The organism is Bdellovibrio bacteriovorus, from assembly GCF_001592745.1.
GTDB lineage: Bacteria > Bdellovibrionota > Bdellovibrionia > Bdellovibrionales > Bdellovibrionaceae > Bdellovibrio > Bdellovibrio bacteriovorus_B.
Genome location: NZ_LUKD01000001.1, coordinates 431920 through 544622 on the forward strand (window position 1 = coordinate 431920; position 112703 = coordinate 544622).

Annotated in this window: 119 protein-coding genes and 1 tRNA gene (2 of these 120 only partly in view); 44 read left to right on the plus strand and 76 right to left on the minus strand. The window is 45.6% G+C overall.

The genetic code is table 11. The features are described from left to right. From AZI87_RS02015 to AZI87_RS02030, 4 genes are all read right to left on the minus strand, one after another. On the minus strand, nucleotides 1–1648 hold the 5' portion of the coding sequence (locus AZI87_RS02015; protein ID WP_063204766.1) for a response regulator. Its footprint begins 842 nt before the window's first position; the window shows 1648 of its 2490 coding nt (coding positions 1–1648); its start codon is at nucleotides 1646–1648; the stop codon falls past the left edge of the window. Nucleotides 1649–1723: 75 nt separating this feature from the next. Further along, nucleotides 1724–2536 (minus strand): TIGR02285 family protein, encoded by an 813-nt coding sequence (locus tag AZI87_RS02020; protein WP_063204767.1) that lies wholly within the window; start codon nucleotides 2534–2536, stop codon nucleotides 1724–1726. Next, nucleotides 2533–3024: an aminoacyl-tRNA deacylase gene (locus tag AZI87_RS02025; protein WP_063206532.1), complete on the minus strand. Its 492-nt coding sequence runs from the start codon at nucleotides 3022–3024 to the stop codon at nucleotides 2533–2535. Before AZI87_RS02025 ends, AZI87_RS02020 begins: the two co-directional genes overlap by 4 nt. Nucleotides 3025–3072: 48 nt before the next feature. Further along, nucleotides 3073–4206 carry a CapA family protein gene (locus tag AZI87_RS02030; RefSeq protein WP_063204768.1) on the minus strand — a complete coding sequence of 378 codons (1134 nt, stop codon included), beginning with the start codon at nucleotides 4204–4206 and terminating at the stop codon, nucleotides 3073–3075. Nucleotides 4207–4356: 150 nt separating this feature from the next. On the opposite strand from AZI87_RS02030, the gene AZI87_RS02035 reads away from it, so the two are divergent. Continuing rightward, entirely contained in the window at nucleotides 4357–5577 is a 1221-nt protein-coding gene (locus AZI87_RS02035) for an MFS transporter (RefSeq protein WP_081112108.1), read from the plus strand. Here AZI87_RS02035 and AZI87_RS02040 read toward each other — a convergent pair. The 4 genes from AZI87_RS02040 to gloA all read right to left on the minus strand — a co-directional run bounded on the left by AZI87_RS02040 (nucleotide 5510) and on the right by gloA (nucleotide 7921). Further along, on the minus strand, nucleotides 5510–6199 hold the full coding sequence (locus tag AZI87_RS02040) for an AlkZ-related protein (protein WP_063204770.1): 690 nt from the start codon (nucleotides 6197–6199) through the stop codon (nucleotides 5510–5512). The genes AZI87_RS02035 and AZI87_RS02040 overlap by 68 nt on opposite strands. Beyond that, nucleotides 6183–6596, minus strand: coding sequence for a hypothetical protein (locus tag AZI87_RS02045; RefSeq protein ID WP_063204771.1), 414 nt, complete (start codon nucleotides 6594–6596; stop codon nucleotides 6183–6185). The genes AZI87_RS02040 and AZI87_RS02045 overlap by 17 nt, the downstream gene beginning before the upstream one ends. 91 nt (nucleotides 6597–6687) lie before the next feature. After that, nucleotides 6688–7434, minus strand: coding sequence for a monofunctional biosynthetic peptidoglycan transglycosylase (gene mtgA / locus AZI87_RS02050; protein WP_063204772.1), 747 nt, complete (start codon nucleotides 7432–7434; stop codon nucleotides 6688–6690). A 10-nt stretch (nucleotides 7435–7444) separates the two neighbouring features. Then, on the minus strand, nucleotides 7445–7921 hold the full coding sequence (gloA, locus tag AZI87_RS02055) for a lactoylglutathione lyase (RefSeq protein ID WP_063204773.1): 477 nt from the start codon (nucleotides 7919–7921) through the stop codon (nucleotides 7445–7447). A 183-nt stretch (nucleotides 7922–8104) separates the two neighbouring features. Here gloA and AZI87_RS02060 point away from each other — a divergent pair, with 183 nt between their 5' ends. The 4 genes from AZI87_RS02060 (at nucleotide 8105) to AZI87_RS02075 (ending at nucleotide 10859) form a co-directional block, all read left to right on the plus strand. Beyond that, the gene (locus tag AZI87_RS02060) at nucleotides 8105–8851 is read left to right on the plus strand and encodes a DUF4360 domain-containing protein (RefSeq protein WP_063204774.1); all 747 of its coding nucleotides are present in this window, start codon (nucleotides 8105–8107) and stop codon (nucleotides 8849–8851) included. 70 nt (nucleotides 8852–8921) lie between these two features. After that, nucleotides 8922–9515: a DUF4360 domain-containing protein gene (locus AZI87_RS02065; RefSeq protein ID WP_063204775.1), complete on the plus strand. Its 594-nt coding sequence runs from the start codon at nucleotides 8922–8924 to the stop codon at nucleotides 9513–9515. Nucleotides 9516–9608: 93 nt separating this feature from the next. Beyond that, nucleotides 9609–10091: a hypothetical protein gene (locus AZI87_RS02070; RefSeq protein ID WP_063204776.1), complete on the plus strand. Its 483-nt coding sequence runs from the start codon at nucleotides 9609–9611 to the stop codon at nucleotides 10089–10091. Between the two features lie 78 nt (nucleotides 10092–10169). Further along, nucleotides 10170–10859 (plus strand): hypothetical protein, encoded by a 690-nt coding sequence (locus AZI87_RS02075; RefSeq protein WP_063204777.1) that lies wholly within the window; start codon nucleotides 10170–10172, stop codon nucleotides 10857–10859. An 8-nt stretch (nucleotides 10860–10867) separates the two neighbouring features. Here the strand turns inward: AZI87_RS02075 and AZI87_RS02080 are convergent, their stop codons facing one another. Next, nucleotides 10868–12052: an RtcB family protein gene (locus AZI87_RS02080; RefSeq protein WP_063204778.1), complete on the minus strand. Its 1185-nt coding sequence runs from the start codon at nucleotides 12050–12052 to the stop codon at nucleotides 10868–10870. Between the two features lie 43 nt (nucleotides 12053–12095). Between AZI87_RS02080 and AZI87_RS02085 the strand changes: the two genes are divergently transcribed. Beyond that, nucleotides 12096–12941: a substrate-binding periplasmic protein gene (locus AZI87_RS02085; protein ID WP_063204779.1), complete on the plus strand. Its 846-nt coding sequence runs from the start codon at nucleotides 12096–12098 to the stop codon at nucleotides 12939–12941. Here the strand turns inward: AZI87_RS02085 and AZI87_RS02090 are convergent. Beyond that, nucleotides 12847–13494, minus strand: coding sequence for a DsbA family oxidoreductase (locus AZI87_RS02090; protein ID WP_063204780.1), 648 nt, complete (start codon nucleotides 13492–13494; stop codon nucleotides 12847–12849). The two genes, AZI87_RS02085 and AZI87_RS02090, sit on opposite strands and share 95 nt — an antisense overlap. Nucleotides 13495–13523: 29 nt before the next feature. Here AZI87_RS02090 and AZI87_RS02095 point away from each other — a divergent pair, with 29 nt between their 5' ends. Then, entirely contained in the window at nucleotides 13524–14564 is a 1041-nt protein-coding gene (locus AZI87_RS02095; RefSeq protein WP_063204781.1) for an FUSC family protein, read from the plus strand. On the opposite strand, the gene aspA is transcribed toward AZI87_RS02095, so the two are convergent. Both aspA and AZI87_RS02105 read right to left on the minus strand, forming a co-directional pair. Further along, the gene (gene aspA / locus AZI87_RS02100) at nucleotides 14565–15986 is read right to left on the minus strand and encodes an aspartate ammonia-lyase (protein WP_063204782.1); all 1422 of its coding nucleotides are present in this window, start codon (nucleotides 15984–15986) and stop codon (nucleotides 14565–14567) included. 9 nt (nucleotides 15987–15995) lie between these two features. Next, complete coding sequence (locus AZI87_RS02105) at nucleotides 15996–17030, minus strand: MBL fold metallo-hydrolase (RefSeq protein WP_063204783.1); 1035 nt, start codon at nucleotides 17028–17030, stop codon at nucleotides 15996–15998. Between the two features lie 108 nt (nucleotides 17031–17138). Between AZI87_RS02105 and AZI87_RS02110 the strand changes: the two genes are divergently transcribed. Beyond that, nucleotides 17139–18689, plus strand: coding sequence for an ArnT family glycosyltransferase (locus AZI87_RS02110; RefSeq protein ID WP_253696352.1), 1551 nt, complete (start codon nucleotides 17139–17141; stop codon nucleotides 18687–18689). A 59-nt stretch (nucleotides 18690–18748) separates the two neighbouring features. On the opposite strand, the gene AZI87_RS02115 is transcribed toward AZI87_RS02110, so the two are convergent. From AZI87_RS02115 to AZI87_RS02130, 4 genes are all read right to left on the minus strand, one after another. After that, on the minus strand, nucleotides 18749–19417 hold the full coding sequence (locus AZI87_RS02115; protein ID WP_063204785.1) for an energy transducer TonB: 669 nt from the start codon (nucleotides 19415–19417) through the stop codon (nucleotides 18749–18751). Between the two features lie 119 nt (nucleotides 19418–19536). Continuing rightward, on the minus strand, nucleotides 19537–20358 hold the full coding sequence (locus AZI87_RS02120) for a penicillin-binding transpeptidase domain-containing protein (RefSeq protein WP_063204786.1): 822 nt from the start codon (nucleotides 20356–20358) through the stop codon (nucleotides 19537–19539). 602 nt (nucleotides 20359–20960) lie between these two features. Then, the gene (locus AZI87_RS02125; RefSeq protein WP_063204787.1) at nucleotides 20961–22124 is read right to left on the minus strand and encodes a DNA topoisomerase VI; all 1164 of its coding nucleotides are present in this window, start codon (nucleotides 22122–22124) and stop codon (nucleotides 20961–20963) included. Nucleotides 22125–22132: 8 nt separating this feature from the next. Beyond that, complete coding sequence (locus tag AZI87_RS02130; protein ID WP_063206533.1) at nucleotides 22133–23890, minus strand: DNA topoisomerase VI subunit B; 1758 nt, start codon at nucleotides 23888–23890, stop codon at nucleotides 22133–22135. A 243-nt stretch (nucleotides 23891–24133) separates the two neighbouring features. On the opposite strand from AZI87_RS02130, the gene AZI87_RS02135 reads away from it, so the two are divergent. Then, a complete protein-coding gene (locus AZI87_RS02135) occupies nucleotides 24134–27580 on the plus strand; it encodes a beta strand repeat-containing protein (RefSeq protein ID WP_063204788.1) in 3447 nt (1148 codons plus the stop codon). Between the two features lie 94 nt (nucleotides 27581–27674). Continuing rightward, the gene (locus tag AZI87_RS02140) at nucleotides 27675–30173 is read left to right on the plus strand and encodes a sialidase family protein (protein WP_063204789.1); all 2499 of its coding nucleotides are present in this window, start codon (nucleotides 27675–27677) and stop codon (nucleotides 30171–30173) included. 4 nt (nucleotides 30174–30177) lie between these two features. Here AZI87_RS02140 and AZI87_RS02145 read toward each other — a convergent pair whose 3' ends face one another. From AZI87_RS02145 to AZI87_RS02155, 3 genes are all read right to left on the minus strand, one after another. Beyond that, nucleotides 30178–30852, minus strand: coding sequence for a hypothetical protein (locus AZI87_RS02145; protein WP_063204790.1), 675 nt, complete (start codon nucleotides 30850–30852; stop codon nucleotides 30178–30180). A 190-nt stretch (nucleotides 30853–31042) separates the two neighbouring features. After that, complete coding sequence (locus AZI87_RS02150; RefSeq protein ID WP_155722480.1) at nucleotides 31043–32146, minus strand: hypothetical protein; 1104 nt, start codon at nucleotides 32144–32146, stop codon at nucleotides 31043–31045. 96 nt (nucleotides 32147–32242) lie between these two features. Next, a complete protein-coding gene (locus AZI87_RS02155) occupies nucleotides 32243–32560 on the minus strand; it encodes an HNH endonuclease (protein ID WP_063204792.1) in 318 nt (105 codons plus the stop codon). Between the two features lie 116 nt (nucleotides 32561–32676). Between AZI87_RS02155 and AZI87_RS02160 the strand changes: the two genes are divergently transcribed. Further along, nucleotides 32677–33819 (plus strand): cyclic nucleotide-binding domain-containing protein, encoded by a 1143-nt coding sequence (locus AZI87_RS02160; protein ID WP_063204793.1) that lies wholly within the window; start codon nucleotides 32677–32679, stop codon nucleotides 33817–33819. Nucleotide 33820: 1 nt separating this feature from the next. Next, entirely contained in the window at nucleotides 33821–34510 is a 690-nt protein-coding gene (locus AZI87_RS02165; RefSeq protein ID WP_063204794.1) for a PilZ domain-containing protein, read from the plus strand. A 20-nt stretch (nucleotides 34511–34530) separates the two neighbouring features. On the opposite strand, the gene AZI87_RS02170 is transcribed toward AZI87_RS02165, so the two are convergent. After that, on the minus strand, nucleotides 34531–34938 hold the full coding sequence (locus tag AZI87_RS02170) for a GFA family protein (RefSeq protein WP_063204795.1): 408 nt from the start codon (nucleotides 34936–34938) through the stop codon (nucleotides 34531–34533). Nucleotides 34939–35027: 89 nt separating this feature from the next. Between AZI87_RS02170 and AZI87_RS02175 the strand changes: the two genes are divergently transcribed. Both AZI87_RS02175 and AZI87_RS02180 read left to right on the plus strand, forming a co-directional pair. Then, a complete protein-coding gene (locus AZI87_RS02175) occupies nucleotides 35028–35765 on the plus strand; it encodes a helix-turn-helix transcriptional regulator (RefSeq protein ID WP_063204796.1) in 738 nt (245 codons plus the stop codon). 129 nt (nucleotides 35766–35894) lie between these two features. Next, complete coding sequence (locus tag AZI87_RS02180) at nucleotides 35895–36275, plus strand: BON domain-containing protein (protein WP_063204797.1); 381 nt, start codon at nucleotides 35895–35897, stop codon at nucleotides 36273–36275. Between the two features lie 30 nt (nucleotides 36276–36305). Here the strand turns inward: AZI87_RS02180 and AZI87_RS02185 are convergent, their stop codons facing one another. Beyond that, nucleotides 36306–38255, minus strand: coding sequence for an LTA synthase family protein (locus tag AZI87_RS02185; RefSeq protein ID WP_253696355.1), 1950 nt, complete (start codon nucleotides 38253–38255; stop codon nucleotides 36306–36308). A gap of 80 nt (nucleotides 38256–38335) precedes the next feature. Here AZI87_RS02185 and AZI87_RS02190 point away from each other — a divergent pair, with 80 nt between their 5' ends. The 5 genes from AZI87_RS02190 to AZI87_RS02210 all read left to right on the plus strand — a co-directional run bounded on the left by AZI87_RS02190 (nucleotide 38336) and on the right by AZI87_RS02210 (nucleotide 42422). Next, on the plus strand, nucleotides 38336–38548 hold the full coding sequence (locus AZI87_RS02190) for a BolA/IbaG family iron-sulfur metabolism protein (protein WP_253696357.1): 213 nt from the start codon (nucleotides 38336–38338) through the stop codon (nucleotides 38546–38548). Nucleotides 38549–38568: 20 nt separating this feature from the next. Then, nucleotides 38569–38871: a Grx4 family monothiol glutaredoxin gene (gene grxD / locus AZI87_RS02195; RefSeq protein ID WP_063204798.1), complete on the plus strand. Its 303-nt coding sequence runs from the start codon at nucleotides 38569–38571 to the stop codon at nucleotides 38869–38871. A gap of 1 nt (nucleotide 38872) precedes the next feature. Continuing rightward, on the plus strand, nucleotides 38873–39082 hold the full coding sequence (locus AZI87_RS02200) for a YgaP family membrane protein (RefSeq protein WP_063204799.1): 210 nt from the start codon (nucleotides 38873–38875) through the stop codon (nucleotides 39080–39082). 8 nt (nucleotides 39083–39090) lie between these two features. Beyond that, nucleotides 39091–40473: an FAD-binding oxidoreductase gene (locus AZI87_RS02205; protein WP_063204800.1), complete on the plus strand. Its 1383-nt coding sequence runs from the start codon at nucleotides 39091–39093 to the stop codon at nucleotides 40471–40473. A gap of 173 nt (nucleotides 40474–40646) precedes the next feature. After that, the gene (locus AZI87_RS02210; protein WP_155722481.1) at nucleotides 40647–42422 is read left to right on the plus strand and encodes an NHL repeat-containing protein; all 1776 of its coding nucleotides are present in this window, start codon (nucleotides 40647–40649) and stop codon (nucleotides 42420–42422) included. A 21-nt stretch (nucleotides 42423–42443) separates the two neighbouring features. Here AZI87_RS02210 and serA read toward each other — a convergent pair whose 3' ends face one another. Beyond that, nucleotides 42444–43649 carry a phosphoglycerate dehydrogenase gene (gene serA, locus AZI87_RS02215; protein ID WP_063204802.1) on the minus strand — a complete coding sequence of 402 codons (1206 nt, stop codon included), beginning with the start codon at nucleotides 43647–43649 and terminating at the stop codon, nucleotides 42444–42446. Nucleotides 43650–43786: 137 nt separating this feature from the next. Between serA and AZI87_RS02220 the strand changes: the two genes are divergently transcribed. From AZI87_RS02220 to AZI87_RS02240, 5 genes are read left to right on the plus strand one after another with little or no spacing between them, the layout of a single operon-like run. Beyond that, nucleotides 43787–45145: a sigma-54-dependent transcriptional regulator gene (locus tag AZI87_RS02220; protein ID WP_063204803.1), complete on the plus strand. Its 1359-nt coding sequence runs from the start codon at nucleotides 43787–43789 to the stop codon at nucleotides 45143–45145. Continuing rightward, nucleotides 45145–46089, plus strand: a complete 945-nt coding sequence (locus AZI87_RS02225; protein WP_063204804.1) for a phosphatidate cytidylyltransferase — start codon at nucleotides 45145–45147, stop codon at nucleotides 46087–46089. Before AZI87_RS02220 ends, AZI87_RS02225 begins: the two co-directional genes overlap by 1 nt. After that, nucleotides 46086–46859, plus strand: a complete 774-nt coding sequence (locus AZI87_RS02230) for a lysophospholipid acyltransferase family protein (protein ID WP_063204805.1) — start codon at nucleotides 46086–46088, stop codon at nucleotides 46857–46859. The genes AZI87_RS02225 and AZI87_RS02230 overlap by 4 nt, the downstream gene beginning before the upstream one ends. Further along, complete coding sequence (locus tag AZI87_RS02235) at nucleotides 46840–47748, plus strand: MBL fold metallo-hydrolase (protein ID WP_063204806.1); 909 nt, start codon at nucleotides 46840–46842, stop codon at nucleotides 47746–47748. The genes AZI87_RS02230 and AZI87_RS02235 overlap by 20 nt, the downstream gene beginning before the upstream one ends. 44 nt (nucleotides 47749–47792) lie before the next feature. After that, nucleotides 47793–48608, plus strand: a complete 816-nt coding sequence (locus AZI87_RS02240; protein ID WP_253696360.1) for a YihY/virulence factor BrkB family protein — start codon at nucleotides 47793–47795, stop codon at nucleotides 48606–48608. Here AZI87_RS02240 and AZI87_RS02245 read toward each other — a convergent pair. The 4 genes from AZI87_RS02245 to AZI87_RS02260 form a co-directional block, all read right to left on the minus strand. Continuing rightward, the gene (locus AZI87_RS02245; RefSeq protein ID WP_063204807.1) at nucleotides 48517–49545 is read right to left on the minus strand and encodes a phospholipase D-like domain-containing protein; all 1029 of its coding nucleotides are present in this window, start codon (nucleotides 49543–49545) and stop codon (nucleotides 48517–48519) included. The two genes, AZI87_RS02240 and AZI87_RS02245, sit on opposite strands and share 92 nt — an antisense overlap. 124 nt (nucleotides 49546–49669) lie before the next feature. Beyond that, nucleotides 49670–49746: transfer RNA gene (locus tag AZI87_RS02250), tRNA-Arg, on the minus strand. A gap of 107 nt (nucleotides 49747–49853) precedes the next feature. After that, on the minus strand, nucleotides 49854–50234 hold the full coding sequence (locus AZI87_RS02255) for a hypothetical protein (RefSeq protein WP_063204808.1): 381 nt from the start codon (nucleotides 50232–50234) through the stop codon (nucleotides 49854–49856). Between the two features lie 97 nt (nucleotides 50235–50331). Further along, nucleotides 50332–50742: a bacteriohemerythrin gene (locus tag AZI87_RS02260; RefSeq protein ID WP_063204809.1), complete on the minus strand. Its 411-nt coding sequence runs from the start codon at nucleotides 50740–50742 to the stop codon at nucleotides 50332–50334. A 281-nt stretch (nucleotides 50743–51023) separates the two neighbouring features. On the opposite strand from AZI87_RS02260, the gene AZI87_RS02265 reads away from it, so the two are divergent. Together AZI87_RS02265 and AZI87_RS02270 are read left to right on the plus strand one after the other, a co-directional pair. Beyond that, nucleotides 51024–51551, plus strand: coding sequence for a YceI family protein (locus AZI87_RS02265; RefSeq protein WP_063204810.1), 528 nt, complete (start codon nucleotides 51024–51026; stop codon nucleotides 51549–51551). A 133-nt stretch (nucleotides 51552–51684) separates the two neighbouring features. Beyond that, nucleotides 51685–52383 (plus strand): pirin family protein, encoded by a 699-nt coding sequence (locus AZI87_RS02270; RefSeq protein ID WP_063206536.1) that lies wholly within the window; start codon nucleotides 51685–51687, stop codon nucleotides 52381–52383. Between the two features lie 67 nt (nucleotides 52384–52450). On the opposite strand, the gene AZI87_RS02275 is transcribed toward AZI87_RS02270, so the two are convergent. Further along, the gene (locus tag AZI87_RS02275) at nucleotides 52451–52882 is read right to left on the minus strand and encodes a hypothetical protein (protein ID WP_063204811.1); all 432 of its coding nucleotides are present in this window, start codon (nucleotides 52880–52882) and stop codon (nucleotides 52451–52453) included. 88 nt (nucleotides 52883–52970) lie between these two features. Further along, the gene (locus AZI87_RS02280) at nucleotides 52971–53891 is read right to left on the minus strand and encodes a LysR family transcriptional regulator (protein WP_063204812.1); all 921 of its coding nucleotides are present in this window, start codon (nucleotides 53889–53891) and stop codon (nucleotides 52971–52973) included. A 218-nt stretch (nucleotides 53892–54109) separates the two neighbouring features. Here AZI87_RS02280 and AZI87_RS02285 point away from each other — a divergent pair, with 218 nt between their 5' ends. From AZI87_RS02285 to AZI87_RS02305, 5 genes are all read left to right on the plus strand, one after another. Beyond that, a complete protein-coding gene (locus AZI87_RS02285; RefSeq protein WP_063204813.1) occupies nucleotides 54110–54589 on the plus strand; it encodes a carboxymuconolactone decarboxylase family protein in 480 nt (159 codons plus the stop codon). Then, nucleotides 54589–55074, plus strand: coding sequence for an RrF2 family transcriptional regulator (locus AZI87_RS02290; RefSeq protein ID WP_063204814.1), 486 nt, complete (start codon nucleotides 54589–54591; stop codon nucleotides 55072–55074). Before AZI87_RS02285 ends, AZI87_RS02290 begins: the two co-directional genes overlap by 1 nt. 227 nt (nucleotides 55075–55301) lie before the next feature. Beyond that, nucleotides 55302–55850: a manganese efflux pump MntP gene (locus AZI87_RS02295; RefSeq protein WP_063204815.1), complete on the plus strand. Its 549-nt coding sequence runs from the start codon at nucleotides 55302–55304 to the stop codon at nucleotides 55848–55850. A 145-nt stretch (nucleotides 55851–55995) separates the two neighbouring features. Next, the gene (locus AZI87_RS02300; RefSeq protein WP_063204816.1) at nucleotides 55996–57747 is read left to right on the plus strand and encodes an autotransporter assembly complex protein TamA; all 1752 of its coding nucleotides are present in this window, start codon (nucleotides 55996–55998) and stop codon (nucleotides 57745–57747) included. Then, nucleotides 57747–60035, plus strand: coding sequence for a translocation/assembly module TamB domain-containing protein (locus AZI87_RS02305; RefSeq protein WP_063204817.1), 2289 nt, complete (start codon nucleotides 57747–57749; stop codon nucleotides 60033–60035). Before AZI87_RS02300 ends, AZI87_RS02305 begins: the two co-directional genes overlap by 1 nt. 10 nt (nucleotides 60036–60045) lie before the next feature. Here the strand turns inward: AZI87_RS02305 and AZI87_RS02310 are convergent, their stop codons facing one another. Then, on the minus strand, nucleotides 60046–61044 hold the full coding sequence (locus AZI87_RS02310; protein ID WP_063204818.1) for an LLM class flavin-dependent oxidoreductase: 999 nt from the start codon (nucleotides 61042–61044) through the stop codon (nucleotides 60046–60048). Nucleotides 61045–61136: 92 nt separating this feature from the next. Between AZI87_RS02310 and AZI87_RS02315 the strand changes: the two genes are divergently transcribed. From AZI87_RS02315 to AZI87_RS02325, 3 genes are all read left to right on the plus strand, one after another. Beyond that, a complete protein-coding gene (locus tag AZI87_RS02315; RefSeq protein WP_063206537.1) occupies nucleotides 61137–61790 on the plus strand; it encodes a hypothetical protein in 654 nt (217 codons plus the stop codon). Between the two features lie 68 nt (nucleotides 61791–61858). Further along, nucleotides 61859–62422 carry an outer membrane beta-barrel protein gene (locus AZI87_RS02320; RefSeq protein WP_063204819.1) on the plus strand — a complete coding sequence of 188 codons (564 nt, stop codon included), beginning with the start codon at nucleotides 61859–61861 and terminating at the stop codon, nucleotides 62420–62422. Nucleotides 62423–62526: 104 nt separating this feature from the next. Next, a complete protein-coding gene (locus AZI87_RS02325) occupies nucleotides 62527–62964 on the plus strand; it encodes a hypothetical protein (protein ID WP_063204820.1) in 438 nt (145 codons plus the stop codon). A 51-nt stretch (nucleotides 62965–63015) separates the two neighbouring features. On the opposite strand, the gene AZI87_RS02330 is transcribed toward AZI87_RS02325, so the two are convergent. After that, nucleotides 63016–63537, minus strand: coding sequence for a hypothetical protein (locus tag AZI87_RS02330; RefSeq protein WP_063204821.1), 522 nt, complete (start codon nucleotides 63535–63537; stop codon nucleotides 63016–63018). A gap of 251 nt (nucleotides 63538–63788) precedes the next feature. Between AZI87_RS02330 and AZI87_RS02335 the strand changes: the two genes are divergently transcribed. Further along, entirely contained in the window at nucleotides 63789–64343 is a 555-nt protein-coding gene (locus tag AZI87_RS02335) for a DUF4383 domain-containing protein (RefSeq protein WP_063204822.1), read from the plus strand. On the opposite strand, the gene AZI87_RS02340 is transcribed toward AZI87_RS02335, so the two are convergent. Both AZI87_RS02340 and AZI87_RS02345 read right to left on the minus strand, forming a co-directional pair. Next, a complete protein-coding gene (locus AZI87_RS02340; RefSeq protein ID WP_063204823.1) occupies nucleotides 64340–64738 on the minus strand; it encodes a response regulator in 399 nt (132 codons plus the stop codon). The genes AZI87_RS02335 and AZI87_RS02340 overlap by 4 nt on opposite strands. A gap of 126 nt (nucleotides 64739–64864) precedes the next feature. Continuing rightward, a complete protein-coding gene (locus tag AZI87_RS02345) occupies nucleotides 64865–65761 on the minus strand; it encodes a S1 family peptidase (RefSeq protein ID WP_155722482.1) in 897 nt (298 codons plus the stop codon). Between the two features lie 128 nt (nucleotides 65762–65889). Between AZI87_RS02345 and AZI87_RS02350 the strand changes: the two genes are divergently transcribed. Then, nucleotides 65890–67440 carry an acyl-CoA dehydrogenase family protein gene (locus tag AZI87_RS02350; protein ID WP_063204824.1) on the plus strand — a complete coding sequence of 517 codons (1551 nt, stop codon included), beginning with the start codon at nucleotides 65890–65892 and terminating at the stop codon, nucleotides 67438–67440. On the opposite strand, the gene AZI87_RS02355 is transcribed toward AZI87_RS02350, so the two are convergent. Both AZI87_RS02355 and AZI87_RS02360 read right to left on the minus strand, forming a co-directional pair. After that, complete coding sequence (locus AZI87_RS02355; protein WP_063204825.1) at nucleotides 67418–68386, minus strand: HTTM domain-containing protein; 969 nt, start codon at nucleotides 68384–68386, stop codon at nucleotides 67418–67420. The genes AZI87_RS02350 and AZI87_RS02355 overlap by 23 nt on opposite strands. Further along, on the minus strand, nucleotides 68364–68939 hold the full coding sequence (locus AZI87_RS02360; RefSeq protein WP_063204826.1) for a hypothetical protein: 576 nt from the start codon (nucleotides 68937–68939) through the stop codon (nucleotides 68364–68366). The genes AZI87_RS02355 and AZI87_RS02360 overlap by 23 nt, the downstream gene beginning before the upstream one ends. 317 nt (nucleotides 68940–69256) lie before the next feature. Here AZI87_RS02360 and AZI87_RS02365 point away from each other — a divergent pair, with 317 nt between their 5' ends. Further along, complete coding sequence (locus AZI87_RS02365) at nucleotides 69257–70168, plus strand: murein L,D-transpeptidase catalytic domain family protein (RefSeq protein WP_063204827.1); 912 nt, start codon at nucleotides 69257–69259, stop codon at nucleotides 70166–70168. Between the two features lie 60 nt (nucleotides 70169–70228). Here AZI87_RS02365 and AZI87_RS02370 read toward each other — a convergent pair whose 3' ends face one another. Next, the gene (locus AZI87_RS02370) at nucleotides 70229–71605 is read right to left on the minus strand and encodes a mannose-1-phosphate guanylyltransferase/mannose-6-phosphate isomerase (RefSeq protein ID WP_063204828.1); all 1377 of its coding nucleotides are present in this window, start codon (nucleotides 71603–71605) and stop codon (nucleotides 70229–70231) included. 246 nt (nucleotides 71606–71851) lie between these two features. Between AZI87_RS02370 and AZI87_RS02375 the strand changes: the two genes are divergently transcribed. Genes AZI87_RS02375 through AZI87_RS02385 form a run of 3 tightly spaced genes read left to right on the plus strand, consistent with a single transcriptional unit; the run spans nucleotide 71852 to nucleotide 74844 of the window. Further along, complete coding sequence (locus tag AZI87_RS02375; protein WP_063204829.1) at nucleotides 71852–72961, plus strand: DegT/DnrJ/EryC1/StrS family aminotransferase; 1110 nt, start codon at nucleotides 71852–71854, stop codon at nucleotides 72959–72961. Beyond that, a complete protein-coding gene (kdsA, locus tag AZI87_RS02380) occupies nucleotides 72961–73812 on the plus strand; it encodes a 3-deoxy-8-phosphooctulonate synthase (RefSeq protein WP_063204830.1) in 852 nt (283 codons plus the stop codon). Before AZI87_RS02375 ends, kdsA begins: the two co-directional genes overlap by 1 nt. Before the next feature lie 36 nt (nucleotides 73813–73848). Then, nucleotides 73849–74844 (plus strand): lysylphosphatidylglycerol synthase transmembrane domain-containing protein, encoded by a 996-nt coding sequence (locus AZI87_RS02385; protein ID WP_063204831.1) that lies wholly within the window; start codon nucleotides 73849–73851, stop codon nucleotides 74842–74844. A 47-nt stretch (nucleotides 74845–74891) separates the two neighbouring features. Here AZI87_RS02385 and AZI87_RS02390 read toward each other — a convergent pair whose 3' ends face one another. After that, nucleotides 74892–75893, minus strand: coding sequence for an HAD-IIIA family hydrolase (locus AZI87_RS02390; protein WP_063204832.1), 1002 nt, complete (start codon nucleotides 75891–75893; stop codon nucleotides 74892–74894). A 104-nt stretch (nucleotides 75894–75997) separates the two neighbouring features. Here AZI87_RS02390 and AZI87_RS02395 point away from each other — a divergent pair, with 104 nt between their 5' ends. The 3 genes from AZI87_RS02395 to AZI87_RS02405 all read left to right on the plus strand — a co-directional run bounded on the left by AZI87_RS02395 (nucleotide 75998) and on the right by AZI87_RS02405 (nucleotide 79750). Next, on the plus strand, nucleotides 75998–76522 hold the full coding sequence (locus AZI87_RS02395) for a TIGR03546 family protein (RefSeq protein ID WP_063204833.1): 525 nt from the start codon (nucleotides 75998–76000) through the stop codon (nucleotides 76520–76522). A gap of 12 nt (nucleotides 76523–76534) precedes the next feature. Continuing rightward, on the plus strand, nucleotides 76535–78487 hold the full coding sequence (locus AZI87_RS02400) for a TIGR03545 family protein (protein WP_063204834.1): 1953 nt from the start codon (nucleotides 76535–76537) through the stop codon (nucleotides 78485–78487). 180 nt (nucleotides 78488–78667) lie between these two features. Further along, entirely contained in the window at nucleotides 78668–79750 is a 1083-nt protein-coding gene (locus AZI87_RS02405) for a hypothetical protein (protein WP_063204835.1), read from the plus strand. A 44-nt stretch (nucleotides 79751–79794) separates the two neighbouring features. On the opposite strand, the gene AZI87_RS02410 is transcribed toward AZI87_RS02405, so the two are convergent. The 35 genes from AZI87_RS02410 to rpoB form a co-directional block, all read right to left on the minus strand. Next, a complete protein-coding gene (locus AZI87_RS02410) occupies nucleotides 79795–80367 on the minus strand; it encodes a TlpA family protein disulfide reductase (protein ID WP_063204836.1) in 573 nt (190 codons plus the stop codon). Nucleotides 80368–80580: 213 nt separating this feature from the next. Then, the gene (locus tag AZI87_RS02415) at nucleotides 80581–80964 is read right to left on the minus strand and encodes a hypothetical protein (protein ID WP_063204837.1); all 384 of its coding nucleotides are present in this window, start codon (nucleotides 80962–80964) and stop codon (nucleotides 80581–80583) included. A 277-nt stretch (nucleotides 80965–81241) separates the two neighbouring features. Next, on the minus strand, nucleotides 81242–81769 hold the full coding sequence (gene rplQ, locus AZI87_RS02420) for a 50S ribosomal protein L17 (RefSeq protein ID WP_063204838.1): 528 nt from the start codon (nucleotides 81767–81769) through the stop codon (nucleotides 81242–81244). 180 nt (nucleotides 81770–81949) lie between these two features. Then, complete coding sequence (locus AZI87_RS02425; RefSeq protein ID WP_063204839.1) at nucleotides 81950–82981, minus strand: DNA-directed RNA polymerase subunit alpha; 1032 nt, start codon at nucleotides 82979–82981, stop codon at nucleotides 81950–81952. A gap of 20 nt (nucleotides 82982–83001) precedes the next feature. Next, nucleotides 83002–83628, minus strand: coding sequence for a 30S ribosomal protein S4 (gene rpsD, locus AZI87_RS02430; RefSeq protein ID WP_041874790.1), 627 nt, complete (start codon nucleotides 83626–83628; stop codon nucleotides 83002–83004). A gap of 12 nt (nucleotides 83629–83640) precedes the next feature. Next, the gene (gene rpsK / locus AZI87_RS02435) at nucleotides 83641–84036 is read right to left on the minus strand and encodes a 30S ribosomal protein S11 (RefSeq protein ID WP_063204840.1); all 396 of its coding nucleotides are present in this window, start codon (nucleotides 84034–84036) and stop codon (nucleotides 83641–83643) included. A 14-nt stretch (nucleotides 84037–84050) separates the two neighbouring features. Further along, nucleotides 84051–84425 (minus strand): 30S ribosomal protein S13, encoded by a 375-nt coding sequence (gene rpsM / locus AZI87_RS02440; protein WP_063204841.1) that lies wholly within the window; start codon nucleotides 84423–84425, stop codon nucleotides 84051–84053. A gap of 2 nt (nucleotides 84426–84427) precedes the next feature. After that, nucleotides 84428–84541, minus strand: coding sequence for a 50S ribosomal protein L36 (rpmJ, locus tag AZI87_RS17950; protein WP_080683743.1), 114 nt, complete (start codon nucleotides 84539–84541; stop codon nucleotides 84428–84430). 126 nt (nucleotides 84542–84667) lie between these two features. After that, a complete protein-coding gene (locus AZI87_RS02445; protein ID WP_063204842.1) occupies nucleotides 84668–85303 on the minus strand; it encodes an adenylate kinase in 636 nt (211 codons plus the stop codon). Then, nucleotides 85303–86631 carry a preprotein translocase subunit SecY gene (gene secY, locus AZI87_RS02450; RefSeq protein ID WP_063204843.1) on the minus strand — a complete coding sequence of 443 codons (1329 nt, stop codon included), beginning with the start codon at nucleotides 86629–86631 and terminating at the stop codon, nucleotides 85303–85305. Before secY ends, AZI87_RS02445 begins: the two co-directional genes overlap by 1 nt. Further along, nucleotides 86631–87068 (minus strand): 50S ribosomal protein L15, encoded by a 438-nt coding sequence (gene rplO, locus AZI87_RS02455; RefSeq protein ID WP_063204844.1) that lies wholly within the window; start codon nucleotides 87066–87068, stop codon nucleotides 86631–86633. Before rplO ends, secY begins: the two co-directional genes overlap by 1 nt. Nucleotides 87069–87071: 3 nt before the next feature. Beyond that, nucleotides 87072–87257, minus strand: coding sequence for a 50S ribosomal protein L30 (rpmD, locus tag AZI87_RS02460; protein WP_063204845.1), 186 nt, complete (start codon nucleotides 87255–87257; stop codon nucleotides 87072–87074). Nucleotides 87258–87275: 18 nt separating this feature from the next. Further along, nucleotides 87276–87731, minus strand: coding sequence for a 30S ribosomal protein S5 (gene rpsE / locus AZI87_RS02465; protein WP_063204846.1), 456 nt, complete (start codon nucleotides 87729–87731; stop codon nucleotides 87276–87278). Between the two features lie 10 nt (nucleotides 87732–87741). Further along, nucleotides 87742–88107 (minus strand): 50S ribosomal protein L18, encoded by a 366-nt coding sequence (gene rplR, locus AZI87_RS02470; RefSeq protein WP_063204847.1) that lies wholly within the window; start codon nucleotides 88105–88107, stop codon nucleotides 87742–87744. 12 nt (nucleotides 88108–88119) lie between these two features. Next, entirely contained in the window at nucleotides 88120–88662 is a 543-nt protein-coding gene (gene rplF / locus AZI87_RS02475) for a 50S ribosomal protein L6 (protein WP_063204848.1), read from the minus strand. A gap of 7 nt (nucleotides 88663–88669) precedes the next feature. After that, nucleotides 88670–89059 (minus strand): 30S ribosomal protein S8, encoded by a 390-nt coding sequence (rpsH, locus tag AZI87_RS02480; protein WP_081110992.1) that lies wholly within the window; start codon nucleotides 89057–89059, stop codon nucleotides 88670–88672. A gap of 10 nt (nucleotides 89060–89069) precedes the next feature. Next, nucleotides 89070–89375, minus strand: coding sequence for a 30S ribosomal protein S14 (gene rpsN / locus AZI87_RS02485; protein WP_063204850.1), 306 nt, complete (start codon nucleotides 89373–89375; stop codon nucleotides 89070–89072). 12 nt (nucleotides 89376–89387) lie between these two features. Beyond that, a complete protein-coding gene (gene rplE, locus AZI87_RS02490; protein ID WP_063204851.1) occupies nucleotides 89388–89927 on the minus strand; it encodes a 50S ribosomal protein L5 in 540 nt (179 codons plus the stop codon). 11 nt (nucleotides 89928–89938) lie between these two features. Further along, nucleotides 89939–90307 (minus strand): 50S ribosomal protein L14, encoded by a 369-nt coding sequence (rplN, locus tag AZI87_RS02495; RefSeq protein ID WP_063204852.1) that lies wholly within the window; start codon nucleotides 90305–90307, stop codon nucleotides 89939–89941. Nucleotides 90308–90318: 11 nt separating this feature from the next. Next, nucleotides 90319–90588 carry a 30S ribosomal protein S17 gene (gene rpsQ / locus AZI87_RS02500; RefSeq protein ID WP_063204853.1) on the minus strand — a complete coding sequence of 90 codons (270 nt, stop codon included), beginning with the start codon at nucleotides 90586–90588 and terminating at the stop codon, nucleotides 90319–90321. Nucleotides 90589–90597: 9 nt separating this feature from the next. After that, complete coding sequence (gene rpmC, locus AZI87_RS02505; RefSeq protein ID WP_063204854.1) at nucleotides 90598–90789, minus strand: 50S ribosomal protein L29; 192 nt, start codon at nucleotides 90787–90789, stop codon at nucleotides 90598–90600. A 4-nt stretch (nucleotides 90790–90793) separates the two neighbouring features. Beyond that, the gene (gene rplP / locus AZI87_RS02510; RefSeq protein ID WP_063204855.1) at nucleotides 90794–91201 is read right to left on the minus strand and encodes a 50S ribosomal protein L16; all 408 of its coding nucleotides are present in this window, start codon (nucleotides 91199–91201) and stop codon (nucleotides 90794–90796) included. After that, entirely contained in the window at nucleotides 91188–91853 is a 666-nt protein-coding gene (gene rpsC, locus AZI87_RS02515; RefSeq protein WP_063204856.1) for a 30S ribosomal protein S3, read from the minus strand. Before rpsC ends, rplP begins: the two co-directional genes overlap by 14 nt. A 2-nt stretch (nucleotides 91854–91855) precedes the next feature. Beyond that, entirely contained in the window at nucleotides 91856–92188 is a 333-nt protein-coding gene (gene rplV, locus AZI87_RS02520) for a 50S ribosomal protein L22 (RefSeq protein ID WP_063204857.1), read from the minus strand. Nucleotides 92189–92200: 12 nt separating this feature from the next. Next, nucleotides 92201–92491 (minus strand): 30S ribosomal protein S19, encoded by a 291-nt coding sequence (gene rpsS / locus AZI87_RS02525; protein ID WP_063204858.1) that lies wholly within the window; start codon nucleotides 92489–92491, stop codon nucleotides 92201–92203. Between the two features lie 9 nt (nucleotides 92492–92500). Beyond that, complete coding sequence (rplB, locus tag AZI87_RS02530) at nucleotides 92501–93319, minus strand: 50S ribosomal protein L2 (RefSeq protein ID WP_063204859.1); 819 nt, start codon at nucleotides 93317–93319, stop codon at nucleotides 92501–92503. A gap of 2 nt (nucleotides 93320–93321) precedes the next feature. Next, on the minus strand, nucleotides 93322–93600 hold the full coding sequence (gene rplW, locus AZI87_RS02535) for a 50S ribosomal protein L23 (RefSeq protein ID WP_063204860.1): 279 nt from the start codon (nucleotides 93598–93600) through the stop codon (nucleotides 93322–93324). Continuing rightward, the gene (gene rplD, locus AZI87_RS02540; RefSeq protein ID WP_063204861.1) at nucleotides 93600–94229 is read right to left on the minus strand and encodes a 50S ribosomal protein L4; all 630 of its coding nucleotides are present in this window, start codon (nucleotides 94227–94229) and stop codon (nucleotides 93600–93602) included. Before rplD ends, rplW begins: the two co-directional genes overlap by 1 nt. A gap of 1 nt (nucleotide 94230) precedes the next feature. After that, a complete protein-coding gene (gene rplC / locus AZI87_RS02545; protein WP_063204862.1) occupies nucleotides 94231–94899 on the minus strand; it encodes a 50S ribosomal protein L3 in 669 nt (222 codons plus the stop codon). Between the two features lie 9 nt (nucleotides 94900–94908). Then, nucleotides 94909–95226 carry a 30S ribosomal protein S10 gene (gene rpsJ, locus AZI87_RS02550; RefSeq protein ID WP_025308875.1) on the minus strand — a complete coding sequence of 106 codons (318 nt, stop codon included), beginning with the start codon at nucleotides 95224–95226 and terminating at the stop codon, nucleotides 94909–94911. 205 nt (nucleotides 95227–95431) lie between these two features. Further along, complete coding sequence (gene fusA / locus AZI87_RS02555) at nucleotides 95432–97537, minus strand: elongation factor G (RefSeq protein WP_063204863.1); 2106 nt, start codon at nucleotides 97535–97537, stop codon at nucleotides 95432–95434. Nucleotides 97538–97546: 9 nt separating this feature from the next. Next, a complete protein-coding gene (gene rpsG, locus AZI87_RS02560; protein ID WP_063204864.1) occupies nucleotides 97547–98020 on the minus strand; it encodes a 30S ribosomal protein S7 in 474 nt (157 codons plus the stop codon). Between the two features lie 10 nt (nucleotides 98021–98030). Next, a complete protein-coding gene (rpsL, locus tag AZI87_RS02565; protein ID WP_041876514.1) occupies nucleotides 98031–98405 on the minus strand; it encodes a 30S ribosomal protein S12 in 375 nt (124 codons plus the stop codon). A gap of 210 nt (nucleotides 98406–98615) precedes the next feature. Next, a complete protein-coding gene (rpoC, locus tag AZI87_RS02570) occupies nucleotides 98616–102746 on the minus strand; it encodes a DNA-directed RNA polymerase subunit beta' (protein WP_063204865.1) in 4131 nt (1376 codons plus the stop codon). A 27-nt stretch (nucleotides 102747–102773) separates the two neighbouring features. Further along, complete coding sequence (gene rpoB, locus AZI87_RS02575) at nucleotides 102774–106976, minus strand: DNA-directed RNA polymerase subunit beta (protein WP_063206538.1); 4203 nt, start codon at nucleotides 106974–106976, stop codon at nucleotides 102774–102776. Between the two features lie 699 nt (nucleotides 106977–107675). Between rpoB and AZI87_RS02580 the strand changes: the two genes are divergently transcribed. Beyond that, a complete protein-coding gene (locus AZI87_RS02580) occupies nucleotides 107676–109052 on the plus strand; it encodes a YncE family protein (protein ID WP_063204866.1) in 1377 nt (458 codons plus the stop codon). A gap of 125 nt (nucleotides 109053–109177) precedes the next feature. On the opposite strand, the gene AZI87_RS02585 is transcribed toward AZI87_RS02580, so the two are convergent. The 5 genes from AZI87_RS02585 to AZI87_RS02605 all read right to left on the minus strand — a co-directional run. Continuing rightward, complete coding sequence (locus AZI87_RS02585) at nucleotides 109178–109933, minus strand: alpha/beta hydrolase (protein WP_063204867.1); 756 nt, start codon at nucleotides 109931–109933, stop codon at nucleotides 109178–109180. 109 nt (nucleotides 109934–110042) lie between these two features. Continuing rightward, nucleotides 110043–110579: a hypothetical protein gene (locus AZI87_RS02590; protein WP_063204868.1), complete on the minus strand. Its 537-nt coding sequence runs from the start codon at nucleotides 110577–110579 to the stop codon at nucleotides 110043–110045. After that, nucleotides 110558–111373: a metallophosphoesterase family protein gene (locus AZI87_RS02595; RefSeq protein WP_081112114.1), complete on the minus strand. Its 816-nt coding sequence runs from the start codon at nucleotides 111371–111373 to the stop codon at nucleotides 110558–110560. The genes AZI87_RS02590 and AZI87_RS02595 overlap by 22 nt, the downstream gene beginning before the upstream one ends. After that, complete coding sequence (locus AZI87_RS02600; RefSeq protein ID WP_253696363.1) at nucleotides 111370–112347, minus strand: hypothetical protein; 978 nt, start codon at nucleotides 112345–112347, stop codon at nucleotides 111370–111372. Before AZI87_RS02600 ends, AZI87_RS02595 begins: the two co-directional genes overlap by 4 nt. A gap of 100 nt (nucleotides 112348–112447) precedes the next feature. Continuing rightward, nucleotides 112448–112703: the 3' portion of a hypothetical protein gene (locus tag AZI87_RS02605; protein ID WP_155722483.1), read on the minus strand. The gene runs 224 nt beyond the window's last position; the window shows 256 of its 480 coding nt (coding positions 225–480); the start codon falls outside the window, past its right edge; the stop codon is at nucleotides 112448–112450.

Sequence of the window (112703 nt, forward strand, 5' to 3'; positions counted from 1 at the left end):
CCTGCATGAGATCCACAAGTTGCTTACAGATGGAAAGACCTAAGCCGGTGCCGCCCGCTTTGGCGCCATTCTTAGTTTGAAAATATTTTTGAAACAAGGAGCGCCGTTCTTCTTCCTTTAAGCCAGGGCCGGTGTCTTTGACCTCAAACTTCAAAGCATAAGAATTTCCCTGCGGAACTGCGCTGATATCCAAACTGACAAAGCCTTTGTCAGTGAACTTCACTGCATTTCCAATAAGATTCATTAAAATCTGACGAAGTCGTCCTGCATCCCCGACGAAGTATTTGGGCATTTTGTCAGAGATATGCATCTTTAAGCCCACGTTCTTTTCAGCGACCGTGGCCTTAAACATCTCAGTGATATCTCGTGCCAAGAATTTTAAATCGAAAGCCTGAGGATCTAAACTGACTTTGCCCGCCTCAATTTTTGAATAATCCAAGATATCGTTGATCAACATCAGTAAAGATTCCGCCGATCTTTTAACCGTCCCGACGTATTCTTTTTGCTCTTCATTCAGAGGCGTATCCGCTAAGAGTGTCGTCATCCCAATGACACCATTCATGGGTGTACGGATCTCATGGCTCATGGCTGCTAAAAAGTCTGATTTCTTTAAAGACGCTTCTAAAGCGGCTTCTCGGGCTCGAGCCCATTCTTGTTCAATCATTTTCCGACGACTGACGTCACGGAAAACAACAAGCGCTCCGGCGATGCCTCCGTCGATATCATTCAAGGACCGACTGCTGAGCGATATGTAAGTGCCCTGTGGGTGAGTTTCATTCTGCACAAATATTTCTAAATCATCGACTTGTTCCCCACGTAATGCGCGATAAAACGGAAGATTCTTTTGAGTGTAGATTTCACCACTAACCACATTGAAAAAACCGATTTCTTCCACACTGACTTCTGTCGCTACGTCTTTAACATGCGTGCCGATGATTCTTTGTGCTGCCGCATTGTAATGAGTGAAGGAGCCTTTACTGTCGGTGACAACCAAAGCTTCGCTCATACTATTTAAAATCGTGTCTAAAAGAATAGAGCGGGTTTGTAAGGAAGCCGCCAAAGTTTTTTGCTTACGCGCTTCCTGTTTTTGCCAGACACGACTGAAAACCAAGAGAGCCATTAAAAGACCAACGACCACTCCTAAGAATTCAATACGCTGCCAAAAAGGGGCCGAAGCCGAATTCAGAGGAAAGATTTTCGTCACTTCCGTTAAAACCGAAGCGCTGGCTGGCAAACGTATCGTCCGCCCTTGCTGTCGCTCCGTTAAAACTTTATTTACAGATTCAAAATGAGTGTGCAAAACTCGGTTCAACTGCACGGCTTTCTTTTGAAGGGCGGCATCACCCGTTACAAGTTTTGTTAACAAACCCATCTGATAATTCAGCAATAAGACTTGCTGATTGTAATCAGCTAAGTCTTGAGCTTTGCGGTGATGGATAAAAAGTTTCTCGGACGCTTCAGCACGTTCAATAATTTCGCCGATCTTATGCAAAGTAACGACCACCTCTTGCGGAGTTTCCTTCGTCGCCACTTTCGTCAGGAAATGGGGATGTTGATAAAGGTAAACTCCGAGCGCACAGAAAAGAACTAAGGCTAGCTCTACTCCCCATTTCGCCACAAAAGTTTTAAAAAACGATGCTGAATTCATAAGCATCTTTTCGGCTATTTACGTCTTGAAATGAAATGTTCTGCGGCCATTCTAGACCAAAGACAGAAGACTCACTTATTGAAGGCTTTTATATTTCTTCTGCGCATCCGGCGAATAATACCGGTTATAAACCTTAATGAACTCTGCATCGAGTTTAAACTCCTTGCGCAAAGACTCAGTTTTAGCGACGACCTCTTTACCGAACTCAGATTTTTCGCAGCCCACACGTGGATCCAACACTTCCAGACCCTCTTTCACAAAATAGAAGGTGAATTTATCGTTGTCGGCTTCGAAGGGATAACCTAGATAAACGTCAATACGGCCCAATCCTAATAAAGCTTTGAGCTCATGATCGACATTCAAACTTTTCTTCTCCACCAATTTGACTTCATTTTTTTTTGCTAGGCTGGAGTTGATTTTCTTGCCATAAAATCTTTCAGCAACCAAACCGAGAGTCAGACTTTCATCCTTGAGAATCCGATCGAAATCGATCAAGCCCGGCTTCACCACATACTTTGAAATCTTAGGGTCATCTTTTCGCGTAATCACGCCCGCTGGATATCCTTGCAGAAGCGGGGTTCCGAACTCAATGAATTTCGCGCGCTCCGGATTTTTTAAAACCATCAACGAGCACACTTTCATCTTTTTTTTCAACTGCTGCAAAATGCGTAAGAAAGGCACTTCGACGACTTGATGTTTGTATTCAGGCATTCGAGCCGTGAGCAGTTGATGGATCTCGACCATGTATCCTGGAGGACTGGCGCGAAAATCAACAGCCGGCGGCAGATCAAAAAAGAGCCAATATATCGTCTGCGGAGCTTTTGCTGGCGCCTGGGCCCAGGCTGAATAGAAACTTAAGATAATCAACAAGAAGGTGCAGACTCTCATTCGCGAACTCCCACCGTGACCAGTTGAGGATTTAAAAGGCGAAGAACTTCCTTCGGCGACATGGAAACTAAAAAACCTCGTTTGCCGCCATTGATATAGATCACGTCTAAATCAGCGATGCTTTTTTCCATAAACACGGGCATTTTTCGTTTAGTACCAAAGGGGGATGTCCCTCCGACCTGATAACCCGAATGTCGATCGGCCACTTCCGGTTTGCACGGAGAAATCGTTTTCACACCCAATTCACGCGCCAACTGTTTGGTCGAAACTTGCAAATCACCGTGCATAAGTACAACGAGCGGAGACTTGTCGTCAGCTTCCATGATCAGAGTTTTAATGACGATGTGTTCGTCAACTCCCAATTGCTGCGAGGAATGCTTCGTCCCGCCTTTTTCCTGATACGGAAAAAGATGACCCATGTAGCTCACGTTATGAGCCAGGAGTTCACGTATCGCCAGAGTCATAGGGAACTTTTCTTTATCAGTCATCATCTATGACACTAGCACCTGCCTTGCAACAGAAGCAATGAAAGCTTTTTACTTACTATTCGCACAAAGCGCGGGGACTAAAGCATTCGTCGGCTCGACACGAGCACGTGTTCCAAACATTTGAGCCGCGTGATGAAGGGCATTCTTGAAGGAACCGCTGCCTACCGGATAAACTTCATAGCCATCACGGTATGTCGGTGTATAACCTACACCGAAGATCTTCGCTTTTTGGTTTCCCTCTTTAGAAAGACCGACATAGGCCACAGTGCCGGTTTTTCTTTGCACGTCTTTTTGGAAAGCCACGAAATTTCCTAACGAGTATACAATCAAAGCCTCACGCCCGTCGGTCGTTACGTATTTTTCCCAAGGCTGTAAAACATGGGGATGAGAGCCTATGACGGCGGTAGCCCCCGCCTCTAAGAATTTGCGAGCGAAACTTTTCTGCTTGCTATCGGGAGTATGACTGTATTCCACGCCCCAGTGCGGAAGCACGATCACCGCATCAACATCGGAACGCGACGAAAGATTCTTGATAATGCTAAGAATTCTTTCGGTGTTATAGCAGGAAAGAACTTGGTCTTTGTGATCCGTGCGCCCATTCGTCATTTCCGTGCAACCTAAAAAAGCCACGCGCATGTTGCGAATGGTAGCGATACGATGAAAGTCGGCATTGCGTTCTTCGGCGATGCGAGTTCCCACAACTGGAAGTCCAATATTTCGAGCCGCTTGAATGGTACGATCCACACCGATCGCGTGGCGATCCAAGGAGTGGTTATTGGCGACCGTCAAAAGATCATATCCTGACTTTTGCAAGTCCGACAAAATGCGCGGATGGAAGTTAAAGACCATGTTCGTGCCAGAGTAAATATTCAAGTCGTAAGTAAACCCCACGTCGCCGTGGTCTCTTCCCATTTTATCGATACCCAAAGCTGCGGGGCCTTCTAAGTTCCCCACAGAAAAATCAGCCTTTTGCATCAGTCCGTTCGTGCGGTTCCAGATCTGAGAGAAGTCTTTACTTCCCGCCATCACTGATTTGTAAAGCATGTCGTGAATAAGAATATCACCGACAAAAGAAAGAGTGGCGATCTGATTGCGAGCATCGCAAGAGGTTGAATAAGTCAAATCCGGTCCCGCATGGGCTGTAAACGCGAATAATAAGGAAGTGATAATATATTTTTTCATAGTTCTATTCTTATTCCGCTTTCATGGCCGAGGAATCATCACCGTGCGCCGACGTGAAAATACATGAGGGAGGCTTTTCATGCCCTTTTCACCTCCTTTTTGACAAGGAATTTTACTGACAATCCCTGCGGCCAAATCTAAATTGCAGAGATGTTTATAAATATTTCTCCCTTGAGACAGTACCGCGATTTCCGACTTCTTTTCTTCGGCCAAATGATTTCATTTTTAGGAAGCATGGTGAGCTATGTCGCCATCCCCTATCAGGTTTACGAATTGACGAAAGACAACTGGCTGGTCGGCCTTTTGGGCCTGGTGCAGTTGGGCCCCGTTTTAATCTTTGGGATCCTGGGCGGCACCTACGCTGATCGTTTGGATCGCAGGAAGCTGCTTCTAGTTTCTGAATTTTTCATGAGCTTGATGATTTTAGGTTTGACGTTAAACGCTTGGAGCGACAAACCCTCGGTGCCATTGATCTTTATCCTGGTCGCGCTTTTCCAAAGCATCCTGGGCTTTCACCGTCCCGCCATGGATGCTCTGACTCAGAAAATCGTTGATAAAAAAGACTATGCCGCCGTCGGGGCGTTAGGCAGTTTCCGCTATTCTGCAGGCGCCATCGTGGGCCCCGCTTTAGGTGGAATTTTGATTGCGAGCTTTGGAATCAAGGGAGCCTACCTATTTGATTTTATCAGCTTTGTGGCGGCCTTTATTGCCCTTTACCTGATGTCCAAGATTCCGAATCCAGAGAAAAGGGATAATTCTCCATGGACTGACGCCAAAGAGGGTCTTAAGTATGCGGTCTCCAAGCCGGAGCTCATCGGAACTTATCTGATTGATATCGTCGCCATGGCCTTTGCCTTTCCAGTGGCGCTATTCCCTTCTATGTCGGAACAATGGGGAGGAGCTTCCGCTGCGGGGTTCTTGTTCTCTGCCATGGCGGTTGGTTCTTTGGTCATGACCGTTTTTAGCGGCTGGACATCCAAGGTCTCTCGACACGGTCGAGCCGTCGTGATCGCCGCCACACTGTGGGCCGTATTTATTATCGGAGTGGGCTATGCCCAACATCTTTGGGTGGCGCTTTTATTCCTTGGCTTAGCCGGCGCCGCCGACATGATGAGCGGACTTTTCCGCGGTATTATCTGGAATGAAACCGTTCCGAATGAGTTGCGGGGACGTCTTTCCGGGATAGAAATGATCTCGTATATGTCAGGCCCCCTGATTGGCAATGCGCGTGCGGGCTGGATGGCTGCGAAAGTCTCTGTGCCTTTTAGTATCAGCGTGGGCGGAGCGATCTGCGCTGTGGCGGTTATCGTGACGGCGTTTTGTCTTCCAAAGTTTTGGCGCTACCACGGACACGCCTCGCATACTTCATAAATAAATTTTCTTCGCCGAGGGTTTTTAATAAGAAGGCCTCGGCCTTTTCTTCACTGATCTCTTGAGACTGCAACCACAGGTCTTCAAACAAAGTCTGTGTCGCTGCCATGTTGAGCGAAGGAAAACTCGAGTCGTCGACTTCGCCAAATCCGACAATGAAAAGATAATTCCACAACGGCTTCATCGCGCGATTGTAATGGCTTTCCATCATCTTCCCCTGCCAGCCCAAATTTTCCTTGATGATTTTTGTCGACTGGGGCGAATCCATCAGGAAGCTATCCAAAGCCTCTTGCGAGGCCTTCGGCAAATGAATAAAACCTTTCGATGTTCCCAGGTAAGCCAATAAATTTATGAATACTTTTTTAGAGAAGAACGTAGCCCGATTGCGAAACCACTTCGCATAGACGACTTCTTCGCTGCGAGACAGTTCTTCGCGCAAAATCCACATTTCTCCTACACGATCATCGGCATCGGAGTCCCAGCCCCACACCATTTCACTGCGCGGATAAAGCTCCGACCACAGACTGGAAGGCTCCTTTTGATTTTGCAAAGGATAAACTAAAAGACACCCGCGGCGCTCGATGGCTTCCACCATCTTTCTTTTTTTAGTCTTCGACGTCATAGTTAGAATAGTCTAACTCGGTCTTCATCGGAGCACCAGCCTCTAACCATGCTTTTAACAAACTATATTGTCGGGGGGTGAGGCTTGCGTTCATCGGCATAGCACGTTCAACAATGGTCTTTTGATAAATACGTTGCGCGTTTTCGAGGACTTCTTCATACACATCAGTTCCGATGCCTCCGCGGATCATTCCCTGCGCCCGATTGTGACATTCGTAACAGCTGGCTGCGAAGACTTCACGGCTGACGATGAAAAACTGCAGATCCTCGGCCGCCACGGGCTTAGAATCGCCCACCGGTGCCAAAGTTCCCTCTTTGTCGTTCTCATCTTTGGAGCCACTGCAGGCACTAAAACAGACGGATAAAAGCAAGACCGCGAAGAAAGACGAAAGTCTCATGAAGCCTCCTAAGATTTGCACCTCCCCATTTTGAAAGAGAATGCACTTAGGTCAATGTGTAGTTCATCACGGATTTGCTAAATGCTAAGAGCTAGTTGATTTCGTCTTCGGATTCGAATTTAAGATCGAGGAAATCTAACAAAGAAGCATCGGCCGCTTTCGGAATTTCTGGAGCCACACGATTCAAGATACGTCTTTGCCGAGCCATCACATAAATCGACGGTCGATCAATGCGGAAACGACGGGGATTAGGTAACACGGCTGCAATGAGAGAAGCCTCTGCCGGAGAAAGTCTTTTAGCAGTTTTTTTAAAGAACTTTTGTGAAGCCGCTTCCACACCATAAACGCCAGGACCTAACTCGATCACATTTAGATAAACTTCCAAGATGCGCTCTTTCGGCCAAACGAACTCAATAAGAACTGTGAAGTAAGCTTCAAAGCCTTTGCGAATCCAATCTCTTTGTGGCCATAGGAACACATTCTTTGCTGTTTGCTGACTGATGGTCGACGCACCCTTTTTACGCTTATGGGTTTTGTTGTATTTCAGGGCTTTTTGAATGGCGTCGTAGTCAAAGCCGTTATGCTCAAAGAAGCGATAGTCTTCGGCTTTTAAAACAGCTCTTTGCACAGAAGGCGAGATTTCTTCTAGGGACACCCAGTCTTTCGAGATCCCCACAAACTTTTCACCCCACAGGGACTCCACCGAGCGAATCACCATCAGGGGCGTGATAAAGACCGGCACGAATCGATAAAACAAAACGGCACCCAAGCTGCTTACAAAAAAGAGCAGCACAAGCTTCGTGATCCAATTTCGAATTCGGGGCCAGTATTTTTTCATGAATAACGTTCTAGAGAAGACCTGGTTGCACGATCTCAACCCAATAGTCATCTGGATCTTTGATAAAGGCGATATTTTTCATGCCGCCTTCACCCAGTTTTTTCTGAAAAGGCACTCCCATGCGCTCAAAACGGGCGCAGGCTTCTTGAATATTGGGAACAGAGATGCAGATATGACCAAAACCACGAGGTTCCGTGTTTCCGTTGTGGTAAGGCGTCTTTTCTTGCTCTTCAGTACCCCAATTGTGAGTTAACTCTAGAACGGCTTGTCTGCCGAAGGTGTATTTGGCATTGGCTTCATTTTCGGAAGGCACGGCCTCCCCTTCAGGAACATACGCTAGAAAGAAAAGGGAAAACTTCCATTCAGCATAATCCAACTTACGAACCAACTTCATTCCCAAAACGTTTGTGTAAAATTCCAACGACGCTTTGGGATCTTTAATGCGCATCATCGTATGATTAAATACGTAACCTTTTGTCTCTGACATAATTTTCCTCTTGCGTTCAAACTAACATAAATTGGTAACACCATAAAGACCGCATTTGCGAGGAAGGCTAGAAACCCCACCCAAAATGCCACCAGATTCATTTGGCCTAGCCCTTGCTATACCCCTAACCAGGTGACCGATGTCACCACTCTTCGGGGGAAGAGAGTTTAATTGGGGGAAACTATGTGGCGAGGACTCGCACATCTAACTGGTCTTTTGGTTTTGGCATTATCAATTCAATCCAACGCACAAACTCCGCCGGGAGTTCGTATTCAAAGTATTCAAGCTGTTGGCAGCGGATGTCCTGTAGGTTCACACAGCGCTAATATTTCACCAGATGGTCAGACGTTTTCTCTTCTATTAGATAATTTTGTCGCCTCATCGACAATGCAAAATCCCATCGCTCGTTTGATGTGTGAATTGAAAGTCAGCTTCTATGTTCCAGCCGGATGGACTTTTGCGGTTCTTAGCGCCGATTACCGTGGCTTTGCTTACGCTGAAGCGGGAACCGTCACACAACACCAAGCTCTTTATTCTTTTGATGGCAGTAAACCTAAAAACGAAAGACCGGGCTACGAAAACGGTGGAACTTACAACTTCCGTGCTCAAGAATTCAGAGGTCCCTACAACGACAACTATTACATCAAACACAATATCGATCCGCGAGTCGCACCTTGGGCTCCGTGCAGCTCGCAATCTGTGCAAACTCTTTATGTCACAACATTCTTAATGGCTCGAAACTTAAATCTATCTTCACTTGTTGAATCGACAATCTCTTTAGATAGCATCGATGGACAAGTGCAGTCGCAGCGTTACTCGCTGGCATGGAAACAGTGCACTCCATCACGAGTGACACCACCGACGAAAGATCCAGGCACACCACGTCCCGCGCCGCCTCGCGATCCAGGTCGTCCACCAAGATACAGATAATCAAAAACAGAAATTAGAAAAACAAAATAACAACTTTTAAATGGAAAAATAAACCATAAGGGGGAAGTGTATGAAAAAAATGATGTTAATGGGTCTTCTGGGAGTGGTGTCAGCACTCAGTCTTCAGGCGAATGCGCAAGTGCGCTTGGGTGAGCCTGCTTACGGTGGTACAGGTTGTCCTGCGGGATCAGCAAGTGTCACTTTGAGTCCTGACCAACAGGCTTTAAGTATCTTGTTTGATAACTACGTGGCTGAAGCCGGTGGCGGTCGTCGTATTGATCGTAAATCGTGCAACATCTCCGTTCCAGTGCATGTGCCTTCTGGATACAGTGTTTCTATTTTTCAAGTGGACTACCGTGGTTTTAACTCGGTGCCTCGCGGAGGCCTTTCTCGCTTTGACGCGGAATACTTCTGGGCAGGTGCACGTGGACCTCGCGTTTCTAGAACTTTCATGGGACCGGTGAGCGATGTTTACACGATCTCTGATGGTTTGATTGCAAGTGCCCAAGTGTGGTCTCCGTGTGGAGCGAGCGTGAATCTAAGAATCAATACGTCGATGATGGCTCAAGCGAACTCTCGCGGTGAGCAAACTTTGGCGACAGTGGACAGTGCCGATGTGACTTCAGGCCTAATCTACCACCTAAGATGGCAACGTTGCCGCTAGGTTGAATTTGGCGGGGCTTCCGGTCGGCAAAAGTAGATGTCTTTAAGGCGAAAATGCGTTAGAGTCTGCTTTTAAACACCAGGAGCCCAGCCGATGTCCAAATCGCCTCAACACTCTCAAGCCCTTCAAGTACGCCACGCGTTGTGGGATCTTCAAAAAGAAGTTTTAAACTCTCTTAAAGCAGAATTCGATCAAGAAAACGGTTATCAAGCCGCTCCTACAGAATGGTTTCAAGTTTTAATGACGGCCGAACGCTATGCTTGGCTTCGTGAACTGACGACTTTGATGGCCGATATCGATATCATGACCGAGCTTGAATTCATCACCGAACAACACTTGGGAACGGCTCGCTCTGAAATTGAAAGAATGTTGATTGATTTGAGTTCCGACGACGCTTTCAATAAACAATTCCGCGAACTTCTTATGTCAGGCACTGCCCTGCTGCCTTTGCATTCACAGCTTCGTGCTAGTTTACAAAATTTGCCGAAGTCTGAGTTGTCCAAAGATCAAACTCTTGCTGAACGAAAGAATTGGCACGAAGAACACCGTCATCAGGCAAAAAAGCGCCGCAACTAAAGACGGTTTTAAAAAAAACATATCCTTACTTAAACCTCCCCGAGGGTAGTCTTTTTCTGACGTCTTGGTGGAGGTTTTATGTTTCATAGACTCTTCTTCACATCCTTACTCATCGGCGGAAGTCTTTTGTTCTTGGCTCTTTTTGGCTCTCACCTAGAGCCGATGATTCGTTCTAACGTCGCTACGCAAAAGTTTTTGATTTGGGTGAACTCTCCATTTAGCAGTCAGAAAGTGAATGCTGAAGACCTGGATGAAATGCGCCGTGAACCATTGCAGGCTCAGCGTGGAACCCTGCCGTCACCATCGAAAAAAGTGTGGGAATTAACATTGAACGAAACCACCGAAGCTCAACTGGCGGACTGGATTCGTCACCGCAAGATCGCGTGCTCTAAAAGTTCCAAAGGTTATAACTATATCAAGTGTAAAAAGGTTCCTTTGGTGGCGCTGGGTCTTCCCTATGTGAATTCCTTTGCAGAACTTGATTTCACGATCGATGCACACAACAGGCTTATCTTCGTAGGGCTTTTGCATCGCCAACTGGAAACCGTCAAGGCGTTGTCTTTGCTCGAAAATATTTCGGCTTCTTTAAACTCGCGATTGGGGTCGCCTAGTCGCAGTCCCGCCTCTTTGACTCCGGAAGAATTGGATCATTCGCTTGAAGCTTTAAGTTACGAATATAAGTTTAAAGATTATATCGCGCGTGTGACGGCTTCAAAACTTTCTACAACGGGAATTATCTTGTACGAACAGCATATTTACATTCCTTAGCAGAATGTCTAACCCTTCACGCACAGCACTTGTTTTAAAACAGCAACGACTTCGACCAGATCTTCTTGATTCTTCATCACTTGATCAATGTCCTTATATGCCGAAGGAATTTCATCGATCACGCCGGAGTCTTTGCGGCATTCCACCCCGCTTGTTTGTTCGATCAAGTCGGTGATATCAAAACGACGTTTTGCTTCACCGCGCGACATTCTTCGTCCGGCGCCGTGAGCACAGGAGTTAAATGATTCTGGATTACCCTTACCTCGCACGATGTACGAGCGTGCCCCCATGGAGCCAGGAATGATACCCATGTCACCGCGCTCTGCCCGCACGGCTCCTTTGCGTGTGACTAGCACGTCTTCACCATAGTGAATTTCGCGAGTCGCGTAATTGTGATGGCAATTGACCTTCATCGAAAAGGGCACCGGGGCTCCCTTCATTCCGATATGAAATGAAATAGCGTGAAGAACACGACGAAGCATCTCTTCGCGATTTTCTAAAGCATACTCTTGCGCCCATTCTAAATCACGCATGTAGGTTTCATATTCAGCTGTGCCTTCGACATAGTAAGCCAGATCGGGATCTGGAAGTACCGTCGCCAGCTTTTTTAATTCACCTTTGGCGTGGCGGATGTGCTCTTCAGCGAGACTCTTACCGACATTACGAGAACCTGAATGCAGCATGACCCACACGGCGCCGTCAGCGTCGGTGCAAATTTCGATGAAGTGATTTCCTCCGCCCAATGTTCCTAACTGATGAGCGGCTTTATCTTTCAAGCGCAAATTTGAAACAGACTCAGGAATATGTTTCCAGCCTTCCCAGTTTTCGACGGAAGATGTGAGACTTCGATTGGACTCATGTCCCACAGGAACAGAGCGCTCGATCGAATGACGAAGTTTATCCAAATCGTGAAGAATGCGGTGTGGTTCAACATTGAGTCTGGCCGCAATCATGCCACACCCTATATCAACGCCCACTGCTGCGGGTATGACCGCGCCTTTTGTGGCAATAACACTGCCCACAGTCGCGCCAATTCCTAAATGAACGTCGGGCATCGCCGCTACATGCTTAAACACGAATGGAAGTGAGGCCACATTCTGCAACTGGCGCGCCGCTTGTGACTCCACTTCGCCTTCTGGCGCCCATATTTTTACAGGCTTATTCTCGGATTTTAAGTTTGTCAAAATTGGCATATCGTAACTCACTTCAATCAAGGTTCTGTGCTAATATTAACATATGTTTCAGTCACTCTTAGGGCTTTTTCTCGTTTTGCTGGCCTCGGTTTCTTGGGCTGGCTCCAATTCGTCTTCACTGCGAGTTGTGACTGAGTATTGGCCTCCGGTGACCTTCGAAGAAGATGGTAAACCTCAGGGGATGGCAGTCGAACTAACTCAGGTGCTGCAAAAACAAATGAATCGCTCTGAGCCTATTGAAGTTCTTCCCTGGCCCCGAGCTTATCATCTGGTCTTGAATCAACCGAACGTTTTGCTTTTCACAGTGATTGATAATGCCGAACGGAAAAATCTTTTTACTTTCTTGGGACCTATTGCTCAGGGTGAAATTGCTTTGTTCGCGCGCAGAACAACGGTGCTAGATGTTTCAGATAAAGAAAAACTAAAGAACATGGCTATCAGTGTTCACCGAGGCACAGCTTTTCAAGATACTTTGACTCGACAGAAATTTAAAAAGATCGTGCCCGTGAATTCACCTGTGAGTGGCGTCAAGATGTTAATGGCCGGTCGCGTGGATTTGATTTGTGAAGACGTGCTGGCAGTCACTCGCATGATGCAAGAGGCGGGTTATCCGGAAGATGCATTCATAAAAGTCGCGACGCTTGAAAGAGTCGGTTACTATTACGCGTTTTCTAAAAACACTGAATCTGAAACTATTCAGCAGTGGAGAAATGCTTTAGAAAAAGCGAAGCGCAGCGGACAATTCAAAGCCATTTATAAAAAATGGTTCGGAAATAATCCGGCGCCAGAAAATGTTATTCTTCGCCTTGCAGAGCGGGATCTTGAAAAACCTGAAGAAAAACTTCTTTGGGCTGAGCTCCTGACACCCCAATTTGACGATCAAAAATAAAGAACGGCACTCCGCTGATTCCTAAGTCATAAGCTTCACCTATCAAGGCACCGACTTCTTCGCGGCCTTGATCGCTTTTAAGGAATTCAGAAACTTCTTCCGGTTTGAAACCGATCGGTGACAGTGCTTTCTGAAGATTTTCGATCTTAGATAAATCTAAGCCCTCTTCATAGTAAGCCGCATAAAGTGCGTTAGTAACATCAAGCTGCTTTCCTTTTTTTCCCGCCCACCAAATCAGGCGATGACAATCCAGAGTGTTGATATGAGTTTTAATTTTCTCCATATTCATTTTCAATCCGGATTTTTCAGCTGCCCCGAGCAATCTTGCTTCTGCCGCCTTAAAGTTTTCGTCATTTCCGAATTTATTCCGCAGATATTCTTTGCGAGGAACACCTTCTTGTGGGCTGGCAGGATCTAATTGAAAAGGCAGGACCTTCACTTCGATGTCGATATCTTTGCGCTCTGCCACGGCATCTAAGAAATTTTTCTTTCCGACGTAACACCAGGGACAAACAATATCCACAACAAGCTCAACGACGATTTTCTTTTTCATAATCCCACCTCGCGCTTATACTAGACATTATGGGTTTACGTCTTCACGTCAACGAACTTCTTAAAATCAACCCGGCGCCTTCACCGTGGCCACGCATGGTCGTCTGTGCTTTTGCGACCATGATTCCTTTGATTGTCGGCACAGCTTTGCATCAACTTCCAATTTCTATATTTGGAGCGCTGTTCGGTTTTCTTTTGGTGCTCAACGACCATTTGGGCACCTTAGGACACAGGCTTTGGGTGATCACACTGACATTTTTATGTTTACTGGCGGGTTTAACTTTAGGAGTTCTTACCGGTGGACAAAAAGTTTTGCTGATTCCCTTGCTTCTGGGATTGACGTATTGGTTGGGACTTATTTCCACTCAAGGGGCTGAGTTAGAACGTGCGGTTTTGTTTTCGGTGTTTCAGATTCTAGCTGGTGCCTATTCTCCTGCTGTTGCTAAATATCTTTCACTGAGTTTAGTCTATGCGTTTTTGGGTTATCTTTGCGTGATCGTCGCGCTTTCTATTTTGGTATTTGTTCGCCGTCACAATCCAAATCCATTTGCGCGCATTCGCGAAACCTTTAAAAAGTCGTTAACGAAAGAAAAAAGCCGGCATCTTTATGCTTTGAGTTTTTCTTTGGCGGTTTTAATCACTCTGCTGGTTGTTGATTATTTTCAAATGAGTCACGGCTATTGGGCCGTGGGCACGGTCTTGATCATCATGCGCCCCGAGGCCAAGGCCAGTATTTATCGCATCATTCAAAGATTTTTTGGCACCCTGGTCGGCGTGTTAGTCGCAGAGCTGATTATCCTAAGTGTGCATTCAGTTTGGATTGCAATTCCACTCATCGGCTTCATTAGTTTTTGGGGACCGTGGTCTTTAAGTCGCAGCTATTGGCTAGGCTCTGCGGTGATCGTGACAATGCTTTTGGTTTTGTTGGATTTACCCAGCATTGAGACCGGCGACTTGCATACTCCTCTAATTCGGTTGCAAGCCACGGGCATCGGTTGCCTCTTCGGGCTTTTAGGCGTCGTCATGGCAAATCCCCAGGTTTTGTGGCGGGACAACCCGCCCCCCTCGTAACTACTTTTTGATCTCGCCGATGTATTTTGGATTTAGTAAATTTTCGATAGAGAAAATTTGATCCAACTGTTCTTGAGTGACGACGCCTCTTTCAAGAGCGACCTCGGCGACACTTCGTCCCGTCTGCGCACAGATCTTTCCAATCTTATCCCCTTCTTCGTGACCGATGATAGGGTCTAAGAAAGTAACAATACCAATACTGTGCATGACATAATCACGGCAGCGATCCACGTTGGCGGTGATGCCCACCACGCACTTGTCTTTCAGCGTGATGCAGGCCTGAGTCATCAGAGTTATAGATTCAAAGATGCTGGAAGCAATCACGGGCTCCATCACGTTTAATTGCAACTGCCCGGCTTCGGCCGCTAACGTGATTGCTAGATCATTTCCCATCACTTTGAATGCGACTTGGTTTACGACTTCAGGAATAACGGGATTTACTTTTGCAGGCATGATGGAGCTTCCTGCCTGCATCTCTGGAAGATTGATTTCTTTTAAACCTGCACGAGGGCCCGAGCTAAGCAAGCGCAAGTCGTTGCAGATTTTAGAAAGTTTCACGGCCGTTCTTTTTAGTGCGCCCGAGATGATAATGTAAGCGCCGCAGTCGCTGGTGGCTTCAATCAAGTCTTCGGATTGCACAAACGGATATCCAGTCACTTCCGCAAGTTTTTTCACCGCTAAAGGTGCATAACCTTCAGGAGCATTGATGCCTGTTCCAATCGCGGTGGCGCCTAAGTTCACTTCTAGAATTAGTTTTTGAACGGTTTTGATAAGACGACTGTCCTCTTTCAACAATGTCGCAAAGGCATTGAACTCTTGCCCTAAAGACATGGGAACTGCGTCTTGCAATTGCGTGCGCCCCATTTTAAGAACATTTTTAAACTCTTGTCCTTTGGCTTCAAAAGCTTTCGCCAATTCTTCGATGGCTTTTTCAACCACCGTCAAATGTTCATACAAAGCCACGCGAAACGCTGTAGGATAAGCATCGTTCGTCGACTGACACTTGTTCACGTGATCGTTCGGATTAATGACCGAGTAAGTGCCTTTTTCAAGACCACGTTTCTCTAAGGCGATATTCGCAATCACCTCGTTGGCGTTCATATTGACAGACGTCCCCGCTCCTCCTTGAAAAACGTCTGAGGGAAATTGAGCGCCCCACATTTTCGGGTCTGCAAGAATCACGTCGCATGCCTCGACAATGGATTTTGCGATATCAGGAGAAATTGTTCCCAATTCTCCATTGGCAAGAGCGCAGGCTTTTTTCACTAGGGCCAAGCCGCGAATGAATAAAGCGTCGGCACCGATAGGCAGGCCCGAGATTTGAAAGTTCTCCATTGCGCGCACGGTGTGAACACCATAGTAAGCTCCTGCGGGAACTCTTTTTTCACCTAACAAATCTTTTTCGACTCTAAAATTCTGCATAACTTCACCTTACTTTTTTAACTTCAATACTTCCCCGTGTTTCATCACGCGGAAAGCTTCAGGGCTGACATTCATTTTCTGAAGAGCGATTTTTAAGTCTTCAGGAGGTGCTGCCATCGCCTCATCACTCAATCGGAATGTGCCCCAATGCACTCCGATAGAAAGTTTCGATTGTAGATCCAGGTGCATTTGCACAGCTTGTTCTGGATCCACGTGTTGCTGTTTCATAAACCACTTCGGTTCATAGGCCCCTACCGGAATCATCGCGATATCCGAGGCGCCGAAGCGATTGAACACGTCTAAGAAATCTTTCGAGTATCCGGTGTCGCCCGAATAAAAAAACTTCAGCGAAGGCGCTTGAATATACCAGCCTCCCCAAAGAGTTTTATTTCGATCCCAAAGACTTCGCTGACTCCAATGCTGTGCGGGCGTGAAAGTCAGTGTCACGTTTTTGACTTGTGTGTTTTCCCACCAGTCCAATTCTTTGACGTTGTCGATGTCTTCGGATTTAAGCAGGGATTCTAATCCTAGCGGCACTAAAAACAACAAGGCTTTGTCATTTTGTTTTGCCAGTTTCCGCAAAGTCGGAAGATCCAAGTGATCAAAGTGCGCATGCGAGATCACGACGACATCAATCGATGGCAACTCTTCAATAGGAAATGGCAAGGCCACTTGTCTTTTCGGTCCCATAAAACTTACAGGCGAAACGCGATCTGAGAAAACGGGATCGACCAAAATGTTAAGGCCTTCAACTTGTAAAAGAGCCGAGGCGTGACCAATCCAAGTCAGCGTGTTTTCCGTGCGATTTTGTTTTAAATAAGTCGTGTCGGTTTTTAGGATTTCGGGCTGAAATGGTGGCTCCGCAGGAGCATTGCTCGTCAGACGCTCCCACTGCCACTTCCAGAAACTCGCTTTCGGCGAATTGTCGTAGTTGTTGTAAAACTGAGTTTTACCCCGGTGTGGTTTGTTTGGATCGTAGTATTTGAAGCTTTGACACCCCGAAAACACCAGAAACCCCGCTGCTGCAATGATCGACCATTTCATGGGGCTACAATCTCACACTTTACACTCTCTGTCATATGCGGATGTGTTGCCTTGCGCGCTATGAAATATTAGGACTGAGTCCTGACACTTCGATACAAGGAAACACCCGTGATTCGTGAATTTTGGAAGCAGCAAAGTACATCGCAGAAAGTCACAATTCTTTTCATTCTGGCCTTAATTTTCCGAGCTTTCTTTTCGCTTAACATTGGTTTGATCGATGACGAGGCTTATCACTGGTCTTGGGCCAAGTGGTTGCAGCTTTCTTATTTCGATCATCCGGCAATGATTGCGTGGCTTGAAGCGATCACGACCAGTATTTTTGGTGACACCTACCTGGGCGTACGCTTACCGGGATTTTTGTGCTTTATCGGTATCACCGTTCTGCTTTACAAACTGACCAAAGATCTTTTCCACGATGAGTGGGCGGCGATCTTTGTGGGTTTTGTGATGTTGTGGTCTCCGTTTTGGGGATTTGGTGGTTATGTGGCGTCGCCAGAACCTCCGTTCATGCTTTGTTGGGTCGCCGCAGCCTACGTCTTCTGGCAAGGCGTGCGTGAAGACGACAAACGTTGGAGCACGAAGAAAACTTGGTTGTGGCTAGGTGTATTGATGGGCTTGGGTCTGAACTCGAAGTTCATCATTGCGTTGCTGGCTCCGGGATTTGGTCTTTATCTTTTGACGACACCGTCACGCCGCAAGGATCTTTTGACGCCGTGGCCGTGGGTGGGCTTTTTGATCGCGACCGTGCTTTGCTCACCGATCTTTATTTGGAATATCACGCACGACTGGCCGGGCTTTAAATTTCAATTCCATGATCGCCATCAGGGTTCTAGCTTTAGTTTTAATCGTTGGCTTGTGTTCTTTGGTGCGCAGCTTTTGTTTGCGACTCCGTTCTTGTACGTGATGATTGTTTTGGCGTTCATCACTTCGCTTTTGAAGTTTAAAGAAGCTCGCTGGAGATTTTTATTCTGTCTGACCGTGCCGTCGTTTGCGATTTTCTATCCACAGCCTTTATGGGCGGAATACAAACCGCACTGGAGTGGCGCTGCTTATACGTTGTTGTTAATGGGTGTGGGCTTCATCTGGTCACAAGGTTTGCGCTGGGGTTCTAAGCGCATCGTGAAAGCGCGCAGCAAGGTTTACACTTGGGGTATCTTGGGTTTCTTTATTCCGTTGGCCTTGATTGCATACACTCCGTTTGCTTACCCGTGGGCGCCGAAAGTTTATAAGTTCTTTAATCCATCGGGTGAATGGCAGACGACTTGGGACTTCAGTAACGAGTTCACCGGCTGGGAAGACTTGGGCCGCTACGTGAATCGCCGTCAACGCGAAATCCACGCAGAAAGCGGTCGTAAACCTTTCATCGCGGCTCACCGCTATGAGAATACCGCGCAAACAACATGGGGCACGAAGCAGAAGGTGTACATGTTAAGTTCCACTCGCAGTCACTACACTGTGATGCAGTCGGAAGAAGAGATGAATAATCTTAAGGGCCAGGATGCGATCTTCGTAAGCACGGAAAAATATCCCGCCGATCCGATGGAATGGGCGAAATGGGATGGCTGTCAGAAAGAAACGTTGAAGACGTTCCGTCATGGTGAACATGCTCGGACTTTTAATGTTTATTACTGTCGGAATTTTCAGGGGATTACGCAGTAGTTATTTCGGTACATCGAAAGACATAAATAAAAAATGGCTCTGAACATTCGCCCTTTTTTTTAATTCAACACATACTCAATCGGAACCGTAAAGCTCCAATTGGCTCTTTGGATTTCTTGCGGGAATGGCTTCATACCGCTGATGCTTTTCACTAGATCATGCGCGGCTTGATTCAAAGATTCGTACGGGCTTTTTTCTACCACTTCACTTGTAACTAGCGAACCATCCGCCGCCAAAGTGAATCGCATGGTTACGGTTCCCGTCTGACCCATTTTCTTTGCCATCGCTGGATAGCGCTTACGACGCTCTAGTAGCTTTTTGATTTCGTAAAGGTATCTTGCTTCCGGCGACACTTCGCTGCCGTTGGCAACGCCTTCTCGGCCTTGCAATGCGCCTTTATCAGAGGTTCCAGCTAGTGAACCAGCACTCTTGCCATTTGTTGGAGCTTGCTCGGGTTGTGCGACAGTTTTTTCGTTCTTCAATGCGGGCGCATCGGAGTTGTCACTCACGACAGCCGCTTTGATTTTCGGTGCTTTAACAACGTCTTCCACTTTCGGAGTGCGAACCGTGCCGCCCTCGCCATACATCAACTCTACGCCTTGTGGAAGTGGAACTATTTCAGGTGCCGCTAAAGAAAGACCCAACACGAAAAAGCTCGCGTGCAATAGCAACGAGATTGCTACGGACTTATTGATGTTTAAAGAAAATGAGAATCGCTTTTCAGACATGGGTAAGACAGGTTTATAAGATCTTACCCCTTAAAACTCAACGCCCCCGGACCTTGAGAGCCTGAGGGCGCATTAGTTCGATTTGGTATGGCCAAATGAAAGTAAAGTGAAAATGCCGACTACCAAAGACCTTCTGATTTCAGAATGTCCTTAGTAATTTGTTTAGCGCGAGGGCCGCCATAACCAGCATCCGTCGGTGCTAGGTCACTCATGTTGGTGACCGCGATATACTCTTGATCCCCTTTTTCGATGTGAGCGATGAACCAACCGAAGTTGATCTTGCGCTCTTTATCGTAAAAGTTCGAACCGGTTTTGCCGTTGAGTTTAAAGCCGTTCGGCGATGTTTCTAGGTAAGTAATTTCACGAGTCAGCTCCATGGATCTTTCAGACGCTGGCAATTGATTCATCCAAAGTTTTTTCATGAAATCGACTTGTTCGTAAGCCGTGATCTGAAGTCCCTTTTTTTGAGGCGGATTCAGCCACGCTGTCGTGATACCGCTAGAGATATCCTTATTTCCGTAATCGAAGTCATTCAAATATTTCTGAAACTTCTTTTTACCCAACTTCGGCGTGATTCTTTGAGAAAACCAAACCACCGAATCACTCATCCAAGTTTTCGCATTGTGGTCTTTATTTACTTCGGGACGAATATCTTTACGACCATCCCATTTCAAAACTTGATTTTCGTCTTTGAGAACTTTTGCGTCGAAAGCCATCACAGCCAGCGGAACTTTGAAAGTAGAGCAAGCTGGGTAACGTGTCTTACACTCTTCATCGCCAATCACTTTGTCGTACATGCCCGTTTTCATATTGTACAAAAGAAAACAGCCCTTTTTGTCTGCGAAAAAGTTTTCCGGAATCATTTTTTCAGAGGAGTTTTTCGACGTCGCCGAACAAGCGGTCATCACGAGGGCTGCGAAGATGAGTGAAAGAAATTTCATAGGTGTTTCCAGATGTAAGGGTTTTAAAAACGCTAACATCGTTTTTTGACGGGAACAATATGCGGGAGAAATATTTTGAAAGTGTAGGTTTTAAAGTTTCAAAAGTTACTTCCACGGTGGAAGTGAAACTTTAAACGAGATTTTTTTGAAATCAAAGCTCCTGAACACTTACTGCCGATAAAGTTGTGTGAGCAAATAGACTCAATTTACTTCCACCGTGGAAGTGAAATTCGGCCTTCCAATTCACAAAATTTTTATATCGGAAGCGGCCGCACTTCACTGCCACGGTGGCAGTAAGCAAATGCGTTAAAAATAAAGGCCGATGAACACGCGAGATTAAAGGAAGCCCGAGTGGAACTTAAGAAGTACAAATACTCTCAATACAAAATCTACCGCCACCGTGGCGGTAAGCATCAGCGTCAAAGTATAAGCAGGCTGCTAAGACAAGAATTTGAGTAAGTAAAAGAGTCGCTCACCAAGTGAGTTATCCGTCATCGGCTAACTGAAATACAGCCAACTTAAGAGATAAACCAAAGACAAGAAAGAGAACCCGTTACCTTCGGCGAAAAAAACCCGCTTTTTACAGCGGGTTTTCGGAATCACTAAACGTAAGAACCTCTTTTGATCTTTTCCAAGATCAATTTTTCGGTCTTGATCGGGTCGTTCGGGTCTACAGAGAAGAAAGATTGTTGCTCGCAACGGATCTTTTCTTTGATCAACCAACGAAGGATGTCCGCCAAGTTTTTGTTCTTTTTGTCTAAGAAGAACGGATCGTTTTCCAAAGCGTCTTTGGCTTTTTTCAAAGCGCGGGCTTCGGCTGGATCGGATTCTTTCACTTTGTAGTGAGGAAGATCGTACTTTTTCACATCTTCAGGCAATACACCCAAGAATCTTACGTTCGGAGCCGAGAAGTCAGCGTTACGAATCAAAGACGCTGCTGATCCCGCTTTCAAAGTACGGAAGATATTTTGCAATGTGTACGCATCGAGATCTCCGAAGAAGTACATTGGAACATCCAACTCTTCTTGGATCAATTTTGACCAACCACGAACACCGTTCGACGGAACCCCTTGAGCACCCATCACGATACAGTTGTTACGACGAGTGAAACCCATCGTTACCAAAGTATTCGCGGTACCTTCAGACTCGACGATCAAGCAGAAATCGATTTTCTTTTTTGCTTTCAACTTCAAAGACTGAGGTTTGTTCTTCGGTTGGAATGGAGACGTACCCAAAGTCGAAAGGTCGACAACCGCTTTATCCCCGTCTGGCAAAGTCTCAGTCACAACAAGTTGTTGAGAATAAGTTTGTCCGCCACGGTCATTGGCAAAACAGTTCAATTCTTCACGATACACTTCAAGCATATCACCGATGAAGTCGATGATCGCATCTGATTCAGGTTGGTCGTCGAAGTCCAAAGGCTTCAAACGAGGATTCCCTTTAATCAAACCTTTACACATGTAATAAAGCTCACGCTTCGTATTTACCGCGCCTTTTTCAAGATTGTTCAAAAGGATTTCCAATACGAAAACCACACGCGCCAGTTTCTGAACAGATGATACGTTCAGCTCTGTGCGAACAACTTTGTCTCCCGGAGTCAGGTAACCCACTTTAGAGTTGTACAAAGAGTTATCAAGTGAAGTTTTCACCGCTTCTAGAACCGGACGCTTAGAAGACTCAAGGTCTTTAAGCATTTTATCGGCCAAGATGCGGGCTTCTTTGGGAATATCAATTTTTAATTCACGAATGCTGAGTAGTTTTCCCATCGTTCAACCTACTTCTTTTTACCAGTTGTTTTTTTAGTCGTTTCTTTTTTAGTCGTCGTCTTCTTGGTGCCAATCGGCTCGGAAGCTTCTTCGACAAGGTCTTCACTGCTGATCACGTCTTCTTCGATTTCGTGATCAATACCCTTTTTCTTCTCGCGCTTTTTTTGCTCAAGAAGTTTAGATTCTGCGGCTTCTAGATCGGCAATCGCCTCTTCAGAATCACGGCCCAAAAGTTTTTTCAAACCTTCTTCGGCTTTTCTCTTACGAGCTTCCGGAGCTTTAATGATACGAGCCAAACCTTCAACCAAGATAGGACCGAACTGCTCGATGTGAGCGAGCTTTCTTTCAAGATCCGCCTCTTTCACTTCTTTTTTGATGTGACGAGACAGCCTTTGACCGGCTTGGATCAAGGCCAAACGGATTTCCGCCACCAACTCTTCAGATGCGTCGATAGTTTCTTTCGAAGCATTCTTAAACTTGATGAACGGAGAAACCACAGACACCGCAAAGATATAAGGACCTAGCGGCAAGCTGTCTTTAGGTTGTCCCAAACCATAGGACTTCCAGTTCACAGACTCAATCGCCCACGTGATCGCACAACCTGATTTATCAAATTGCAAAGGAACACGGTTTGCGAAACGAAGCAAAGTCACTGGGCTGTCGGCCTCTTGATTGCGGTCTTTGAAACGCGCCAACGCGACTTCCACCACGACGGGTTTAAAGTCACAAATTGTCGGTTTACGAGTCACAACCGCAAAGAAGTCGATCTCTCCCAGACGAGTGATAGACTTAGAAAGAGCTTCTTCACCCACCGTCAAAACAGACTTCGTTGAAGGTGCCATTAAGTCGGTATTTTGAACCGCTTGGAAAACCTTTTTAAAGTCCTCTTCCGTCAATGAAGTTAAAGGCTTTTCCAAAAGATTCTTTGGCAGACCTTTTTTCGTAAATTCAGAGATAGATTGATCAGAAACACGCGAAAAACCGGTCTTTAAGAACTTAGAAAGAGTGGTTTTTCCAAACAAAGTGGAGTGCGTGATGAACTCACCTAGCTTAAACGTATGAGGATGTGGCAAAGACGCCTCAGGAACTTGAGGAACATCTTGGCTGACACGGTTCACAGTCACGTAGTCGTTTTCCATCAATTTATATGTGATGGTCATGTGAGGATTCACAAGGATTGTGCCCTCAATATAAGTCACGATACCGCCGTCCCCGTTTAATTGAATACGTCCATCAAGAACGAATTCAACGCGCGTTCCGTGCTCACGATCCCAGTCTAAAGTTTCCTTATTTTTTAGAACGCCGGTGTTTGATTTGATGTCGACATCCACTTGCGCAGAGATCGCTTTACGCATCTTTTTCGTCTTAGAAACAACGTTCACACCACGCGCATTGGTCATCTGCGCCCACGTCGTAGCCGCAGAGATACCGATACCTTGTTGACCGCGTGAACACTGTCCACGACCAAATTTAGAAGAGGCCAAGTACTCACCATAAACTTTGGCAAGGTCTTCAGCTTCGATACCAGGTCCGTTATCTTCGACAACGATGCGAATTAAATCAGTATTTTTAGTAGAACCAGATCCTACTTTTGTGACTTCAACTAGAAGATCAGGAAGAATGCCCGCTTGCTCACACGCATCCAAAGAGTTGTCCACGGCTTCTTTTAAAGTCGTCAAAACGGCTTTCAAAGGAGACGAGAATCCCACCTGTTGGAGGTTCTTCGCAAAATATTCAGCGGTGCTACTTTTGGTAATCTTACTCACGGTCGCTTGATCCTTCACGAGATGTTAACGAATTTTAATGAATGACTTTCATAGGTTAAGCCGAACGCAGGGGGTCAAAGCAAGACTTTAGGCTCGCTGATGCTAAGCGGCAAATTAAAACCAATTGGAGATGGTGACCTGAAATACGAGCCGAGTTCCTCTTACATCCCTTTAACTCAACGAAAATTCTTCGCCTTCCGATAAGTAAAAAAGATGAGAACAGGCACGTACTTTATTATTCTCATGTCTCTTTTTGGGATGCTTGCGCAAGCCGCTCCCAATGCTTTGACGTATCAAGGCCGTATCGTGAAGAGCGATGGCCAACCCCTTGAGTATGGAAACACCAGCTTTATTTTCGAGGTCACAAGCCCTAACGGAAGCTGCGTTATTTACCGCGAACAACGCGATGGCGTGAATCTTTTAAACTCTAACGGGGTTTTCGACGTACCGATTGGGTCAGGAACGAAGCTTTTCCCCACAGATCCTCTTTTTACTTTGCTGGATGCTTTTAATAACTCCAAGGTTCATGACTGTTATGGAGGCGCTACTTATACTGCCGCCTCTTCTGACATCCGCCTTTTGAAAGTGCAGTTTCATGATGGTTCGGGATGGAAGGTGATCTCTCCTTCAAACGAAATCCGTTCTGTTCCCTACTCGGCCTATGCGCTTTCTGCGGAAAAACTGGGAACTAGAACCGCCGACGAGTTTGTTTTAAAAACCGGTGTTCCCACATGTGCTGCGAATGAGTTTTTAACTTGGACTGGCTCAGCCCTGTCTTGTGCGCCGGTATCGGGTGCAGCAGGTGGAACAGTGATGCAAGTCACTTCGACGAACGCTTATGTTTCCATAGCTAATGGCACTTCTACACCGGCATTAACTTTAAACGTGGGTTCAACCGCAGGCACCGTCGCCGCCGGTGATGACACTCGCTTCAGTGACGCCAGAACACCCACAGGAACAGCCGGGGGAGATTTATCAGGAACCTACCCGAATCCGTCTGTCGCAAAAATTCAAAATACGGCTGTCAGCTCTGTGGCTCCCACTTCAGGACAGTATTTAAAGTTCAACGGCACACAATGGGCTGGCGCTGCAATCGCGATGAGTGATGTGACGAATCTAAATACGACGTTAAGCAACTATCAAACGACGGCTGCATTCAATGCCGCTGTTGGCCCCGCAAACTGTGCGGCTTATCAAACGCCTTATTGGAATTCCGTTTCGGGTAGTTTTCAGTGCCAAGCGATCAATGTCTCGGTCGCCGGCGACATCAGTGGAACTATCGGTGCTGTCTCTGTCGATAAAATCAAAGGTGTGAATGTCGATACGACCGGATTAACTTCAGGGCAGGTTCTAAAATACGATGGCACGAAATGGGCCCCGGCTTCTGATAGCAATGCTGGCGGAACGGTTACGAACATCGTGACAGGCACTGGGTTATCTGGCGGCCCTATTTCTTCGACGGGAACTATTTCCTTAGCTAATACTGCGGTGACTGCGGGCTCCTACGGATCGGCTACACAAGTTGGAACATTTACCGTCGATGCCCAAGGAAGATTAACTTCTGCTTCTAATACAGCCATCGTATTTCCGGTCACCAGTGTCGCCACTAAAACGGGCGCAATTACACTGGATTACGGAGACATCAATAGCGCCGCTTCAAAGTATCTTACTTATCGTCCGAACAATGTGGCCTGTACTGACGGGCAAACGTTGAAATGGATCACGGCCAATTCCCGTTGGGAGTGTGCGAACGACACGGACACTTCTTCCGGAGGAACCGTCACTAATATCGGCACTGGGACGGGATTAACTGGTGGACCTATTTCTACGACGGGAACTATCTCATTAGCGAATACAGCGGTGACGGCGGGTTCTTATACTCGCGCCAATATCACTGTGGATGCCCAAGGAAGATTAACAGCTGCAAGCAATGGAGCTTCCGTAAATCTTGCTACGGAAGTCACAGGAACACTTCCTATCGCCAATGGTGGTACGGGACAGACAACGGCGACGGCGGCTTTCAATGCTCTTTCTCCCCTGACAACAAAAGGGGATGTTTTAGTCAATGATGGTACGAATGACATTCGATTGCCTTCGGGTACAAATGGACAAGTTCTTTCTGTGAATACATCTCAAACGTCAGGTCTTCAATGGGTGACCCCTACAAATGGAACTGTGACCAACGTCACTGGAACCGCGCCTATTGTCGTTTCTTCGGGAGGAACCACTCCGGCCATCTCAATTAACGATGCGAGCACTTCTGCTAAAGGAGCCGTCCAAGTAGGAAGTGGTCTTGCGGTCAGTGCAGGCGTGGTGTCTGCGGATCCAGCAAACTTCCCTTCCGCAGTTCCTGTGAGTAAAGGTGGTACGGGAGCGACTTCAATCACTGCGAATCGTCTTGTGGCTTCAAACGGCACGGGATCCGCTCTAACCACTTTCAACTGCGCCGTGGGACAAATGGTGAGTTTCGATGCAACAGGTATGATGACGTGCTCCACATTTACAACCGGTTCAGTATTCTTGAACAATGGAAATTCTTTTGGATCCGCGGCCACTTTAGGTACTAACGATAATAATTCTTTAAACTTTGAAACCAACAACGCTGTTGCCATGACGATTCTTCCCAGCGGAAACGTCGGCATTGGTGATACAAATCCTTCGCAGAAATTATCCGTAGAAGGCTCTTTAGGTATTGGTACAAACTCCGCGACAAGCTCAAGCGTGCTATTTTCTCCCTCGACAACGCATCAAGGTTCGATTCGCATGACTACCGATAACAATGCAAACTATATTCAATCAGGACTTGATACGAGTATCGGCAGTGCTAAAGATTTAAGAATTGCTCCGTCCTACACCACGGCCCCATGGGTGACATTTAAATCCGATGGAAAAGTGGGCATTGGAACGACGACGCCTGCAACAAGCTTAGAGGTTTTGGAGACCACGGGAAATACGAGCCGAGGGATCACTTCAACAACAATTTCTTCCGCTAACCCCGGCGGACTTATTCAAACGCGCGGAGCTCGCGGTACCGCCAGCACTCCTACCGCAACACAAACAAATGACACCTTCGGTTGGATGGCCTTTATCGGTCATGATGGCGCAGGCTTCACGGGTCAAGCGCAACCCACAGGAGTTAGTGCCACGGCTACAGAGAACTGGAGTACGGGCGGCCACGGTTCTGCTTTAAGATTCACGACGACGACGAACACTGAAGTCAACGGTGGCGAACGCATGCGCATTGATCACAATGGGAATGTCGGTATCGGCACGACCACTCCTACGGCCAAACTCGAAGTCGTCGGTAGTGCGAAAGTCACTGGCAATCTCGTGGGCGCGGTGAAAGACACGTCAGGCACGTCTCTAAGAATGTGTACCGGTTCCGGAGCTAATTCAGGTTGGACTTTCTATGCTTTAAATGCGGGTATCACCGGGGCATGCGGTGCTTACATGAATATAGATACGTCGGCTTGTGGCTTCTCGACCGTATTTAAATATTTTCCATCTATCCAAGGAGACGGAGGACATTGGGTCACTACCGGAGCCACATCTGTTTACAATGCCACCGCCACGAGTTTTAGAATTTACATCAACCTGATTGGAAGCTTCGACTCCACGACCTGCAATACGACAACGCTCCCACACAATACAAATCACTATCGTATAGACTGGTTGGCTGTCGGGCTTTAACGAGTAAAATTGGTAATACTCACTCTGAGACAGTTTTTCGAAAAATAATCATTGTTTTCTAAATTCCTCCTCACAAAAATCCGATAAAATAAACATGATTCAGTCGTTCTCAGGTATGTTTCGCTGGCTGTTTCTTTTCTATGTGATGCTTTCTTCGGCCGGATGTACTCTAGAAGCATTACTTGAAAAGGAGATCTCATCTAAGATCACAGATGAGGTCATTCCCATTTCAATCACGATGGATGTTGGCGCAACGAAACTCATTGAGCCTTCAGGCGGCACTCCTCCTTTTATTTATCAAGCTTCAACATCGGGATATTTAAATACTTCAACGGGTGCTTACACCATTCCCGTCAACGCACAAGTGACGAATGAAACCTTCGATGTCATCGACAGTACCGGAAAGAAATTTTCGGTCACAGTTCACCGCAAAGGCTTTCGCGAATTTCGAAGAATCGAACTACCGCAATCCGCATCGCAAGATCAAAACTATGTGACCGATGCGGTCTGGCTTACTTCCGGTAAGGTGTTAGCAACGGCTATCGGCAGTGATTACGAAGGAGAGCGATGGGCCACCTATCGCAGCGATAATGACGGAGCCTCTTGGTCTCGCGTCGATCAGTTCATGGGCTACCACTATCATGGAGAGTCCCATCCTTTAGCGATGACCGCTAAAGGCAACACCGTCTTCGTTTGCGGGTATGCTTACAAATACAATTACACATCTGCAGACCCTTTATCTGGTTGGTTCGTTCGTAAGTCTACGGACGAAGGAACAACGTGGTCTACTTCGGATCATTGGTGGGAGAATCCTTTGGTAAACCATGTCTGTTATGATATCGCCGTCTCTCCAACAACAGGTTATATCTATGCCGTCGGTTTCACCGAATCCACTTCCGAAATGTTCTGGGTGATTCGCGAAAGTAAAGACGACGGGGAAACTTGGAACACAATTTATAAAGCGGCTCCAGTCGGCGGTGGCGGCGAAGAAGTCGCCTACCAAATTAAAGTGACTCCATCAGGCCACCTCTTTGTGATGGGTGCCGCAAATTCAATCATGTATTTTTTAAAAGGGACCTTCAGTGCGGGGGCATGGACATGGACACCGGCTACTTCTATTCCGGGAGCACAAATTTTCGGTGATTATCAACTCAGAGGAAATTTACAAGTCCTCGACGATAACAACGCCTATTTTTCTTGTCGACATGGCGTCTCCGGAAAAGTCTATCGAACCACCGACGGCGGCACCAATTGGTCGGAAGTTTATGTAGGTCAAAATTACTTACAAGGCATGACGGTGACAGCTTCGGGAAAACTGATCGCCACGGGAGGCAGCAGAAGCCCCACCAGTGACTGGAAGGTCGTATCATCTTCAGATGGCCTGACGTGGACGCCGTTAGATTTGGATGCCATTCTGACGGCTCCGAAAGAACCCCACGGAATCACGATCGTCGCACACCCCACTGTCAATAAGGTCTTAGCTATCGCCTCTAATAAAATACGTTATCAGGCCTCAGTAGCCTACTCTAACGATGATGGCACTTCCTGGAGTCTTGCAAGTGAAATTAGATTTCAATGGGCTTTCTATAGTTTTGTTTCGAAGATCATTCGAACTTCTGCAACCCAGTTGTTTTCTATTTGGGAAACAGGAGACATGGATGGAAATTGGCCCTGGGTTATTAAAAAGAGTTCAGACAATGGAATCACCTGGCAAGATGCCGATCACATTGTCACCGCTTTAGATGACACAAAGGCCGCCGACATTATTCAGGGGCATGATGACAACCTCTATGTCATCGGCCGGAAGGACGGCAACGCTCTCATTCGGCGATCAGCCGATGGAACGATTTGGACTGATGTTCACTCTTTCGCAAGTACAGCTTGGGAATACGCGTTTGCAACGGATAAAAACTCTGCCACTTATTTTGCCGCCAAAGATGGCTTGAACATCATCATTGGCAAAACAACGAATGGCGTGAGTTGGTCGGCAATAAAAACTTTTTCTCCACCAGGTGGCGTCCATGAAATGGGTTTTAGTTCTTTGAATGTCGATACCGTGGGAAATCTGTATCTGTTAGCCATTGAGCGCGTGGGAGCAGCGGGGACTGTCGTTCTTCATCGTTCTACAGACGGTGGAACAACTTGGGTTGAAGCTTTGCGTGGGCCTTCACAGCCTTCTTACTGGAATATATCATCGACTCTCAAAGTAAGTCCCGTGGGGGAAATCTATGTTTATGAAGGTGCCAGCATGTTCAGATCGACCGACAAAGGGGGAGCTTGGTCTGCCTACACGAATGTTCCCAGCAATGTCTTAGACATAGGCTGGAGTGGCAACACGGCCTACTTCCTGGCTACCGATCCCACTGAAGGCACGGCGGTATTCACGGAGGGATTTACTCCGGGTAGCTGGATCCTCATTGAGAGTGTTAAACAAAGATTCAACGTCGGCGAAATTGCCGGTGAATACGACGTTGAGCTTATGGAAAACAAATTCTACAGTCTTAGTTCATTAGAGCTGTTATTAAATTATAATTACAATGATGCCTATTTCGGAGCGCGGTCAATTCTGAGGATGATAGACACCTCTCAGTAGAGAACTATTTGATAGTGCCAGGAACTCCATCAAACATAAGTCCCAATGAAAAATATCCGCCCGAAAGATCTAAGGTATCGATGCTGGTACTCGCAGAACCTGTTCGAGTGAAACCATCTACTTTGTTACTTTCGTAACCACCTTCGAAAACCAGATAAAACTTTTTATAACCAATAGCGAAAGAAGCCCCCGCAGCCGCGTAAGGTGTCGCCACCCAATCACCCGAGGCGCGACGAGTGAACTCTCCGTCTTGGCTCGCAGTTTTAACTTTTAACGTCGTATTACTTCCTCCAACGCCCGCATAAAGATCGAAATATAAAAGATCCGTTTTAAATAAGGGAACACGCGCCAGTAGCAACATAGAATCTTGATCTATTTTGGCGCTGTAATCTGTCGAGGCATTTTCGGGATTTTCCTCCACGTCGGCCAGGCGTTTTGTGTATCTGACCCCGATATCTAAATAGCGATGTAACGGATAAGTGATTTCTATTCCCAGTCGATTGATGCTTTCAAATTTCTTAAGACCTTGGGCTTCGATCGTCTCGTTCACGTTCTTTGGATCAATCGTTTCCATACCCGCAAAAAGCCGACCTTGGACCGGGATCTCTTTCGCCGAAGCTAGATCGAGAGAGGAAAAAAGAACAAAAGCAGCACTGACAACAACACGCGATAGATTCATGGGATTCCCTTACTTTGAGGTCTTAAGGATATGGAGTTTTCTGGGAGAGCTCAAGTCCTGAGACTCTTCCCACTCACCTAAGAGACAGTCCTCAATGGGAAACCTGCGTTTCAAATTCAACCAGTAAAGTAAATTAGATTGGGGACGTTGGGGGCATATCTACTGCCACCGTGGCAGTAGATTTTTAAATTTAGAACGTATACTTCCAACCAGCGCCAAATCCTGCCAAAGAACCACGCTTAAAATCGATAGTTCCAGTACTGTCCGCCGCCGTCATTTCCAAGCCTACGGAACGGATAAACAATTCTAACGTAAAGTTTGGCGACATGATCATGCCCAACCCCACATACGCACCCAAAGCGCCGGAAACACTCCACCACGTTGTTGAGGAATTGTAAGATAAAAATGGAGCCGAGTAATTCAAGCCGAACGGAATATAAATATTCTCCCATCGATAGGCGATATTGCCTTCAAAAATCAGCAGCGTGAGTTCAGGAGAGTCGATAAGATCACCAGATACAGTTCCACCCGGCCCTTCAACTTCTAGAGATTTTATTTTGCGTTTAGGCTCCCACAGGATGGAACCAACAAATCCCCACGATTGCGGATTTAGTTTGGAATAACTCACGCCCAAGCCGGCCGAAGAATCCATCGTGTAAGTTGTATCGACGTAACCAGAGCCTGAAGTCGTGGAAACATAGGTATCTTCAAATCGAGCTTTAGTAGCCGTGGAATAATAGAGTGAAACACTGACACGCGGACCGATTTTGTCTGCTTCAGGAAGCAGGTTGTCCGTGCTTTCAACCGTCTTGCCACTGGCTTTTAAAAGAGCTGGTTCGACAGACATTCCTACCACCAACCCCGTACAATCCGCTGACTCCATAGTTAAAAGATTAGACTCTATGTCTGCAAGCGCCAATGAACACTGAGTTCCATCCTTCAATGTCACCAAATAAAGCTTTCCTTTTTCGAATGGAATAGGCTGACTGGCCTCTACGATAACGACATTGTGACTGCGAATGATTTGCTTCACTTTATACGATACATTCTGTGGTACTGGCGATATTACCACGGCACTTTGCACCGGAGCAGTGACTGAGGGAGCTAATGCTGGAGATGAAGGTACACTGGGAACCGGCGAAGTCACGGGTACAGACGTCGCTGCCGCATTTTCTTCAGGCGAAGACGATTGAGTTTCTTCTTGTCCCGCCGCCAATGTTGAAGAAGCCGCCTCTTGCGCCATCAGGGGAGACCAAACTAAAAACGGTACTACAAACGAAAGAACCTTCCTCACACGCCCTCACTACAAAAAATTGTTTAATCCATGATGGCAATGAAAAGGAGGTGAAGTTAAGTCAAAACAATTTGTTTAGACCTAAAACTAGCTTGTTTACTCTTCGTCGGAAGTTTCGGGCTTAGAAGTTTGAGACAGCTCATCCAAAGCCATCTCGGCGCGGGTTTTATAACCCTTCTTTGTATTACAGTCTTTGCAGGACGGGACGCAGTTGTTTTTGTTGGACTTCCCACCTCGCGCGATGGGAATCAAGTGATCCATTGTGAGATCGGCAGGCTTAAATCTTTCTCCACAGTGATAGCAAAGACCTTTACCCAGCTCTTGCTTCCACCATTGGCTTTGGCGCAGCTCGCGGGCCTTTGCTTTCTCACGTTTTTGGTGCTCCGGAGGAGCTGCCGAAAAGAAATAATCCATGGGGCTGTTATAGTCTAAGTCGGGTCTGACCGCAAGTTTCTAGACCTTTGAAGTGCCGCGAATACCTTTATTTTTAGGGGATTTTTACCGATATCAACGTGAAGGAGAACGAGCATATGTCAGTAAAAACCTTTAAAAAAGGCGAAGTGATCTATAAAGATGGCGACAAAATCACGTCGGTCTATCTTATTCAAACTGGTGCTGCCAATCAGTGTCTGATTCGTGGAAAAAAGACCATTGATTTGTTCCAGTTGGGCTCTTCTCACATCCTGGGCGATCAGGTGATTTTGGGTCAGTCCACTCACCCGACTTCAGCGGTTGCGACGACCGAAACAAAAGTTTTAGAAATCCCCGTTGAAACTTTGAAACAGCAGTATGAGGGTGCTCCTCAAATGTTGAAAGTGATCATTAAGTCTCTCGCCGATCGCCTTCGTTTGGCCGTGAATGATGTTCGCTCTAGCAAGCTTGAAAAAGACTCTTCTCCTTGTCCTGAAGACCAAGTGGCGAAAGCTTTTGGCGCTGTTTTTCACACTGCAAACCACAAGGGAGATCGCTCGACTCCAGGCCGTGTTGTTGTGGATTGGAATATGATGAAGCAGTACTCTCAACGTGTTATGGGTGAAGGCCCGAAGCGCGTGGAGCAGGTGATCAATGTCCTTGTGAAATTGAAGCTCGCACTTTACGAGATGGGCAAAGCTCCAGACAATCCAGATGGACCCGAGGAAATTCAAAAAGTTCATTTCTTGGATTTAGGTCTTTTAGAAAGCTTCTTTGAATTCTATCAATATTACTATTTCAAAAATCGTTCAGATCTTTTGAAAGTCGACGAGCTTTGTCAACAAATGCTCGACGCTCTTTTAAAACTTTGCGAAAACGAACAGCCAGACCGTTTCGGCATCGTGGGTGTTGAGTTCGCAAAGTTCAGCGAGCACTGCAAAAATGAACTCGGCATCAACTTGAACAATGACCACTTTGCCCGTCTTGAGGGTAAAGGCGTATTCATGAAGCGTAAAACCGGTAGCACTGGTGTTATTCTGCAATTTGAACTGAAAGAATTCCGCTCGATCTTCCAAAGCTGGAAGATGCTTCGTGAAATTGAAAAATGGAACGAAAAAGGCTTTGTCGACATGGACGAAAAAGAAGACAAACCTAAGAAAAAAACAGTGGGCGGCCCAGCCTGCCCGGCGTGCGCCGTGGAATTGCAAGCGGGCGCGAAGTTCTGCCACGAATGTGGCCATAAAATAGTAGCGGCGGCCTAAGATGAGTGAGGCCTTGATCGTCTTTAAAGCCATCGGCAACGACTCTGACAAGCAAATGCTTTTACAAAAAGCTTTGGCTAAGAAAGAGACTCTTTATCTTCGTGATAAATTTGATCGCGCTATTGCTTTAAAACCCGTGAGCATCAACTCGAACAATCAGATTAAGTGTCATCATCCCGAAGACACGACGATGAACACGAACGAGAAAGACACTTTCACCGCCAGCTTTTCAATTGGCGGCGAAAAATATCTTTTCGAAACTCATCCGGTCGTGTCGGAGCACTACGTGACTTTGACGGTGTTAAACCTGTTCCACCTACAAAGACGTCGCAACTATCGCTACGTGATGCCGGAAAACTATTCGGCGGAATTTGTTATTAATTATTTGAACCAATCCATCTGCTCTCACCCTTGCCGTCTTATCGATTTAAGCACGGAAGGTTGTGCGGTGGAAATCATGCAAGAAAGTGCAAATCTTCACCTAGAAGACTTAGTCGAAGCTGAAATCTTTCTAGGCGATCGTGAACCCATAATGGTTCAGGGCGTGATCAAAAACATCCGCGTGAAGGATGACACGCAACTGGTGTTGGGTGTGGAATTCAATCACTTGGCAAATTCCAGCGAAGAAAAAATTGTGACGTCACTCACAGATCTTCAGCGCGAAATCTTTTTCAGAAGAAAAGCAGCTTAAAAAAGGGGCCCAAGCCCCTATTAAAGATGTCGGATTTCTGCAGGTTTATTAAACCAGTTGTTATTCAAGCCATCAAAGTATGTCACCGGAGCATCAATCAGCTCTTGAGCATCGACATTATCCAGGCACGCCAGCGCAATGGACACAAAAGCGCCGCCGATTTCTTCGACATGCCCCCGACCAAACGGACGGCATCCACAGTTTTTGCAGAAAAGATGATGCCCGCTGAAAGTACCGAATTGATAGTCGGAAAGACTTTCTTGGCCCGCAAGCAGTTCGAAGTTTTCCGGCTTGATGATGACACTCCAACTGCGCACTTTGCGACAATACGTGCAATTGCACCTTCCGGTCCCTTTGCTAAGATCTATTTTGGCTTTGATTTTGACTGATCCACAATGACAACTGCCGTGATAAGTTTTTTCTGCCATAGAAAAACGTCCTTTCCAAACTCTTTTAGTACTTTCAGTGTAGACTTAAATATGACAAAATATGGCATATTTGTTTTTAAAAGAAGAATATGGCGAAAAGCAGTTATCAAAGTAAAAAAGATCGAATGGACCGCCTTTTAGGCCTTCTGAAGGCGGAGGACCACTCTACCAGTCTGGCACTTGCAAAAAAACTGCGAGTGAGTCACCGCACTTTAATGCGTGATCTGAAAGAGCTTACGGCCTCAGGGATACCCGTGGAAGCGGATCGTGGACGCGGTGGAGGAGTGCGTATCAATGCCCAATGGGGTTTAGGCCGTCTGCAACTGAACTACAAAGAATCTTTAGATCTGCTTTTGTCCTTAGCGATTGCGGAAAGATTTAATTCTCCGGTCCTGCTTTCCAATGTGAAGTCATTAAGAGATAAAGTGTTTCAATCCTTTCCTCAAGAACATCGTAAGAAACTACAGCTGATTCGTAAAAGAGTTCACATAACGGCTTACGCCGCCGAGAGTGTGCGTGTGACCTATGATGAGGTTCCCGCTCACGTTCAAAACTCTTTGCATGAAGCTTTTTTTGAAATGCGACGCCTTAAGATTGCCTACTGTGATGAAAAGAAAAATATCACGGAACGTTTGATCGAACCCCACTATCTGCTGCTCAGTTTTCCCATCTGGTACGTCATGGCCTGGGATCATCTACGTCAGGATCTAAGAGCCTTCCGCGTGGACCGGATTCAAAAAGCTTCTGTGCACGCGCAAGAGACGTTTGATATGCATCATCAGGACCTTTTCCAGAAAACCTTACAAAAATTTTCTGAAAGTCTGTGACTGCACACCAAACCTTGTAATTACACACGGGGCTTCATGATCTTAATCACGCACTCTCCTTTTTGATTCAATTCGAACGCTCTTTGCCGCAATCTTTGAGAAACGCCCGAGCTATCAAAAGGATTCGCCATGGAAGATATGATTGAAGGATTGGAAGAAATGACCGAAGAAAAATCAAGTCTGTGGCCGTGGTTGATTGCCGGAGCCGCAGTCGGAGCGGCGTATGTCTATTTCACTCAAAGCGAATCCGGCAAAAGGATTACAGCTGACGCGAAGGAATATTTCCGCACCGGAACAACCCGCGACGACCGCTTGCAAATGAAGGTGTTTTCGGAATTAAGCCAAATCCTGGGGCCGGGAAAAGAAATTCAAGTGCAGGTGGAAAAAGGCAGCATCACTTTAAGCGGGCCTATTTTGAGCGAAGCGCTTGAAGAAGTTCTAGTCTGCGCTAGACACATCCCGGGCGTTAAAAGCGTCATTAACAATCTTGAAATTCGCCAGCAGCACTGATTCGTGGCCGTCATCTTAAATGCTTCAGTACTAGCGTGTAGGATAATAAAGCTTATTGTCCCACATACCTTCATTGAAATACTGAATAGTGGCTTTCAGCTTTTGCTCCAATGCAAGTTTGCGAGCCTGTTGATCAGCGCTGATTTCAGAGCCCTGCAGTTCTTTAACACCATCACGGTCTAATAAAGAATACATCTGCGGCTCATTATGCCCTGGCGTCCAACGCAGGTAAAAGTCATTGGCAAAAAGAAGATAACGTCCATCAATAAAATTCACCGCCGACTTGTCCCCGTCCACGAACATCGAACTTCCTAAATAGTTCTTATCTTTTTCAGGAATGCCTAAAAAATCCAAAACTGTCGGAGGAATATCAATTTGCTGAACAATTTTTTCGGTATCCACTTGAGGAAATTTGAATGAAGGATGGTACAGGAAAAGAGGAATACGGTAGCTGCCCAGGTCATTTTCATACTCTTTACGATAGTGCATGGACGTATGATCGGCCGTCACAATAAAAAGAGTGTCCTTGTACCAAGGTTTCTTAGCCGCTTCTTCAAAGAATTTTTTTAAAGCGAAGTCCGTGTAAGCAACTGTTTTTAGAATCTCTATCGGCCCTTCAGGAAATTGATCCTTGTACTGCGCCGGAACTTTGAAAGGTTGGTGCGAAGAAAGTGTGAAAACCGAAGTCATGAAAGGCTGAGGCACAGAGTCCAGTTGCACCAGCATCCATTGCAAAAAGGGCTCATCCCAAATCCCCCACACGCCATCGTCATCGGAAGGATTATTGTATTCTTTTGAACCAAAGTATTTTTCCACACCTGCACTTTGCATAAAAGAGTCGAAATACATCGTACCGTTATGACCGCCGTGGAAGAAACTCGTCGAGTAGCCTTTTTGCGAAAGCAAAGTGCCCAAACCCAAAAAGTAATTGGAAGTGAAGTGTGAGGAGATAAAAGGCTCGCTCATCAAGGCTGGAATCCCCGCCATCACCGCGCCCACACCTTCGATCGAACGACGACCGTTGGCATAGGCGTTTTTAAAGACCAAAGATTTTTCCATTAAAGAATCCATGAAGGGCGTATAGCTTTTGCCATTCACAGGGCCTAAGTACTCCTCCCCAAAACTTTCCAAAATAATCAAAACGATATTCTGAGGTTTTGGCGAACGAAGTCCTTCCAATTTTGAACCGACGTAAGCACCATTTAAGTGTCTTAACATGTCGTCTTTATTTTCAAAGTACTTTTCCTGTTTAAGCCCTTGGGCGCCGTAACTTTTAATAAACGTAAAAGACGAATTTAAAACGAGATTATTTAATAACGGCGCTGAAAACACATTGGCACTGACAAAATTCACAGGCTTACTTTGCAAACCTCCGCGAATTCCTATGACCGAAATCACAATCGCTACGAACGACAAGAAGGCGTGCGATAGCCAATACCCCAGCGGCTTTTTTCTTTGCCCTGTCCAGTAAACGCCTTTTTGCTCTTTAAAACTAAGACGGAAGATCGCGAAAACAAATAACACCACCAAAGCGGTGTTGATCAGAAATAAAATCCAATAACTGGAAATAAAATTCCAGATCTTCCCCTGCAACTCGCCCATAATAAAAAGGCTGTCATAAGTAAAGCGGCGGCCCACGAAATTAATAAACTCCGTATCGCCCAGATTTAAAATAAAAAGAGGGATCTGCAGGACCGTGAAACCCAAAGCCAAAAGCCACTGCCACCCTTTTTGCCAGCTGCGAGGCCACGGAACCATGGCGGCTAAAATCAAAGGGGCGGAAAGGCTTAAGACCGCCGAAATATCAAAGCGCAGACCGACAATGAAGGACCACAGAATGTCTGAAACTGCCTTGGATTTAAAAAGGCTCCAATTCCATAGCAGAAACTCTACGCGTGCGAAGAAATAAAAAAGCAGGGCTAAGAGCGCTAAAGCAAAGACTTTTAGCAGCCGTGACGTCGGTCCAAACATATCGCCCATAGTACATCGACCGCCCGTGTCATTCAAGTGGACTTAGCTCTGTGCCTCTGCTACTTTCCCCCTCTATGACACCAGAACAAATGAAAGAAAGATTAGAATCTCACTACCAAGGCGCGAAGATCGAAGTTTACGATCTTACAGGCACTCAAGATCACTATGAGGTGTTCGTGGAAAGCCCTGTGTTCGCGGGGATGACTCGCATTCAACAGCATCAGCATGTGATGGCTTGCTTTGGTCCAGAATTAAAGACTGGCGAGGTTCACGCACTCTCAATCAAGACTAAGATTAAGTAAGTTTTTTAAAAGAGGTTCCCATGACAACTCATGAAAGAATTGATTCCATTCTAAATCAAAACAAAATCGTGCTTTTCATGAAAGGCACTCAACAATTCCCTATGTGCGGTTTTTCTGCACGTGCTTGCGCGATCTTGCAAGACATCGGCGTTCAATTCCATGACGTGAATGTTCTTGAAGACGAAGAAATCCGTTCAGGTATCAAAGAATACGGCAACTGGCCGACAATTCCGCAACTTTACATCAACAAACAATTGGTGGGCGGAAGCGATATCATGATGGAAATGTACCAATCTGGAGAGCTGCAAGAGCTTCTAAAATAACATGAGATGTAATGTTGCCGTTTGGGACCGCATTTTAAGGTTTGTTATTGGCGTATTCTTAACTGCGTACGCCATCGCCGGCGGTCCCTTTTGGGCTTACATCGGTTTGTATGGCCTCATCACCGCTGCTTGGGGCTTGTGTCCTGTCTACGCCTTCTTTAGAATAAGAACTCTGAAAGATTATCATCGCGCGATTCCTGACGAAGAATAGGATGTTGTATGTCCACGGCCCTCATCGAACTTGAAAGTTTTTTGCAAAAAGACCAAATCAAAACCGACGAGGAAAGCCTCAAATACTGGGGTAAGGACTGGACGACTTATTTCGACATCAAAGCCACTGCGATTGTTTTTCCTCGCAGCACCGACGATGTTGTAGCTATTGTAAAGTGGGCCCGCAAAAACAAAGTCGCTCTGGTCCCTTCTGGCGGACGTACAGGTCTTTCAGGATCTGCTGTGGCTTCTCAAGGTGAAGTCGTTGTCTCTTTTGACCAAATGAACAAAATCAAAGAGTTCAGTTCAGTGGATCAATCTGTTGTGATCGAACCCGGTGTTGTCACTGAAGCTTTACAAGAGTTCGCTCACTCTAAAAATCTTTTCTATCCCGTTGATTTTGCGGCGACAGGTTCGTCGCAAATGGGCGGCAATATCGCAACCAACGCGGGCGGCATCAAAGTCGTTCGTTATGGTTTGACTCGCGAGTGGATCATCGGACTGAAAGTGGTGACGGGTTCTGGTGAGGTTCTTGAACTGAATAATGGCCTCGTTAAGAATGCCACAGGCTACGATCTTCGCCACTTGTTCATCGGTTCTGAAGGAACTTTAGGTTTTATCGTTGAAGCGACAATCCGTTTGGCTCCTGCGCCCCCACCTATGAAGGTGTTGGTGATGGCCGTCAGTGGTCTTGATGCCGTTATGAAAGTCTTTGCGGAATTTAAAACCAAGACTTCACTAGTAGCGTTTGAAATGTTCTCGGACAAAGCTTTGAACAAGGTTTTAGAAAACACCGGCCTGCCGGCTCCGCTAGAAACCAAAGCTTCTTTTTATGTGTTAGCTGAAGTGGAAGCTCGCAACGAGCAAGATGAAGAACATGCTTTGGGCGTTTTTGAAAAATGCTTAGAAGAAGGTTGGGTGATTGACGGAGTCATCAGTCAATCCGACGTTCAAGCGGCGACCTTTTGGCGCTACCGTGAAGACATCTCTGAGTCTTTGGCAAAGTATTCTCCCTACAAGAATGATATCGCCGTCACAATTTCAAAAGTGCCACCGTTCATGGATGACTTAGACAAAGTTTTGGCGCAAGCCTACCCCACTTGGGAAGTCGTGTGGTTTGGTCACATCGGTGACGGTAACTTGCACATCAATATTTTGCGTCCTGCGGGAATGACAAAAGAAGAGTTCGTGAAAGAGTGCCGCAAAGTCGACATCATGGTTTTTGAGACGGTAAAAAAGTATAAGGGATCCATTTCTGCTGAACACGGTGTCGGTATGACAAAACGATCTTTCCTTTCTTACACCCGCTCTGAAGCCGAGATTGAAATCATGCGATCAATCAAAAAAGTGTTTGATCCCGACATGATTATGAATCCGGGAAAAGTCATATAAGATAAGAATAAGCTCACATCCCCGGGGGTAAACAACGTCTCAACAACGGACGAAAGACGTTGCCGCGGATGAAGATGGAGCAACTATCACGACATTGCATAGTTTTACTTCGAGAAATTTTCTGAATATTCCGAATAGCTTCCTAGGGCTAAGAACCTTGTTAGGAATTATTCATGAGAACTCTACGGTACGTTACTTTATGCTTGGGACTATCGCTGATCCTTGTCGGCTGTTCAATCAACACCGCTCTTTTCGGAAGTTCAAAATCAAAAGGGTCTTCTTCGGGCGGCGACAACTTGCAAGCAGTCAAAGGCAACTTCCCTTTGATGACACCGTTCACCGGACAATTTAAAAATTATCTGCGAGCCGCACCCAACAAGAAATTCGTGTTCGCTAATGCCTTTAATGACATTTATGTCGTCTCTGAATCAGGCACTTATTTAAAAAGTTTTACTCCCGCAGATACTTTCAGCGTTAATGGTCTGACCGTTGACAGCAGCGGAAACATTTACATCGCGGGTGCTGCTGCTTCTCCAAATGAAAACACCCACCGATTTATTCGAAAATACGATATTAACGGCACCTACTTGGGTGAAATTGTAACCTATGGAGATGAAGATCCCGGCGCTGGAGTTTATGTGCCACTTCCTACGCAACCCCGCATTGGGGCCGACGGTTCCATCTATGTGGCATTCAACGCTGAAATTCGTAAATACAATTCAGCGGGTGTACACCAACTGACTTTCGGTACGGGAACTCAAGCCGCCAATGACGGTGAGATCAATGGAGCTCCGGTCTTCACTGTGAACAGCGATGGAAGTATTTATGTGGCTGACATGTGGTCAGACCGGGTGCAGCTTTTTAATGCCGATGGTACTTTCAACTCTAAATTCACTTGGCCACGACAAATTGCTATGTCGATGCTAGAAGACCTTCAAAAAAATGCCGACGGAAACTTTCTTCTTACCGAGCGTATGGGCAGCGATGCTCGCATCACATTTTTTGATCCGACAGGGGCTCTTCTTTTTTCACTCAATGGTTCCGAAGGTGGAGGCGCTGCATGGGGAACGAGTGACCTCACGACAGCCACTGTTTCGGAAAACCGTCTTTATGTCGGCTATCGCGAGACCGTGTATGTTTTTAATGCCTCCACGGGAGCTTACGTAAAAGACTACCTTCCGGGAATGAAAAACCCAACCAGCGTTCTGCAAGCTAAGAACGGTCATTTCTATGTGGGAACCGATAAGGGCGTTGAGCAGTTTAATGCCAAGGGCGACTGGCAAAGAACTTTCGAGCCCGTGGCTCAGATCACTGCTCTTGCAGTGACTAGCAGTAACGTCCTTGTTGTTGCAAACGCCTCTACTCCGACGACTCTTAATAAGTACGATCTTGATGGAAATCTTTTAGGTACCGTCGTTGTGCCAGCCCTTGCGGCTCCGTACAGTATGTCTGTGGATGCCAACGACAATATTTACATCGCCGATCTTGGCGGCGGTGGCTTGCAGGTTCTATCAACGGCATTAGGCACAGCCTCTGCTTTTCCTGGAGCGATTGGAGTTCCCTCAGGCGTCCACTGCGCCAAAGATGGAAGTATTTTGGTACTGGATTTTGACGGTACTAAATCCATCCCCAAAAGATTCAGTGCTGCGGGAGCTCTGCTAGATACGTTCGATGCCGCCGGTGCCGACGTCGATGTAGGAACTGCCTTAGGCATCACTCAAATCGGCAATGGCCGCGTTTATATTGCAGGCACTATCAAAAACAAAATCTACGAGTATGAAGCTGATGGGACCTACGTCACGAATTTCGGCAGTGCAGGTACGCAATTAAATCAATTCAACCAACCCTGGAGCATTTTTGCCGATGCCTTCGGAAGTCTTTTTGTCGTGGATAAAAGTAACGATGCCGTCAAAAAATTCAAACCGGACGGCACCCTGCTTTACGAATAAAAAACATCTTTGCAGTCGGTCTTAGTAAACGACACGCGTGCGGATAGAACGTGATAGCTTACCAATGTCGGCTGCGAGCGCTTGAGCTTGCGCCGAATGAACGTCCATGACCAGATAACCGATTTTTTCGTCCGTCGACAGGTACTGGCCTTCGATATTGGCGCCAGCTCTAGAAATCAAACCATTGATTTCACCCAACACACCCGGTTCGTTCTTATGAACATTCAAAATACGCGATGTTCCCTGCTTCACCGGCAGATCCACATTCGGAAAATTCACTGCTCCAGACGAGGATCCAATTTTCAAATAGCGACGGAAACTTTCTGCGACTTCCATGCCGATGGCATATTGAGCTTCTTCTGTACTACCGCCAATGTGCGGAGTCAAAATCACATTCGGAATTCCTTGAAGTGGAGATTTAAATTTCTCTTTATTAGAGGCAGGCTCTTCAGGGAACACGTCGATCGCGCAACCGGCAATGTGCTTTGATTTAAGCGCCTCAACCAGAGCTTCGATCACCACCACCGTACCACGGCTGGCATTGATCAGGTGACTTCCTTTTTTCATCATCGCTAGTTCCTTAGCGCCGATCATGTCTTTGGTTTCTGAAGTTTCTGGAACGTGCAAAGTCACAAAATCGGAGACTTTCAATAATTCTTCCAAAGAAGATTTAGCAACAGCATTCCCCAAAGGAAGTTTTTTAATCACATCATAAAATACGACTTTTAGGCCCATCGATTCCGCAAGAATACTGACCTGGCTTCCGATATGACCATAACCGACAATGCCCAAGGTTTTACCGCGCACTTCGCGAGAGCCTTCAGCCGATTTCACCCACTCGCCAACATGGGCCTTCGTGTTTCTGTCACCCAATTGGCGGGACAAAGAAATCATTTCAGCGATAACCAATTCTGCGACCGATCTTGTGTTGGAGTGAGGGGCATTGAAAACAGGAACCCCAGACTCTCGCGCAGTCATTAAGTCGACCTGATTTGTACCAATGCAAAAGCAGCCAATCGTTGTTAGGTGAGGATTGCTCTTTAGAACATTGGCGGTGATTTCTGTTTTTGAGCGAATGCCTAAAACGTCGTAGTTAGGAAGAATCTTCAGTAATTCTTCTTCAGAAGGTGCATGCGGGATCAGGTCCACTTTGTACCCTTCAGAAATCAAAGTTTGCTGCGCTACTGGATGGATGTTTTCAACAAGAAGAATTCTAAGAGCGCTCACTCGCACCTCCGCTAGAATTAGTTTAATCCGACGGCCTTATAAGTCATTTCAAAAATGAACGCTTGCCAGAGAGAGTCCTGCTGACGAAGTGCGCAAAGTATAGTCAAAGTCATATTCCCAAGAGAGACTAAATACCTATGGCAACAACTCGAGTATTTTCTCTACTTATCGTCGATGATGACCCGTTAGTTCAACAATCGTTGAAGATGTGTTTGCCGAATCATTGGAAAGTTTTTTCTGCGCCGACTTTAGAAGCCATTCAATATGAACGATTCTATCACGCTGCTTTCGTGGATATGCACTTAGAGCCTGGCACCACTAAAGCCGCAGGTCCGCAGGTCATCGAAAAATTAGTGAAGCATAACAACCAGCTTGAAGTGGTTGCGATGTCGGGAGATTTAAGTCGTTCTTTGATGGAGAGCTGTCTTAAAGCCGGCGCCCAGCGTTTTCTCGCTAAACCTTTAATGCCTGAAGAAATCCTGTTGATCTTAGAAAAAATCGAAGCACTTTGGGATTTACGAAGTATGGATCCGAGTTCTTCTCGCCATACCACTCGCTGGGTGGGAAATTCTTCTGCTTCAATGAAAATAAAAAAACGCATTGCCGATCTTCGCGGTGAAACAAATGCCGTACTGATCGAAGGTGAAACAGGATGCGGAAAAGAAGTCGTTGCCCGACTTCTGCACGAGCAAGAAGGTGACAGACCTTTTATCGCCGTGAATCTAGCAAGCATTCCGGAAAATTTATTTGAATCCGAAATGTTCGGCCATGTTAAAGGGGCTTTTACCGGCGCTGACCAAAACAAGGTGGGCCTGACTGAGGCCGCTAACGGTGGCGATCTTTTCTTAGATGAGATTGAAGCCCTCCCCTTATCTCAGCAAGCAAAGCTTCTGCGCTTTTTAGAAACCGGCGAAGTTCGTCGTGTGGGCGCAAAAGAAAGTACAATTGTAAAAACACGCGTGATTGCTGCCAGCAACCGTTCTTTAGAAAAGATGGTGGCTGCTGGCGAATTCCGCGAAGACCTGCTTTATCGACTGTCGTCTCAGCGTATCGAGCTGACACCCCTGCGAGATCGCCTTGAGGATATCGATGAGCTAGCTAAACATTTTCTCGAAGCAGAACGCCCCCGCCGCAATAAAACCATTGCAGACGATGGGCTTACAGCTTTGAAAAAATACAACTGGCCAGGAAATGTACGCGAACTCAAACGTGTTTGCGAACAGCTCAGCCTGACCTCTCCCCTTCCTTTCATTCGCGAGGAAGATGTCGCAGCTTGGTTGAAGCCCACAGCAACGGCTCCGGGAGCTCCTTCGTATACGGCAATTGATTTCAACAAAGGACTCAACACTCTTGTCGAAGAGTTTGAAGCGCACGCCATTCGCACCTGTTTAAAACAAACTCGTGATGTTGAGGAAGCGGCGAAAGTACTGCAAGTCTCTAGATCCAATCTTTACAAGAAGATCAAAGACTACAAAATTGATGAGGAACCATCGTAATGGATTTTTTTGATTTTAGTTTTCCCATTCGCATCTCTATGCCCACAGCCTGGGAAAGTCATATTTACCGTCAAACTGTTTTGATTGTTCTTTCGATCATCTTTGTTTCCGGCGCGATCACCTTTTTCTTCCGTAACAAGAACTACTACTTCGTTCAATCCTGGGCGAGCATTAAAAGCTGGTTGATTGCAGCTCCGCTGATGTTTATCGTCATGGGTCTGCCTGAGCCTTGGCCTTTGGTGTTCCTGACGGCCCTTGCGATTTTAGGTGCGAAAATCTTTTTCCAGATCATGGGGATGTTCCACCGCAGCTATTTCGTCCTTCTTTGTTATGCCGGTATTATTGGCCTTGGAATCTGTGCGTGGTATGACCGTCTTGATATTTACAACTCTATGCCGATGATCGTGTTGGGGGCCAGTTGTCTGGTACCGCTGATCCGCAATTCTTATAAACGCATGATTCAGTACATGTCTTTGACATTGCTAGCCTTCATCTTCTTGGGCTGGTCGTTCATGCACTTAGGATTGATTTTGAAATTCCCCAATGGCGTTTATCAGGTGATGTATCTTGTGATCCTGACGGAGTTCTGTGACAACACAAACTTAGCAGTGGGTCGCTACATTGGTGGCTGGAGAATGTTCCCTGGAATCAATCCTCGTCGTACCGTAGGAAGTACGGCGACGTCGATTCTTCTGACATTGTTCCTTGCAGGCTCTATGCGCTTCTTATTGCCTGATGGGTCTGACAAGTATTGGTTGGCTTCAGGCCTCGTCGCTTCTTTAGGAGGCTTCGTGGGGGATCTTGTGATGACGGTGGTTCGTCGTGATGCTGGAATGAAAACTGTCGGCCCGTTCATTATCGGTCGCGGTGACTTCTTACATCGCGTGGACAGATTGATCTTCGTGGCGCCTATTTACTATTACGTGATGACGGTCATTCTATGAAGGATTGGAACTACGAAAACGAGCAGTGGACCAAGCTGCCGACCTACTTAAAACACCTTCCGCTGTTCACTCGTCATATCGACATGTTCAGCGTGTTTATGCGTTTTTTGTGGTCGATCTTTCTTAAAAACGTCGCCTTTAAGTTTTACATCCGTCTGCAAGTAAAAGGAACTCCGTTCAAAGAGATCTATCGCACGCAACCCAAGCTGATCATTATCAGCAATCACGCCAGTCACTTGGACGCCGTTTCCATTGCGGCCTCCATCCCGCGCCGTTACTGGCTGAACCTTTATATTGCGGCGGCAAAGGACTACTTCTTTACGAACGCTCTTTTCACATTCTTTTCTAAACACTGCTTGGGGGCCATCCCCATTGATCGCAAAGACCGTCGTGGTGAGGCCATCAACCTGATTTTGAAACTTTTGACCGAGCTTCCACGCATGTGGTTGATTATCTTCCCCGAAGGCACTCGCTCTAAAGACGGAAAAATTCAGGAATTTAAACGAGGCGTTTCTATATTTTCAGAGCGCACGCAAACGCCTCTTTTATTCACATATCTTGAAGGCAATATGGAGTTATGGCCGAAAGGTCAGCCTATTCCTCTTCCGGGAAAACTGGTTTTGCACGTTGGTCCGGTTCATCCCCCCGGTCCCATCCAGCAGGTGTATGCTGCTTATAAGCAGTGGGTGCTGACGATCAATCCGAATGCCTTCCACGAAACAGCGAACGAAGGCGAAGGAGAAACAAAAGATGACTCCGAACAAGTCTGATATCGAAAAAAAATCACTGACCATCGGCCCTTACCAAGTCTGCCCCATTCCTACGGGTGAGTTCGGCTTGGATGGAGGCGCGATGTTTGGAACAGTTCCCAAAGTTCTGTGGGAGCGCTCAAATCCACCTGATGAAAAAAATCGCATCCCGATGGAAGCTCGCGGGCTTTTGTTAAAATCTCAAGGTTTAAACATCCTCATCGACACAGGTAACGGCCTAGGCAAAGATTTTGTTGCAAAATACGGTGAAAAATTAGGAACGAAGTTTGCCGAGATGTACAATATCGACGATAGCGGCCCTTCTCTTTTAAAGTCTTTAAACGGCTTTGGCTTGAAGCCCGAAGATATTCATCACGTGATTCTGACTCATCTGCATTTCGATCACGCCGGCGGCGCTACGACGGAAAAAGACGGAAAGCTGGTGCCCACCTTTCCCAACGCCCAATACTGGATTCAAAAGGGAAACTTAGAAACGGCTAGCAAACCCAACCTGCGCGAGCGCGCCAGTTACTATCCGGCGAACTTTCAGCCTTTGATGGATGCCGGTGTGCTTAACATTTTGGAGGGAGAAAAAGAAATTCTTCCCGGAGTTTCGGTGCTCCTTTCTAACGGGCACACTCAAGCTCAACAAATGGTGAAAGTGACAGACGGAAGCATCACTCTGCTTTACTGTGGCGACGTCGTTCCGACAAGCTCGCACGTCAAGATTCCGTGGCTGATGGGTTACGACTTGCACCCACTGACGTTGATGGAAGAAAAACAAAAGTACTTAAGTCAGGCTGCAGACCAAAAATGGTATCTATTTTTTGAACATGATCCCTACTGTGATGCTGCTGTCATCGAACGCAATGGTCACGATTTCACCGTCCAAAAAAGATTTCAGCTTTAGGAAAGAATTAGGCGGACCTCGTTAAGCATGCTATTGTCGGCTTAATGAGTCCGTTGTTCCAGTCTTTAAGATTAAAAACTCTTGGCGAAGTCCTGAAGGACACTCTTCAGCAGATGCGGGATGGAGAAATCCAGCTTGTCGCAGCGTCATTGGCGTTTTCCACGGCCATTGCCTTGGTTCCGTTCATTGCCGTCGTTCTTGCAACCTTCCAATCTATCGGCGGTCTTGAAGCGTTTTATCCACAAGTAGAATCTTTGTTATTAAGGAATATCCGCGAGGCTGCGGGTTCGGATGTCACAAAGTTCATTCGCATTTTTCTAAAAAACATCAGCGCGGGCAAATTGGGAACTACGGGGGCGGTGCTTCTTTTCATTACGTCTATCCGCATGCTTTTGGATATGGAAGTCGGCATTCATCGTGTCTGGAATCAAAAGAACACAAGACCTTTCTATAAACGCGTGATCTATCAATGGGGCCTTATTCTTCTTATTCCCGTTTTACTTGCCGTCTATGTCGGCTTTCAATCCTTGGAACAATTTCAATTTGTTCACCGTGTGGTACCCGCTTTTGTTTCAAACTCTATAGTCTTAGTCGGGTCTTTGTTTCTGATTTATAAACTGGTGCCCACTGTTTATGTGAAAAAGAGTGCGGCGTTTATTTCCGCTGTGGTCGCCGCTTTGGTGATGTATGGCGTACATAAAAGTTACGCCGCTTTGGCTTTAAAGTTCTTTGCCTATAATAAAATCTATGGCTCGTTTGCCGCTCTGCCTATCTTGCTGTTCTGGATTCTGACGATCTGGTACGTGATCTTAGCAGGCGTGGCTTTGTGTGCGTCTCTTCAGAAGCGTCACGTTGCTTAGCGATTTGCTTCGCTAAGTGTTTTGAAAGCTGTTGAGCTAGTTCCTTATTTTTTAAATGAATATAGAGCTGCGGATGAATTTCCACATCCTCCACCAACCAGTTCCCCGTCCCCAATGCAACTTCTTCCTTATCTTTGATCAAGTACTTTGAGTGAGTAAAAAAGCTGCCGGGCGCAAAGTAAAGACTGTCGATTCCTTCTTCTTGCAACCGTTCAATGGTTCGCCGAGTTCTTCGCACATAACTTAAAGCAAAGGCCGTGTGGTGATGAGCAAAACCTTTGATTTTGACTCCGCGCCGATGAGCCTCGATAAAAGCGTCGCGAATTTCTTTATGATCAAAAAAGTAAATGGAAAATTCCAAAGTCCTTTTTGCAGAGTGGATCATATCCACAAGAACGTTTTTAAAGTCTCCATCAGCAAGCATCGGAGGACGAAGCTCGATGCCGCCATGCCCTCCCCCTTGCCACAGATGCTCGAAGTAGCGATTGAACTCTTTCGCAACAACCTTGTTGTCTATAAGAAGATTCGTTTCGTAATTTTTGACGATGGATTGATGAGTTAAGTTCGTCGACCCGAAAAGAACGTAGCGACCGTCTATACTGAAACCTTTTGCGTGAGTTTTTCCATAGACGACTTCGACTCCGGCTCTTTTTAGAAACTGTGCCGTCACCATGTTTCGATCGGAGGTGTCACGCACTCCCTCGATATAAAGACGGATGCGCAATTCAGGCTTTTTGCGTTTGAGCTCCTTGATTTTTTCCGCAACGGTATACGGAGCCGTATTCATGTTCAGCTTTCCCGCTGCACTTCCGATAGCAAAAGAATAAGCCAGAATATTGATTTCGTTTTCAGCTTGATCCAAAAGTTTTAAAAGGGCGTTTAGATAGTCACTGTCTGTGACCAAGGCAGCGTCGCTGGCGATCTTTTTCTGTGTCATCGAGCCTCCGCCAAAATATTGTCTAAAGCTCGAGTTTTGGAGGCAACAAAGAGCGAACCACTCCGTCATTCGACAAGAAGACGCTTTAGATGCGGCGTGTAATTTTGGGGTTTAAGAAGGAAAATGGTGATTCCGGTACGACTCGAACGTACGACCCTCTCCTTAGAAGGGAGATGCTCTATCCAGCTGAGCTACGGAACCACGCTGTATCACATTGCTGTGAGCCTTCTTTATAGGGGTTTAGCTCAATGATTTCAAGAATTTCTTTGTTAAACCCCGGGGATTTAAAAACAATTTGTATCTCTAGACTATTGAGCCCAAACAGAGATGGTCACAGGCTCCCCGCGACGAAGACTTTGCAGTTCTAAACGCAATGTGCGCCCCTGAGCCGCCGGATGAGCCGTTAAGCGCTCCATCCCATAACGATAGTCCCCTTGCAAAGCGAACAGAGGAAAAAATCCACGATCAGAGATCAACTCCACTCTTTGCAAGCGCGCGCCCGATGGATTCAAGATTTGCAAACGAAGATGCGTCGTCGTCGCTTTTCCAGGAACTGGACGAAGCATGATTTGTTGAAACGGAGAATGATCCGCGAACACTGTCGTCTGCGCGACTTGATGCCAGGCCCACGCCGAAACAGTTGCAAACATCACAGAAAAACAAACAGCGACTTGAGCCAACCCTTTCATAGAAAACCCTCCGTTGCCCTCAGAAGTAGTCGGCCTCAACATCGCTGTCAACTTTCCTTCTAGTAAAAAACGCCTGCCTAAACGCAGGCTCTTTTTTTTACGCAGCTGATTTCTTTTTCGCTTCGCTGTACTTCACATCAATTCCCATGATGTGAGCGCTCAACCAAGTTTTTAGAAACTGGAAGAACGCGTCTGTTAAAACTCCCGTCTTTTCAAATTCAGCTTTAAAAGTTCCAAGGCGTGCCAAAAGATCTTTGTGAATTTTTTTGTGCACATTTGCTTGCGCGTACTCCAGCGTATCAAAGTAATTTTCTTCGTGATCAAAATGAGTGACCGTCCACGAAGCCAATTCATTCACCAGGGCTTTCAATTCATGAACAGGCGCTTTGGCCTGATGTTTTTCATAAAGACGATTCATGATCTCGATTAGTTTTTGATGCTCGCGATCCATAGCATCGACGTGTGTAGTTAAACGTACTGGGTCCCATTGGAAGAATGATTGTGGCATTTGTTGCCTCCTTGATGTCCTCATTTTCGGCCTGGGGTTGAAGAAGCAATATGATGCACATCATGTCTTACGAAAATCTCTGAATGAAACACGACGTTTGTCTTAAAGCTAGAACGCCACCCGTACGCGACGAGGACTCTTAACCATTCCACGCTTTGAAATGAACAGAACTATATAAATTCAATTTATATAGAACATGAATTCTTAATAATTTTTTTAATTCTGAATTTAGACGATAGTAGTTCATGTAAGGGCATCGCCCAAATTTAAAGGAGAACACTATGAAATTCCAAATCGACCCTTCCCACTCCACCGCGAACTTCAGCATTAAACACATGATGATTGCCAAAGTTCATGGCGGCTTTGAAAAGATGTCAGGCACTCTTGAATTTGATGCTGCCAATCCGACAGCAGCTAAAGTGGAAGCAACCATTGAAGCTGCTAGCATCAATACTCGCGAACCCCAACGAGACGCGCATTTAAAAAGTGCCGACTTCTTTGATGTTGAAAAGTTCCCGTCAATTACATTCAAGTCGAAAAGCGTGAAAGTGGCTGGTGATGGAGAGCTGAAGGTTTTAGGAGACCTGACCATTCATGGCATCACGAAGGAAGTGAACCTTGACGTCGAGGGTCCTACGGCAGAAATGAAAGACCCGTGGGGAAATATCAAAGTGGGTGTTTCTGCGACAACAAAGATCAATCGAAAAGACTTCGGCCTGACTTGGAATGCGGCTTTAGAAACAGGTGGTATTTTAGTCGGAGACGACGTCACAATTTCTCTTGATGTGCAATTTGTGAAACAAGCTTAAGGAGTAAACGATGAAGCTCCGAGAAAAATTCTTCAATAGACGTTTTTTCCTCTTCGGGCTTTCATCACTAGCGGCAGGCTGGGCCGCAAAGAAATTTGCGCCCGGTTTTTCAATGCCGGACAATGGAGGTTTTATGTTTGAACTACGCAAATCTAACGAACGCGGTTTTGCTGATCATGGTTGGCTGAAATCACGCCATACTTTTTCCTTCGCAGACTACTATGATCCCGAACACATGGGTTTCAGAGCCTTGCGAGTGATCAACGAAGACCGCATTGATGGTGGCACTGGCTTTGGCATGCACGGACACCGTGATATGGAAATCATCTCTTACGTTGTTAAAGGAGCTTTGGAACACAAAGACTCTAAGGGCAATATAGCCGTGATTAAACCCGGAGAAGTGCAAAGAATGAGTGCCGGCGCGGGAGTCATGCACTCGGAATACAATAAATCCGCAGATTCCGAGACACACTTTTTCCAAATCTGGATTTTGCCAGATCGCCACGGTACCGAATTCGGTTACGGACAAAAATCTTTTGAAGAAGACTTAAATTCAAAAGATATGGTCTTAGTTGTCTCTAAAGATGGCCGAGAAGGTTCGATCAGCATCAATCAAGATGCCGATCTTTACATCTCACGCATGAAAGCCGGAAAAGATGTTGAATTTAAAATGCGTCCTTCAAGACACGTGTGGATTCAGGCCATCAAAGGACAAATCAATGTTAATGGTCAGACTTTAGAAGCCGGGGATGCTCTTAAAGTCAGCCAGGAACAAGCCCTGAAAATGTCAGCAAACCAAGACTCTGAGTTTATGCTTTTTGATCTTGCTTAAACTGGTTTGCTTTCTTTCCCCTCCCGTCTTATCGAGGCCCAAAGGAACCCTCCTTTGGGCTTCTTCATTATCGTTTAGTCCGCGACGTCGACGCAGCCCCCGAGACCATTCGGAAAGTAGTCTTGAGTTCTTTATAAGCTTTATGCTTCACCGCAAGAGGCTGACTGTATTCTTTTAAAAAAAGCCGGCCGGATCTGACTTCTAAAATTTGCGTCGCGGTTGTTTTGCTATGACGATCAATGATTTCGCCGGTCCCCATGTGGTGCAATCCCGACAAGGGACCATAAGAGACCAGATTAAATTCCGTGCGCCCCTCACAGCTCTTATCAGAGGCGCATGTGCGATAAGCCGTCACCAAAAGATCAGGGCTGATTTCAAGGCGGGCCCAAGTGGCATCCCCTGACTGAGAAACCCAAGTTCCCACCAGACGAGACTCTCCCCGCGCCGAGTTTAAAAAGAATAGCATTAGGACAAAAGAGCATGCGCTTAATGTCTTCATAAACCTTCCTATTTTTCAAATTAGGAAGGTCGACTTCTCATTTCAAATTACGAAAAATTCAGATGTGACTTAGCAGACGGAAGCGGGCTTAATTTTTCTTCTTTGATTTTTTCGTGTTCGACGGCAAAGACTCACACTGCTTAAGAAGCTGTTCCCAGATGATTTTCGCAACCGGCCCCATCGGTTTTAACTTCGAACGCATGATATGCAAATTCAAAGTAATTGGCACAATGGAATCATGTTTGATTTCGATCACCGTTCCCTTACGAAGCTCATTCTGAACTTCATAAGTGGCAAGGCGCCCCCAACCAAAACCATTCACCACAAGGTTGCGCTTAAGAGTGTGATCGGTCACAAAGCATTTCGGCCCGTCGCTAAACATACCTTTAGGCGCCTTAGAGGGATCAAAATTCTTTCCTCCATTTTTTGAGACGACGATTTGGCGATTATTACGAAGCCAGTTGTAGTCCACGCTTTCGTTCTTCAAAAGCTTTTTGGCCACCGCCGGAATCATTTTAATTTTTGCAAAAGGCAGGCTCTCAATTCTTTCGTCTTCGTTGATTTTGGGAGCAATCGCAAAGTCGGCCTCTCCGTCTATAAGAAACTGCATCCCGCCGTCGAGAGTTTCTGTTTGAAAACTAAATTCCGTCACGCTAGGCAGATGAGAACGTGCCTCGAACACAGGCTGCACAGATTCAAACTGGACAAGAGGATCTAAGACGATATTCAAACGAGGTTCGATAGCCTGTTTGCCTAACTCCTTCCCCTTGACTTCAAGCTCACGGAAAGTTCGTAAACAGTTCTGCGCCCAGCGATAAAAAGTTTTACCTTGGTCGGTCAATGTCGGGCGGTACTCATCACGATTGAAAAGCAGAACATCGAATTCTTCTTCTAACTTTTTGATAGCCACACTTAAGCTGGGCTGCGTTTTGTACAGGGCTTCGGCCGCTGCTTTAAAACTGCCCTTCTCTACAATCATTTCCAAAGTGATCAACTGTTCAAATGTCATAAATCGGCAACCCCTTATAGTGACATACGCTCTTAGTAGACAATTGAAACGGCCGACTGTCATGACCCTCTTGTGTTTGAAGCCCCGGGCCATAATTCAAAATGATGAAACTTCAAGCACTTAACGTTTCAAACCTATACAAACGAGGGGATTTTTTTCAAGGCTCTGGACAAAACCTAATTAAGGATATAAATTATCCTTAATTAGGAGGTTGCTCAATGAGCCAACGAATCAACTACAATCAACAATCTGGCCCCGCAGTACAAAGTCTTATGGGACTTGAAGCTTACTTAAAGACGACATCACTGGAAAAAAACTTAATTCATATGGTGAAAATCCGTGTTTCCCAACTGAACGGATGCGCTTTTTGCGTGGACATGCACCACAAAGAAGCCAAGATCGACGGCGAAAAAGAACTGCGTCTTTACCACTTGACCGTGTGGCACGAATCCCCGCTTTTCGAAAATCGTGAACGAGCCGCACTTCGTTGGGCGGAACTTCTCACTCGCATCCCTCACGAAGGCATTAGCGATGATGAATTTAAGAAAGTGCGAGAGTTTTTCTCTGAAAAAGAACTCTCTGATTTGACAATGGCGATTGTTTCTATCAATGCTTGGAATCGCTTGGGAGTTGCTTTCCGCTCTACTCCAGGCACTATGGACAAATTATTTGGACTAGATAAGGCAGGTTTATCTTAATGGTACTTCGCAATCAGGTGGAATGGGCTTTACATTGCTGCACAGTTTTAGCCTCGCTAGAACCGGGACAGTATTTAGCAACAAAAGATTTGGCAGAGTTTCATGGTATTCCTAAAGAATATCTATCGAAAGCTTTACAGGCTCTTTCCACCGCAAAGATTGTCGAAGCAACATTAGGCCCGACAGGCGGTTACCGCCTGGCAAAGACGCCAGATAAAATCACCTTTCTAGAAATCGTCGAAGCCGTGGAGGGAAAAACCTCCACCTTCGAGTGCGCAGAGATTCGTAAAAACAATCCCTGCCTAGGAAAATTCAAAATCGGCCCTCGCCCTTGCAATATTGCACGAGTGATGTACCGGGCGGACGAAGCTTGGCGCAAAGAACTGCGTAATACGACAATTGCTATGATTATGGAGCAACTGGTAAAGGAGCTCCCCGCCGAAGTTCTGGAAAAGAACAAAGCCTGGATGGAATCACGTCGCTAATCTTGAATCCGAGTTGACAGAAATGACCTCCATCCCCTATCTTGAGGACTCGTTAGGGAGTAATCGTTTAGCCCCCTGAGGCTAAAGGTGAGGTCGACATACTGAGTGATGAACTCCGGCCTTTCCGCAAGATCCCAATCTTGTTGATGAGACTGACATTGGTGTTAACAAACGCCGTGTCGTCTCGTATCTAAAAACAGACCCACGGCATTTTTAGTGGGGCTTTCATGATCGAAGTTATCGTTTTAGGATTGATTTTAAGTGCGGATTCTTTTTCTGCCGCATTGGCAATGGGTGGACGCCCCTTCACCAGAAAAGATGCTTTAAAATTTGCAGTCTCTTCAGGAGGAGCTGAAGCTGTCGTCACCCTCTTGGGATTTCTAGCGGGTGCAAAAATCATTTCCCACATTGCTGACTATGATCACTGGATTGCGTTTTCGCTCTTAGCGGCGGTCGCAGCCCACATGGCTCACGAAGGCTTTACAGCCCTTCGCTCAAAAGAACCAGCGGAGGAGTCCAATGAGTTTCATAGCTTCACAAAAGTATTGATTGTTTCATTCGCAACCAGTCTGGACGCGTTAGGCGTGGGCATCAGCCTTGGGATCGCCAATAAGGATATTAGTTACTACGTCGTCTCTATCGGAATTTTTGCTTTTCTTACAACACTCGTGGGGTTGTATTTAGCTCGCCACCTTTCGGATAAAATGGGCCCGATCTTCACTTTGATAGGTTCTTTAGTACTCGCCGTTATGGCAGTGCAAATGCTTTCAATTTAAGAATGCAAAGCCGCGGGATCGTGTTAACTCACAGCGGATCTTCATTAAAAACCGACGCAAATATCTTCTATTTTTAGGGAAGGAAGTTTATTCTTTCCCAGTCAAAGATTGTTTAGAATTGTTAATTCGCACGTTGGGTTTAAGGATGTTTGTCACGTTTAAGAAAATTCTTCTGACAGCAGGGCTGATCAGCCTTGGCGCCTCTGCGAATGCGGAAGATGTTCATACGGATCATCCCTGCCCCAATATTCAAATTGAATCCCCAGAAAAAGTAGAATTGACAAAAACCGAGCACAAATGGATTTGCGGAGACAAAGACAGTCACGCTTGGGGAAGCATCCCCCCGTGGCAAGCGCAGCTTTTTCTCAAATCTTTTTTACAACAACGCGCCTTTCACAATCCCCAGTTCGAAATTCGCGAAAACAAACTGTTTGTGAAAACGGGGCCGCAAACTTTCTTAAAGGAATGGACGTTTATCAATGAGCCTCCAGCATTTCATTCCGAAAAAAGACGCAAACTGAAAGGCCGTCCTCTGACGCCGGAACTTCTGGATGAAGTCGAAGCCTGGAGCAAAGCGCACTTACAAAATCTGGGATATCCCTGCCCTGAAGTCACAATCCAAGCTGTGCCTTCAACTGAATCTATCACGGTGACCTTGGCGCCCGGCGAACTTTATAATTTTCCATCCAATGAAGATGTTGAAGTCCGCGGCACAACTCAAAGCATCTCGATTGGTCGTTACAGTGCCTTTTTGCCCAATCAAAAGTTTGATGCCCGTCTTTTGCAACTGACCTCCAATCGCATGATCACCGATGAGTATCACTTAAGTGCTTATTTTGAAACTCAGTGCCTACCCAATGAAGAACTTAAAATAATCCCCCGATTGGTGACCGGCGATCCACAGCTTATTTCTGCCGGCGTGGGTTTCAATACCGAGGTGGGAGCGATTGCACAGATTCGGTACAAGCACTCACAGTTGGACGAATCAGGAAGCACCTTTGAAAGTAAGATGTTTTTATCTTTTGTTGAACAGACTTGGGACAATGCCTTTCAAATTTACGAAGGGCGGCCCTATAAAGACCGAACGTTTTGGTCTCCACAGCTCAACTTAAAAAATGAGATGGAAGACCAGTATGAATCCTTCACCGCCGAACTGGGAGTCGAGTGGGGTCTGACTAAAGAATTTGAAAGTTTCACCTCGCGCTTTCAGCTCGGGCCTTTTTATACGTACAACAATGTCGAGAGTGATGTATCCAACTATGTTCTTTTAAGCGCCACATCCAATGTGGAACTTTATCTGCAAAGCCATGACTACGAATATTATATGGGTGAACCCCGCTCTGGCTGGCAGCTTTCATCCAATCTGCGCTCAGCCTATGAAAACCTTGGCGCGGACCAAACTTTTCATCAATGGCTTTATCAGCAACAGAATCTTTGGAACTTTAATTTGTGGGATCCACCCTTGATGGTGATCGGCTGGCGCTTTAAAGCCGGCACCTTTTTTATGTCGGATGATTCGCAATTTTATTCCGTGGTTCCCGAAAACTTACGCTTCTATATGGGGGGTGATGGGACTTTGCGCGGCTTTTCCAGAAAACAGATTCCACTTTCTAATTTAGGATCCGCGACGTTTCTTTACCAAGGCCTCGAATTGCGCGCCGGCGACGTCTTCCCGTTTAAACTTCAGCCTTTTATTTTCTTAGATATGGGATGGGAAAGTGATCAGATCTGGACGCTGTACCGCACGCTTTATTACTCCCCAGGCATCGGCATTCGTTGGCCTTCCTTCTTAGGTCCTGTGCGCGCAAGCGTTTCACAAGGACAAGTTCTTTTTGCCGATGGAGTGGATGTTGAACCGCATTGGCAATTTTACTTAAGCTTGGGAAGGGAGTTCTAATGAAGAAATTCTTCCTCTTCCTTTTAGGCTTTGTCCTTCTCCTGCTGTTAGCTCTTGGCGTTCTGTGGATGAATCTTGATTGGGTATTAAACGAGTCCAACCTTCGCAAGGTCGTGCAAAAAACTCAAATTGAACTGAGCTGGCAGAATTTAGATTTGAAGATCACGAACGATGGCTTCACGGCGAAATACTTGAAACTGAATACGGGAAATCTTTGCTTTAAATATGCGAACCCTAGCATAGACATTTGCGCAAAAAAAATCCATTTGGATACCTCTATTGGATTTATGACGAAGATGCCTTTTGTGCAGATCAAGAACCTAAAGCTGGATATCATTTCGGACCACATCCTTGTCACGGTCCCCGAGTCCACAGAGCCAAAACCCGCCGAAGCATTTCAATGGCCTGCTTTTGAATTCGGCCCCCTCGACTCATTCCTGTCGCGGTATTTGGCTTTACTTCCCAAGGACGCGATTGAATCCATTCACATTGATATTCAAGGTGCCAAAATCTTTTTGATGCCAGATACCGAAATGGAAGCGTCCACCAAAGTCCACTCTGAAGGAAAAGATGTTCGCCTGAATACGGGTTTTGAAATGAAAATGAAAAAAGAGTCTTTCGTAAAGGCCCAGATGAATGCCTCTATGACTCTCATTTCACCGGCAGAACTGCAAGTCCAAGGGGTGATTGAACTTCCTTCTTTCGGAGTAAAAACAAATCTCAAAGCTCAATGGCTGGAAAAGCTGCAAGTAGAATTAGACGGTTTGATGAAATATCAAAAAATGCAGCTGCAATCCCGTCTTAAAGCCGAACTGCAAAAAGACCTGTGGAAGTTAAGTCTGCTGGCGGACCTTAAAGACAGCCGTCTGCCGTTCCAGCGTCTCTCAGTTCAAGATTGTGATATTTCTATCACGGTTAAAAAAGGTCTTCCTGGTCAACTAACATGGCCTTGCGCAATAGAAGCTCATAAGATTCGAAAAGTGCCCTTGAAAGGACTGCCGGACTCTTTAGTTCTCAATTCTTTGGTTCAATCCCCGATTGATATTAAAAAGGATATTCTGCAACTGCAGCCTAAAGCGGAGCTGCGAATGCAAGAGCCCGCTTTAGTGGAGTTGTCCGTCGATGCTGCCGCTAAGACAACCCTGAACTTGACAGAGAAAAAACTGAAACAGCTTGAAGTGGATCAATTGCAGGCACTATTAAAAATCCCCGCTCTTGAAAACTGGCAAAGCCTTTTAGTGAAAAGTGCTTATTCTTTACCAGCCCCTTTACACGTCTTAAAAGGAAGCCTTGAACTGCGAGCCGAAGGACCCCCTACAGATTTACTGACGAAAATCTTTAATGTGAAGGCGTCATTAAAAACAGATTTAACCAGCCCACGACAAGCTTTAAAAACTTTATCGAATGTCGAGCTGAATGCTGATATCCAAAAACCACTCTTCACTCTTCAAGGGGATATCGGCCTGACCGAGGTCACTTTAGAACTTCCCTATCTTGGGTTTGAAGCGCCTCCGCAGTTTAAGCCGGACTCTCGCTTCGTGAAAAAAACTGCGCAAGCTCCACCGGCGCCAAAGGGCCCCTCGACATTTATCATTAAAGAACTCGCTATTCACACGGACGCAACACCCCTTCGCCTGAAGACACGCTTGTTAGATGAAGCCATCCCTATCCACATCAAGTATAAATTGAAGGATACCAAGTCCCTCTCCGGCACTGTATCTATCGGAAAGATGAATGTGGAAGTCTTTAAAAAGAAAGCCGCGGTGGAAAGATTTATCCTCAAAAAATATCCGGACTCAACAGTGCAAGATTTAGATGGTTTATTAATTCATCGTACTTCTGAAGTGAAAATTGAAATCTTAATTGTCGGAACAACGGAAAAACCACGCATTGAGCTTTTAAGTGATCCGCCATTAAGTCGTCAGCAGATCATTTCAATTCTCCTGTTTAACAAATCTTTGCAGCAACTTGCCGACGAAGATAAAAACACCGCGGGTCAGCTGGATCAGGCCTTGTTATCTGAAGCCTTTGGCTTAGCTTCCTTATTCTTATTATCCTCAACCCCGATTGAAAGCGTGTACTTCGATCCGCGCACACAAAGCTACACGGCGCGCGTGCGCTTAGATGATCAAACATCGGTGTCGTTGGGATCCAATTTTGAAACATCTCAACAATTCACCGTGCGCCGTAGACTGGGTGGACCCTGGAGTGTTTCGACTGAATTAAAACAATCCGACAACGCCGAAGATGTTATTACAACTTTAATTGAATGGTTTAAGCGCTTTTAAAACCCAGCGCTTAGACTGAAACCTCTTTAATAATTTCGAAAGATCGTCGACGATCCGCATGCTCAAATGTGTCTGAGACGATCATCAACTCATCTGCACCAGTCTGATCAATGAGCTTCTGCAAACCTTCTTGGACTTTTGCAGGCCCACCAATCACCGCCGTTCCCAATTTTTGCAGCACATGCTCTTTTTCCATCGGGGTCCACAGTGAATCCATGTCCTGCACCGGAGGTTTTAATAAAACTCGCTGATTACGAATGATACCTAGAAAACGTTGATAATTCGTCGTCGCTAAATACTTTGCTTTTTCATCAGAATCTGCGGCAACGACCTGCACACCGATCATCACACGAGGTGACTTCAAGTGTTTAGAAGCTTGAAAGCCCACGCGGTAAAGATCTATGGCCTGCATCATCATCTCGGGCGCAAAATGACCGGCAAAAGCATAAGGCAATCCCAGAACGGCCGCGAGCTGCGCACTATAAAGACTCGAACCCAAAAGCCAGATAGGAACATCAATTCCAGCACCCGGAACAGCTTTTACTTTTTGTCCTGGAGCTGCAGGCGCAAAGAAATACTGAAGTTCTTGCACTTGATCAGAGAACTCAACGTCTTTATTTGTAAAGTCTTTGCGAAGGGCGCGCATTGTAAATCCATCCGTTCCCGGCGCTCGCCCCAATCCCAAATCAATCCGCCCAGGATAAAGGGTTTCCAAGGTCCCAAACTGCTCCGCAATAACCAAGGGCGCGTGATTCGGAAGCATGATCCCCCCTGAACCCACGCGAATCTTCGAGGTTCCCCCCGCCACATAGCCAATCAATACCGAGGTCGCCGCACTCGCGATTCCCTCTAGATTGTGATGCTCTGCCAACCAAAAGCGATGGTACCCTAAACTTTCCACATGCTTTGCTAAATCCAAAGTATTGTGAAAGGAATCAGCGATATTTTTCCCTTCCGCGATGGGAGCCAGATCAAGAACAGACAAAGGAGTAGAGGAAAGTTTTTTCATAAGTTTATTATGATCTCGAATTGGCCATTAGCAAGGTGGAGCTGCAGGAAATACTTTGATGTTACACAAACTTCAGTGCTATGGTGGCCGAAATGTCGTCCATAAATCCCCATTTCACATTTAAATACACTCAGCCGGAAGAGTATCGCTTTTCGCACGACTCCGTCTTCTTAGCGCGTCAAGTTTACGAGCTCTACTCAGACAAGAATGTGAAGGACCTTATCGCATTAGATCTTTGTTCAGGTTGTGGAATCATCGGCTTGGATTTTCTTTTTCACTGCCATAAAAATCTCAATGCAGTTCCAAAGAGTTTTGATTTTCTTGAAGTTCAGTCTATCTACGAGGAATATTTTTTAGAAAATGCCTTCGCTTCAGGAATCCGAAATTCTGACTTGCGATTTTTAAATATAAACTACTCTGAACTTCTCAGTGGCGAATATAAAGATCGCTATGATTTGATTCTGTGTAATCCTCCGTACTTTTTTTCGGGAAACGGAAAAATGTCGCCGTCGGAATTTAAAAACCGTTGTCGCTTTTATCTGGATTCAGATTTTAAGACTCTTCTGAATGCCATCGAGCACTCGTTGCGCCCCCATGGAAATGCCTTCGTCTTACTGCGCGATCTTCAAGAACATGGCTGGAACTCTTTTGAAGAGGCTAGAAAAGTTCTTTCGCCCCCTTTACAGCTTACGAAGCTTCCTGAGATCCGCGGCACTGGCGTCGTACAAATTTATAAGCCGATGTAATTCACCACTGGACATTCCCAGAAACCGGGCACTCTTTTATCGTGAACCTTAAACACAATGAGGTTTCTATGAAAAAACTTTGGTTGAGCTTAGCTCTGATATTTTTGTCTTACACTGCAAACGCGGCCTTAGATTATGGATTAGAAGCCGGCGTACGCCAACAATCCGGCGATGTCGCTGGTTTAAACTTTTCCGCCAATGCACGAACAGGTTTTCAAGGAGGTGTTTTTGCGCATCTGCCTTTGCAAGGTGGTGTAGCCCATTTACGCTCGGGCCTTTTCTACACTCAACGTCCTTTAGAATCTGAAAGCGATATTACAGGAGAAAAAATTCAATACAATTTGGATTACATCGATATCCCCATCGACATTCTTTTTAAACCGCATGAACAATTCGGCGTCTATCTGGGATTTATTGCGGCCATCAACATTGCTGATTCCTGTTCCGGAAATCCGAATTGTCGTGTCCTCGATATTGATACGCCTAGCTTTCCGATGGTGTTTGGCGGGATTTTCAAGATCACTCCCAAATTTGGTGCCAATTTCTATTTCGATGGGGTCAATGGATCCGTGGCAAAAGGACTTGGAAACTACAAAGCTGTCGGCTTTAACTTGATGTTTTCCATGGACTAAAAAGTGGAAGGTTCCGGCACTTGTAAAACCTCACAGATACCGGTTTTATTTTGTCCGGAACTTTTTCCCTTCGTATAAAAATGCATCACCAACGGAGGGATGAAATGAAGTACTTATTAACATCAGCACTGTTTCTATTTATCGGTTCGCAAGCACTTGCCGCCGACATCACGCCAGGGAATCTGATTGGCAAATACAAAGTCGAAGCGCGAGCGGGCTTCCAGAAAGTTTATCTCAACTTTAGAGTCGTCAACACCAAAGAGTTCGAGCTTCAACGCTATTATTCCAATGGCAATGTGGACGAAACTTGCAACGGGACTTTCAGTCTGAGCCCCACACTTTTCTGGGATTTTAAAACTTTTGCGAGCGGAAAAATGTTCAAAGGTGTTTTCACCTGCCCGAGCAACCGTTCACGTACAGTTGATTTCAATATTGATTTTAGCGGCAAGAAAACAGAAGACTTGGTTCAGGGGACGACGGTGACCGTAACAAGTTCGATGGCGCGCGGAATGCGCATCAATGCTTACGTAAAGAAGCAGTAAATAAAAAAGCCCCTGCCTTTTCTGACAGGGGCTTTTGTGTTTTTTCAAACCTTAGTCAACAGCACTGATTGTCAACTTATCAATACCGACCTGCACGCCGATACCTTTAAGAAGTTGCACAGACACATTGAAAGCCAATTGTGGTAAGCCCACTTTCACCGCAGTGAATGCACCTACACCGCCAATGATAGCGGCTTCACCTTGAGCGACAGCGTATTTACCCAACAAAACTTCTGGTGAACTATTGAAAAGACTGATTTCAGAGGAGACGCCGGCAAGCTTGAAGTATCCAACACCTGCAGTCGCACCAATCCAGTGATGACCGATTTCGATCTTCACATTTTGACTATACTTTTGGCCCACGCCTTTACATGACAATGTGCCATAAGCCACTGTTTTAAAATGGCCTACGATTACTTTAATTCCCTTGGAAGTGCCTTTGAAAGCCAGACCACAAACCCAAGCACCACCGGCAGCATGCATATCACCACCTGTAGGTTGAAGTGTTGTTGTGTCTGCATTGGCAAACATTCCTGCGAAGCTAAGTGCTAAAATCACGGCGAGCTTTTTCATCGTGTTCTCCTTTTCGTTTAAGTTGTACGTTATGCTCTTCACACTATTTAGGAAAAAGACCGGAACGGAATCAAGCTGACGGATGAAACACATACAACAATCGTTCCACCACATCTTTTTTCCCGCAAGCACATGGTAAATGCAAAATTCCGGTTGTCGAGAGACACCAGATCGCCTTTGTGTTTTCCATCAACAGACCTCGTCGGAACAATCTTTCCACTTATAATTTAAGCTGAGCAAGGAGGTCTTGAATGGAATTAGAGAGAGAACCCCGAAGAAAGCCGACGCCACCGAAAAGTACTCCCGCGCGAGGGCCGACACCGGTATCCCCAACGACGGTCACTCGCACTTACACGGCACCCACAGAAGAACTTGCCATGCCCAATGAGCGCACCTACGCGCGCGAAGTGTGTGTCATTCAAGGAATTTTATTTTTGACGATTGGTCTGATCGGATTTGTCGTTACAGATTTATTTTCCGCTCACTTAAGCGCTTCACACAATGCGATTCATTTGGCTAGTGGCGCCCTGGCTTTGTGGTTTGGTTTTGATAGCGAAAGAAGTGCACGCATTTATTCATTCGCCTTTGGGGCGGTGTATGGAACCCTGGCGCTCCTCGGTTTTGCACTAGGAAAAACCGCCATGGCCACTGTCGGGCATGTCGCCGAAGACCGATTCTTGTGGAAATTAATTCCGGGAGTTTTGGAGTTTGGAACAGCTGACCACATCATCCACATCCTGATTGCCAGCGCGTTTATTTTAGGAGCCGCATTAAAGATCAAACGTGTTAAGCGGATGAAGGTTTAAGCATGTTGCTCGCTCTGCTTTCGACGATGAAGAAGTTCCAAATCGTCGATCAGAGCTTTGCGATCCAATGGCTTCGCGAAGTGTTTATCAAAACCTTGCGCTAAACACTTCTCTCTTTCTTCACGAAGAGCGTGCGCGGTCAACGCCCAAATCGGACGCGTGTAACCACTTCTTCTCAGCGTCCTCGTGGCTTCCATACCGTCCATAACCGGCATTTGTAAGTCCATAAGAATGCAGTCGTAAGCTTCTTGTTTCGCTTTTTCAACAGCCTCGGCCCCATTCTCCGCAAAATCCATGTGCTGTACACCGACTTTTTGAAGATAGCGTTCAACCAAAAGTTGGTTGTCCTTTATGTCATCAACAATGAGAACCTTAAGTCCTGAAAGAGTCGTCATGAGTCCTCCTCCAATTTAAATCATAACACGTTTTGCGCGTCCAACACGGCGTCTGCAAAAAAACAAATGGGATGGCTTATGTTTCTGCCATCCCATTTCGTATTGTTTTCGTTTTGCAGTAACGGATTATTTGCTTAACTTAAGCGCTGTCTCACGAATCCAGTTATTGTAGTAAACTGTGTTGGTATAAACGCCCACACTATCGCAAAGCTGGCTACCACGGCTGGTAATGCCGAACAGGAAGTATTGGCCATTCTTTTGTACATAGGCAGGACCGCCAGAGTCACCACTGCAAGTTCCGCGACCTTTTGACTCATCTAAAAAGACTTCAGTTTCAGTTAAAAACGAAACAGGTGCTGTCGTTTGACGAAGCTCACCGTCACCAGACATATCCACTTTCAGACAGTTTTTTAAGTTGTCATCACAGATCACTTCGCCGTACTCGATAGCCTCTTCAATATCACGCACCTTACGGGCATCAATCGGCTCAAGGTCGATATGAGAAACTCCATAGCCTGCCAATGTCACAACAAAACCTTTTTTCAGGATGCTGTCATCCTGAAGAAGAGCAACAGGTTTATAACCCGCAGGAAGTTTTCCCGGGAATTTAAGAATAGCAATATCACCCCAGTCGGTTTCTTTTTCTTCTTGTTCTTCCGGCTTGTAAGAAGGATGAACTTGGATAAGGCTGACTGTGCGAGTGAGCTCTTGTTGAACATCAGGTTCACGAATCGCCATCGTCGCATCAATATCTACGCCGAAAACAATTTTAAGCTTCGAAGGTTTTGAAGTTGCACAGTGAGCCGCCGTCAAAACCAAATTTTCTGATATCAAAGAACCTGTACAGATCGAATTGTCTTGGGTGTCATAAATACCGACGATTCCAGAGACGATGGGGGCATTTTCCGCGACCATGCTGCCACCCATGATTGCCGCATCCTTTCTAACTTCCACACCCAGTTGAGATTTAGGTGTGCAGGACACCAAAGCAATAAGACCTAAAACCAAGATAATACGAGACATTTCCACCCCTAAAACAAAAGAGGGCTCTTATAGAAACAAGCTTACAAATCAGCAACATCTTTTTAAAAAAAGGCTTGGTCGAATGACATATTGTTGCCCTTTTCCTCTGAAAGCCTAAACTATCAGGTATGAAAAATTTTTATCAAGAAGGCCCAAGCCTTACGAACACTTATCGTGCTGATGAAACTCTTCAGAAATTCCTAAAAAAAGTCCTCCCGGCCGATGTGCAAAAAACGGCTCTTCCCCACTTAGACCATTTGGGCGAAAGAGCGGCGACAGATATGCTTGCATGGGCCGCTGAAGCCGAAGCGCAACCTCCTCAACATGTTCCCTTCGATCCCTGGGGGCGAAGGATTGATGAGATTAAAACTTCCAACGGCTGGAAGGAATTAGAAAAAGTGGCCGCGACGGAGGGTATTGTTGCTACGGCCTATGACCGAAAATTCGGAGCTTTTTCTCGCGTTTATCAGATGGCGCTGCTTTATCTATATTCGCCCAGTTCGGCGATTTTTTCATGCCCACTTGCTATGACCGATGGTGCGGCCCGCGCGTTAGAACTTTACGCTGGAAACGATTTGAAAGAACGTGCGATGCCTCACCTGCTTTCTCGTGATCCAAAAACTTTTTGGACGGCAGGACAGTGGATGACTGAAAGAACCGGTGGATCAGATGTCAGCGGGACTTCGACAGATGCTCTTCCCTATTCAGGCGAAAGCGCATTTTCCGCGACTCATGCTTTGCATGGAACCAAATGGTTCACTTCAGCAACGACTTCGCAAATGGCTTTGACTTTGTCTCGGCCCGAAGGCGCTCCGGCGGGCTCTAAAGGTTTAAGTCTGTTTTATCTTGAGCTTCGCAACAAGCAAGGTCAGTTGAACAACATTCAGATTCACCGTCTTAAAGATAAATTGGGTACAAAAGCTCTTCCGACGGCGGAACTCAGCTTACAAGGGACTCCCGCGCGTATCGTGGGCGGCGAAGGCGACGGAATTAAAAAAATTGCGAGTGTTCTAAATATCACGCGTATTTATAATTCCATCTGCGCTTTGGGACACATGCGACGCGCTTTAGATCTTATCCAAGACTATTCACGTAAAAGGAAGGCCTTTGGAAAGCTCTTAATTGATCATCCTCTACATCGTGAAACACTTCATGCTTTAGAAGAAGACTTCCGCCGCTGTTTTGCATTCAGCTTTTTCGTTGCTCATTTACTAGGGCAAGAAGAGGTTGGCGAGATTTCAGCCTCACAAAGAGTTCTTTTACGTTCGTTAACACCGATTCTGAAATTATATACGGCAAAAAAATCAATTCATATTTCCAGTGAAGTCATTGAGATGTTCGGTGGCGCTGGGTACGTCGAAGACACGGGTTTACCAAGACTTCTACGTGATGCCCAAGTCTTTTCAATCTGGGAAGGAACGACGAACGTGCTTTCTCTAGACATGTTACGGGCCTTTGAAAAAGAACAAGCTTTACCGATATTGATGGAATATTTCAAAAACTGTAAAGCGATGAAGGACTCTGTTCCGAACTTCGTTGATAAGTGGACCGTGTTCCAGAAGCAGATCGGTAGTTTAGCTAAGGGCTCCCCAGAGGAATGGGAAACCCACGCCCGCCGCCTGGCCTTTATGGTTGGCGACTTGATGTGCGAAAGTCTTATCCACGAATATTCGCTTTAGCGGTTTTAAGAAGTCCGCGAGGAAGGGAAAACTTTGCAAACAAAGTTCCCTTCTTAGCGGCTTCAAGCACCCACTGAATATCTCGAGACTCGACCATGCAAAGCATTCCGACAATCATCACCCACTCAAAAAGGGGAATGCTCATGGAAACTTCAATTCCCAGATGCAACCCGATTCCTGCGAGTAAAACCCAGTAACGGAACTCACGAATCCAGACCAGTGTTCCTAAAGAAAACTCGATAATCAAAGTGGACCAAGTTAAAAACTTAATCACCATCATGTCATTCAAAATAGAAAGTGGCACACGCATAAATTCATCCAAGCGAGTCGCGATGTACACGGCGGTGCCATCTGCCCATAAGGGCCCCTTCATTTTAAACATCACTGTCGCGACGTAAATTACACTAAATTGAATCTGCATAAGACGCAATGCCCACGGGGCCTTTTCGGGAACGCTGTCGGCTGAAATCTTTTTTCTTTTAATTAAAAGCCAACGGTCGAAAGAATAAAGCGCCCCGGCCGGAGTGAAAAATAAAAGAAACAAGAAATTTCGAATCACCACATCAGAACTATTTAAAACAAAGACGTTCCGATTGTGGAATGATAGAAGTGTGAAAAATGTGATTGCGATAGAAGTGCGGGTATAACATCCCAACAGCACGCCGATCGCGCCGATAAGATTTAATAGCGCCAAAAGCTCCGCAACCCCTGCTTGATTCGGAAATAATTCAAACAGATTAAATCGGAATCCGTGACTGAACTTGAGTGCCGTCTGCAAACTTAAAATCCCGTCAACGCCCCAGAATATGTCTAAATGGCTCCACATCATAAACCAGTTGATAAGAAGGATAACTCCGAATGCGATTCGCAAAAGAGCTACACTGTGAACCGGTTGAGGTTTAAAAAAGAAGTCGTTTAAAGAATTAGTTATTGTTGTTAGCTTCATGACGAACCTGCTGATTAGATTTAAATTGGAAGACGTTTTCAGAAGTGAACTTACTGCTTAAGGTCCCGTGGGGAACAAAAACTTTTGTTGGCGCCGCCACAATATTGTGATGGCGATAAAACTCCAGGGACTCAAACTCGCGTCCTCGCCCTTGCTTTTCTAATTTCATCACTTCGCGGGAAACATACTTTGCAAGATCGGACCAGAGATCGGTCTTTTCCATCGGTATAAGATTGTCTTGTTGAAACTTTCTGAATCTTTCACCCGACGTGAAGCGGTCAAAGCTATCCATTTGAGACGGGCGCGGAAACGTCCAATGTTCTGTAGATCCATCTTTGAAATTAATAGTGGCCGTTAAATACGAGTTCACTGCCGAAGGATTTGGAGCGAACATGCTCCATGGTTGATCCAGCGCAAAGAAAATCTGATACCGAGCTAGTGATTTTAGAATTCGATCTCCAACGACACTTCGGTCTGGAAGTCCCGCCGTTACTAGCATTGTAATATGGATAGCGATAAACGCTGAAATCAGCGCCTTTTGTAGCTTAGCCATCAGTCACCCACCCTTTATTGTGTAATCCAGCACGGGAATCTACTTCTACGTATCTGCCTGGTCCATTTTCATTCGGGCAAAGTAGATTAAATAAAACTTCTGTTAGATTTCTAGGGCTTAACAAATACAACGGACGTTTCGATGGAACTTCTTGGACCTGTGTAAAACTTATGGCCACTGGGGACGGGAAAGGGCACTCGGCAACAAGGATTGATCATGGAGATAAAACCAGCTTCTTATGGTACCCCGAACACCCTGGCACACACCTTGTATTACGTACCCCAGATTGTGGAATCATTTAGAATAAGGAACCTCTCATGTTCAAAGCACTAAGCCTTATCTCCGTCACGCTCTTAAGCTTACAAAGCTGGGCTGGCAGCATTTACGACGTCAAAATCAAGAACGTACCTCTTTATGATGTCTTTAAAAAACAGGGCGTTCCTGAGGCGGCTCTTCAAAGGACTTTTGAATTCTTGGATGTCAATGGTGGGAAAACCGTTCGTGTCCGTACCAAAGTGCGCGCCCGCACGAGCACTTTCATGGCTGAAAAAGAGGTTACGATTAAAGATGATAATATGGCGGCCATTATCGATTTTTCTCTTCCTTCCAGCGAGCGTCGTTTATTCGTTATGAATCTTAAAACAGGTGCGGTTTCAAAACACTTCGTGGCGCACGGAAAAGGTTCCGGAGTGAAAGTCGCTTCGAAGTTTTCAAATATAGATGGTTCAAAAATGTCTTCTTTAGGATTCTATCTTGGCGGCACCACTTACTATGGTTCCCATGGTCAATCCCTGAATCTGTATGGCTTAGAATCTACGAATAGCAAAGCTGCGGAACGCGACATTGTCATGCACGCTGCAGACTATGTATCTGAAGATTTCGTGAAATCACAAGGTCGCTTAGGTCGCAGCTGGGGGTGCCCGGCCGTAGCTCCAGGAATCCTGCCTAAAATGATCAATAACTTTAAAGAAGGTGGCGTGATCTACGCTTACCATAAAGACTTAATCAAAGCCTCAACGAAGAACCCGACACTTCAAGAAGTAGAACACGATGGCGACGATGAAGATATTGATTTACCGGGTGAGGAAGAATCCATTCGTAATGGTGGCGCTCCCATTAAAACCGCGGAAGTGAAGCAAGAGTCTGTGGGTGAGTTGGCAACTGTTCCAGTTCCCGCTCCAGCACCTCGCGAGCAGATCGCCACTCCGGCGCCCACAGATCAAAAGTAATTTTTTGCGAGTCCTGAAAATTTAAAAGGGATGCTTTTACAGCATCCCTTTTTTTTTTATTTAAGACCGTTTGTAGTCATCCTGATATCGTACGATATCATCTTCACCGAAGTAGCTTCCTAACTGCACTTCCACAAACTCGAGCATCTCATTCGTGTTGTTGCGAATGCGGTGTTTCGCTCCCAGTGGGATATGGATATGAGTCCCGGCTTTTACCGGAATCACTTCATCATTCAAAACCACTTCACCCGCACCAACCGTGATCGTCCAGTGCTCTTCACGCTTAGAGTGTGACTGATACGAGATTTGAGAATGCGGGTTCACGCGGATGACTTTGGATTTGAAATGAGGTGTGTCTTTCAAAATCTCAAAGTAACCCCAAGGGCGATACTCAAAAACATGATCCTTGACCAAAGAGGACTTATGCTGAGTTAAAGTTTCCACGACGTGGCGAACATCTTGCGATAAGCCTTTTTTTACAAGCATCAAAGCATCTTGAGTATCGACAACGATCACATCATCCAAACCCACTAAAGAATAATTTTTTTCTTTGGGACCAAAGACGAAGTTGTTATGTCCTTTGACGTTGATGAGATCGTGACTTTTCTTCAAAGAAGAAACCGCATCCCAAGAACCCACGTCACTCCAGCCGAATTCCGCCGGAATACAAGTCAACTCTTCTCCACCCAGCTTTTCCATGATCGCATAGTCGATAGAAATGCTTTGCACTTTGCTATAGATGTCAGCCAGGTTTGAAGAGTCTTCTTTCAGATTTGAAATCTGCTTCCACATCTCTGGCTGATGTTTTTCAAATAAGCTGATCATGTGAGACACTTTGAAAACAAAAATTCCGGCATTCCAACTGAAACTGCCCTGTGCAATAAATTCCTTCGCCTTTTGCAGATCCGGCTTTTCGTGGAACTTCACGACAGAATAAGCTTTAAGTGCGCCCTGTTCCTTCAAACTGACCGCGCGCGTTTGGATGTAGCCATAGCCAGTTTCTGGGTACGAAGGCGTGATGCCCAATGTGACAACACGGTTTTCTTCCGCTACTTTCTGCGCGAAGTTGACGACCTCAAGAAAGTTTTCTTCTTCAGCAATCAAATGATCGGAAGGGAAAATCGCAACGACTTCATTGCTCAGACCTTTTTTTGCCAAAAGATGGCAAAGAGCCGCAATAGCGGGTGCGGTGTTCTTACCCATGGGTTCGTAAACCACTTGCACCGAAGTGGCTTTATTTTGTTTTAAATTAAGCTCCGTCAAAGTCTCTAACGCCTTGGAGGTTACGATCCACGGAGAGCCCAATTTTAAACATCTTTGCAAAGTCATCGTCTGCAAAGGCTGATCAAAAATCTCAGAAAATTGTTTAGGCATATGCTGGCGAGAGACCGGCCACAAGCGCGTTCCGCTCCCCCCAGAGAGTATAACTGGTATCAAAACTACCTCCGAACCAAGTTCACAATCTATATCACTAAACCGTCTAAGTGCGTAATTATAGTCACAGATTTGGGGCATTTGGTCATAAAACTGAGGCCTTTTGTAAACAGCGGGCGTAGCTTCCTCACCACAGTGGACAAAAATGCTCTCGACCCAAAGCCGTAAAGCCTTGTCAGCGTGGACTTTTCCCTCGAAGAGGAGGATAATTTTTTTGTTTTAAAAACAGTCATTTGGAGGCTCTCAAAAATGTCTATTCCTTTTATCGACCTTAAGTCTCAGTACAAGGCTTTAAAAACTAATATCGACTCTCGCATTCAAAAAGTTTTGGATCACGGCGCTTACGTTAACGGCCCTGAGGTTGTTGAACTTGAACAAACACTCGCAAAATACGTCGGTGTAAAACACTGTCTAACAATCGCCAACGGTACGGACGCTTTGTGGGTTCCTTTGATGGCTTTGGGCATCGGTCAAGGTGATGAAGTTATCACGACAGCTTTTTCTTTTATCGCCACAGCAGAAACTATCGTTCTTGCAGGCGCAAAACCTATTTACGTCGACATTGATCCAAAAACTTTCAACATCGACGTTACCAAAATTGAAGCGGCTATCACTCCACGTACAAAAGCCATCATGCCTGTTTCCTTGTACGGCCAAATGCCAGAGATGGACAAAATCAACGAGATCGCAAAGAAACACAATTTGGCGGTTATTGAAGATGCGGCGCAAAGCTTCGGTGCTCGCTACAAAGACAAACGCAGTGGCAGCTTAACAACGGCAACTGGAACAAGCTTCTTCCCGGCAAAACCTTTGGGTTGTTATGGTGACGGTGGCGCGATCTTCACGAATGACGACAATCTTGTAAAAATCATCAAAGAAATCCGCGAGCATGGTTCTGAATCTCGTTACTACCACACTCGTCTTGGTATCAACGGTCGCTTGGACACAATCCAATGTGCGATCCTTCTTGCAAAAATGGAAAGATACGACTGGGAATTGGATCAACGTCAGCGCGTAGCAGATCGTTACAACGACGCATTCTCTTCAATCAAAGCTGATGGCTTCACAACTCCATTTGTTGAGGCTCACAACAAGTCTGCTTGGGCTCAATACACTTTGACAGTGAAAGACCGCGCCGCTTTCCAAAAGAAAATGACAGATGCGGGTGTTCCGACTTCTATCCACTACCCACGTATTATGCCAGATCAACCTTGGTACAAAGAGCACACGGCAGATCCAAAACAAGAACTTCCGATGGCTCGTTGGGCGGCAGAACACGTGATCAGCTTGCCAATGTATCCTGATATGGACAATGCGACTCAAGATAAAATCATCGCAGCAGTTAAAGGGGCGTTCTAATGAATACCGGTTTTGGTCCTTTGAATAAACCTGTCGTACTAAAAAACGGCAGCGAAACTATCACTTGGGGCGACGGCAAAAATTTCGTATTGTTTGCCGGTCCTGACATTATCGAAGACGAAGGCATGGTTTTAGAGACAGGAAAAGAAATCCAAAGAGTCACAAAAGCTTTGGGCATTCCTTGGATCTTGAAATGCTCTTTCGACAAAGCCAATCGTCAAAGTGCTTCGAGTTTCCGCGGTCCTGGCGTGAACTCGGCCTTGAAAAGTCTTGAAAAAATCAAAGGCGAATTGGGTTGCGCTCTTTTGACCGATGTTCACGAAACAATTCAAGTGAAAGAGACTGCCGAAGTCGCCGATGTGTTGCAAATTCCGGCATTCCTTTCTCGTCAAACAGACTTGCTAGTGGAAACAGCGAAAACAGGCAAAGTGATTCATATCAAGAAGGGTCAATTCTTGGCTCCTTGGGATATGAAAGCCATTGCTCAAAAAGCCGTGAATGCTGGAAACGATAAGATCCTTCTTTGCGAACGCGGAACGACTTTCGGTTACAACCGTCTTATCAACGATATGACGGGCCTTGTAGAAATGCGCCGTTTGGGTTTCCCAGTGATCATGGATTGCACGCACTCTACGCAGCTTCCTGGTGCGACTGGTGAAAGCAGCGGCGGTCGCGGCGACATGGTATGGCCTTTGGCGCGTGCGGCGATGGCCGTAGGGGTTGATGGTATCTTCCTTGAAACTCATCCAAACCCTGAAAAGGCTTTGTGTGATGGACCAACGTCACTCCCACTAAAGAATCTAGAAACGGTTCTTACGAACCTTAAAAAAATCTGGACGACTCATTTCTAAGTAGAGTTCCGTCCTGAATTCAAGTAAGACTGAACCATGGTTAAGCACACGAAAAAGCTCCTGGTTCAGTCTTTAAAAATCGCCTTTTCTGCGGCGATTATTTTTTGGCTGATCCAATCAGGAAAATTAAACTTCTCTGCTCTCAAGAATCTTCTGACTCCTTGGGCGGCGGTGACAGCTTTATCGCTGGTGGCGCTTAATATTTTCTTCGCTAGTGAACGCTGGCGCATTCTGATTCGCTCCCAAGGTCTTCCGGCCCGCTCTTGGCCCGTTTTTAAGCTGACTTTAATTGGCGCCTTTTTTAATTTCGCAATGCCCGGTGGCGTTGGCGGAGATGTCATTAAGGCTTATTACTTCACACGCGAAAATCCCGGCAGCAAAGTTGTGGCCGTCACAAGCGTTCTCATGGATCGCGTCTTGGGGCTTTTTGCGATGATTTTACTCGCCCTATTAGTGATGTTCTACGATCTAAATCACATCGTGCAGACACCGGCTCTTTTAACTTTGTTTTATTTTATCTGCGGTTTGTTCGTGGCGTTTCTTATAGCCCTCAGCATGATTTTTTCTGTGAAGCTCTATGATAGTGGCGCCGTTAAAAAAGGTATTGCCGTGCTTCCACTTTCAGAGAAGTTTTTGAAACTTTACGAAAGCATGCATCTTTATGGAAAAGATGGAAAACGTTTTATTGCCGTGATTTTGATGAGCTTGGTGTCCCAAGCCTGCTCTATCGCTTTTCTTTACCTCGCCGGCAGAATGGCGGGCTTTGACGAGGTCTCTGCAAGAACTTACTTCCTTGTGGCACCACTTGGATTTATGGCGACTGCGATTCCTATCTCCCCTGCCGGCGTGGGCGTAGGACAGGCCGCATTTTACTTCCTATTTAATCTCTACGTAGGAAAACAAATTGAACTTGGCCCCACAGTGATTACGGCCTTCCAAGTTGGAACTTTCGTTATCAGCTTAAGCGGAGCTTTCTTTTACCTTCGTCGCAAAGACCGCGTCGAAACCAAAGAAATCGAGCAAGAAACTTAATTATAAATCAAGACAGCCTTTTCTGTGCTCCAGACTGAGAGGCCCTTCTACAAAATGATGTCGGCGAAAGTCTGCGCCCACTCATACTGAAGGCGTGGATCCCTCTTCTTAAATTCTTCCAACGACCCTTGTTCTTTAACGAGCTTATCTGAAGACAAAAGATATAAACGGCCGACTCCTGCAGAATATCCCGCAAGAATATCAGAAGCACTGTCACCTACTAAAATGGAAGTCTCCATTCGAACATGCAGTTTTTCATCCACCATTTGCAACATACCTGCGCGAGGCTTGCGAAGGCCTGCATAAAGATTTCCAACAGGCACACCTTCTTCAATAAAGCCCGACCACACACACTCGTCAATCCAGGCGCCTTTTTCGGCCAAAAGCGAGAGCATTTGTTGGTGCACGGCTTGATACTCTTTCCAGGAAATCCAACCGCGTCCCAAGCCTGACTGATTCGTTACAAGAGCAACCCAGTAACCCTTCTTATGAGCAGAGTTGATCAGTTCAATGATTCCCGGCAGTAATTGCACTTTTTGCGCTTCTTTATTGTACGGGACATTCTTAACGACAACGTCGTCGCGATCTAAGAAAAGACACGGAGCCTGACGAGCCTCCCCAAACTGTGGAAGCGCCGGAAGTTTTTTCCAATTTTGCTTCAATGATCCTAAAACTTGCGTCCAGTCATTCAAACTGCAATCGGACCATACAAAATCGACAAAAGGAGTCTTAACGAAATTCTTCTTAGCGAGAATCAAACGCTGTCCCTGCAGAACCGAGTTTAAGGCATCGACCAGCTCCCCTTGCTCTTCAAAAAACAGAATCAGGTCCGTAGCCTTGGTACGAAAAGTGGCCGATTGAATATCTGCGACCGAGCGTCTGACAAAAGGGATCTCATAGCGAAAATGGCTTAACAAGGCTTCAAGATACATATCCTGATCCACCGGAGCTTTGTCTTTAAGGAAGACAATCTGTCCACCCATTTGAACTGTTTCCCGAATCAGAGTTTCCCACTGCATCATCTTAAAAATCCCCGTGTCAGAAGCCATTGATTTTCTGTGCCTTATTTTACGACAAGTTGCCTCCCGTGTCCTCGGCTTTCTACTTGCCGCCTTGCATTTTAGCTTATTAGAATTTCACCTGGAGGAACGACATGACTCTCTTACTGAAGCAGATCTTCAATTTTTTAAAGCTCCTGAATTCAGACACAGGAACGAATCAACTGGCTGTGGGATTATCACTGGGATTAATTCTTGGATTCTCTCCCGTCCTATCCATTCAAACGTTGATCGTTTTCTTTTTAATTTTTATTTTCCGCGTGCAAATCGGCGCTGCATTTATCTCGGCATTCTTTTTCAAGTTCGTGGCATTTCTTTTCGACTATCCCGCGCATCTTTTGGGTAAAGCCGTTTTAGAAACCGAAGGCCTTCGTCCTTTATTCACAACGATGTACAACATGCCATTTGTTCCGATGACCCGTTTTAATAACAGCATCGTGATGGGATCCATGATTGTTTCTCTTCTGCTTCTGCCATTCGCCTTTGTCGGTTTCAAAATCATGATCATCAAATATCGCGCAACGGTGGTGGCTCGCTTTAAGAACACGAAGTTCTGGAAAGCGTTCGCTGCAACGAAGTTTTACAACTGGTATCTTAAATACGATGAGCTTTACGGATAAGGCGGAATAAACATGGCAAACACAACACAAGACACTGCAAAGCCCCTTAAGAAAAAAGGCATCATCCGCTGGGAAGCCATCATTCCTTTTGCGATCATCTGTGCCATCATCGGTCTTTACTTCCATTTCTTCTTTGATACGCATCTGCGCCGCGCGCTGGAATGGGGCGGATACAATGCCGTCGGAGCCGAGGTGAACATCGCAAACCTTGAAACCAGTTTTTTTAATGCCAGCCTTCGCATTCAAGGTATTGAAGTAACGGACGCAGAACGTCCTACTCATAACTCCATCAAAATTGGCGACATCCGTTTTTCGATGCTTTGGGATGCCCTTCTTCGCGCCAAGGTGGTTGTTAACGAAGCCGCCGTTGAACAAATTGAATTCGGTGTTCTAAGAAAAAAACCGGGCAAGGTGAAGCCTCCCGAGCCCGACGATGGCCAACCTAGCATGACTGAAAAACTGAAGGCTCAAGCTTTGAAAGAAGCTCAAGAGCAATACGGCGACAACGTTCTTGGAGACGTCATTGCCATGCTTGGCGGAACCGACGCCAACGTTCAACTGCAAAAGCTTCAAGAAAGCCTTCCTTCGAAGGCCATGCTTGAAAAATTCGATGCGGAACTGAAAGGCAAACAACAGGCTTGGGATGCCCGTCTTAAAACTTTGCCTCAAGAAAAAGACATCCGCGCTTTGAATGATCGCTTGAACAAAATTAAGTACAAAGATTTCAAAACGCCGCAAGAGTTGCAAACTTCCGTGCAAGAGCTGGATAAAGTTCTTAAAGACGGCGACGCCATGTACAAGCAAGTGCAAACGACTGGCGACGATCTGGGAAAAGATCTGAAAGCTGTAGAAACTCAGTACAAAGACATCGAAAAGCAAGTGAAGACCGACATCAAGTCCTTAGAGCAGCACTTCCGTATTCCTCAATTAGATGCGAAGGCCATGACTCGTGCGATGTTCAATAAGTACCTGGCTCCTTACAAATCAAAATTCTATCGCTACAAAGAAATGGCCGATAAATACCTTCCGCCAAATCTGATGAAGAAAGATAAAAAAGGCGAAGACATTGCGATCCAACCTCACCCTCGCGAAAAAGGTATTAGCTACGAATTTGGCCGCGCGAACTCTTATCCCCTTTTCTGGGTGAAGCGTACAGCCGTAAGTTCTCAAGCGGGTGTGACTCCCGATGCCGGCAACATCAAAGGTGAAATTTTAGATATTACTTCAAATCAACGTCTTGTGGGTAAGCCGACAGTGGCGACTTTGGCCGGTGACTTCCCTTCAAAAGAGATCTTTGGCTTCTTGTTGCGTCTGTCTCTGGACAACACAAAAGCTTTAAGTGAGATCGCGTATAAATTCAATGTCGATGCTTATTCAATTCTGGGTAAAGACTTAGTGAAAACTCCCGATGTCTCTATCGCTTTCAACAAAGCAACGGGCGCAATGGGGATTGAAGGTAAAGTTGTTGGTCTTAAGAATATCGTTTTGGCGATGAACAATAAGTTCACCAAAGTCGACTATGCCATTTCTGCTAAGAACGAAGTCGCTGATCAAATTTTGAAGACGGTTTTTGCGGGGATCCCTGTGGTCACTCTCACAGTAGATGGACAAGGTGACTTCCCGGATATTCCACTTAACATCAACTCGAACTTGGGACCTGAGTTGCAGCAAGGTTTTTCAAAACAAATCCAAGCCAAAGTAGACGAAGCTCGCGCTCGCATTCAAGCTGTCGTCGACCAAGAAATCGGTAAACAGCGCGCGCAAGTGGAAGCTCAGCTAAATCAGTTGCGTGGTCAGTTCGATGGCGAAGTTAAAAAAGCTCAGGCGCAAATCGAAACTCAACGTAAACAAGCAGAGTCCCGCATCGATCAAGCGAAGAAAGATGCCGAGAACCAAGGCCGCAAACAGCTGGAAAAAGAAGGCCAGAAAGCTCTCGACTCTTTGAAAGAAAAATTCGGCTTCTAAAGTTTCCGGTTTTTCTGTCTAGGATATTTTTTTGAGAGTGTCGAAGCTCTCTACAGGACCTGTAAAGAGCTTCGACACATTCCCTAACTTACTGTTTTTACTTCTAAATTCGCCTCACTTTTTTGACCTTGCCCCTTTTTTTAGCACAAGTTTTCATGCTAGCCTGACGATGAGGTAAATATGAAAGCTTCGATTCCAACTTCAAAATTGATTCTTAGCTGTGTGATCGCCACCCTCGGCACGGCTTGCGCCAAGATGAACTTCACCCCTGTTCCCGAACAGGACAAGGCTTCTATCGTCCCGCCAACGCCTTCTAAAACGGTGACATCCACGGAAGTGGTTGCTTATGGAAATAAGCAAGTCGACTTCCTGTTGGTATTGGACGATTCAAACTCGATGCTTCCCGAGCTGCAAAAACTAGCGGCGCGTATGTCGAGCTTCGTAAACTCTTTGGACGCCAGCAACATCGATTGGCAAATGTGCTTAACGACGACGCGAGGAACTTCTCAAGGCGGTTCACTCGTTTACGGGAAGCCTTTGAATTGGAGCAGTTATTCTCCTTCGTCGGGCCCTGCTTACTTGTTGAAAAAAGGAACCGCCAACCTCAATACGATTTTCACTTCCACAGTGAATGCTTTAACTATTGGTGGCTCTAATTCAGGTGATGAGCGCGCCATCAAAGCGACCCACGATAATTTTCTAGATACTTCACACAGCTGCTATCGTCCTGGTGCCGCTGTTTCCGTCATCGTAATTTCCGACGAAGACGAGCGCTCTGTCGGTGGCAACGCCAGCCGCGTGAAGCCCAATGATGCCGACGGCGTTTTCCAACCTCTGGAGTCTTCTGACCAACCTACGACATTGTTAGATGTAGCCCACAGTACTTTTGGACAAGATTTACGCTTTACTTTCAGCTCAATCATTGTGAAGCCAGGTGATTCTGTGTGCGAAGCGGAACAAGACCAAAACGTTTCGCCGAGCCATCCTGGATACGTTTATTCCGAAATGTCGCGCCTTACGGACGGAGGCGTCGGCAGCATTTGTGATGCCGACTACAGCGCCAACCTAAATAACTTCCGCGACAAAATCGTGAACTCTTTGTCTTCTTTGAATTTACAGTGCGACCCTGCTGAGGGTACGTTGAAAGTAAGAATCGGAGGACTTGAAGTCCCCGGCATCAAACTCGATGGAAAAGTTCTGAAATTCAGCTACCCGCTAGTTGAAGGAACCCAAATCGACTTGATGTACGACTGTAAAGATTAAGAATCTCATTCCTGCCTTTGCTAAGGATCCGGCGAAGGCTTTTTCTATTGCGCTGGCCTTCCTAAAAGAGAATTTACGTAGGCAATTGAATCTTTGTTATACCAATCGATCGTGCCCACGATCTTCTTAACAAGCTTCTGGTCTTTTCCTAAAACCATCGACTCGGGAAGACGAGCGACTTGAAACTGCTTCATCAGGCTGCGATCTTGGTCCCACACAATTTTGATATTTTCACCCTTCATTTCAGGGAAGGACTTCATAAAGACGTCGATATCTTCGCGCAGGCTATCGCCAGAAACTGCGATCAACTGAACTTCGCCTTTGAATTCTTTCACAAGTTTGATCAAAGAAGGAACTTCTTCGATACAAGGTCCACACCAAGAAGCCCAGAAGTTGAGGATGACGACTTTACCTTCCATCGATTTCAGATCAAAGCTTTGGCCTTCTAAGTCCTTCGCTTCAAAATTGGGAACACCTTCTTTTTCCATACGCTCTAAAGCAGAATAGTTGTTCGCGCCCGTCTCTTCCACACGTGAGCCCATCCAATGATTAAATCCCCACACTCCTAAAACAGCGAAGATAACAACGACGATAATAGCTTTAAGATGTTGTTTCATAGGAACTCCTTACATGCAGATAGCACATAAACTGTAGGCCAATCTCATGAGGAGAGCAATCAATGAGCCCCGCAATACCAAGCCAGCGACAAAAGGTTGCATGGCAGACTGTTTTACACTCATTTTGGTTTTTTGAGCCGACACCGCGGCCAGCCCACTAGATGTCTTTTAGATTTAGCGGAACTGTAGCGGTCACGGTCGTTCAGGAGATCTTCAAGCGTCACTCTTTGTGAAGTTTGAAGAGCCTCTTGGAGCAGACAAAATCTCCATGACCTGAACTCCATCACCCGGAAAAATCGCAAAATGAGGGTGATCTAAAAACATCTGTGCCGCCTCTGGATGAGACTCTGCTTTTACAACGATAAAGTTCCCTTGCAGCGCCGGGATATCTTGAACACCTTGATTGTCCACTAGCTTCGTATTCCCTAAGGGCCCACCCTCATAGACAACAGCATGCTTGTACTTTGTCGCCCACTGCTCGCGCGCGGCGGTGCCCTTTTTCATGCGCTCTTCTTGCTCTTCAGGACTTAACTTTTTCCAAGCTTCATGAGCTTTACTATTCTCTGCACAAGTGAAAATCGCCAAAAAATTCTTCATACAGCTCCAAGTTCATTAATATCTGTACCGAGTTGTTGAGCTTCTTCGGGTTCGCAAGAAGAGACTCCCGGGTTCAAGCCCCGTTACTCACCCCAATTTAATGTAACAGCTAATCGAGGAATTGCCTCCAAAGAAGTTTACATCGCGATTCCCGCAGTAAAGTACAAACGCATATTACGTAAACGAATGAGAAGAATGATTAATGCCTAAGCACAAAAAGAAAAAGGCCCTGATTTTCTCAGAGCCTTTTTTGAAAACTTATTTTTGAGATTCAAAATTAAGCGCGAGCTGCTGCTCTGTCTTTCTTTTGAGTCTTTTTAACAGATTTCTTTTTAGCAGCTACTTGCTTAGTAGTTGCTTTCTTAGCTGCAGAAGCTTTTTTAGCTGCTTTTGGTTCTGCTTTAGTCGCTTTCGCGTCTTCTTTAGCAGCGCCTTTAGCTTCGAAATCGTAGTCTACGAACTCAAGGAAAGCCATCTCAGCAGTGTCACCAGGACGACGACCGATTTTGATGATACGAGTGTAACCACCTGGGCGTGTCTTGAAACGTGGAGCTAGATCAGTAACGATTGAGTTAACAGCTTCTTTGTTAGGGTAGCGAGACATCAACAAACGAGTTGTTGCCAAGTCACCTTTTTTACCAAGAGTGATAGCTCTTTCAACGTGACGACGCACTTCTTTAGCACGGTCAACAGTTGTAGTGATACGGCCGTGCTCGATAAGAGAAGTTACAAGACCTCTCAACAAAGCTTTTCTTGGGCCAGATTTACGATCGAAATGTTTTACTCTTCTTCTGTGTGAACTCATTTTGTTCTCCGTTTGAACGGGCTGACCGTATTAGGTATCAGCACGATAGAACCCCGAAGGGTCACTTTTAAGGGCTCCTTGCCCCGCAACCCCCGCAAGGGTCACTTGTCCAGAACACCATCATTGGCAATTCTTAAAAAAACGATGGGAGTTCTACCTAAGCAGAACTCCCTTTAAATCTTACTGAGGAGTCTCTCTCTTTTGAGGAGGTTGACTTGGATCCCAACCCGGAGGTGGCCAGCCTTCGATTTTCATACCGAGGCCAAGACCCATCTCGCCCAAGATCTCTTTGATCTCGTTAAGAGACTTACGTCCGAAGTTTTTAGTTTTAAGCATCTCTGCTTCAGAACGAACAACCAACTCACCGATGTAACGGATGTTAGCGTTTTTCAAGCAGTTAGCTGAACGTACAGACAACTCTAGATCGTCTACAGAGCGGAACAAATTCTCATTCAATGAAGGAGAACCCATTTCGCGAGCTTCTTCAGCTGGCTCCATAGTTTCGTCGAAAGTAAGGAAGATTTGAAGTTGTTCTTTCATGATTTTAGATGAAAGGGCAACTGCCTCTTCTGGTTTCAAAGAACCATCTGTCCATACTTCAAGTGTCAAAGCATCGTAGTCAGTTCTTTGACCAACGCGTGCATTTGATACGTTGTAATTTACTTTTCTAATCGGGCTGTAAAGAGCGTCTACGCCGATGAAACCTACTGGAAGGTCAGTTTCTCTGTTTTCAACAGGAACATAACCACGACCGAAACTTACAACGATTTCTGCGTTGAAGTTTGCGTTTCCACCCAAAGTAGCGATGTGAAGATCTGGGTTCAAAACTTCGATCTTATCAGAAACTTGGATATCGCCAGCAGTTACTTTGCCTGGACCTTTTTTAGAGATCTTCAAAGTAACAGAATCAGAAGTGTATTGTTTAAAACGCACTTCTTTAAGGTTCAAGATAATGTCAGTAACATCTTCAAGAACATCAGGAATCGTAGTGAACTCGTGCAATACGCCTTCAAACTTAACAGCCGTAATTGCAGAACCCATCATAGAACTCAAAAGAATTCTTCTTAGGGAGTTACCAAGAGTAACCCCGAAACCTCTTTCGAGGGGACGGATAATGAATTTAGCGTAGTCATCACGAAGAGTATCACGATCAACCTCAAATCCCTTTGGTTTGATCATCTCTCTCCAGAACTTATAATAGTGCTCTTGCATGCTTCCCCCGAGAGGTAAAATTATCTTGAGTAGTATTCAACGATCATGTTTTCTTCAGTAGCAACTGTTACGTCTTCGCGAGTTGGAAGATCTTTAACAGTACCAGTGAATTTAGCATGATCAGCTTCAAGCCATGCTGGAACAGATCTACGAGCAACTGATTGAATAGCGCCCAAGATTTTGCCCATTTCGCGGCTTGATTCCGCAACCGTAATAACGTCACCTTTATTTACGATGATGCTTGGAATGTTAGCTCTCTTACCATTCAACAAGAAATGGTTGTGTTTAACAAGCTGCCTTGCTTCACGACGAGAGTTTGCATATCCCAAAGCATATACAACGTTATCAAGTCTTGTCTCGAGGAATTTAAGAAGCGCAGTGCCCGTCAATTCTTTTGAACGGCTGGCTTCTGTAACATATTTCACAAATTGTTTCTCAGAAACACCGTAGTATCTCTTAGTTTTTTGTTTTTCACGCAATTGAAGTGCAAATTCAGAGAACTTCAAACGAGATTGACCGTGTTGTCCTGGAGGATAAGGTCTTCTTTCGAAAGAACACTTATCAGTGTAACAACGGTCACCCTTCAAGAAAAGTTTCACGTTTTCGCGACGGCAAAGCTTACAAACGCTTTCGTTAATGCAGCTCACGATATACTCCTATTAAATTCTTCTACGCTTAGGCGGACGGCAACCGTTATGTGGAACAGGAGTGATATCTTTAAGAGTCAAGATTCTCATACCTGTAGCAGCAAGTGCACGGATTGCAGGTTCACGACCAGCGCCTGGTCCTTTAAGATAAACGTCCACAGATCTCATGCCTGCTTCCATAGCTTTTTTTGCAGCGTCTTCTGCCGCGGACTGTGCTGCATAAGGAGTGCCTTTACGGCTTCCTTTGAAACCAAGGTGTCCAGCAGAGGACCAAGACACCGTAGCTCCGTTCGGATCAGTCATCGTAACGATAACGTTACCGAAGCCAGCTTGGATATAGCAGTTCCCTTGAGGAACGTTTCTTTTAACTTTTTTCTTAGCAACTTTTTTATTGTCAGTAGTGTTCATGTGCTAGCTACTCCCTAGACTGCTTTTTTCTTATTCGCTACTGTCTTCTTAGGACCTTTACGAGTACGAGCGTTAGAACGAGTGTTCTGACCACGTACAGGCAAGCCCTTACGATGACGGATACCGCGGAAGCAGTTCAAGTCCATAAGACGTTTAATAGAAAGGCCAACTTCACGACGCAAATCACCTTCTACTTTGAAGCTTTGCTCGATGATGCCACGGATTTTAGCGATATGCTCGTCCGTTAGTCCCTCAGTTCTTAGATCGTGAGGAATACCAACTTGCTTACAGATCATAGCCGCACGAGGACGACCGATGCCGTAGATGTAAGTCAAAGCAATTTCAACTCGTTTATTTCTAGGTAAGTCGACACCAAGTAAACGTGCCATGTTTAACCCTGCCTTTGCTTATGTTTAGGGTTTTCGCAAATAACACGAATAACGCCTTTTCGTTTGATAACTTTACATTTATTACAGATTTTCTTAACTGATGGTCTTACTTTCATACTGTCTTCCCATACTTCGTTCCGCTTCAGAAAAAGAAGCGAAAATATCAGCAAAAACACGAATGCGGTCCGGCACGCTAACACCGAAAAACATTAAAGTCTAGAGATAAAAATAATACAGCCGTCTTATTTTATTATTTTTTCGATCTCTTTATAGACTTCTTCGGAGTCTCTATTACCGTCCACTTCTACGTATTTGCCTGCTTTTTTATAAAACTCTTTTAAAGGGCTTGTTTGTTCTTGGTAGGTTTTAAGCCGAGTCTCGATAACCTCTGCCTTGTCATCATTCCTTTGAATGACTTCACCGCCGCAAACATCACATTTGCCTTCCGTCTTGGTAGGCTTGCTGACTATGTGGTAGACAGATCCGCAATTTTTACAAACCCGTCTTCCAGTCAATCGATCCATCAAAATACTCATCGGAACTTCGAGAAAAATTGCTTTTCCGATGGAGAGATTCATTTTTACTAACAACTCATCCAAAGCCTGAGCTTGCACTGCAGTTCTTGGGAATCCGTCGAGGATAAAGTTCTTAGTTCCTTTTTGAAGAACTTCTTCAACCATGCCGATCACAATACTGTCCGGCACTAGCTGACCCTTATCCATATATTCTTGGGCTTTTTTACCAAGATCTGTTTGCCCCTTAATAGCCGCTCTGAACAGATCGCCGGTGCTGATTTGCGTCATTCCCAAGCGTTTAATCAAGAGTTCAGATTGAGTACCTTTTCCGGCCCCAGGGGCTCCAAACAGGATCACGTTCATTAGAACTGAACCCTTCTGCTGCGAATTTTAGCTCCTTTAAGGAAGCCCTCATATTTTTGAGTAATCATATGAGATTGAATTTGCTGAGCAGTATCTAACGCCACACCCACTAGGATCAAAAGGCTTGTTCCACCGAATTGGAATGGAACATTGAACTGAGTCGCCATGATGCCTGGTAGGATACAGATCGTACAAAGATAGATACAACCCAATACGTTTACGCGCTCAAGAACCTTTTGGATGTAGTCAGCAGTTGTTTTACCCGCGCGAACGCCAGGGATGAAACCACCGTACTTCTTAAGGTTGTCAGCAACGTCGTTCGGATTGAAGACGATCTCTGTATAGAAGAACGAGAAGAAAATAATCAATGCCACGAACATGATGTTGAAGATCGTGCCCGATGGGTTCAAAGAATCTTGCAAAGACTTCAACCAAGGAGTGTTCACGAACTGCGCCATAGTCGCAGGGAACATCAACAAGGAGCTTGCGAAGATTGGTGGGATAACCCCAGAGAAATTGATTTTAATAGGCAAGTGACTTGTCGGAGTTTGCATAGACTGCATTCCGCCGCCGCCTTGTCTTTGAGAATACTGAACAGTGATACGACGTTGTGCCACTTCCATGTAAATAACCGCTGCAATGATAGCAACCATGAAAAGCACTAGCAACAATGCTAGGACAAAACGCATTTCACCCGTACGAACTAGCTCCCAAAGCTGTTGAGCACCACCAGGGATCGCTGCTGCGATACCAGTGAAGATGATTAAAGAAGAACCGTTACCGATACCTCTTTCAGTGATTTGCTCACCCAACCACATGATGAAGCACGTACCTGCTGTCAACGTGATGATTGTCATGATTTGGAATGGAAGGAACGCCACTTCTGGTGCGATCACTAATGGACGACCATCTGGGCTTGTAGAATTCATCAACCAGCTGCTGATTCCGTAACCTTGAACAATCGCCAAAGCTACAGTCGCATAACGAGTGTATTGGTTGATTTTACGACGTCCCTGCTCCCCTTCTTTCTTCAAAGATTCCAAGTACGGAATCGCTGAAGTTAGAAGTTGGAAAATGATGGAAGCAGAGATGTACGGCATGATACCCAATGCAAAAATACTGAATTGGGAGAGAGCACCACCCGTGAAGGTGTTGAATAACCCAAAGATTCCGCGGCTTTGTGCTTGGAAGAACGACAATACAGCTGTTCCATCAACTCCAGGAGTCGGAACGTGTACGCCAATTCTGTAAATAGCCAACATTGCCAATGTGAACAAGATGCGTTTACGAAGATCAGAATTCTTTGCGATGCTCTCAATTGCAGACACTACTTAATTACCTCGACTTTGCCGCCAGCAGCTTCAATAGCTTTCTTAGCGCTTTCTGAAAATTTATGAGCCTTAACAGTCAAAGCTGCTTTTAGCTCACCATTTCCCAAAATCTTAACCGCGCCGCCATTGATTAGGCCAGCTTGGTGAAGAGTTTCAGGAGTTACCTCTCCAGAAAATTTAGCAAGTTGTGATAAATTAACAATCTCAAATTTGTTAGCAAACGCGACGTTGCTAAAACCAAACTTAGGCAAACGACGGTGCAAAGGAGTTTGACCACCCTCGAAACCACGGCGAACACGTCCGCCAGTACGAGCTAGTTGACCTTTGTGACCTTTTGTCGCAGTGCCACCCATACCAGAACCGATACCACGACCGATTCTTTTTGGGCTGTGCTTAGATCCCGCTTTGGGAGCAAGTGTTTTAAGCAAGCTCATGGATTACCCCTTAACTACAACATCTACTAGATGTTGTACTTTCATAATATTGCCGCGAGCCGCTGGAGAGTCTTTTACTTCAGAAGTAGAATGACGCTTCTTAAGCCCCAAGCATTTAACTGCATCTTTTTGGTCTTGAGTGCAGCCGATCAATGATCTTTTCAATGTAAGAACAAATGTTTTTGCCATTTTATGCCACCGTTCCGATTAAAGCTGTTTCAACTGCTTTAAGCCGTCGATTGTTGCTCTTACTGCATTGTGAGGGTTACGAGTACCAACACATTTAGTAAGAATGTCTTTTACGCCAACAGACTCAAGAACTGCACGCACCGCGCCACCCGCGATCACACCAGTACCAGGAGCAGCAGGTTTCATAATAACCTTTGCTGCACCGAACTTGCCGATCACTTCGTGAGGGATTGTGCGACCTTCTTTAAGAGCTACGGATTTAGCAGATTTTTTTGCAGATCTGCTAGCTTTACCGATAGCCTCAGGTACTTCGCCTGCTTTACCAGAACCGAAGCCTACGTCTCCAGCCTTGTTTCCAACTACTACTAGAGCTGCGAAAGAGAAGCGACGACCACCCTTAACAACTTTCGTTACACGGTTGATCGCAACTACACGCTCTTCTAATTCAGCTGCTTGAGCTTGAACTTTCTCCACACATCACTCCTTAGAAATTAAGGCCGCCCTCACGAGCGCCTTCTGCTAGAGATTTAACACGGCCATGGTACAAGTAACCATTACGGTCGAAAACAACGTTCTTGATGTTTTTCGTAGCAGCTGCTTTAGCCACTTCGTTACCAACAAGTTTCGCCATATCGATACCAGACTTGTCATCTTTACCAAGAGAAGAAACCGCAACTAGAGTTGTACCTTCAACATCATTGATGATTTGAGCGTACATGTGCTTACCGCTACGGAATACGCAAAGACGTGGTCTTTCCGCAGTTCCGTTTACAGTCTTACGGATTCTGATCTTCTTTTTGAGGCGATTTGATTTACGTTCACTTGTATGTTTGCTTACTTTAATTTTCATACATTACCTCAATTATTTACCAGCCGACTTACCAGCTTTACGTCTGATATGCTCACCAGCATAGCGAACACCTTTTGCCAAGTATGGCTCAGGCGGACGGAAAGAACGGATTTTAGCTGCCACTTGGCCAACCAACTCTTTGCTTGGGCCAGTGATTGTAAGGTTCGTTTGCTTATCAACCTTGATTTCGATTCCTTCAGGGATATCGAAGATCACAGGGTGAGAGAAACCCAAAGAAAGTTCCAACTTCTTACCAGATACGTTTGCACGATATCCGACACCGTGAAGTTCAAGACCTTTTGTGAAACCTTTAGTTACGCCAGTTACTGCATTTTGGATAAGCGCTCTGTAAAGACCGTGCAATGCGCGGCTTTCTTTAGAGTCATCTTTGCGAACCAAAACAACTTTACCGCCTTCTACTTTCGCAGAAACAGCTGATTGCATACCGATTTTCAAAGAAGACTTCGCACCTTTAACGACAACTTCGTTAGCAGGTGTTACGCTTACTTGTACTGTGTTATCAAAAATAACGGGTGCTTTACCAATACGAGACATAATTCACCTACCAAAGTGTCGCAAGCAATTCACCACCGAGTTTTGCCTCAGTAGCTTGCTTACCGCTCATGATTCCTTTGCTAGTGCTGATGATGGACATACCCATACCAGAACGAACTGTCGGAATCTTGTCAGATTTAACATAAACTCTACGACCTGGACGAGATACGCGGTCGATAGAATTGATCACGTGGTTTCCAGCTTCGTCGTATTTCAAGTAAACACGCATAATGCCTTGTTTGCTGTCTTTAGCGACTTTGAAGCTTCTGATCAAACCTTCGTTAACGAGGATTTGAGCAATACCCGCTCTTACTTTTGAAGCAGGAAGATCCACTTTTTCGTGTTTCGCTGCTCCAGCATTTCTAATCATTGTAAGGAACTGAGAGATTGTATCCATAGTGATCCTCTTACCAACTTGCTTTCGTTACGCCAGGCAATTTACCGTCAAGAGCCAATTGTCTGAAAGCGATACGAGACAAACCGAATTTGCGGTAGTTACCACGAGGGCGACCCGTCAATTCACAGCGAGTGATAACGCGGTTTGGATTTGTATCACGACGAAGAGCTTGAAGCTTTTTACGAGCTCCATCTCTTTCTTCGTCAGAAAGCTTCATGTCGACAGCTTTCTCTCTAAGCTCTTTTCTATATTGAGCGTATCTTTTAGAAAGTTCTTTTCTTTTATTATTTTTTTCAATGCTTGCTTTACGAGCCAAGTTACACCCCTCTTACTTTCTGAAGGGCATGCCAAGTGCTTCAAGAAGCGCTCTGCCCTCAGCGTCGTTTTTAGCAGTTGTACAAATAGTGATGTTCATACCGCGAGTTTTATCAACTTTATCGTAGTTGATCTCAGGGAACACGATTTGTTCTTTCAAGCCCATGTTGTAGTTACCACGGCCGTCGAAACCTTTATTTGGCAAACCACGGAAGTCTCTTACGCGAGGAAGTGCCAAAGTGTTCAAACGATCCATGAAAGACCACATTTTTTCTCTTCTCAAAGTTACGCGAACACCCAATGGGATGCCAGCACGCAATTTGAAGTTAGAGATAGCTTTTTTAGCTTTAGTGATAACAGCTTTTTGACCAGTGATCGCAGTGATCTCGTCAACAACAGTGTTCAAAATTTTTGGATTTTGAACTGCTTCGCTCAAGCACACGCTTAGAGTGATTTTCTCTAAACGAGGAACTTGCATCACGTTTTTAGCACCCAATTGTTTTTGAAGAGCGGGAGCGATCTCTTTTCTGTATTTTGTATGTAAGCGATTCATCTCATCACCCCTTATAGAACTTCCGGAGCCAAAGATACGATCTTAACGAACGACTTAGCTCTCAATTCTCTGGCAACTGGGCCAAAGATACGTGTTCCAATTGGTTCCTTAGAAGCGTTGATAAGAACTGCAGAGTTATCATCAAAACGGATGTAAGATCCGTCTGGACGACGAAGTTTTTGCACTGTTCTTACAACAACTGCTTTAGCAACATCACCTTTTTTAACTTTAGCGTTTGGCAAAGCTTCTTTGATAGAAACAACGATAACATCACCGATAGATGCTACACGGCGTTTTGAACCACCAAGAACCTTTACGCACATAACTTCTTTAGCGCCAGAGTTGTCAGCTACATTTAGTCTAGTTTGCATTTGAATCATGACAACTCCCCTTACGCCTTAGCCGTTTCAACAACTTCAGCCAAAGTCCAACGCTTAGTTTTGCTAAGAGGACGAGTTTCACGGATCTTAACGATGTCACCAGTTTTAGCTTGGTTCTTTTCGTCATGAGCCTTGAAAACAGATGTCTTCTTAACGTACTTACCGTACTTTGGATGTTTCACCATGCGGTAGATGAGGACAGAGATAGTTTTATCCATCTTGTCACTGATAACTTCACCTACGACTTCAATTTTACGTCCTCTAGTATTAGTTTCAGTCATTCTCTACCTCTATCTCGCCACTTTTTTAACAATCGCTGTATTGATTTTAGCGATGTTGCGGCGAAGATTACGAATTTCAATTGGGTTTGAAAGTTGACCAATTGAATTCTTGATACGTGCTTGGAACAACTCTTCAGAAAGAGCTGCTCTTTTCTTCTTCAATTCAGTTACAGAAAGATCTTGAATCTCAACGAACTTCATAAAACTACTCCCTCACCAAGAAACGAGTTTTGAAAGGAAGTTTGTGAGCTGCGCGTTCGAAAGCTTCTTTAGCTTGTTCACGAGTCACACCGTTCATTTCGAAAAGAACTTTTCCAGGAAGAACGCGTGCTACCCACAACTCCGGATTACCTTTACCGCTACCCATACGAGTTTCAGCAGGTTTCTTAGTTACTGGGATGTTCGGGAACACACGGCACCAGATTTTACCACCACGTTTTACTGAACGTGAGATAGCAATACGACCAGCTTCCAACTGACGAGCTGTCAGACGGCCTTCCTCGATAGCTTGAAGACCGTAGTCTCCGAAATCAAGGTTAGAACCTCTGTAAGCAAAACCAGTTGCGCGGCCTACAAATTGTTTACGCCATTTTACTCTTTTAGGACTTAACACGACCTGCCTCCTCAACTTCGCGAGCAGATAAGATATCGCCTTTATAGATCCATACTTTCATGCCGATGATTCCGTATGCAGTCAAAGCTTCAGCAGTACCGTAGTCGATATCTGCACGCAATGTATGAAGAGGAACACTCTTCTCATTGTACCACTCTGAACGAGCAATTTCGGCTCCATCAAGACGTCCTGAAACACGGATCTTGATACCTCTCACGCCGCCTTTGATAGCAGCTGCAATAGCTTTTTTAAGTGCTCTTCTCCAAGAGATACGTTTCTCAAGTTGTTGAGCAATACTCTCAGCGACGAGCTGAGCATCGAGGTCTGGCTTGCGCACTTCTTGGATGCTCAAGAAAACTTCGTTGGGTGTAAGTTTTTGAACTTCCGCTTTAAGTGAATCAATACCAGTACCTTTTTTACCAATTACAACACCTGGACGAGCAGTAGAGATGATGATTTTGATCTTCTTCGCTGCACGTTCCATTTCAATTTTCGCCACACCCGCGTGCTTAAGCTTATTTTTCAAATATTTTCTTAAGCGGATGTCTTCGTGGAGATTTTCAAAATATTGGTTACCCTTCGCATACCAGCGAGAGTCCCACGTTCTGATAACACCAACTCTTAGACCAATTGGATTAACCTTTTGTCCCACGACTATTTCTCCTCGAGTACTACGTTAATGTGGCTGGTCTTCTTGCGAACTCCGAAAGCACGCCCTTGAGCGCGAGGACGGAATCTTTTAAGAACAGGGCCTTGATCAACCCAGATAGCTTTAACATAAAGATTATCAACATCCATAACCTTTTTGTATTCTGCGTTAGCAACCGCAGATTCGATTAGCTTTTTTACCATACCAGCAGTTTTCTTATTCAAGAAAGTGAGAGTTTTTACTGCTTCGTTCACGTCTTTACCGCGAACTAGGTCAACAACCAATCTTGCTTTCTGAGCGCCTACTCTTGCATATTTCAAGCTTGCTTTAACTTCCATAATCAACCTCTATTACTTCTTAGCAGCAGCAGGAGCAGCTGCTTTCTTCTCGGCGTGACCTTGGAAAGTTCTTGTTGGAGCAAACTCACCGAGTTTGTGACCAATCATGTTCTCAGTGATGTAAACTGGAACGAACTTTCTTCCGTTATGAACCGCAAAAGTCAGTCCAATTGTCTCTGGAAGAATTGTTGAGCGGCGAGACCAAGTTTTAATAACTTTTTTATCATTTTTTTCGATCGCAGTGTCGATCTTCTTTTGAAGATGCAAATCGACGAATGGACCTTTTTTAATCGAGCGTGCCACCTTTTACTCCTACTTACGTCTCTTGATAATTGAAGAGTTGGTTCTCTTGTTATTTCTAGTTTTGTAACCCTTACAAGGTTGACCCCAAGGAGTTACTGGGTGATGCCCTTTACCAACACCCTCACCACCACCCAATGGATGGTCGACAGGGTTCATGTGCATACCACGAACTGAAGGACGGATACCTCTCCAACGAGAGCGACCTGCTTTACCAAGATTGATGTTTTCGTTGTCAGTGTTACCAACTTGACCGATTGAAGCTTTGCACACAGACAAGATTTGCTTCAATTCGCCAGACGGCATACGTACTTGGCAGTATTGTTCACCTTTACCAGCCAAAGTTGCTGTAGCACCCGCGCCACGGCAAACTTGACCACCTTTACCCGGACGCATTTCGATGTTGTGGATCACAGTACCAACTGGGATCGCAGCCAAAGAAAGGCAGTTACCTGGTTTGATGTCGGCTTTATCAGAAGAAAGAACTGTATCACCTACGTTCAATCCAACTGGAGCGATGATGTACGCCTTAGCGCCATCTACGTAAGAGATAAGAGCGATACGGCAAGTTCTGTTTGGATCGTACTCGATCGCAACAACTTTTGCTGGAACGTCTACTTTAGTTCTTTTGAAATCAACCAAACGGTATTTTCTCTTATGACCGCCACCTTGGTGACGGATAGTGATTTGACCGTGGTTGTTACGAGCAGCTTTATTATGTAGAGGTTCAACTAGAGATTTCTCTGGAGTTGTTTTCGTGATTTCTTTGAAATCGAAACCAGTCATTCCTCTGCGACCATGAGAGCGTGGGGCAAATGTTTTAATACCCATCTTTATACTCCCTCAAAAAGAGCGATCTTCTCACCTTCAACAAGCTTAACGTAAGCTTTTTTCCAGTAAGGGACCTTTGTTAATCCGAATTTAGTGTACTTCGAGTGACCGCGGCAAACGCTAGTTCTAACGCTGTCTACTTTCACTTTGAAGTTCTTTTCTACCGCAGCTTTGATGTCAGTCTTAGTAGACTTAAGATCTACTTCGAACACATACACGCCAGCAGCGTTGTGATATGTATTTTTCTCTGTGATAAGAGGAGCTTTAATTACTTGTTTCATTACGCTTTCTCCAATGAGCAACGATCTACGATTTTTGCTACAGAGTCTTTTGTGATCACTGCTGCATCGTATTTCAATAGATCGAATACGTTCAAACCTTCAACTGGGAAGTATTTGAAAGATTGTAAGTTTTTAGAAGCGCGACCGAACTTTTCGTTCACAGCAGCGTCAACCAAAACAGCTTTTGTTAGACCGAAAGCTTTCAAACGTTTGTTAAGCTCAGCAGTTTTACCTTCAGATTGCATGCTGTCCACGATGAACAACTTGCCTTCTTTTTGAAGGTGAGAAAGTGCCATGCTCAAACCTAAACGACGAACTTTTTTAGGTAGAACGAAAGCGTAGCTACGAGGTTGTGGACCGAACATAGTACCACCACCAGGCATCAAAGGAGAACGTGAAGAACCTTGACGAGCTCCACCAGTACCTTTTTGTTTGAATGGCTTTTTACCACCGCCAGACACAAGACCTTTTGTTTTAGTCATGTGTGTACCTTGACGACGAGCCGCCAATTGCCATTGAACTACAGTGTGAAGAACTTCCTTTTTAACAGGAGCTTCGAACACGTCAGCAGCCAATTCAACTGATCCAACTTTTTCTTTTTTCCAGTTTAATACGTTTACTGTTGCCATACTATTCTCTCACCAACTTAACTAAAGTGTTTCTGGCACCAGGAACAGGACCCTTAACCATAAGAACGTTTTCGTCCGCTAGAACTTGAACGATCTCAACATTTTTTACAGTCACTGTTTCGTTACCCAAATGACCAGGGAATTTTTTACCAGGCATTACACGACCCGGCCATGTTCTGTTACCAGAAGAACCCGGACGACGGTGGAATTTAGAACCGTGGGCACCAGGACCACCGGCAAAGTTCCAACGCTTCATAACACCAGCGAAACCTTTACCTTTAGATTTAGAAGTGATTTTTACGAAATCACCTTTAACCAATGAATCGATAGAGATTTGCGCACCAACAGTCACGCCTTCAGGGATTGATTGGCGGATTTCTTTTACGAATTGCGCGCCATTTTCAAAACCAGATTTAGCCAAGTGACCTTTTTCTGCTTTGTTTGAGTTTTTAGCTTTTTTAGGATGGCAAGCTACTTGAATAGCTTCGTAGCCATCAGCTTCGTTAGTTTTGATTTGAGAAACAAACCAAGGCTCATAACGAAGAACTGTTACAGGAACTGCCTCACCATTTTCATTGTAAATGGTAGCCATACCTTCTTTGAATGCGAACAGGCCGTTCAGCTTCAGGCCTTGCTCGTTTGAATTTGTAGTTTGTGTAGTTTCGCTCACTGTTTACTCCTAGATTGCTGAAAGTTTGATTTCAACATCAACGCCAGCTGAGAGGTCGAGTTTCATGAGCTGATCGACAGTCTGCTGAGTGGGTTCTAAAATATCGAGCATACGCTTGTGTGTTCTCACTTCGAATTGCTCACGAGATTTTTTATCTACGTGAGGAGAACGCAACACTGTGTAGCGGTTGATACGAGTTGGAAGAGGGATTGGACCCGCAACCTTCGCACCAGTACGACGTGCTGTTTCGACGATTTCTTTCGTCGATTGATCAAGCAATTTATGATCGAATGCCTTCAATCTGATTCTAATCTTCTGACTTTGCATATGGACACTCTTCTTCTTTTTAAAGTATCGTAATTACTAGCAAATTTACTAAAATGCGCTTTAACCCCATCGAAAACTTGTCCCGAATTAGCCCTTGCGGCCTGCGATTTCACTCACGCGGGAGGTTTTTTGTAAGTTGTAGACGCTATGAGTGCGCGAGTATGCGCACTGTAAAACCCTTTGTCAAAGGGAAATTATTAATTTTTTAATATCTTCCCATTTTGTGGAGAATTTCGGTTTTTGCCTTGGCCGGAACCACGGCATATTCCAAAAATTCCATACTGAAACTTGCTCTTCCCTGACTCAGACTGCGCACATTGGTCGCATAACCGAATAGGTTCGCTAATGGGGCTTCCGCAGAAATCACCTGACCGCCACCGACTTTGGCGTTCATCGTGAGAATTTTTCCACGGCGGGAATTTAAATCCCCCACCACATTGCCGACGAATTCATCGGGACAAGTGACTTCTAACTTAAAGATGGGCTCTAGAAGTTCAACAGTCGCACTTTTCACGGCATCACGGAAAGCCAGGGAAGTAGCCGCTTTAAAGGCCATTTCACTGGAAGCCTCGGGACGCACTTCTACGGAATTTAAAGTCCCCTTAATACCGATCATAGAGTAACTCGCCAGAGGGCCTACTTCGGCAGCCTCTTTAAAGCCGTTCTCGACCGCTTTTAAGAAGGGAGCTGTAAATTCTTTAGACACGGAAACTTTGGATACGAACTGAATGCCGTCATGTTGAGAAATCGGCTCAATCGTCAAAGAGACTTTCGCGTACTGCTGCTCACCCGCCACTTCACGTTCGTAAACGTGTTCAACTGTAGCTGAAGATGAGATGCCTTCGCGATAAGACACCTGAGGGTTACCGACGTTGGCCTGAACTTTATGCTCGCGCAAAAGACGGTCAACAAGGATCTCTAAATGAAGCTCTCCCATGCCCGACAAAAGAATTTGACCTGTTTCCGGGTCATTTCTTAGACGGCAGGAAGGATCTTCTTTACCCAATTTTTCCAAGCCCTGAAGCATTTTTTCCTGGTCAGCTGAAGACTTCGCTTCAATCGCCACAGAAATAACAGGTTCAGGGAAAGTGATCGATTCAAGAACGACAGCGTGAGACGTTTCACAAAGAGTGTCTCCTGTCGCCGTGAATTTAAGACCCACAACTGCGCCGATATCGCCGGCTTTCAAGCTTGTGATCTCTTCACGAGAGTTCGCGTGCATCTTAACTAATTTTTGGATGCGTTCTTTTTTCTCTGTGCGCGGATTGAAAAGTTGGTCGCCCACTTTCACTTCGCCAGAGTACACGCGGATGTAAGTCAAAGTTCCAGCAAATGGATCATTGGCAATTTTGAAAGCCAACGCTGCGACATTCGCTTCGAAGTCTGTCTTACATACAATTTCTTTTTCTGGTTTTTGCGGATCATGACCCACGATATCTGGCACTTCAATAGGAGAAGGCAAATAGTCGATCACGCCGTCGAGCAAAGGTTGTACACCTTTGTTTTTGAAAGCCGCCCCACAGAATACTGGGAAAGCTTTAAGTTCGAGAGTTCCTTTACGAAGAGCGCGCTTCAATTCAGCAACAGTCACTTCTTCGCCATTCAGATACTTCTCTAAAAGTTCGTCTTCAAACTCAACGATCTTTTCAATGACTTCTGTACGGAAGCGAGTGACTTCTTCCTTCATGTCATTGGGAACATCGGTAACTTCGAAATGGTCACCCATTCCTGCTTGGTCCCACATGTAAGCGCGATTTTCTAACAAATCGACAACACCGCGGAAGGTGTCTTCCATGCCGATAGGAACTTGAACAGGAATTGGATTCGCATTGAGCTTATCTTTGATTGTCCCGTAAGACATCACAAAGTCAGCACCCACGCGGTCCATTTTATTAACGAAACAAATTCTTGGAACTTTATATTTATCAGCTTGTTTCCAAACGGTTTCAGACTGAGGCTCAACACCGTTCACACCGTCGAATACGGCAATAGCACCATCAAGGACGCGCAAAGAACGCTCCACTTCAATAGTGAAATCCACGTGCCCAGGAGTATCGATGATGTTGATTCTATGATCTTTCCAGAACGCCATGGTCGCGGCAGAAGTGATTGTGATACCACGTTCTTGCTCTTGAACCATCCAGTCCATGGTAGCATCGCCATCATGAACTTCGCCGATTTTATGACTTTTACCAGTGTAGTAAAGAATGCGTTCGGTAGTGGTCGTTTTACCGGCATCGATGTGAGCCATGATGCCGATATTACGAGTATACTTGAGATCAGCTACAACTTTAGGATCTTTAGCTGACATGTAAACAGATTACCAATTGTAGTGAGAGAAAGCCTTATTTGCTTCAGCCATACGGTGAACATCGTCTTTCTTCTTAATAGAGTTACCTCTATTGTTGTAAGCATCAACGAATTCGCCAGCCAAGCGCTTAGCCATATCTTTTTCACCGCGCTCGCGAGAGTACTCAACTAACCATCTCATTGCTAGTGCCAAGCGACGAGAAGGACGTACGTCTACAGGAACTTGGTAAGTCGCTCCACCAACACGGCGAGAACGAACTTCGATAGAAGGCTTTACGTTTTCAAGAGCTTTTTTGAAGATGTTCATTGGCTCTTCGCCTTGAATTTTACCTTCAAGCTCTTTCAATGCTCCGTAGAAAAGCTTCTGTGCAGTAGCTTTTTTACCTTGGATCATCATTTTGTTAACGAATTTAGCAATTACTAGATCCTTGAAAACCGGATCTGGAATAATTTCTCTTTTAAAGGTCTTTTTACGACGTGACATTTCTCAATCCTTATTTCTTAGGTCTCTTAGTACCGTATTTAGAGCGAGAACGCAGACGACCGTTCACACCTTGAAGATCCAATACACCGCGTACGATATGGTAACGAACGCCCGGCAAGTCCTTCACACGACCACCACGGATCAAGACAACGCTGTGCTCTTGAAGGTTGTGACCGATACCTGGGATGTAAGAGATAACTTCGAAACCATTAGAAAGACGTACTTTTGCTACTTTACGAAGAGCTGAGTTCGGCTTCTTTGGAGTCGTTGTATAAACACGTGTACAAACGCCACGACGTTGAGGACATGAAACCAACGCAGGTGACTTTGTTTGGTTCTTTTGAACTTTACGCTCACTTTTGATGAGCTGGTTAATAGTAGGCACTTTAAAACCCCTTAAACGATTTTTCAATACTCCGACGAGTCGGAGTGCAGATCTAATCCAAGACGCTGGAACTTACATTGCCAAAAGCGCCCTGGTCAAGACTTTGTTGTTATTTTTATAGTCCAAAAAGTGGTGTGAGCTCCGCTTTTTGATCTTTTTACACTTTGTCCCAGGAGCCGACCTAAATCGGCGCCCGGGTTTCTTTAGTTACTACCCTTGGTGAGGCTGAGCTGACGCCGTCATTCCTGGCAATGCCACAAATGAAGTATCGTCGTCTTCCGCTACAGACACTTTCCAACGTTTGTATGAAGTCAAACCTGTTCCCGCTGGGATCAAGCGACCCATAATGATGTTCTCTTTCAGACCACGCAAATGGTCTGTGCGAGAATTGATCGCTGCTTCCGTAAGAACTTTTGTTGTCTCTTGGAAGGACGCCGCTGAAATCCAGCTGTCAGTGCTCAAAGAAACTTTCGTGATACCTAGAAGAAGCGGGCTGCAAGTTGCAGGTTGTCCGCCTTCACGGTTGATACGATCATTTTCTTCGTCGAAAGCATATCTTTCAACCTGTTCGCCCGCCAAGAAACGGCTGTCGCCAGCGTCCTTGATTTCTACTTTACGTAGCATTTGGCGAACGATCACTTCGATGTGCTTATCGTTGATACCAACCCCTTGAAGTCTGTAAACTTCTTGGATTTCATTCACAAGGTATGCTGATAGAGCTTTCGCACCTAGAACCGCCAGAATGTCATGAGGATTTGTTGGACCATCCATCAACGCCTCACCGGCTCTTACGTACTCACCTTCTCTTACAGCAACGTGCTTACCTTTAGGGATGAGATATTCTTTTTGCTCACCCACTTCAGGAGTTACGATCACACGTTGTTTACCTTTAACGTCTTTACCGAATGTCACATAACCATCGATCTCAGAGATGATAGCTGCTTCTTTCGGTTTACGAGCTTCAAACAATTCAGCAACGCGCGGTAGACCACCCGTGATATCCTTCGTTTTCGAAGTCTCACGATGCATCTTCGCGATAACGTCACCGGCATGAACTTCCTGCTGGTCAGAAGCCAGAAGTTGCGCACCCACTGGGATCAAGTATCTCGCAGGGATGTCACGGCCAGGAAGATTCAATGTCTTACCATTGCCATCAACTAGGAATACAGTCGGTTTAATATCAGAAGACTTAGACTCCATGATAACTTTGGTTGCGAAACCAGTTACCGCGTCGACTTGCTCCTGCATTGTCGAACCTTCTTCAATGTCGTGGTATTGGATCTTCGCAGAAACTTCCGCGATGATCGGATTCGAATATGGATCCCACTCAGCAACAGTTTGACCTTTAGCCACCTTGTCGCCTTCTTTGAAGTTAAGTACCGCACCGTAAACAAGCTTGAAGTTTTCACGTTCACGACCTGTTTCGTCGATGACTAGGGCAGAACCGTTACGATTCATCACAGTCAACTTACCGTTACGGTTCGTTACTGCGTGAACGTTTACAAGTTTAATAACACCATCATGGCGAGTTGTATGAACAGATTGCTCAACCGCACGAGAAGCCGCACCACCTAAGTGGAACGTTCTCATCGTCAACTGAGTACCTGGCTCACCGATTGATTGTGCTGCAATGATACCCACCGTTTCACCAAGGTTCACAGTGTTACCGCGAGACAAGTCACGGCCGTAACATTTCACGCACACGCCACGAGTAGATTCACACACTAGAGCAGAACGGATTTCAACTTTGTCGATACCAAGCTCTTCTACGCGCTTAACATCAGACTCAGTGATTTCGTGTCCGGCTTTCAAGATCACAGCGTTTGTCATTGGATCAACAACGTCTTTCAGAGTTGTTCTACCCAAGATACGATCGCCGATATTTTGGATGATCTCACCAGCTTCGTATACTGGAGTGATTTCCAAACCATCTGTCGTACCGCAGTCCACTTCAGACACAACAACGTCTTGAGCCACGTCAACCAAACGACGAGTCAAGTAACCAGAGTTCGCTGTTTTCAATGCGGTATCGGCCAAACCTTTACGCGCACCGTGCGTTGAAATGAAGTACTGGATAACTGTCAAACCTTCACGGAAGTTCGCAGTGATCGGAGTTTCGATGATCTCACCAGAAGGTTTCGCCATCAAACCACGCATACCACCCAACTGACGGATCTGAGCTGCGGAACCACGGGCTCCGGAGTCAGCCATGATGTAGATCGGGTTGAATGAAGGTCCTACGATTTCTTTACCATCAACATGGAAAGTTTGTTTTTCAATCGCGTTCATACCTTCTTTAGCGATCTTATCACCAGTTTGAGCCCAGATATCCACCACTTTATTGTAGCGCTCACCATCTGTGATCAAACCTTCGTCGTACTGCTGCTGAATCTCTGTTACTTGTTTCTCTGCATCAGCAATCAAAGTTGCTTTTGCTGCAGGGATAACCATGTCGTCGATACCGATCGACATACCCGCTGCTGTAGAATATTTGAAACCAAGTTCCATGATTTTATCAGCCAAGATACAAGTCGCTTTTGCACCAGCAAGACGGAATGTCTTATCGATCAAAGCAGCGATTTGTTTCTTATTCATTGTTACGTTCACTTCGTTGAACGGAACTTCTTTTGGTACGATGTCAGACAAGATAGAACGACCTACTGAAGTCTCTTGAACTTTACCGTTCAAACGAACTTTACAAGCCGCTTGCAAGTCAACAAGTCCTGTTTCGTAAGCGTAAAGAGCCTCTTGAACGCTGGCGAAAATCTTGCCAGTTCCTTTTGCTCCAGGACGAATACGAGTCAACCAGTACAAGCCCAACACGATATCTTGTGAAGGGTTGATGATTGGCTTACCAGATGCCGGAGAAAGGATGTTGTTCGTAGACATCATCAATACGCGAGCTTCAACTTGAGATTCCACAGAAAGTGGAACGTGAACCGCCATTTGGTCACCGTCGAAGTCGGCATTGAACGCCGTACACACTAGAGGATGCAATTGGATTGCTTTACCTTCGTGAAGTACTGGTTCGAAAGCTTGGATACCAAGTCTGTGAAGAGTTGGCGCACGGTTAAGAAGAACTGGATGTTCTTTAACCACGTCAGCCAAAATATCCCAAACTTCTACAGTTTCTTGGTCTACAAGGCGTTTTGCTTGCTTAATAGTTGTCGCCAAACCTTTTTCTTCAAGTTTGTTGTAAACAAACGGTTTGAAAAGCTCCAAAGCCATCTTCTTAGGAAGACCACATTGGTGAAGTTTCAAAGTTGGGCCTACAACGATAACGGAACGACCCGAGTAGTCGACACGTTTACCCAAAAGGTTTTGACGGAAACGACCTTGCTTACCTTTCAACATATCAGAAAGAGAGCGAAGAGGACGTTTGTTAGGACCAGTGAAAGTCTTACCGCGACGGCCGTTATCCAACAACGCATCAACCGCTTCTTGCAACATACGTTTTTCGTTGCGGATGATGATGTCTGGAGCGTTTAGCTCCTGAAGACGTTTCAAACGGTTGTTACGGTTGATAACACGACGGTAAAGATCATTAAGATCTGAAGTCGCGAAACGACCACCATCAAGTGGTACCAACGGACGAAGATCAGGAGGAAGAACAGGAAGTGCTTCCAACATCATCCACTCTGGCTTGTTGATAGAGCCTTTGAAAGCTTCAACAACGCGTAGACGTTTCGTCAATTTTTTGATTTGCGCTTCTGATTTCGTGTCTTTCACTTCCATACGAAGTTTACGAGACAAGTATTCAGGATCGATTTTGCGTAGCAATTCACGAACAGCTTCACCGCCCATGCCTGCTTTGAAGCTTGGACCGAACTCATTAAGAGCCGCTTGGTAAGCTTCTTCAGTCAAAATCTGACCTTCTTCCAATGTAGTTTCCATTGGATCGATAACCACGTGAGCTTCACAGTAAAGAACCTTTTCAACGTCTTTCAAAGAAAGATTCAAAAGGTTACCGATACGAGAAGGCAATGAACGCAAGAACCAGATGTGTGCCACTGGAGTTGCTAGTTCAATGTGACCTAAACGCTCACGACGAACTTTAGTTTGTGTTACTTCAACGCCGCACTTTTCACAGACGACGCCACGGTACTTCATACGTTTATACTTACCGCACAAGCACTCGTAATCCTTGATAGGACCGAAGATTTTCGCACAGAACAAACCGTCACGCTCTGGTTTGAATGTACGATAGTTGATAGTTTCAGGCTTCTTAACTTCACCAAATGACCAATCACGAATCATTTCCGGTGACGCCAACGATACTCGTACGGCGTCAAACGAAAGTGGATCTTTTGGTTTATCGAAAAAATTCAACAAGTCTCTCAAAGAACACCCCTGTTGTTAAAATATTAATTAGTGTTGCTCTGGCTCAGTTGGAGCCGGAACAATTGCCTCTTCACCCTCGATAACGTCATCAGTCAACTCATCGTCTGAGTCGCTAAGGATGTCGGACTCCATCAACTCAACATTCAATGCAAGAGACTGAAGCTCTTTCACTAGAACGTTGAACGATTCAGGAAGACCTGGTTCAAGGATGTTTTCACCTTTCACGATGCTTTCGTACATACGAGTTCTACCTGCCACGTCGTCAGACTTAACAGTTAAGAATTCTTGTAGTGAGTAAGCGGCACCGTAAGCCTCGATCGCCCAAACTTCCATCTCCCCTAGACGCTGACCACCGAACTGAGCTTTACCACCCAGAGGTTGTTGCGAAACAAGAGAGTAAGGTCCGATAGAACGAGCGTGGATCTTCTCTTCCACGAGATGGTGAAGTTTCAACATGTACATGATACCCACAGTAACTGGGTTCGTGAACGGCTCACCTGTACGACCGTCAAAGAGGATCGATTTACCAGATGTTGGAACTTGCGCTTTTTCTAGCAAGCCTTTTACGTCAGATTCACGAGCACCGTCGAAGACTGGCGTACCCACGTGGATACCGTTCTTCATGCGAGTGACCATAGACTTCAATGAGCCATCATCTGCTTTATCAAGTTTTGCAGAGATGTCGCTATCACTGAAGATGTCTTTCATGTCTTTACGGGCATTTTCAGCGTTCCACTTTTCAAGGTGGGCACCTAATTGTTTACCCAAGTTGTGCGCAGCCCAACCCAAGTGAACCTCAAGGATCTGACCGATGTTCATACGAGAAGGAACGCCCAGTGGGTTTAGAACCATGTCAACAGGTGTACCGTCAGCTAGGTATGGCATGTCTTCCGCAGGCAATACTTTAGAGACGACACCCTTATTTCCGTGGCGGCCGGCGAATTTGTCACCGACTTGCATTTTACGTTTAATAGCAACGTAAACTTTAACCATCTTGATTACGCCAGGAGGCAATTCGTCACCTTTGCGTAGACGATCAATTTTCTCGTTGAAGACCAATTTAACAGCGTCAAGTTGGTTACGAGCATTGTCGATGATCTTGTTCACTTGGAACTCAAGATCTTGTTCAAGAGGGATATAGTTCAACAATTCAAATGGAACTGTCTCTAGGTCCGCTTCCGTGATGATTTGACCTTTATTAAGAAGCTTTTGGCTTCCATCTTCGTTCAATAGAACGCCCGTTGTTGTTTTACCAACAAGGATGTCACGAAGTTTAGAGATCGCGTTATTTTTGATAACGTTTTGCTCTACAGCCAAGTCCTTCTCAAGTTTGCGTTTTTTCTCTTCGATGATTGAAGACAAACGCTCATCGCGGTCTGCGCCTTCACGAGAGTAAACTTGAGCGTCGATCACTGTACCGTAAACGCCTGATGGCGCACGAAGTGATGTATCACGAACGTCACCCGCTTTTTCACCGAAGATCGCTCTCAAAAGCTTTTCTTCAGGAGAAAGTTGAGTTTCACCTTTTGGAGTTACTTTACCAACGAGGATGAAGCCTGGACGAACTTCCGCACCGATGCGGATGATACCAGAGCTATCAAGGTCTTTAAGAGCCTCTTCACCGACGTTAGCGATATCGCGAGTGATCTCTTCCTTACCAAGTTTTGTATCACGAGCCACACACTCGAATTCTTCGATGTGGATGGAAGTGTAAACGTCGTCTTTCAACAAACGCTCAGAAATAAGGATGGAGTCCTCGAAGTTGTAACCTTGCCAAGGAGTGAACGCTACTAGGATGTTTTGTCCAAGAGCCAATTCACCAAGTTCTGTAGAAGGACCGTCAGCGATGATGTCGCCTTTAGAAACCTTGTCACCTACAGTTACGATTGGTTTTTGGTTAAAGCATGTATTTTGGTTCGTACGTTGGTACTTAGTTAGGTTGTAGATGTCTACGTTCGCACCCAACTCGCCACCTTTTGCAAAACGGCGAACCACGATACGAGATGCGTCGACTTCTTCAACGATACCGTCGTTTTGAGCAACAACAGATGTACCAGAGTCACGAGCTACCAAACGCTCTACGCCTGTACCAACAAGTGGTGCGCGAGAACGCAACAATGGAACCGCTTGACGTTGCATGTTCGATCCCATCAACGCACGGTTGGCGTCGTCATGCTCAAGGAATGGGATCAAAGAAGCCGCGATAGATACTAGTTGCGATGGAGAAACGTCCATCAAAGCAACTTTGTCTTTATCAACGATTTCGTACTCACCGTCACGACGAGTGATCGTCGTCGCAGTTTGGATAGCTTTATTACCAGCTTCGTCACGAGCCGCAGGAGCAATGTAGTGACCTGCTTCTTCCAAAGCTGACAAGTAATTGATGTCTTTAGAAATAGAACCTTGCTCAACCTTACGGTACGGAGTCTCGATGAAACCGTAGTTGTTGATACGAGCATAAGTCGCCAAAGACGCGATCAAACCGATGTTTGGACCCTCTGGAGTCTCGATCGGGCAGATACGACCGTAGTGCGTAGGATGTACGTCACGTACTTCGAAACCGGCACGGTCACGAGTCAAACCACCAGGGCCGAGAGCTGACAAACGACGTTTGTGAGTGATCTCTGACAATGGATTTGTTTGGTCCATGAACTGAGACAATTGAGAAGAACCGAAGAATTCTTTAACAACCGCGTTCACTGGTTTCGCGTTCACTAGATCGTGAGGCATCATCGTCTCAACGTCTTGAAGAGACATACGTTCACGAATCGCGCGCTCCATACGAACTAGACCAATACGGTATTGGTTCTCAAGCAACTCACCTACAGAACGAACACGACGGTTACCCAAGTGATCGATATCGTCGATAACACCGCGACCGTTTTTAAGGTCGATCAGAGTTTTGATAGTGCTCAAGATATCTTTATGAGTCAGTGTTCTGTGTGAAGGTGGGCACTCGTCCATAGAGATGCCGAATCTGTGGTTGATCTTAATACGACCAACTTCAGAAAGATCATAAGTCTCTGGATCGAAGAACAAACGACCGAAGAATGTCGTAGCGGCTTCCAAAGTTGGAGGCTCACCAGGACGAAGACGTTTGTAGATCTCAACCAAAGATTCATCTTTGTTAGAAACTTTATCAACTAGCAACGTGTTGCGAAGGTAAGGACCTACAGTCAAACCGTCGAAGAAGATCATGAAGAAACGATCAATTCCAGACTCGATAGAACGCTTGATGATCGCAGAGTTCAATTCTGCATTGGCATCAGCGATGATCTCACCTGTTGACTCGTCAATAAGTGGTTTCGCCAATACTTTTCCGTCAAGGTCTTCAGGCTGAACTTCAAGCTCAGTGATGTTAAGATCTTTGATTTTCTTAACGATCGCACGAGTGATACGACGACCTGCTTTAACAAGCGCCTCACCTGATTTTGGATCGATAACGTCTGTCAATGCTCTTTGGCCTGACATACGCTCGATATCAAGTTTACGATAAAGCTTTCCAGATTTTACGTAAACTTCGTCTAGGTCGTAGAAGTACTCAAGAAGTTGCTCAGTGTTGTAACCAAGAGCCTTCAAAAGAATTGTCACAGGGAATTTACGACGACGGTCGATACGTACGTGGATAAGATCTTTTTGATCGAATTCAGCATCCAACCAAGAACCACGGTAAGGAATCACACGTGCAGAGTAAATCAATTTACCAGAAGCATTGTTCTTACCACCATCGTGGTCGAAGAATACGCCCGGAGAACGATGCAACTGAGAAACAACAACGCGCTCAGTACCGTTGATGATGAAAGAACCGTTTGCAGTCATCAATGGGATTTCGCCCAAGTAAACTTCTTGTTCTTTCACGTCGCGGATGCTGCGTGCTTCAGTTTCTTCGTCAACGTCGAAAACGATCAAACGAAGAGTCACCTTGATTGGAGCAGCGAAAGTCATACCACGCTGACGACACTCGTCCACGTCGTACTTAGCTGGCTCTAGAGTGTATGATACAAACTCAAGGCTTGCTGTGTTGTTGAAATCTGTAATTGGGAATACAGATTTGAAAACGCCATTGAGACCCGCATCGCCACGGCGATCTGGATCCATATCTTTTTGAATGAAAGCTTCGTAAGAAGATTTCTGCAATTCAATCAGATTTGGGATATCAATGACCTGCTTGTTTTTTGCAAAAGACTTTCTAACTCGGATGTTAGAAGCTGTAACTGGAGTTCTTTCCAATTTACTCTCCTGATCTGTTTGCACTCCGGCAGGGCCGGAGTAGAAAATCGGACATTCGCTTCGGGGGGAATTATCCAAGGCCCACATTAAATCTTTAGATAAGCATCTCAACCTACCTGAAGTTTTAAGGAAATCAAGTGATTATAATACTTTCCGCCTGGTTCAGAAGAGACTCTTCGAGGGGCTTAGAAACCTAAAATTTGATGATTTTTTTGGGAGCCGTGCGGCCCCGATAAAGTAAGAACCTTACCCCACGAGTTCTGTCTTTCGACGGAGACATTAAAGCGAAGATCAATCCTTCACATGATCGCCCATTGCGTTGCGTTAGTTGATTGAAATATAAAGGAATTTTAAGTTTCCAGAAAGAGCTCCGATGGAGCTGAGTCTTTGTCACTAAAGATGCGTGACCGCTTTAAAAACGGCTTTCCTGAACCGCATTGATCGACCGTAAGTCTATTTTGCGCATCGCAGCCATGCCTCCTCTGAGCGACATTCGTATTTAAACCTTTTCCTTTTTTCAATCGAAGAACCGGGAACTGCTTGAAAAATACGCAGGCCAAACAACCCTTTCCTAGTTTTGCAAACGATCTTCCTGTTTGCGCGGTCGTTTTAAAACTTCTAAGTGACCTTTGTAATCCTCCCACCCCACTTTTGAAAAAATCCTAATTTGCTAGGCTTTCAGTAAACAAGGAGATCCCTATGAAAGCATTGGTCCCATTTCTGGCAATGATGGCCACGAGCTTCGGCGCTTATGCGGGCCCCAGCGATCTGTCGGCCTATTTTTCGAAAGACTTTCTAATGAAGAAGGCGGACACCGGCTGCATGCCCAAAGGAATGAAGGCCGATAAAACCGGAGACTTTCTTTACGTCGCGGAAATGTGTGGAAAAATAGATCCCGCGAAAAACCAACGCATGCCCACGGCGTCCGTTTTCGATTTGAAAAAGCAAACCTTGGTTAAAACATTGGTGACACCTGCGGGACCTACGGACGGCATTTTTGCGAATACCGAAGTGGATATTTCCATAGATGGGAAGTTTGCTTTTATTTCTCGCGCGGAGGGAGGAAAAACAGCGGAGGTCTTTAAAAACGGGGGGCTTTTGAGTGTCGTGAATACAGAAACTCAAAACATCGTGAAGTACATTCCGACGAAAGGCGAAGGTTCTAAGATCATCGCCTCACGTCCCATCGTCGCCGAAAGACCTTCGGAACAAATCCTTTACGTCGCCAATTATTTTTCTGATGACATCAGTGTGATTGATGTCACGAATCTTAAAGATGATGGCAATTTGGATGGCAGCCGTCACCTTGTGAAAAAAATCCGTTTGCAGACACGTTTTACAAATCCATCGATTAAAAAATATCTGATCGCTCCCCGCGGAATTACTTTTACGCCTGACGGAAAATACGCATTAATTCTCGCCACCGAAACCGGCAGTCTTATCATCGTCGATGCTTTGAACCATCAGCAGATCGCGGAAATTTCTCCGATTGAAGATTCCACTGCGGGCCGACCACTTAATTTACGTCATGTGGTTGTTACTAAGAATGGACGCCTGGCTTATTTCAGTCATATGCGCGGCAACGCCGTTTCGCGGATTGATATGGAAAATCTGATGGAGGAAATCGCAAAAGTCGCCGCCACGTCGATGACTCCCGTATTGCCATCAAGTGTATGGAACAGACTTCTTGTTCCCTTTAATACTCCGAAAGGACTTAAAAAAATTTTGATACTTGAAGATTACCCGTTAGATCACCCTAACTTCCCCGGTAAAAAATGGGATCTCGCGCATCCTAATACCATCGTTTTAGATCCTTTGGAAAATCGTTACCTGTTCGTTTCATCGCGAACTACGAGCTATAAAGATGACAGCAAGGTCGATCCAAAAATTAAAGGAAAAATCGATATCATCGACACTCGCAACGGAAAGATTGTTTTCACTTTGGTGGGAGGTGCACAACCGACGGCATTGGAGGTTTCACCGGATGGATCAACACTGATCTCGGCTGGCTTGAAAGATGATAAAGTTTATTTCTACGATATCAGCAAAATTATTTCTTTGTATCAGCGGTGGTAATTGAGCGCCCTTTCAAAAGGGGCTCTTTAAGTATATTTCTGAGCAGTCGCTGAAACTCTTTCGTAAATAATTGCAATCGAGACTCCTCCTTGCGTTACCGCAGGGAGGAGCTCATCACCCGCGAATTACTTTTCTACTCCCGCAGCTGCCAAAATAGCATTCACAACACGAAGAGGTTGAGATTGCATAATGACGTGACTTCCTGGATAAGCCGTCATTGTTGCTCCGATTTTGGAGGCCATGGCTTTTTGAAGGGCTGGCTGAATCATATGGTCTGTTTCAGCGACAACGTACCAAGAAGGTTTAGTTTTCCAAGAAGCGATCGTCGCCTTCTCCGCAAACGAAGTCGCCGCCGTCGGAATCTGCGTTGCAAACATCAAGGAAGTTGTTTTGCGAGGAAGATCTTGAGCGAAATATTTTTTCATCCCCATCTCCGTCAAAGTTCCATATCCAAAAGAATCAATCACCAACTGGCCAAAACCGGGCGACACTGGATAGTCCTTCGTCAAATCTAAAACAGACTGCCCTTCAGAAGGAGCAAATGCCGCTACATATACTAGAGCATGAACATTCGGCTTACTCCCTGCTTGCGTGATGACGAATCCTCCCCATGAATGCCCTACTAGAACCACGGGTCCTTTCACATTTGCTAATGCTCGCTCCGTCGCAGCGACGTCTTCAGCAAAGGACGTTAACGGATTTTGAACGGCAACGACTTTAAATCCCCGCTCTTGCAGCATGGTGGTGACACGACTCCACGAGGCAGTGGCATCGGCAAAAGCTCCGTGAACTAAAACGATAGTATGATCTGTGGGGACGAGGGCTTGAGCCCACGGAGCCAACAGAAAAGATAAAATAAAAATACTTAAAATATTTCGCATAGGGTGCTCCTTTTTCAGAAAAGTAGAGCATCATGCTGTATCCGCCTCAATCACGACGCTTAAGATACACAAAGTTCTATTTGAAAATTCACTGACAATTCAAATGGGATTAAAACAGATACTGCAAAGAAAGACCGGAAGAGATGTAGTACTGAAGGTCGCGATTGTTATTATTGAAAATAGCAATCACACCGTTATCAAAGATGCGGATGCGATATGAGATGCCAATGCGACTTCGCATAAACGTATACGTTGTTCCAAACTCGGCCCCGTAGCGAAGCGCCGTAAAGTCATAATAATCAGGGTACGGATACTTGTCTGGCGACTCTAGAAAGTACTTGTCAGAATTCAGGGCGTAAACAAAGAAGAATCCAAACTGCAAAGGTCTCCAGACATCTTCGCGCACGGGAGTGTTCCATCGAGAATAACGATAGACTAGATTCGCCTGATAAAAAACCTCGTCATCAATCGGATAACCACCCAAAGAAAGATCGACCGCGTGTTCGGGCTCAAACTCGTAACTGGCCCCTGCGGCAACGGTTCCCATGAATCCTGCGCGCTCAACCACGGCACGCCAGTCATCGGCCTGCGCTGACGACACAAAAAGAAACAGGAATGCTATCGCTAAGGCTTGATAGTTAAGCATGTGTTCCCCATTGTATCCATCCGTGTGACGCAAAATTGATTTCCTTGGACTGTGATACTTAACCAGTGAGTCCCCTCTTCACCGGCCACTCGCCCACATTGCATCATGATAGTGTCGTGATCAGTGGAAAGATCATAAGCGTGATTATGTCCGTTATAGATGACCTTTACTCTCGGGTGTTCGATCACGTAACCCAATGTGGCCGCGACATCGTCAAAGTAGCGATCCGTATCGCGCAACTGCACATGCGAAAAGATCATGATGTTTTTCGTCGTTTCATCTACGCGCGCCTTCAGCCAATCCGGGTCGAACTCTTGAGGATTTTCAAGATTGTTCGAATTAAAGAAGATGAAACGATAGTTGTCGGATTCGAAATAGAAATTCGAAGGCCCAAAGGCTTTGCGATAAAGTTCTGGTCCGGCACCGATAGAGTCGTGATTACCAACCGCATTGATGACGAGTTGACGAAGTGGGTTGATCGCTTCGATGAACTCATCATATTCGAGATTGTATGCCGAGTTCGTGAAATCTCCTAGCCCCGCGACGAAGTCAAACTTTTCGGCTTGATTCATTTGGAAGACCATTTTGTCGGTAGCCTTATAGTTTTGATGAGGGTCAGAAAATACAGCAATGCGAATCACGCCATCGCTTTCGGGGTTCCCCACTTTATCTAAAGAAAGCTTATTCAAACTTCGTTCAGGCCGTAACAAATTGTCAGAGAAAGGCGAATCTACAAAGGGAGCGCAAGAACTCGTAAATACAAATGCCGTGATATAAAAAAGGAGTCTGATCATAGTTTGAACTCCACACCCAAGCGACCATAGAAATCATTGTCTATCTGAGTGACGTTGGAATTTGGATGATAGATTCTTTCGGATTCATAAAGGCGCCTGTCGACGGCAGCGCCCAGGGCGAAGGTCACTCCCGTTTTGGCAGTCACAAATTTTTTGAAAGCGGCTTCGGCGAAGATCTCTTGATAATACAGACGATCCTCATCGTCGGCGCGAGAGTCGTACATGTAAGAGCGAACCGTCAGTCCCACTCTGCCGTCGAAAACAAACTCATCTTCAAGAAACTTTCGCGCCCAGTAGTTGATTCCAAATGGGGTAATTCCAAAACTATGCAGCCAATTCACGTCTGCTCCCCATTCAATACGGAAGAAAGGAAAACCGACGGTGGTTCTTACATTTTCACTCAGATTATAAATCACCCCAAAGTACGGAAAGGGTTTTCCATCGTGAATGCCGCGATTGTCAGATTGGTTGATCGCAAAAATCCAGTGGTAGTTTTCTGCCGGCGCCGTTTGATAGGCAATAGTTCCATCAAAATAGTCGTTGCGCGGCTCGCCCCAGGGCACGTCACTGGCTGTCGCATAGGATGCGAAAAAGCCCAAGCGTCCGCCATTTGAAAATTCACGGCGCGCACCGAAGCCAGCGCCCTGGTTTTGCAAAGAATTGGCAATGAAGACTTCCTGCTCTCCTAAGGTAAACTGAGTGCGCCCTAAACTTAAGCTTTCTGAAAACACGTTCGCAGAAGCGCTCCAGGTTTCAGATTTATAAAGAGGAATGCGAATATCGGTATCAAAAATACGCACTGGAGAATCTTTGTATGTGTAAGGAGACGTCCACAGATCCGAACGAAAGCTAAAAAGCATTTGCAGATTTTGTTCTTCAATTGTGGGAATAGTCCCTAAAGGTACAGAGAAGGCCCAAGGGGCTTGTAGAATAACAAACGCAAAAAAGAAAAGACGAATGAAGTAAATCACCATCTATTTGTAGGCCCTCTTAAAACTTCCGTCAACTTCTGCACAAAGTTATCAAAAGCAGTATCGGGGCCCGAATTATTTACCTACGTATGCACTGTCAACTTCACTTTTTAAAGGGATTCAAAAGATAAAGCCAACTTTGTCCCTTTTTTTTCATCCCTTTTTCGATCACAGCGACCTGATCTTCGTAAATTTTGTTAGCATCTTCAGGCAAAACAAAATCATCCCAGCTAAAATAAATTTCCGGCCAATCCCGGCCCTCCACCACGTCGTTAAGATGCCCTTTCAGATGTTCTTTTACGAACTCCAGTTCTAAATTCCAATTTTGTGGCCAACTTTGTTCCGAAACAACTTTCTGA

What these genes read in the sequence shown, in the direction of transcription:
- AZI87_RS02415 (WP_063204837.1), bottom strand. Translation starts at nt 80,964, where the DNA reads ATGAAGAATTTTTTGGCGATTTTCACTTGTGCAGAGAATAGTAAAGCT.
- AZI87_RS02400 (WP_063204834.1), top strand. Translation starts at nt 76,535, where the DNA reads ATGGCAAACACAACACAAGACACTGCAAAGCCCCTTAAGAAAAAAGGC.
- AZI87_RS02260 (WP_063204809.1), bottom strand. Translation starts at nt 50,742, where the DNA reads ATGCCACAATCATTCTTCCAATGGGACCCAGTACGTTTAACTACACAC.
- AZI87_RS02160 (WP_063204793.1), top strand. Translation starts at nt 32,677, where the DNA reads ATGTCAGTAAAAACCTTTAAAAAAGGCGAAGTGATCTATAAAGATGGC.
- AZI87_RS02065 (WP_063204775.1), top strand. Translation starts at nt 8,922, where the DNA reads ATGAAAAAAATGATGTTAATGGGTCTTCTGGGAGTGGTGTCAGCACTC.
- rplR (WP_063204847.1), bottom strand. Translation starts at nt 88,107, where the DNA reads ATGAAAATTAAAGTAAGCAAACATACAAGTGAACGTAAATCAAATCGC.
- AZI87_RS02155 (WP_063204792.1), bottom strand. Translation starts at nt 32,560, where the DNA reads ATGGATTATTTCTTTTCGGCAGCTCCTCCGGAGCACCAAAAACGTGAG.
- AZI87_RS02225 (WP_063204804.1), top strand. Translation starts at nt 45,145, where the DNA reads ATGGATTTTTTTGATTTTAGTTTTCCCATTCGCATCTCTATGCCCACA.
- rplD (WP_063204861.1), bottom strand. Translation starts at nt 94,229, where the DNA reads ATGGCAACAGTAAACGTATTAAACTGGAAAAAAGAAAAAGTTGGATCA.
- gloA (WP_063204773.1), bottom strand. Translation starts at nt 7,921, where the DNA reads ATGTCAGAGACAAAAGGTTACGTATTTAATCATACGATGATGCGCATT.
- rpmJ (WP_080683743.1), bottom strand. Translation starts at nt 84,541, where the DNA reads ATGAAAGTAAGACCATCAGTTAAGAAAATCTGTAATAAATGTAAAGTT.
- AZI87_RS02295 (WP_063204815.1), top strand. Translation starts at nt 55,302, where the DNA reads ATGATCGAAGTTATCGTTTTAGGATTGATTTTAAGTGCGGATTCTTTT.
- AZI87_RS02445 (WP_063204842.1), bottom strand. Translation starts at nt 85,303, where the DNA reads ATGAACGTGATCCTGTTTGGAGCCCCTGGGGCCGGAAAAGGTACTCAA.
- rpsK (WP_063204840.1), bottom strand. Translation starts at nt 84,036, where the DNA reads ATGAACACTACTGACAATAAAAAAGTTGCTAAGAAAAAAGTTAAAAGA.
- rplB (WP_063204859.1), bottom strand. Translation starts at nt 93,319, where the DNA reads ATGGGTATTAAAACATTTGCCCCACGCTCTCATGGTCGCAGAGGAATG.
- AZI87_RS02580 (WP_063204866.1), top strand. Translation starts at nt 107,676, where the DNA reads ATGAAAGCATTGGTCCCATTTCTGGCAATGATGGCCACGAGCTTCGGC.
- AZI87_RS02330 (WP_063204821.1), bottom strand. Translation starts at nt 63,537, where the DNA reads ATGAAAAAGCTCGCCGTGATTTTAGCACTTAGCTTCGCAGGAATGTTT.
- AZI87_RS02255 (WP_063204808.1), bottom strand. Translation starts at nt 50,234, where the DNA reads ATGAAAGGGTTGGCTCAAGTCGCTGTTTGTTTTTCTGTGATGTTTGCA.
- AZI87_RS02360 (WP_063204826.1), bottom strand. Translation starts at nt 68,939, where the DNA reads ATGGCTAAGCTACAAAAGGCGCTGATTTCAGCGTTTATCGCTATCCAT.
- rplN (WP_063204852.1), bottom strand. Translation starts at nt 90,307, where the DNA reads ATGATTCAAATGCAAACTAGACTAAATGTAGCTGACAACTCTGGCGCT.
- AZI87_RS02210 (WP_155722481.1), top strand. Translation starts at nt 40,647, where the DNA reads ATGAGAACTCTACGGTACGTTACTTTATGCTTGGGACTATCGCTGATC.
- AZI87_RS02240 (WP_253696360.1), top strand. Translation starts at nt 47,793, where the DNA reads ATGAGTCCGTTGTTCCAGTCTTTAAGATTAAAAACTCTTGGCGAAGTC.
- AZI87_RS02045 (WP_063204771.1), bottom strand. Translation starts at nt 6,596, where the DNA reads ATGAGACTTTCGTCTTTCTTCGCGGTCTTGCTTTTATCCGTCTGTTTT.
- AZI87_RS02115 (WP_063204785.1), bottom strand. Translation starts at nt 19,417, where the DNA reads ATGTCTGAAAAGCGATTCTCATTTTCTTTAAACATCAATAAGTCCGTA.
- AZI87_RS02125 (WP_063204787.1), bottom strand. Translation starts at nt 22,124, where the DNA reads ATGGGAAAACTACTCAGCATTCGTGAATTAAAAATTGATATTCCCAAA.
- AZI87_RS02365 (WP_063204827.1), top strand. Translation starts at nt 69,257, where the DNA reads ATGTTCAAAGCACTAAGCCTTATCTCCGTCACGCTCTTAAGCTTACAA.
- AZI87_RS02310 (WP_063204818.1), bottom strand. Translation starts at nt 61,044, where the DNA reads ATGAAAAAACTTTCCTCTACTCCTTTGTCTGTTCTTGATCTGGCTCCC.
- AZI87_RS02070 (WP_063204776.1), top strand. Translation starts at nt 9,609, where the DNA reads ATGTCCAAATCGCCTCAACACTCTCAAGCCCTTCAAGTACGCCACGCG.
- AZI87_RS02285 (WP_063204813.1), top strand. Translation starts at nt 54,110, where the DNA reads ATGAGCCAACGAATCAACTACAATCAACAATCTGGCCCCGCAGTACAA.
- AZI87_RS02315 (WP_063206537.1), top strand. Translation starts at nt 61,137, where the DNA reads ATGTCGTCCATAAATCCCCATTTCACATTTAAATACACTCAGCCGGAA.
- AZI87_RS02375 (WP_063204829.1), top strand. Translation starts at nt 71,852, where the DNA reads ATGTCTATTCCTTTTATCGACCTTAAGTCTCAGTACAAGGCTTTAAAA.
- AZI87_RS02345 (WP_155722482.1), bottom strand. Translation starts at nt 65,761, where the DNA reads ATGTCTCGTATTATCTTGGTTTTAGGTCTTATTGCTTTGGTGTCCTGC.
- AZI87_RS02030 (WP_063204768.1), bottom strand. Translation starts at nt 4,206, where the DNA reads ATGAAAAAATATATTATCACTTCCTTATTATTCGCGTTTACAGCCCAT.
- AZI87_RS02090 (WP_063204780.1), bottom strand. Translation starts at nt 13,494, where the DNA reads ATGAAAAAGAAAATCGTCGTTGAGCTTGTTGTGGATATTGTTTGTCCC.
- AZI87_RS02320 (WP_063204819.1), top strand. Translation starts at nt 61,859, where the DNA reads ATGAAAAAACTTTGGTTGAGCTTAGCTCTGATATTTTTGTCTTACACT.
- AZI87_RS02230 (WP_063204805.1), top strand. Translation starts at nt 46,086, where the DNA reads ATGAAGGATTGGAACTACGAAAACGAGCAGTGGACCAAGCTGCCGACC.
- AZI87_RS02165 (WP_063204794.1), top strand. Translation starts at nt 33,821, where the DNA reads ATGAGTGAGGCCTTGATCGTCTTTAAAGCCATCGGCAACGACTCTGAC.
- AZI87_RS02025 (WP_063206532.1), bottom strand. Translation starts at nt 3,024, where the DNA reads ATGACTGATAAAGAAAAGTTCCCTATGACTCTGGCGATACGTGAACTC.
- AZI87_RS02270 (WP_063206536.1), top strand. Translation starts at nt 51,685, where the DNA reads ATGTTTGAACTACGCAAATCTAACGAACGCGGTTTTGCTGATCATGGT.
- AZI87_RS02275 (WP_063204811.1), bottom strand. Translation starts at nt 52,882, where the DNA reads ATGAAGACATTAAGCGCATGCTCTTTTGTCCTAATGCTATTCTTTTTA.
- rplO (WP_063204844.1), bottom strand. Translation starts at nt 87,068, where the DNA reads ATGAGCTTGCTTAAAACACTTGCTCCCAAAGCGGGATCTAAGCACAGC.
- rplW (WP_063204860.1), bottom strand. Translation starts at nt 93,600, where the DNA reads ATGAAACAAGTAATTAAAGCTCCTCTTATCACAGAGAAAAATACATAT.
- AZI87_RS02410 (WP_063204836.1), bottom strand. Translation starts at nt 80,367, where the DNA reads ATGAAACAACATCTTAAAGCTATTATCGTCGTTGTTATCTTCGCTGTT.
- AZI87_RS02245 (WP_063204807.1), bottom strand. Translation starts at nt 49,545, where the DNA reads ATGACACAGAAAAAGATCGCCAGCGACGCTGCCTTGGTCACAGACAGT.
- AZI87_RS02265 (WP_063204810.1), top strand. Translation starts at nt 51,024, where the DNA reads ATGAAATTCCAAATCGACCCTTCCCACTCCACCGCGAACTTCAGCATT.
- rplE (WP_063204851.1), bottom strand. Translation starts at nt 89,927, where the DNA reads ATGAATCGCTTACATACAAAATACAGAAAAGAGATCGCTCCCGCTCTT.
- AZI87_RS02585 (WP_063204867.1), bottom strand. Translation starts at nt 109,933, where the DNA reads ATGCGAAATATTTTAAGTATTTTTATTTTATCTTTTCTGTTGGCTCCG.
- AZI87_RS02120 (WP_063204786.1), bottom strand. Translation starts at nt 20,358, where the DNA reads ATGAAATTTCTTTCACTCATCTTCGCAGCCCTCGTGATGACCGCTTGT.
- AZI87_RS02185 (WP_253696355.1), bottom strand. Translation starts at nt 38,255, where the DNA reads ATGGGCGATATGTTTGGACCGACGTCACGGCTGCTAAAAGTCTTTGCT.
- AZI87_RS02170 (WP_063204795.1), bottom strand. Translation starts at nt 34,938, where the DNA reads ATGGCAGAAAAAACTTATCACGGCAGTTGTCATTGTGGATCAGTCAAA.
- AZI87_RS02075 (WP_063204777.1), top strand. Translation starts at nt 10,170, where the DNA reads ATGTTTCATAGACTCTTCTTCACATCCTTACTCATCGGCGGAAGTCTT.
- AZI87_RS02325 (WP_063204820.1), top strand. Translation starts at nt 62,527, where the DNA reads ATGAAGTACTTATTAACATCAGCACTGTTTCTATTTATCGGTTCGCAA.
- AZI87_RS02085 (WP_063204779.1), top strand. Translation starts at nt 12,096, where the DNA reads ATGTTTCAGTCACTCTTAGGGCTTTTTCTCGTTTTGCTGGCCTCGGTT.
- AZI87_RS02095 (WP_063204781.1), top strand. Translation starts at nt 13,524, where the DNA reads ATGGGTTTACGTCTTCACGTCAACGAACTTCTTAAAATCAACCCGGCG.
- AZI87_RS02175 (WP_063204796.1), top strand. Translation starts at nt 35,028, where the DNA reads ATGGCGAAAAGCAGTTATCAAAGTAAAAAAGATCGAATGGACCGCCTT.
- AZI87_RS02105 (WP_063204783.1), bottom strand. Translation starts at nt 17,030, where the DNA reads ATGAAATGGTCGATCATTGCAGCAGCGGGGTTTCTGGTGTTTTCGGGG.
- AZI87_RS02135 (WP_063204788.1), top strand. Translation starts at nt 24,134, where the DNA reads ATGTCTCTTTTTGGGATGCTTGCGCAAGCCGCTCCCAATGCTTTGACG.
- AZI87_RS02395 (WP_063204833.1), top strand. Translation starts at nt 75,998, where the DNA reads ATGACTCTCTTACTGAAGCAGATCTTCAATTTTTTAAAGCTCCTGAAT.
- rplQ (WP_063204838.1), bottom strand. Translation starts at nt 81,769, where the DNA reads ATGAGTTCACACAGAAGAAGAGTAAAACATTTCGATCGTAAATCTGGC.
- AZI87_RS02425 (WP_063204839.1), bottom strand. Translation starts at nt 82,981, where the DNA reads ATGCAAGAGCACTATTATAAGTTCTGGAGAGAGATGATCAAACCAAAG.
- AZI87_RS02385 (WP_063204831.1), top strand. Translation starts at nt 73,849, where the DNA reads ATGGTTAAGCACACGAAAAAGCTCCTGGTTCAGTCTTTAAAAATCGCC.
- AZI87_RS02060 (WP_063204774.1), top strand. Translation starts at nt 8,105, where the DNA reads ATGTGGCGAGGACTCGCACATCTAACTGGTCTTTTGGTTTTGGCATTA.
- AZI87_RS02355 (WP_063204825.1), bottom strand. Translation starts at nt 68,386, where the DNA reads ATGAAGCTAACAACAATAACTAATTCTTTAAACGACTTCTTTTTTAAA.
- AZI87_RS02290 (WP_063204814.1), top strand. Translation starts at nt 54,589, where the DNA reads ATGGTACTTCGCAATCAGGTGGAATGGGCTTTACATTGCTGCACAGTT.
- AZI87_RS02020 (WP_063204767.1), bottom strand. Translation starts at nt 2,536, where the DNA reads ATGAGAGTCTGCACCTTCTTGTTGATTATCTTAAGTTTCTATTCAGCC.
- rpsJ (WP_025308875.1), bottom strand. Translation starts at nt 95,226, where the DNA reads ATGCAAAGTCAGAAGATTAGAATCAGATTGAAGGCATTCGATCATAAA.
- AZI87_RS02180 (WP_063204797.1), top strand. Translation starts at nt 35,895, where the DNA reads ATGGAAGATATGATTGAAGGATTGGAAGAAATGACCGAAGAAAAATCA.
- AZI87_RS02190 (WP_253696357.1), top strand. Translation starts at nt 38,336, where the DNA reads ATGAAAGAAAGATTAGAATCTCACTACCAAGGCGCGAAGATCGAAGTT.
- AZI87_RS02350 (WP_063204824.1), top strand. Translation starts at nt 65,890, where the DNA reads ATGAAAAATTTTTATCAAGAAGGCCCAAGCCTTACGAACACTTATCGT.
- AZI87_RS02235 (WP_063204806.1), top strand. Translation starts at nt 46,840, where the DNA reads ATGACTCCGAACAAGTCTGATATCGAAAAAAAATCACTGACCATCGGC.
- AZI87_RS02335 (WP_063204822.1), top strand. Translation starts at nt 63,789, where the DNA reads ATGGAATTAGAGAGAGAACCCCGAAGAAAGCCGACGCCACCGAAAAGT.
- AZI87_RS02145 (WP_063204790.1), bottom strand. Translation starts at nt 30,852, where the DNA reads ATGAATCTATCGCGTGTTGTTGTCAGTGCTGCTTTTGTTCTTTTTTCC.
- AZI87_RS02590 (WP_063204868.1), bottom strand. Translation starts at nt 110,579, where the DNA reads ATGCTTAACTATCAAGCCTTAGCGATAGCATTCCTGTTTCTTTTTGTG.
- AZI87_RS02305 (WP_063204817.1), top strand. Translation starts at nt 57,747, where the DNA reads ATGAAGAAATTCTTCCTCTTCCTTTTAGGCTTTGTCCTTCTCCTGCTG.
- mtgA (WP_063204772.1), bottom strand. Translation starts at nt 7,434, where the DNA reads ATGAAAAAATACTGGCCCCGAATTCGAAATTGGATCACGAAGCTTGTG.
- kdsA (WP_063204830.1), top strand. Translation starts at nt 72,961, where the DNA reads ATGAATACCGGTTTTGGTCCTTTGAATAAACCTGTCGTACTAAAAAAC.
- AZI87_RS02035 (WP_081112108.1), top strand. Translation starts at nt 4,357, where the DNA reads ATGTTTATAAATATTTCTCCCTTGAGACAGTACCGCGATTTCCGACTT.
- AZI87_RS02300 (WP_063204816.1), top strand. Translation starts at nt 55,996, where the DNA reads ATGTTTGTCACGTTTAAGAAAATTCTTCTGACAGCAGGGCTGATCAGC.
- AZI87_RS02220 (WP_063204803.1), top strand. Translation starts at nt 43,787, where the DNA reads ATGGCAACAACTCGAGTATTTTCTCTACTTATCGTCGATGATGACCCG.
- rplV (WP_063204857.1), bottom strand. Translation starts at nt 92,188, where the DNA reads ATGGAAGTTAAAGCAAGCTTGAAATATGCAAGAGTAGGCGCTCAGAAA.
- rpsH (WP_081110992.1), bottom strand. Translation starts at nt 89,059, where the DNA reads ATGGATACAATCTCTCAGTTCCTTACAATGATTAGAAATGCTGGAGCA.
- rpsG (WP_063204864.1), bottom strand. Translation starts at nt 98,020, where the DNA reads ATGTCACGTCGTAAAAAGACCTTTAAAAGAGAAATTATTCCAGATCCG.
- AZI87_RS02205 (WP_063204800.1), top strand. Translation starts at nt 39,091, where the DNA reads ATGTCCACGGCCCTCATCGAACTTGAAAGTTTTTTGCAAAAAGACCAA.
- rpsM (WP_063204841.1), bottom strand. Translation starts at nt 84,425, where the DNA reads ATGGCACGTTTACTTGGTGTCGACTTACCTAGAAATAAACGAGTTGAA.
- rpsQ (WP_063204853.1), bottom strand. Translation starts at nt 90,588, where the DNA reads ATGACTGAAACTAATACTAGAGGACGTAAAATTGAAGTCGTAGGTGAA.
- rpmC (WP_063204854.1), bottom strand. Translation starts at nt 90,789, where the DNA reads ATGAAGTTCGTTGAGATTCAAGATCTTTCTGTAACTGAATTGAAGAAG.
- aspA (WP_063204782.1), bottom strand. Translation starts at nt 15,986, where the DNA reads ATGCAGAATTTTAGAGTCGAAAAAGATTTGTTAGGTGAAAAAAGAGTT.
- rplF (WP_063204848.1), bottom strand. Translation starts at nt 88,662, where the DNA reads ATGTCTCGTATTGGTAAAGCACCCGTTATTTTTGATAACACAGTACAA.
- rpmD (WP_063204845.1), bottom strand. Translation starts at nt 87,257, where the DNA reads ATGGCAAAAACATTTGTTCTTACATTGAAAAGATCATTGATCGGCTGC.
- AZI87_RS02040 (WP_063204770.1), bottom strand. Translation starts at nt 6,199, where the DNA reads ATGACGTCGAAGACTAAAAAAAGAAAGATGGTGGAAGCCATCGAGCGC.
- AZI87_RS02405 (WP_063204835.1), top strand. Translation starts at nt 78,668, where the DNA reads ATGAAAGCTTCGATTCCAACTTCAAAATTGATTCTTAGCTGTGTGATC.
- AZI87_RS02200 (WP_063204799.1), top strand. Translation starts at nt 38,873, where the DNA reads ATGAGATGTAATGTTGCCGTTTGGGACCGCATTTTAAGGTTTGTTATT.
- grxD (WP_063204798.1), top strand. Translation starts at nt 38,569, where the DNA reads ATGACAACTCATGAAAGAATTGATTCCATTCTAAATCAAAACAAAATC.
- fusA (WP_063204863.1), bottom strand. Translation starts at nt 97,537, where the DNA reads ATGTCAGCTAAAGATCCTAAAGTTGTAGCTGATCTCAAGTATACTCGT.
- AZI87_RS02280 (WP_063204812.1), bottom strand. Translation starts at nt 53,891, where the DNA reads ATGACATTTGAACAGTTGATCACTTTGGAAATGATTGTAGAGAAGGGC.
- AZI87_RS02140 (WP_063204789.1), top strand. Translation starts at nt 27,675, where the DNA reads ATGATTCAGTCGTTCTCAGGTATGTTTCGCTGGCTGTTTCTTTTCTAT.
- AZI87_RS02340 (WP_063204823.1), bottom strand. Translation starts at nt 64,738, where the DNA reads ATGACGACTCTTTCAGGACTTAAGGTTCTCATTGTTGATGACATAAAG.
- AZI87_RS02595 (WP_081112114.1), bottom strand. Translation starts at nt 111,373, where the DNA reads ATGATCAGACTCCTTTTTTATATCACGGCATTTGTATTTACGAGTTCT.
- AZI87_RS02390 (WP_063204832.1), bottom strand. Translation starts at nt 75,893, where the DNA reads ATGGCTTCTGACACGGGGATTTTTAAGATGATGCAGTGGGAAACTCTG.
- AZI87_RS02080 (WP_063204778.1), bottom strand. Translation starts at nt 12,052, where the DNA reads ATGCCAATTTTGACAAACTTAAAATCCGAGAATAAGCCTGTAAAAATA.
- AZI87_RS02600 (WP_253696363.1), bottom strand. Translation starts at nt 112,347, where the DNA reads ATGGTGATTTACTTCATTCGTCTTTTCTTTTTTGCGTTTGTTATTCTA.